Here is a 100,774-nt window from a genome sequence, read left to right as displayed (position 1 = left end):
CTGCCCGGCATCACGCTGATGGCGCCGAGCGACGAGCTTGAACTGCTGAACATGACCGCCACCGCCATCGCGTTTGACGAAGGCCCGCTCGGCCTGCGCTACCCTCGCGGCGCGGGGCTGGGGCTTGAGTTGCCGCCAGCGGGCCAGATCATCGAGATCGGGCGCGGGCGAATCGTGCGTGAAATGCAGCGCCAGTCCGGCCCCGAGCAGGGCGGCATCGCCATCCTCTCGCTCGGGCCGAGGCTTGCCGATGCGCTGAAGGCTGCCGACATGCTGGCCGCGCAGGGTCTTTCGCCCACTGTGGCCGATGCCCGCTTCGCCAAGCCGCTCGACACCGCGCTGATCGAGCAGCTTGCGCGCAACCATGCCGTGCTGATCACCATCGAGGAAGGTTCGGTGGGCGGATTCGGCTCCTTTGTCATGACACATCTGGCAAAAACCGGCCTGCTCGACCGCGTGCGCTTCCGCCCCATGACCCTGCCCGACCGCTTCATCGACCATAACAGCCAGGAGGCCCAGTACCACGAGGCCGGGCTGGATGCGCCCGCCATCGTGGCGACCGCGCTCTCCGCCCTTGGCGTGCCGCAGTCACGGCAGATGGCCTGACCTGCGGGCCAGTCGGGGTAGCGCTGCATGGCAAAACGACGCGTTGACCAGATGCTGGTGGACCGGGGACTGGTGGAAAGCCGCACCCGGGCGCAGGCGCTCATCATGGCGGGGCTGGTCTATACATCCGACCGGCGCATTGCCAAGGCGGGCGACCAGTTGCCCGAGGATGCGCCGCTCATGCTCAAGGGGCAGGACCACCCGTGGGTCTCGCGCGGGGGGATCAAGCTGGCGCATGGGCTTGAGCATTTCGGCCTCTCGCCTGCTGGCCTGACCTGCCTTGACGTAGGGGCCTCGACCGGCGGCTTTACCGATGTGCTGCTGCATGAAGGGGCCGCGAAGGTCTATGCGGTCGATGTCGGTCACGGCCAGCTTGCGTGGAAGCTGCGCTCGAACACCGAGCAGGTCGTGGTGCTGGAAAAATGCAATGCCCGCGCGCTTGATGCCACCACCATTCCCGACCCCATTGGCGCGCTGGTATGTGATGCCAGCTTCATTGGGCTGCGCACGGTGCTGCCCGCAGGGCTTGAACTGTGCGTGCCGGGCGCATGGGCAATTGCGCTGATCAAGCCGCAATTCGAGGCCGGGCGCGATGCGGTTGGCCCCAAGGGCGTGGTGCGCGACCCGGCTGTGCATGAGGCCGTGTGCGAAATGATACGCGACTGGTGGGCTGACCTGCCGGGCTGGACCGTGCTGGGCATTGACGCCAGCCCCATTACCGGACCGGAAGGCAACCGCGAATTCCTGATCGCGGCCCGCAAGGACGGCTGATCGGCAGTCGCATCCCGCGCGCCGAGTGTGATACACACGCTGGAAAGAGCGGTGCGCAACGCCCCTCCCCTTACGCATGACATGAAAAACAGAGGCAGCACCGGTATGTCCGCAGCCCCCGCAACTTCTCCTTCCCGGTTACGTGACGGGACGGCGGCCTCGCTCCTTGATGATGCGGAGCGCACGCGCATCCGGGCCAAATCCGCCCAGTTCGCCCCCCCCACCGCTGCCCTGCCCGATGGCAGGCGCGACCTTGTGGGCCTGTCGCGCGAGGAACTGACCGAGATCATGGTCGAGATTGGCGAAAAGCCATTCCGCACCAAGCAGTTGTGGCACTGGATCTACCACCAGGGCGCCACCGATTTCTCGCGCATGAGTTCGATTGCCCGCCCCCTGCAGGAAAAGCTGGCCGAGCGTTTTGTCATCGGTCGCCCCGGCGTGGTGACGGAGCAGACCTCGCAGGATTCCACGCGCAAATTCCTCTTCCGCTTCCGCGATGGGCAGGAGGCCGAGACGGTCTACATCCCCGACCGGCAGGAAGACCGGGGCGCGGTATGCATTTCCTCACAGGTGGGCTGCACGCTGTCATGCACCTTCTGCCACACCGGCACGCAGGCGCTGGTGCGCAACCTTGGTGCGGCCGAGATCGTGGGCCAGTTCATGGCCGCGCGTGACAGCTATGGCGAATGGCCCAGCCCCAAGGGCGACACGCCGCGCCTGCTGTCCACCATCGTGCTGATGGGCATGGGCGAGCCACTGTACAATTACGACAACGTGGCCAAGGCCATGCGCATCATCATGGATGGCGAGGGCATTGGCCTGTCGCGTCGGCGCATAACACTCTCCACATCCGGCGTGGTGCCGATGATGGACCAGTGCGGCGCCGAGCTTGGCATCAACCTTGCCATCTCGCTCCATGCCGTGCGCGATGACCTGCGCGACGAGATCGTGCCACTCAACCGCAAATATCCCATCAGGGAAGTCATTGCCGCCTGCCGCCGCTACCCCGCCGCCAGCAATGCGCGGCGCATCACGTTTGAATACATCATGCTGCGCGGCATCAATGACAGCGAGGCCGATGCGCGTGAACTCGTGCGGCTGATCTCGGGCATTCCGGCCAAGGTCAACCTCATTCCATTCAACCCATGGCCGGGCAGCAGCTACAAACCCTCCACGCGCGAGCAGTTGGAGAAGTTTGCGAATATCGTGATGGATGCGGGCTTTGCCTCGCCCATCCGCATGCCGCGCGGGCGCGACATTCTGGCCGCCTGCGGGCAGTTGCGCACCGAAAGCCAGCGCCTGCGCCGCGCCGCCCGCCCTGATGACGCGCCCGATCCGGTGGAATGACGTAAAAATCCGCCTTTCGCTTCTGGTCGCCCGCAGCGTGGGATGCTAGGAGGGCAGGCCGCCGGTTTTCCCGGCAAAGTATTGTCCAAGTTTTGTCGACAGGAGCGTTCTCCCATGGCCGCCAAGGATGTCAAAAAGGTCGTTCTCGCGTATTCGGGCGGTCTTGATACTTCCGTGATTCTGCGCTGGCTGCAGACCACCTATAACTGTGAAGTCGTGACCTTCACCGCCGATCTCGGCCAAGGCGAGGAGCTTGAGCCCGCCCGCCGCAAGGCCGAGATGTTTGGCGTGAAGGAAATCTTTGTCGAGGACCTGCGCGAGACCTTCGTCAAGGATTTCGTCTTCCCCATGTTCCGCGCCAATGCGCTGTATGAGGGGCAGTACCTGCTGGGCACCTCCATCGCCCGCCCGCTGATCGCCCAGCGCCAGATCGAGATTGCCGAGCAGGTCGGCGCCGATGCCGTGGCCCATGGCGCCACCGGCAAGGGCAACGACCAGGTGCGCTTCGAGCTGGCCTATTACGCCCTCAAGCCCGACATCACCGTGATCGCGCCCTGGCGTGAATGGGACCTGACCTCGCGCACCCGCCTGCTTTCATTCGCCGAAGAGCACCAGATTCCCATCGCGAAGGACAAGCGCGGCGAGGCCCCCTTCTCGGTCGATGCGAACCTGCTGCACTCGTCATCGGAAGGCAAGCTGCTTGAAGACCCGGCAGTCGGCCCCGATGAGATCGTGTTCCAGCGCACCATCTCGCCCGAGGCAGCGCCTGACAAGGCAACCGAGATCACCATCGATTTCGTGTCCGGCGACCCGGTGGCCATCAACGGCGTGGCCATGTCGCCCGCAACGCTGCTTGCGCGCCTGAACGAACTCGGCCGCGACAACGGCATCGGCCGCCTCGACCTGGTGGAAAACCGCTTCGTGGGCATGAAGTCGCGCGGCGTTTACGAAACGCCGGGTGGCACGATCCTGCTGACCGCGCACCGCAGCATCGAGAGCATCACGCTCGACCGCGAGGCCATGCACCTCAAGGACAGCCTGATGCCGCGCTATGCCGAGGTGATCTATAACGGCCTGTGGTTCTCGCCCGAGCGGCACATGCTGCAGGCGCTGATCGACCGCAGCCAGCACTCCGTCAGCGGTCGCGTGCGGCTCAAGCTGTACAAGGGCAACGTGATCTGCGTGGGCCGTGAAAGCCCCAACAGCCTGTATGACACCCGCGTCGTCACCTTCGAGGACGATCAGGGTGCGTATAATCAGGCCGATGCGCAGGGCTTCATCAAGCTCAACGCGCTGCGCCTGCGGCTTGGGGCCAAGATCGGCCGCCGTGGCGGCGCGCTCTGATCGCCTGCGTTCCCTCCTTCATCCTTTCAACAGCCTGCCGAGGTGTCATGAAACGCTTTTCCCGTGTCATTCCCCTTCTTGCCGCAGCCGTGGTGGCCCTGCCGCTTGCGGCCTGTGGCGGAAACAAGGATGATCAGCCGGAACTGACCCCGGCACAGTTCATGGACAACGTGCGCAAGCAGCCCGGTGTCCAGACCCTGCCTGACGGACTGGCCTACAAGGCGCTCCAGTCCGGCCCGAAGGACGGGGCGCAGCCCACCCTCAATGACAGCGTGATGGTGATCTATGAAGGCCGCCTGCCCGATGGCGGCATCTTTGACAGCTCCGACCAGCATGGCCACGGCGCCTATATGCAGATGCCGCTGGAAATGGTGATCAAGGGCTGGCAGGAAGCCCTGCCCAAGATGCATGTCGGCGATACGTGGATGCTGTACGTGCCGCCCGAGCTTGGCTATGGCCACAAGTCAATGGGCATCATCCAGCCGGACAGCCCGCTGATTTTCAAGATCCAGTTGCTCGGCGTCTCGCCCGGCGGTCGCTAAGCCCACAAAGAGCCATTCATCCGCCGGGTGGGTGGCTCTTTTCACATGACGGGACAGGAACCGGACAACCAGAATGGGTATTGCAACCGGACGCATGGCGTCCGTACTGCGCGGCGGCTGCCTGTTTGCGTGCTTGGCGCTGCTGGGCGCCTGCACGCGCCACGGGCAGGAAGGCTATGCGCGCTACCGCACCAATTGCGGCATCTGCCACCATGGCGGTGAAGGGCTGAAGGGCGAGATCCCGCCCATAACCGGCCGCGTGGACAGGATCGCCACCTCACCCGAGGGCAGGCAGTACCTCATGCATGTGTTGCTCAACGGGCTGAATGGCCCGCTGAAGATTGATGGCGTGCCCTACAACTTCTTCATGCCGTCTTTCCGCGCCCATCTGTCGGATGAGGAGATCGCCTCCATCCTGAGCTATCTGGCCACGCGCGGCGACACAAAGCCCGCCCCGGTCTTTACCGCAGCCGAGGTGGCCCGTGAGCGCACCCATCCGCTAAGCAGCAGCATGGTGGCCGATGAACGCCGCCGCCTTGATGCGATCCACCCCCTGCCCTGACAACCGCGCACCTTGACCGGCGCGGGCAAAAAAACGGAAAATACTTTCATGCAACGCCTGTTTTCCGGCATTCAGCCGACCGGTATCCCGCAGCTTGGCAATTACCTTGGCGCGATACGCAACTGGGTGGCGCTCCAGCGCGACCATGACTGCATTTTCTGCCTGGTGGACATGCACGCCATCACCACATGGCAGGACCCCGCCACCCTGCGCCAGCAGACCCTGGCGCAGACCGCAGTCCTGCTGGCCTCGGGCATTGATCCACACAGGCATATCCTGTTCAACCAGTCCGCGGTCAGCGCGCATGCCCGGCTGGGGTGGATCTTCAACTGCGTGGCACGCCTGGGCTGGCTCAACCGCATGACCCAGTTCAAGGACAAGGCAGGCAAGGACCGCGAGAAGCATTCCGCAGGGCTTTATGTCTATCCCGACCTGATGGCAGCCGACATCCTAGCCTACAAGGCAACGGCCGTGCCGGTGGGCGAGGACCAGAAGCAGCACCTTGAGCTGACCAACGACATTGCCCAGAAATTCAACCATGATTACGGGGTGGAATTCTTCCCGCAGGTCGAGGCCCTCATTCCCCCGCAGGGCGCGCGCGTGATGAGCCTGCGCGATGGCACCAAGAAAATGTCCAAATCCGATCCCTCCGCCCAGAGCCGGATCGAGATGACGGATGATGCCGATGCCATCGCCAACAAGATCAAGCGCGCCAAAAGCGATTCCGAAGCCCTGCCATCGGAGGAAGCGGGTCTTGAAAACCGGCCCGAGGCCCGCAATCTGGTTACCATCTACGCCACGCTCGCCGGACTTACGACGGCGGATGTGCTCCGACAGTTTGGCGGCCAGGGCTTTGGTCCGTTCAAGGCGGCGCTGACCGAGGTGGTGGTGGGCGCTGTCTGCCCCATCGCGACCGAAACGCAGCGCCTGCTGAAGGAACCCGACTTCCTGCGCGAGACGCTGCGCGCGGGCGCGGACCGGGCCCGTGTCATTGCCGATCCCATCGTATCGGAAGCGGAATCGCTGATCGGCTTCCTGAAATAACCCCGGAAGGAACCGCCCCATGCGCCAGGAACTGCACAGCCTTCAGGTGAGCACGCGGGGCAAGGGGCTGGTTCCGATTGACCGGGCCGTGCTGGCCTGGGTGCGCCAGAGCGGCATTGAAACCGGCCTGCTCACCCTGTGGTGCCGCCACACCTCCGCCTCGCTATGCGTGCAGGAAAATGCCGACCCCACCGTGCGCACCGACATCGAGCGGTATTTCGAGGCGCTGGTGCCCGAACAGCCCGGTCGCTACATCCATGATGATGAAGGCCCGGATGACATGCCCGCCCATCTGCGCGCCATGCTCACAAACGTGCAGCTTTCCATCCCGGTGGCTGGTGGCAGGCCGGTTCTGGGCACATGGCAGGGATTATACCTGTTCGAGCACCGCGCCCGCCCCCACCGGCGCGAGATCGTGCTGCACCTGATGGGCGAATGAACGACAGCCCTGCCAGCCTTTACGCCCCCGGCAGGTAATCGGAAGGCAGGCGTTCTTTTGAGAGGGAGCGCAGCAGCGGCGGCAGGTCCACGCCCCTGCATACCGCCGCCTCAAGCTGTTCGGTTCATAAGCGTGTCATGGCCGAAGGAGGCAGAAAGCTGCCTTATGTAGCCCGCATAATCCTTGATGCCACGATGCCAGTCGAAGGTGAAGCCCTCCTTCTTGGGCTGGATGAAGGCAAAGGGCTTGCCTTCTGGTCCTGCACCGCCCTGGCCCCGGCCCGTATCTCACCTTTCATGTTCACCGCCCATATATTGAGGCCAGCCTCATGCAGGGCGCGCACGACCGCGAAGAAATCGGCCCGGGTCGGGGCAGGCCACCGGGCAAGGCTGTCACGGAAGGTGGCATCGGCTGAATTTCATTCACCCTGCTTCCGGCTTGCTCCACACCGGTTCATGCAGGCCTCAGGGCGTATTGAGAATGGTGGCATGGTGGCTGATATGATCGGCAATGAAGGACTGGATGAACCAGTAGGAGTGGTCGTAGCCCGCATGCATGCGCAGGTGCAGCCCCTGCCCCGCCCCCCCTGCCGCCGCACGCAGCAGGTCAGGCCGGAGCTGGTTGTGCACGAACTGGTCCGCCTCGCCCTGGTCGATCAGGATCGACGTGGGGTGGGTATGGCCAGCTTCGAGCAGGAGCGTGGCGTCATGCCGTGCCCAGGCCTTGCGGTCGGGACCAAGATAGGCGGCAAACGCCTTCTCGCCCCAAGGCACGATGGCCGGGTGGCAGATGGGCGCAAAGGCCGAGACCGACTTCCATGCCTGAGGCGCCGTAAGTGCATGCACCAGCGCGCCATGCCCGCCCATTGAGTGGCCCATAATGCCGCGCCTTGCGCCATCAATGGCAAAATGGTCCTGCACCAGTTGCGGCAGTTCCGTATCGATATAGCTGCCCATGCGGTAATGCGCCCGCCACGCAGGCGTGGTGGCATCAAGGTAGAAACCGGCCCCGGTGCCAAGGTCGTATGCGTCATCCTCGCCCGGCACGCCCGCACCGCGCGGCGAGGTATCGGGAGCGACCAGCGCAAGTCCGTGCCGGGCGGCAAAACGCACGGCGTTGGATTTGATCAGGAAGGTCTCGTGCGTGCAGGTCAGGCCCGCGAGCACGAACAGCACCGGCACCTTTTCGCCTGCCAGCGCGCGCGGTGGCAGGAACACGCCAAAACGCGCCTCAAGCCCCAGTGTTGTGGAAGGGTGGCTGTAAAAGCCAACCCGCCCGCCGCAGCCGGCATGTTCCTCAAGCGTCGTGATCCTGCTCATGGATCAGAACTCGACAACCGTGCGGATGCTCTCGCCCTTCGCCATCATGTCAAAGCCTTCATTGATGCGCTCAAGGGGCAGTTTGTGGGTGATCAGGCTGTCGATGTCGATGCGGTTTTCCATGAACCAGTCCACGATGCGCGGCACGTCGGTGCGCCCGCGCGCGCCACCAAAGGCCGAGCCGATCCACCGCCGCCCGGTCACGAGCTGGAAGGGGCGCGTGCTGATCTCCTGCCCTGCCCCCGCAACACCGATGATGGTGGAAACCCCCCAGCCGCGATGCGCACATTCCAGCGCCTGGCGCATGAGCGTGGGGTTGCCCACGCATTCGAACGAGTAGTCCACCCCGCCCCCGGTCAGCTCCACGATATGGCCAACGAGATCACCATCGGGGCCAAGGTCTTTGGGGTTAATGAAGTCGGTCATGCCGAATTTGCGGCCAATGGCCTCGCGCTCGGGGTTGATGTCGATGCCGATGATGCGCTCGGCGCCCACCATCTTCGCCCCCTGGATCACGTTCAGCCCGATGCCGCCGAGCCCGAACACGGCCGCCGTGGCGCCTGCCTCGACCTTGGCGGTAAACAGCACCGCGCCAATGCCGGTGGTCACGCCGCAGCCAATGTAGAACACCTTGTCAAACGGGGCATCAGGCCGGATTTTGGCAAGTGCGATCTCGGGCAGCACGGTGAAATTGGCGAAGGTGGAGCAACCCATGTAGTGATGGATCGGCTGCCCCTTGAACGAAAAGCGCGACGTGCCATCAGGCATCAGCCCCTTGCCCTGCGTTGCGCGGATGGCCGTGCACAGGTTGGTCTTGCGCGACAGGCAGGATTTGCACTCGCGGCATTCCGGCGTGTAGAGCGGGATCACGTGGTCACCGGGCCTGAGGTGGCGCACGCCGGGGCCGACCTCGCGCACGATCCCGGCCCCTTCATGGCCAAGAATGGCGGGGAACAGCCCCTCCGGGTCGGCGCCAGAAAGAGTAAACTTATCGGTGTGGCACAGGCCGGTGGCCATGATTTCCACCAGTACCTCGCCCTCACGCGGGCCTTCGAGCTGTACGGTCTCGATTTCAAGTGGTTTGCCAGCCTCGAAGGCAACGGCGGCCCTTACATCCATGACCAGTCTCTCCTTGCATGCGTTGCGGGCCGGGGCCCGTACCGGTTCGCAACGATTAAGGGCATCAGGGATGGATGCGTCAATGTCGCCCGGTCAGGAAAGCGTTAAGACATTTCAGTGACAAATGATGCCACGCGCCATGCCGCGCTGCCATGGCTGGCGCTGGATGTGATAAGCGCGAAAGCGGGGCTGGCAACGGCTGCCCGCTTTTTTTCAACCGTTCCGGAAACACCATATGGTCATCAATCGCAAAATCGGCTTGTGGATCCTCATGCGCGAGAGCCTGCTTTCGCTCATGCTGCTGTGCGCGTGGGATGTGGTCGTGGTCATGATGTTCCAGATCTTCCATCAGGAATGGATGGAGCAGCCCACCCTGCCCATCTCGCTCATCGGCTCGGCGCTGGTATTGTTCATGAGCTTTCGCAACAACACCGCCTATAACCGCTGGTGGGAGGGGCGCACCCTGTGGGGGGCCGTGACCAATAACAGCCGCTCGTTTGCACGGCAGGCCGGCACCATCCTGCGCGGCTGCCCGGACCTTGCCTGCGCCATGGCCGCCTACCCCTACGCGCTGCGCAGCGCGCTCGGCCGACTTGATGACATGAGCGACGTGCTGCGCCTCCTGCCTGATTCGATGAAGCCCGGCATCGAAGGCCGCGCCAACATCCCCGCCGCCATCCTGTTCCAGATCGGGCTGCGGGTGGATGCGGAGTGCCGCGCGATGGGTATTGATGGCGCATTGCAGGGCCAGATCGACCGCATCCTGTCCGACATGAGCAACGCGCAGGGCGGGCTCGAGCGCATCCGCAACACGCCGCTGGCCATCCAGTTCTCGGTGCTGCCCAAGGTGGTGGCCGCCGTGTTCTGCATCATCCTGCCGCTTTCCATGGTGCAGACGCTGGGGTGGATCACGCCGCTCGGCTCATCGCTCGTGGGCGTGCTGTTCGTAGCCCTCGACAAGATCGGCAGCGACCTGCAGGACCCCTTTGGCGCAACGCCGCATGGCATGCCGATGCTGACCATATCGCGCACCATCGAGATTGACCTCATGCAGTCCTGCGGGTTGCCCGCCCCGCCGCCGCTCGCACCCGTGCGGGGCATACAGGGCTGAAGCCGCGCCACGCAAGCGCCTCAAGACAACAGGCGCAATTTATGCTATAGGGCGGACATGAGCATGTTCAGAACCACCCAGAAGGGCACTGTGACCGATGCCATGGCGCGGACCGCCGCCGCGACCACGGCAGCCGAGGCCAAGTCCAGCACGGCTGTAAAAGATGAAGATCCGTTCCGCGAGGGCGATGCCATCGTCTATGCCGCGCATGGCGTGGGCCGCGTTGACCGGATCGGGGTCGATGAAATCGCGGGCACGAAGCTGGAGATGATCCAGATCTCGTTCCCCGGCAACCAGATGACGCTGCGCATCCCGCTGTCAAAGGCCCGCAAGTCGGGCCTGCGCAAGATCGTCTCGCGCGAGATCGTGGACAAGGCGATGGCCATCATCAAGGGCAAGCCCCATGTCAGCCGTGGCATGTGGGCCCGCCGCGCCGTGGCCTATCAGGAAAAGATCAACTCCGGCGACCTGGTACAGATTGCCGAAGTGCTGCGCGACCTGCGCCGCAATGTCGACAGCCTTGATGGCAGCTTCAGCGAGCGCAAACTGTTCGAGGCCGCACAGGAACGCTTCGTGGCCGAGGTGGCCGTGCTTGAAGGCAAGGAGCCGACCGAAGTGCTGGAAAACCTGACCGAGGTGATGAAGGCCGCCTGACCGCGCTCCCTCACCACCACCACACCGACAAGACACCGCTGGCCCCCGTGCCAGCGGTTTTGCTATGGGGGTAACACTATGCCCCGCACAGCCCGGTACGTGACAGGCAAGGATGGAAATGATGGCCGGAAAATTCTTCAGCCGCGATGCAATCATCGATACGCGCCGCAACCTTAACCGCATGAACGCCATCCAGAAACGGCAAGGATCGGTGCCATACCACACCCACTTCATTACCTGCGGCTGCCCGGACCCCATATGCGGGGCCTATCCCAGCATTGATAAGACACGCCCCCTGCCCTCGCCCCAGCAGGCGGAGCAGACCCTGCGCGCCCGCAGGCACCAGCGCAAGGCCCGCCGCAAGCGCTTCAACAGGGCCAGGCTGGAGCAGTTGCGTGCGGGGGCGGCATCAGGTTCCTACACCGGCCCGACCCTGATCTGACGTTTCAGTATTTGAACTGGTAAAGCAGGCCGATGCTGCTGCCCGGATCATTTTCCGGCGTGGTGAAGCCGGTCACGTTGCCGCCCGTGCCCACGGTGGTGTTGATCTTGAGCCGCTTGGTCAGGTCAACCTGCACCTGCGCCTGCGTGCCTGAGCCCGACGTTGCCTGCTTGGCCCCCACATACACCCCGCGCATGACATATTTGCCCGCCTCGATGGCCCCGGTATCGTTGCCGCCCGAGCCGTTGGAGGAACTGCTCATCTGCAACCGGTCCAGATGCAGCGTCTTGCGCACCATGCCCAGCGGGTCAAAGGCGGAGCCGCCGCTGATGCTGGCCACGGCTGCGGCGATGGAGGCCATCTGCGTGGGCGAGAGCGACTGCGTATCGGTGCCGAACAGCAGAATGGCCAAGATCTGGTCCTGCGAGAGCGGAGGCGAGGACGAGAACGTGATCTTGGGCGCGCTGGCGTAGCCGCCCACGTTCAGCCGGGCCGTGCCATCATTGGTGCTGCGCTCGGCCACGAAATCCAGCGTCGGATCGATGGCATGCGTCACCCCCACGCCATTGAACCCCACCTGCCCCTTGCTGAAGTCGAGCGAGATGCCGCCGAGCGAGAACCCGCCCTTCACCAGCGAGAATGCCCCCGTCATCACCGGCGCGGTTGCGGTGCCGCCTGCGTGGATATGGCCGTGCATTTCCGTATTCAGCCCATGCCCGCGCACATAGAACTGCCCCGGCGAGGTCACATCCAGCCCCAGCCCGATCACCATCGGGGTGGATTTGACGATTTTTTCCTGGTTTTTCTCATCCTCGGGCCGGATCACATCCAGATGCGCGACCGAGGTGGGCAGGGAATCGGGAATGTTGATGTCCACCCGCTTGAGCGTGAGGTTGCCGGTGGCGTCGATCCGGCTGGCAAGCTGGCCCTTCACGTCAAGGTCGCCATTGAGTGTTGCGGTAATCAGGTCGCTGGCCAGCGGGCGGGCATTGTCGGCATGGACGTGCAGGTCGATCGGCTGGCCGGGCTGGAGCACGCCATAACTGCCCGAGGCCGCAAGGCTGCCCTTGCCCGCCTGCGCGGTGAGCGTTGCAATGACCAGCCTGTCACCCATCGCGTTGACCGTGCCCTGCATGGATGAAAGCTGTATGCCCTCGCCAAAGTCATGGAACAGGCCATTGCTCAGGCTCAGCGTGCCATTGAGCCGGGGCTGGGCCGGGGTGCCACGCACGCCCAGCGCCACCTGCAGGTTGCCCCCCGCCTGCATGCCCTGCGCGCCCAGATAGGCATTGGCCACCGCAAGGTCCACCCTGCCATCGGCCTGCAGAGTGATCTGCCCGGCCTTGTTGACCGGCGCCGTGCCATGCAGGCCCAGATTGACCTGCGGCCCCGCCTCGATCTGCGCATCGACCCGCGCCATGCCCGCATTGAGGTTGGCCGTCGCCTCGATCGAGGCCGGGGCGAGCGATGAGGTATAGTCGGTATGGTATCTGAGGTCCGTGCCACGCAGGCTGACCTTGCCCGTGGGGCTGGCGGGCGTGCCCGTCAGCCGGGCCTCGGCCGAGAGCTGGCCCTGCGCGTGCAGCGCGGGCACGAAGGGGGCCAGCAGGTCGGGCGAGAGGCGGTTGATCGCCACATGCAGGTCAAGCACCGGGCTGACCTTGCCACTGGCCTCGATACTGCCCGCCTGCCCGCGCGGGGGCGTCAGGCTCACGCGCAGGTGGTCGAGCGCGATCTCCTTGCCATACCCCACGCTGACCGGCCCATCGAGGCGTACCTGCTCGCCGCGCGCCTGCGCCACAAGGCGGCGCACGCCCACCGACTGCCCGCTGATATTGGCCACCAGCGCCGTGTCCAGCGTGGCGGGGCCGGTCCAGGGTGTATCGAGCGTGGACTGGGCGTTGACATCCAGCGCCGCAAGCGGCCCCCTGGCCGTAACATGCGCCCGCCCCCCCATATCGCGGAAATGGGCGTTATCCACCACAAGGTCGAGATCGGTCGTGGGCGCATCGCCCGTGGGGTCGAGCACATGGCCCTTGAGCACCACCCGGTCGATACGCGCGATGGCGGCATTGAGCGCGCCGTCCACATTCACCGCCAGTGCGGCAGGCGTCGTGGCCGTGGCGCTGGTGGTATGCACGGTGGCCGCGACATGGCCACTGATGTCCTGCCCGGTCAGGTCATGCAGGTCAGCCAGGCGGGTCATGTGCACATCAAGCATGCCGGTTGGCACCTTGTGGCCATCGGGCAGCGTCATGTCCGCCGTGCCGCCAAGGCTTTTCCAGCCCAGTTGGGCGATCTGCAGGTGGCGGCTGTTATCGGCATTGCTGTCAAGGTGGGCGCTGACCTGTATGGGTGCCCGGTCCACCGTGCCGGATATGGCAAGCTCCCCCTGCCTGACCTGTGGCAGGTGCGCCATGGTCAGGCTGGCCTGCACGTCACCCGCCGCCGTGTTGCTTGCAGCGATGCTGGCCTGTGTTTTCAGGCTGGCCATGAGGTCATTGACCGGGCCTGTCGCATGCAGGTCGGCCTGCATGTGCCCCTTGAGTGTTGGCGCCAGCACATGCAGGTCCGACAGCGCCAGATGGGCCGTGGCATCCACATTGAGCGGCGTGCCGGTCACGATCTGGCTCGGCGTGGCATCAAGCTGCAGGGTGCGGCCCTGCACCTGCAACGTGGTGAAACGGATTATATTGCTCCCTTTCGCGCCCGGCGTCAGGGTGCCCGCAACGCTGACATGCCCCTTGTCGCCCACCAGCCCGACAGCCACCGGCAGGCCGCCATCAAGCACGATCTGGCTCTCGAGGCCGAACTGCCCGTCCTGCCCCTTTGCGGGCAGGCTCACGCTGCCATCAAGGCCCGCATGGCCATGCAGGTCAGTGCCGCCCGCCGCTGCCAGCGGGGCAAGGTCGGGCAGATCGGCATGGAAGGTGGCGGTCACTGGCTGCGTGGTGGTGGCCTGCCCGGTCACCTGCGCCAGCGGATGCGCCAGCGATAGCGTGACCAGCCCCTTTGGCGCGTCCGGCCGCCACAGCACATCAAGTTTCAGCGGGTCGGCGGCAAACAGCATGGGCTGGCTGCCCGGAATGCGCAGTCCCGTCACGGTGGCATGCAGCGCCGCATGTTCCGGCTGGCCCGCAACCGGGGCGCTCAGCCCGTCGGCGACCAGATGCAGGTTGGTGAAGCTGGTGTCGTTATAGGTCAGGCGGTCGATGTCGAGCGTGCCATTGCCCGTGGGGCGGTCCAGCGTGCCACCCAGATGGGCGGCAAGCTCAGCCCCCTGCCAGCCCGTGCCGCCAGTTGCCGTTACCGCATCGCTATGGGCCGCGACCTCCAGCGCCATGTGGTGATCAAGCAGCCCGAGTTGCCCATGTGCATTGGCATGAATGCCGCCCGTGGCCAGCGCCAGCGCGAGCTGCGTGTTCGCACGCGGGCCATGCAGCCCCAGCGAGAGGTCAAGCGGCGCAAGGGCCGGCACATGGCTGAGCGTGGCGAGAAAACCATCCGCCCCTTCGCTGGCGTGCAGGTCCAGCGCCACGTCGGCCTTGCCCAGCTTCGTTACAAGATCAAGGCTGCCGGGATGATCGAGCCGCGCCACCTTCAGCGCGATATCGGCAGGCGGCAGGGTGGCGATCGAGAAATGGTCGAGCACCGGGGCAATATCGGCCAGGCTGGCATGGCCGTTCAGGCTGAAGGCGGCGGGAACCTGCGCAAGGGCTGCCCCCACGTCAATCCGCGCCACATGCACGGCCCTGATGTCCACGCCCATGTGGATGCTGCCGCTCGAGGGTTTTTCAGGCTTGGGCGGGTGAGCGGGGTCATCCTCGCTCAGGCGCGGAATGGCGAGCCGCGCCATGGACAGGTTGCTGATCACCGCCCGCCGCGTGAGCAGCCGCAGGGGCGACCAGTCAAGCGCGAGCCCGTCGATCGAGAGCCACGCGCCCCTGTAGTCATCAAGTTCAAGATGCTGCACACGCAGCGCATCGGGAAAGCGGCCGCCCAGCCCCGACAGGTGCACGCTGCTGCCGGTCAGCCCCGGCAGGCGGCGCTCGATCTCGCGCTGGCCCGCCCCGGTATTGGCCGCCACCAACACCATGGCCAGCGCTGCGGCCACCAGCCCGAAGGGAATGCCAAATGCCAGGGCGCAGGTGCGCGCGATGCGCCGCCCCGTGCGCGGCGGGGGGGAGGATGGCGTGTCCTGCGGCATCAGAATGTCTCCCCCAAACCCACGTACAGCTCCCACTTGTCGCCCTTGGCGGGGCGGTTGAGGGGCACCGCCACATCAAGCCGCACCGGGCCGATGGGCGTGTAATAGCGCGCCCCGGCACCAGCACCCACGCGCACCGTGCCCTGGAAGGGCGTACGGTCCGCCGTGACCTGGCCTGCATCGATAAAGCCCACCGCGCCGAATTTCTGCAATATGCGCTGGCGGTATTCAAACGACCCCGCATCCATCGAGGTGCCGCCAATGGCGTAGCGCGTATTGGCAAATTGCGGGCCAACGCCCTGGTAGCGGAAGCCGCGCACCGTGGCCGAGCCACCGGCATAGAGCCGCTGGTCGGGCGGGATGGCGAAGGTCGAGGCCCCTTCCACATTGCCAATGGTGCCACGAAACGCCAGCACGCTGCGGCCGGGGCGGCTGAGGCCAAAGTGCTTGAGGTCGAAATAGGTCGAGACCGTGGCCTGCATGATGGCGAAGAACGAGGTGCCATCGGTCAAGGAGGCCGAGGGCGTGATGCTGGCCCCGATCCGCACGCCATGGGTGGCGGGCGTGATGGGGTTGTCCACGCCCGTGCCGTCGTAATTGGCCGTGAGCGGCACCGAGAGGATGAAGTAGCTGTTGGTGTTGCGCATCTGCTCGATCTGTTCCTGCTCGATCTGCCCGCCGAATGACACGTTCCAGTGCCGGTTGACGTGGCGCACGATGCCGATGCGCGCGAGCAGCGCGGTCTGGCGGTAGGAATAGAGTTCCTGCTTGATGCCCTCGATGCGGGCGCTGAGGTTCTGCTGGCGCGAGCCGAAATCGGGCTTCATCAGGTCGGCATAGAAATCATAGCCCAGCCCCTGCTCCGCCGAGCCGCCAAGCCCGGTGATGAGCGCGGTCAGCCGCAGCCGCTCGGCGTTGCCGAACAGGTTGTTATGTGTCCATGTCACGCCCGCGCGGCCACCGAGGTCGGTTGAATACCCGCCCTCCGCCCCCACGCTGTGGCGCTTGCCTTCATGAAAGCCGAAATCGAGCGGCATGGAGCCATCAGGGGCGAGCGTATCGCCATGATTGACCTGCACATCGGAAAACAGCCCTGTCGAGGCAATGTCCTGCCGGGCGCGCTCGATGCGTGAGGGCTGGTACAGCTCGCCCGGCGCAATGGTCAGCCTGCGCGCGATATAGGCCGGATGCGTGCGCTGCAGGCCGCCAAAGGCAAAGGCGCCAAGGTTCACCACCGGGCCGCGATGCACCGTATAGGCAATGTCGAGCGTATGGGTGGCAGGGCGCAGCCAGGCCTGCGGGGTGCTGACATGGGCCAGCGCGTAGCCTTCCTCCGTCAGGGCGGTCTGGAGTGCCGCCCCCGCCGTCAGCACGGCCTCGGCCTGTGCGGGCGCACCCGGCTTCATGCCAAAGGCCGCGGCCTCGGTAGGGTTGAGGTGGATGGGCGCGTCCCCCTTGTCGGGGTTGAGCGTGACCGTGCCGATGCGAAACAGCGGGCCGGTGCTTGCCGCAATGCTCACCTGCGCCTTGTGCCCCGCGGGCAGCGCCTGCATCCATTCCGGCAGGTCGGGGTCCCGCCCGTCCTGCCCGCCATCGCCAGGCGTGCCGCCCTTGTGGCTGCCATCGCTTATGGTGATGGTGATGCTGCCCGCGTAGTAGCCATAGCTTTCAAGCGCGCTGATCAGGCGGGAATAGTCGTTATGGATGCGCCCGGTCAGGGCAAAGGGGCTGACGGCCTGCGTTTTCTGCAGCGAAAGCAGGTCGGAAGAGGCCTTGAGCGCCGCATCGAGGTCGGCATTGCCGGTGGGGCGGATGGTTGTGGTGTAGTCCTGCGGGTCAGCCGCGAAGGCCGCGGGCAACCCCGGCAGGAGAACCGTCATGACCGCGAACAGGCTGACATAACCGGCCCCGCGCCGCGCACTGGCTGCCAGGCGGAGATGACGCAATCCTGTCAAACGGTGCTGCCCCTGTTGCTGTCTTCTTTCATGCGGTCAGTCGCCCACAGGGTATTGTCTGCCATTCCCGCCATGCATGATCAAACCGATATTAACGCCCTGCCCTTAATAAGTTCCGAATTTGTCGCATTGAAGGGCAAAACGGGCCAGGGATGTTGCAAACTGTCTCCACGCCCGCGTTCCTGACTTGACATACCCCCGATTCCGGCAGGCATGATCAGGCTTGAGCAGGCAGGGGGGCCGCATCCGGCCACCCCACCCTTCGCACCAGGAGCGTTGATGGGCAGACCATGTGTTCCCGGCTTTATCGGCGGCAAGCCTCTTGACCGCGCGCAGGCAAGGCCCGATGTCTTGCCCCCGTTGCGTGGGCGCGTGCCCGCCATGATGCCTGAGGATACCTGACCCGTGAACAGCCTGTCTCCCCGCCCCGGCGTGGCTACGCCACAAGCCAGCACCTCATACACCAGGGGGCTTCATGTCATAACATGGGGCTGCCAGATGAACGTGTATGACAGCGAGCGGATGTCCGACGTGCTGCGCCCGCTCGGCTACCGGGCCGTGAGCACGCCCGATGCGGCTGACATGATCATCCTCAACACCTGCCACATCCGCGACCGCGCGGCCGAGAAGGTGTTCTCCGAACTCGGCCGCCTGCGCAAGGTCAAGGAGGCGCGCGCCGAGCAGGGTGCGGCCACCGTGCTCGCGGTGGCAGGCTGTGTTGCCCAGGCGGAGGGCAAGGAAATCCTGGCCCGCGCGCCCTATGTCGACATCGTGCTCGGCCCCCAGACCTATCACCGCCTGCCCGAGATGGTGGCGCGTGCCGCCCGCGCGGCGGGTGCGGTGATCGAGACCGACTTCCCCGTCGAGCAGAAATTCGACTTCCTGCCCGCCGACCGCGCGGCGCCCGCAGGCGGCTCCGCCTTCCTCACCATTCAGGAAGGGTGTGACAAATTCTGCTCCTTCTGCGTCGTGCCCTATACGCGCGGGGCGGAAAGCAGCCGGCCCGCGCAGGCCGTGATCGATGAGGCCCGCAGGCTCGTGGCAGGCGGCGTGCGCGAGATCACGCTTTTAGGCCAGAACGTGAATGCCTACCATGGTGAAGGCCCGGATGGCCGCACTTGGGGCCTCGCCCGCCTTGCCCGCGTGCTGGCCGGTGAACTGGGCATCGAGCGCATCCGCTACACCACGTCGCACCCGCGCGACATGGAGGATGACCTGATCGCAGCCCATCGCGACCTGCCGCAGCTCATGCCGTTTTTGCACCTGCCGGTCCAGTCCGGCTCCGACCGGGTGCTCGCGGCCATGAACCGGGGGCACACGGCCGATGACTACCGCACGCTCGTGGCCCGCCTGCGTGAGGCGCGGCCCGACCTTGCCCTGTCATCTGACTTCATCGTGGGCCATCCCGGCGAGACGGATGCCGATTTTGCCGACACGATGCGCCTGATTGACGAGATCGGCTTCGCGCAGGCCTATTCCTTCAAGTATTCCTCCCGCCCCGGCACGCCCGCCGCAGGCGCTGGCATGCATGTGCCCGAGGACGTGAAGGATGCCCGCCTGCAGGAACTCCAGGCCATGCTGCGCGTGCAGCAGGATGCATTCAATGATGCAACCATAGGCCAGGTGGTGCCCGTGCTCTTTACGGGGCGGGGGCGCAAGCCGGGTCAGGTTTCGGGCAAGAGCCCATGGCTGCAGGCCGTGAGCGTTGAAGGCCCGGACAGCCTGATCGGCCAGATCGCCAATGTGGATATCCGCCACAGGTACACCAACTCGCTTGGTGGTGTCCTGACAGAGGAGACAGACAGGGCTTGAGAGAACAGACACAATCCACGCTCCACGCCCCCCGTCGCAGCGGCGGGCGGCGTACCCCCGGTGGCACGGCCGCGGCCAATGACCGCACCGTGACCATGCAGTTTGAAGATAACGTGCTGCTGGCACAGCTTGTGGGCGACCATGACCGCCACCTGCTGCATCTTGAACGTGGATTTGATGTCCGGCTGGCGTGTCGGGGCAACCGCATCGCCATTACGGGTGCGGCCCAGCGGGTGGAACTGACACAGGCCGCGCTGACCGAACTCTACCGCCGCGCGACAGTGGGGCAGACGGTCGATACCGCCACCGTCGATACCGCCATCCGGCTTGCCGCCCATGCCTTTTCGGCCCCCGCGCCACGCCCTGCTACGGGAGGACTGCCCGCCATGCCCGACACCCGTACCGCCACGCCCCCCGCCAGCCCGACGCTTGCCGACCTGCCCACCATCATGACCCGGCGCGGGCCCGTGGCCCCGCGCTCGGTTGGCCAGGCCGAATACATGGCCATGCTTGCCCGGCAGGAAATGGTGTTTGGCCTCGGCCCCGCAGGCACGGGCAAGACCTACCTTGCCGTAGCCCAGGCGGTAGCCATGCTGCAGGCAGGCCAGGTTGACCGCATCGTGCTGTCGCGCCCCGCAGTGGAAGCAGGCGAGCGGCTGGGCTTCCTGCCCGGCGACCTGAAGGAAAAGATCGACCCCTACCTCCGCCCGCTGTATGACGCCCTGCATGACATGATGCCGGGCGATCAGGTGATCCGGCGCATGGGCACGGGCGAGATCGAGGTGGCACCGCTCGCCTTCATGCGCGGGCGCACGCTGGCGCACTGTTTTGTCATTCTGGACGAGGCGCAGAACACTACGCCCGCCCAGATGAAGATGTTCCTCACCCGCATGGGTGAAGGCACGCGCATGGTCATTACCGGCGACCTGAGCCAGGTTGACCTGCCGCGTGGCGTGACATCCGGCCTGCGGGAGGCGGTCGATACTCTCGACGGCCTGCCCGGGATCGGCATGATGCGATTTGAATCGCGTGACGTGGTGCGCCACCCGCTGGTGGCGCGTATAGTGGAGGCATACGACCAGCGTGCCGGGGCCGAACGCCGCCCCCACCGCGCCCGGTCGCAGCAGGAGAACGATGAAACCTCGAAGTAGCACAGGCCCTGCCCACGCGGGCGGGGTCGCAGCAGGGCGGGCCATGCAGCCTGACCTGAAGGCCGGGCGCGATGCCCCCGATGTCACGGTGGCGGACAGGCGCTGGAACCGCGCCGTCCCCCACCCTGCCCGCGTGGTTGACCGTGCGGCCCGTGCGGCCCTCGCGGCCACGGGCTGCCACGGCCCGGTCACGGTGGTGCTGGCCGATGACCGCACGGTGGCCCGCATGAACTGGCAGCATCGCGGACGCAACAAGCCCACTAATGTCCTGACATTCGAATACCCGGCCGCGGGCGGCCTCTGGGGCGGCGACATCATCATCGCCTTCGAGACCGTGGCGCGCGAGGCGCAGGCGGCAGGGCGCGACATGGCGGCCCATCTGGCGCATCTGGTGGTGCATGGCGTGCTGCACCTGGCCCAGTATGACCACCACCACCCCGGCGAGGCCCGCGAGATGGAAATGCTCGAGGCCCGCATCCTGTCCGGCCTTGGCGTTGCCAACCCGTGGAAGCCGGGCCGCATGGTAACGCGGGGGGCACGCTCATGAGCCGCCCCGGCACCGATGCCAACGAGGAGCCTCCGTCCGGGTCGCGCGGCAAGGGATTCCTGTCGCTGTTCAGCCGCAGGCGGGCTGAACCGGGGCTGCGCCATTCCATTGCCGCGCTGGTCAAGGAAGCTGATGATGCGGCGGGGGATGACGCCAATCCCCACGCCTCCGAACTCGACCGGCAGGAGCGCGCGCTGCTCGCCAACGTGCTGCGCTTGCGTGGAATCACGGCGGATGACGTGATGATCCCGCGTGCCGACATCGTGGCGATGCCGGTCGATATCAGCCTTGATGAGGCGCTGGCCATGATGCGGCGGGAAAACCATTCCCGCATGCCGGTCTATCGCGACCAGCTTGATGACATCGTGGGCATGATCCATGTGAAGGACCTGATTGCCTATGTCGGCACATCGGAGGCCTTCCGCATGGAGCCGCTGCTGCGCCAGCCGCTCATGGTCGCCCCCCAGCTGCCCGTGCTCGACCTGCTTTTGCAGATGCGGCTGCGGCATGTGCATCTTGCCCTCGTCATTGACGAGTACGGCGGCATCGACGGCCTTGTCACCATCGAGGACCTGATCGAGACCATCGTGGGCGATATTTCCGACGAGCATGACGAACCGACCGTGAGCATGATGCGCGAACGGCCCGACGGCACGCTCGATGTCGATGCCCGCACTCCCGTTGCCGCCTTTGAGGAAAAAGTCGGCCCTGTGCTCACGCGCGAGGAGCGCGAGGCCGAGATCGAGACCGTGGGCGGCCTTGTGTTCCGCCTTGCGGGCCACGTGCCCACGCGCGGCGAGATCGTGACGCATGAAAGCGGCATGGTGTTCCGCATCCTTGATGCGGATGCCCGCCATATCCGCCACGTGCGCGTGCGCCTGCCGCCCCGCGAGGCAGCCCCGCAGCAGGCCTGAACGGATGGCGCGCCCGAACGGGCGCGCCATCCGATAAGGGCATGATGGATTTACGCACGCCCCACACGGCCTTAATACTGATCCCCGCCGGGGCCATGCCCCACCCCTGTCCCCACCGGAGAGTGACCTTGATGCCCATCACACGCCGCACCCTGCTTGCCCTTACCCCCACCCTCATGGCTGGCGGCCTGCTGTCTGGCCGGGCCATGGCGCAGGCGGCAGACCCGCGCCTGTCCATCCGCGCCGTGGGCAACCCGGCGGCCAAGGTGCATGTGGAGGAATTCTTCTCGCTCACCTGCACGCATTGCGCGCGTTTTGCCGCCGAGGTCTTTCCCGAAGTGCGCAGCAAGCTGATCGATACGGGCAAGGTGTACTACATTTTCCGTGATTTCCCGCTCGACCAGATCGCGCTGACCGGCTGCATGGTCGCGCGCGCGCTGGCCCCAGAGCGTTACGAGCCGTTCGTGCTCGCACTGCTGTCGAGCCAGGATCGCTGGGCTTTTGGCAAGGAACCGGCGGAATCCGAGGCCGAAATCCAGAAAATGGCGGCGCTGGCCGGCATGTCATCCGACCTGTTCCAGCAGACCGTCCATGACGACAAGCTGCGCCATGCCATCATGGATGAGGAAGACCGCGCCCAGGCCCAGTACAAGATCGACGGCACGCCCACCTTCCGCTTCAATGACAAGGAGCAGGTGGCGCAGGAACTGACCTACGAGCAGTTTGCCCAGAAGGTTGAAGCGGCGGCCCGCTGAGCATGACCGCCCGTTTCGTCCGGCTGCGCATCGCAGGCTTCAAGAGTTTCGCCGACCCGGTCTCCGTCGATATCCTGCCCGGTCTGACCGGCATCGTCGGGCCAAATGGCTGCGGCAAGTCCAACGTGGTCGAGGCGCTGCGCTGGGTCATGGGCGAGACCAATGCCCGCGCCCTGCGCGGCGGCGAAATGGATGACCTGATCTTCGCAGGCACCACCGCGCGGGCCGCGCGCAACATGGCGGAAGTGACGCTTACGCTGGAAGGGGCCGCCGAAATCGCTCCCGCCCCCTTTACCGGGCAGGATGAACTTCAGGTCTGCCGCCGGGCCGAACGGGGCGCGGGCAGCGGCTACCGCATCAATGGCCGCACCACGCGCGGGCGCGACGTGCAGACCCTGTTTGCCGATCTGGCCTCGGGCGCGCGCTCATCGGCCATGGTCAGCCAGGGCCGCGTCTCGGCGCTGGTCAATGCCCGCCCCGAGGAACGGCGCACCATTCTGGAGGAAGCAGCCGGCATTACCGGCCTGCACGGCCGCCGCCACGAAGCCGAACTCAAGCTGCGCGCGACAGAGGCCAACCTCGCGCGCGCGGAAGACCTGCGCCTGCAACTCGAATCCCGGCTTGGTGACCTGCAGGAGCAGTCCGAACAGGCGGCCCGCTACCGCGAATTCTCGCAGGGCCTGCGCGACTCCGAAACCGCCCTTCTGGCGCTGCTGCATGCCCGCGCCCACAAGGGCGTGACCGAGGGCGAGGCAGCCCTGCATGCCGCGCGCACCGACCTCAGGGCCGCCGAGGAAATGGCCGAGACCGCCGTTCTCACCGATTACGAAGTGACAAAAGCCCTGCCCGCCCTGCGCGAGGCACTCGATGCGCGGCGCACGGCACTCGAACGCTTCAAGGTCCGCGCTGAAACCATTGCCGAGGAACTCGCCCGCGCCGAGGCAGCCCTGGAACAGGCACAGACACGCCTTGCCGAATGCGAAGGCGTGCAGGCTGCGGCCCTTGCACGGCGTGATGACGCCACCCTCATGCTCGGGCAGCTCGAGGCCGAGCGGGTTCAGGTAGCAGAACGCCTCTCCGCCCTGCCCGCCCTGCGCGAGGCAGCGCAGGCCGCATGCGCCACGCTGGCACAGGCCATAACCGAGATGGCGGCCCGCGTGGAAGAAGCCACCACCACCATGCGCGAGGCGGAACTGCAGGCAACGCAGGCCCGCGAAGGGCTTGCCACCGCCACGGCCGCGCATGAGCGCCTTGCCACGCAGCACGCAGCCCTCGCCACCGAGATTGCGGCGCTGGAAGCCGATATGCCAACGGCAGAGGCCATTGCCTCCCACGATGAACAGATCCGCGTGGCCGAAGAACAAGCCGCCACCGCCCTGACAGCCCGCGAGGACGCCACCCGCGCCCATGCGGATGCCACGTTGCAGGCCGACCTGGCCCGCAATGCCGCGACCGAAAGCCTACGCGTGCATGCGCAGGCCACGCAGGATGCCGCCACCGCCGCCAGCAGGCTTGAAGTGCTTGAGCGCGACGTGGCGACGCTGGGCAACCATGTGCGCAACGCCCGCGCCGAACTTGTGCCCGAGGCCGAGCGCACGCGCCTGGCGCTGAGTGCGACCGAGGCCGAAACGGCCCTTGATCGCCTCCGCGCCGAACGTGCCACGGCGGAGGAGGCCCGAGCGCAGGCAACACAGGCCGAAATTCAGGCCAATGCCCGCCTGAAGGAAGCCCGCGCCACCCGCACCGCCACCGAGGAAGCGCTGCGCGCGGCCAGGGCCACCCACAAGCGCGCCAGCGACGCAGTCGATACACTCGCCGCCAGCATGACCCGCCTGCGCGCGCAGGCCGTGCCCGATGCGGCCCTGCAGGCGCTCGTGGCCAGACGAGAGGCTGCCGCCGCCGCACTGGAAGCCGCCCGCCAGCACATGGCCACGACCGAGGCGGCCAGTGTTGCCGCGACAAAGGAAGATGAAGCCTGCGCCGGCCGCCTGGCAGAGGCCCGCGCCAGCCTGTCGGGTCTTGAGGCGGAAGCCGATGGCCTCGCCCGCGCGCTGCACAGCGAGGCGCAGGCCGACCCGGCCCACGGCACAACGCTGGCCGACAGCCTGCATGTGCCCGCCGGGCTGGAAACCGCGCTGGCGGTCGTGCTGTCCGATGGGCTTGAGGCGGTGGTCAAGGGCACGGCGCCGCGCTCATGGCATGACCTGCCGCCTGCCGCACCCGCGCCCTTTCCGGCTGCGGGCATCAAACCGCTTTCCACCGTGCTTGAAGCCCCGCCTGCCCTGTCACGGGCACTCGGTGCTGCCGGGCTGCTGCCTGATGGCATGGATGGCGCGCCCCTTCAGGCCAGCCTGACGCCGGGGCAATGCCTTGTCACCCGCGAGGGTGCACTCTGGCGGTGGGATGGCTACACACAGGCCCCCAACCTGCCCGACCGCGCGGCGCTAAGGCTCAAACAGCTCGGCCGCCTGCGCGCCCTGCGCACGGAACTCGCGCAGTTGCGCGGCGCGCTCCCGGCGCTGGAACAGGCGGCACAGGCCGCCACAACCACCCGCCAGCACGCAGGCGAAGCCCTGACGACGGCACGCAACGCCCGCATGGCCGCCGAGAACACGCTGGAAACCGCCCGCACGGCCGAGGCCGAGCTTTCACGCCAGCACGCCACCATCTCGGCCCAGATCGACACGCTCTCGGTGCAGCAGGCCACGGCCCAGGCGGCCCTGACGGATTCCGAGGCCGCCTGCGCGCGCGCCACGGAACAGGAAGCCAGCCTGCCCGACCTCGACCAGCTTGCCCGCGCCCAGCAGGCGGCAGCGCAGGCGGCCACGCAGGCGCAGGATGTCGAAAAGGCGCTGCGGACCCGCCATCAGCAGGCTGAATCAGCCCTTGAGCAGGCCCGCCGCGCCCTGCAGGCCGCAACAACCCGGCACAGCGAGGCGGAAACGCGCCTGCAGGCCCTGCTGCCCGAACAGGCCCGGCTGGAAAACGACCACGACACCGCAAGCCGGGAACTGGCCACCCGGCGCGAACAGCTTGCCGCCCTGCCCGCCCCGGCTCTGGCCGAAGAGGCGGCCCGGCAGGCCACCGCTGCCGCGACACAGGCGGCCCAAGCGCTGGAACAGGCCCGGATCGTGGTGGAAGAGGCCACGACCCGGCTCGAGCACGCCCGCAATGCCCGCGCAGCCCTTGAGCAGAAAATGCGCGAGACCGGTACGCGGCTTGAAGCCCGGCAGGCCCGCATGGCCGATCTGGCCGAAGGGTTGCAACAGGCGGAGGCGGATGTTGCCGCCGCCCGTGCCCGCCTTGAAGCCCTGCCCGACATGAGCGGGCTGGAACACGCGCTGGCCAGCCTGCGCGAACAGGCCGAAAGCCTGCGCGCGCAGGAAACCGAGCAGCGCGAGACCCTGGCCCGCCTGCACACGGAGGACGCCACCCTGCGCCAGCGCTTTGACGCATCGGCGCAGGACATGACGCAGTGGACCGCCCGCGTGGAGGCGGCCAGCCTCGAAGCCGAGGCCGCCGAAACCCGCCTGCGCAATGCCCGGGCCGAGCATGAGCGCGTGGCCCCCCAGCCGGTTGCCGTCCGTGCCCGGCGCGATGCGATTGCAACCGAACTGGCACAGCATGAAGCCAGCCATGACGTGGCAATGGCGGAACTGCAACAGGCCGAAACCCGCATGGCGGAAGTGCAGCAGGGCCGCCGCACGGCGGAAGAGGTGCTGACCGCGGCACGTGAAGCCGTGGTCCGCGCTGAAGGCAGGCGCGAACAGGCACAGGTGCTGCTGGCGCAGTTGCAGGCGGATTCAACGCCACCGCCGGGCGTGGTGCCCACTGACCTGAGCGTGAATGCCGAGACCGGCCTGCGCCGCAAGGTGGCCCGCCTGACCCGCCAGCGCGACGAGCTTGGCCCGGTCAACCTGCGTGCCGAGCTTGAGGCGCAGGACGCATCGGGCAAGATCGACACGATTTTGCATGAGCGTGACGAACTGCAATCGGCCATAGCCCGCCTGCGCGGCATGATCGGGCAGCTCAACCGCGAGGGGCGCGAGCGGCTGATGGCCGTGTTCTCGCAGATCGACCAGCATTTTCAGGCGCTGTTTGCCCGCATGTTCAATGGCGGGCGCGCGCATCTGGGCATGGTGGGCAATGACGACCCGCTTCAGGCGGGGCTGGAAATCTATGCCCAGCCGCCGGGCAAGAAGCTCGCAACACTCTCGCTGCTTTCAGGCGGCGAGCAGGCGCTCACCGCGCTGTCGCTCATCTTTGCGGTGTTCCGCTGCAACCCGGCCCCGGTCTGCGTGCTCGATGAGGTCGATGCCCCGCTTGATGACGCCAATGTGGGCCGCTTCTGCGCCCTGCTGGCCGATATGGTGGCGGAAGCGGGCACGCGCTTCCTTGTCGTGACCCACCACCAGTTGACCATGGCACATATGGACCGGCTGTATGGCGTGACCATGCAGGAGCGCGGGGTCAGCCGCGTGCTGTCGGTTGACCTCGAACGCGCGACCGAAATGGTGGATGCCGAACCCGCCAGATAATGCATTGATAAGAAATGAAAGTTTTGGGTGAAGCTTTTCCCTGAAAGCTTTGAAAGAAAACGCCGCCTTTTTGAAAAAAGGCGGCACCCAAAAACTTTAATGATTGCCGATATATGGTACGACGGGGGCGGTACCTGACCGCATCCCGTCAGTTACCGGTTGGCCCTTACGGCAGCATGCTGCCGGTCTCGATGAAGCGCTGGTGCCACGAAAGCGCCTCGGTCAGCAGATGCGGCGACTGCTGGCCAAACGACCCCGCACGGGCGCGCTTGTAGTAGTCCTGCAGCATCGGGCGGTAATCGGGGTGGGCGCAGTTGGCGATGATCACTTCCGCGCGCTGCTTGGGCGAGAGGCCACGCAGGTCGGCAAGCCCCTGTTCGGTCACGAGCACCTGCGAATCCTGCGTGATGTGATCGACGTGGGAGGCCATGGGCACGATGGCGGAAATCTTGCCGCCCTTGGCGGTGGATGGCGTCATGAACACCGAGATATAGGCGTTGCGGGCAAAATCACCCGAGCCGCCGATACCGTTCTGGATCTTGGAGCCCATGATCTGGGTCGAATTCACGTTGCCATAGATGTCCGATTCGATCAGGCCGTTCATGGCGATACAGCCGAGGCGACGGATCAGGCCGGGATGGTTGCTGATATCCTGCGGGCGCAGGATGATTTTCTTCTGGAACTCGCGCATGCGACTGTTGAGCGATTCCGCCGCTTCCGGGCTGAGCGAGAAGGCCGTGGCCGAGGCCACCCGCATCTTGCCGCTTTCCAGCATGCCGAGCATGCCAGCCTGAATCACCTCGGTGTAGGCGGTCAGGTCATCGAACGGGCCTTCCTCCAGCCCGCCCATCACGGCGTTGGCAACGTTGCCCACGCCCGACTGCAACGGCAGCAGCGACGGCGGCAGGCGGCCCATCTTCACTTCATGGCGGAAAAATTCCATCAGGTGGCCCGCAATGCCACGAGCGGTTTCATCCGGCGGCGAGAACGGGGCGTTGCGATCGGGCGCATTGGTCTCGACAATCGCTACGATCTTGGCGGGATCGACCTTGAGCGAAGTGCCGCCGATGCGGTCATCGGGGCGCAGCAGCGGAATGGGCTGGCGGTGCGGCGGCAGGGCTGCGCCGTACCAGATGTCGTGCATGCCCTCGAGCGCTGCGTCCTGCCAGCTATTGACTTCGATGATCACCTGTTTGGCGGTATCGAGCCAGGTCTTGGAATTACCGACGGAAGAGGACGGCACGATGCTGCCATCTTCACGGATAGCGGTGGCCTCGATGATGGCGGTGTCAATCGTGCCAAAGAAGCCCGCCCAGGCCATGGGGGCGACATGGCTGAGATGCATGTCGAGATATTCGGTCTCGCCCTTGTTGATGCGCGCGCGCAGGCCGGGATCGGAATTATAGGGCATGCGGAAGGAGATGCCGTTGACCTTGGCGAGCGCGCCATCAAGCTCCGGCCCGGTCGAGGCGCCGGTGAGCAGCCGGATGCGGTATTCCTTACCCTCGGCGTGCGCACGCTCCATCAATGCGGCAAGCGCCTGGGGCACGGCCTTGGGGTAACCGGCGCCGGTAAAGCCACTGGTGCCCACCGTGCTGCCCGGGCGGACAAGGGAGGCCGCCTGCTCGGCGGTGGTGATCTTGGCCCGGAGCGCCGCATTCCGGATTCGGGTGTGGTCGATCATGAACTTTCCCTCAAACTCTTATCGTTATGCCCGGCCGGTCGAGACCGCGCCGGATATGTCGTATGCCGTCGTCACGGCCCTGGCCGGGGCCGATCTGCCGGGGCGGCGGCAGTGGCGCGGGTATTCCCTTTGCACCACGGCGCCCCTCCCTGCGTTTCACTTCGGCATGACGCCTTCATCTGTTCTCCGTCCTGCAGGCTACGTCACAACAAAAGAGTGTGACAGGCTGCCCTGACTCCGGCTGGCGGTTTCACGTTTGCTCCATCAGCCACGCCCGCGGCTGGGGCAAAAGGCCTTATGCCGGTCTGTGTCCTGGTCACTATATTCCGATTTTTCCTGTACAATATCGTTACCCGGATGCAACCGGTTTGTGTCATTAAGGATACATTATTGCCCATCCCCCTAGTGCATGGCGGCCAATCTTGTGAATAATAGGAGACCAGACCCAGCAAGGGGCACAACCCGGACCGGCCATCAACAGGAGAGGATTTTCGTTTGAGACGTCGATTTCCCTCCCATCGGCCTGTCATGGCACGGGATGCCATATTCCCGCCTGCTACCGGGCGGGAAGCCACCGTGCCTCCGGCCCCTCCTGCCCTGCCCACGCACCCGCTGGCAGAGCTGCTGGCCGGCCGCCCCCTGCGCGTGGTGGGCGATGTGCATGGCGACCTGCATGCCTTCCGCCATGCCGCCGCGACCGACCGGTTTGTCATACAACTGGGCGACCTGGTGGATTACGGGCCGGACAGCGCGGGCGCATTCCGCCTGATGCAGCGCCTGATTGATGAAGGGCGCGGCCTGTTCATACTGGGCAACCATGACCGCAAGCTGGCCCGCGCGCTGCAGGGCCGCAAGATGCGCCGCGACCCCCCATTGATGGAAACGCTGACCGCCTTCCTGCGCGAGGAGAACAGCGACGTGTACCAGCGCGCGCTGGCCGATCTGGCGCGCGCGCCAGCATGGATCGTGCTGGGGCAGTCCATATTCGTGCATGGCGGCTTCCATGCCCGCATGCTGGGCGAACTGCCGCCACCGGGGCTGGGCACGGTAACACCCCTGCTGTCACGCGCCCTGTTTGGCGAGACGACGGGCCGCATGCAGAAGGATGGCTACCCCGAGCGCAGGCTGAACTGGGTCGATCACATTCCGCCAGGCTACACGGTCTATTGCGGGCATGACCGCCGCTCCACCGATGGGCGGCCCTGGGTGCGCCATGGCCGCATGGGCGGGCGGGCCATCTTTACCGATACCGGGGCTGGCAAGGGGGGACATCTGGCGTGGATCGACCTCCCGCCGGTGCTGTAAGTCTTTTTTCATCCCTCTTTTTTCAACGCAGGAGCGCGGACACCGATGAACACCACCGAGGCCAGACAGGACGCAGCCCGGCGCAAGCTCGAAGAGCTGCGCTGCAGCATCGACAACATCGATGCCGCCCTGATCTATATGCTGGCCGAGCGCTTTCGCCACACGCAGGCGGTGGGCAGGCTCAAGGCCGCCAACGACATGCCGCCCGCCGACCCCGCGCGTGAGGCACGCCAGGTAGCCCGGCTGCGCGACCTGGCCACCGCCGCCCATCTCGACCCCGATTTTGCGGAAAAATTCCTGGCCTTCATCATCCGCGAGGTCATTCGCCACCATGAGGCCATTGCCGCGGGCACAGGCCAGTAACCGCCGCCATGCCCCGCCAGCTTGTGCTCATGCGCCATGCCCAGGCCGCGCCCGCCGCGTTTGGCGATATCGGCCCGCAGGCCGATTTCAACCGCGTGCTCACCCCGCATGGCCGTGACAGCGCCCGCGCCCAGGGCGCGTGGCTGCGGGCGCGGGCGCGGGCCTTTGCCCCGCAACTGGTGCTTGTCAGCCCCGCGCGGCGCACGGTCGAAACGCTTGCGGCGCTGGGATCATTTTATGGCGATCAGAAACCCGATATCCGATATGTGAACGAACTGTATGAGGCAACTGCCGAAACGGTGCGTGACATGCTCTATGCCATTTCCGATAAAACAAGCAATATCATGGTATTAGGGCACAATCCGGCCTTGGGCGCCCTGGTGTTTGACTGGGCGGCGCGGCATTGCCCGCCTCCCCTTGAAGAGGCGATGCAGCGTGGCTTCCCGCCCGCCTCCATCGCCTGCTTTACCGCCGAAAAACCATGGAATTCCGCCACCGATCATGAAATCCGCCTCAACGCCCTGTCTTGCCAATAATGTCATTGCGGCAAAGGGGGGCATGGATTGCCACGGCGGGGGTTTCGTTCCTATCGTCAGACCCGAGGCCCGATGACTGCCGCCCCGTGCGGCACGCCGGGCATATAATTTGGGCATAGCGATAAACTGCCGCATGAACGGCAGAATGCCCGGAGGTTGGAGACATGGCCCCCTGCCCCACCAGCGCAGGCGTGGCCCCAGGAGGAGAGTTGTAGATGAGCGAGTCCGGAAAAACTGCCACAATCTCGCTAAACGGCAAGGATGTTGCACTGCCCATGCTGTCCGGCACGATGGGGCCGGAGGTCGTCGACATCCGCAAGCTGCCTGCCCAGGCTGGCGTATTCACCTATGATCCCGGCTATGGCGAGACCGCGTCATGCTCCAGCAAGATCACCTTCATCGATGGTGAAAAAGGCGTGCTGCTGCATCGTGGCTACCCCATTGCGCAACTGGCCGAACAGGCCACCTTCATGGAAGTGGCCTACCTGCTGCTCAACGGTGAACTGCCCGACAAGGCGCAGTACGACGGGTTTGTGAATTCCATCAAGCACCACACGCTGCTGCACGAGCAGATCCGCAATTTCTTCAACGGTTTCCGCCGTGATGCGCACCCCATGGCCATCCTGTGCGGCACGGTGGGCGCGCTGTCTTCCTTCTATCATGAAGGGCTCGATGTCTCGAATGCTGCCACACGCTACCAGTCGGCCATGCGCATCATCGCCAAGATCCCGACCATCGCGGCCTGGGCCTACAAATACACGCAGGGCGAGACCTTCATCTACCCGCGCAATGACCTGTCCTATGCCGAGAACTTCCTGTCCATGATGTTCGCGGTGCCGAGCGAGCCCTACAAGATCAACCCGGTGCTCGCCCGCGCCATGGATCGCATCCTGATCCTGCATGCAGACCATGAGCAGAATGCGTCAACCTCCACCGTGCGCCTTGCGGGCTCGACGGGCGCCAATCCGTTTGCCTGTATTTCCGCAGGCATCGCGGCCCTGTGGGGGCCTGCCCATGGCGGGGCCAACGAGGCGGTGCTGAAGATGCTGGCCGAGATCGGCCACAAGGACAACATCCCTGAATTCATCGCCAAGGTGAAGGACAAGACAAGCGGCGTGCGCCTGATGGGCTTTGGTCACCGGGTGTACAAGAACTTCGACCCGCGCGCCAAGATCATGCAGGCCACCTGCCATGAGGTGCTCGGCGAGCTTGGCATCAAGGACGACCCGCTGCTCGACCTGGCCATCGAACTGGAAAAGATTGCGATCCATGACGAATATTTCGTCAAGCGCAGCCTGTACCCCAATGTCGATTTCTATTCCGGCATCATTCTCAAGGCCATGGGCATCCCCACCAGCATGTTCACCGTGCTGTTTGCCGTAGCCCGCACCACCGGCTGGATCAGCCAGTGGAAGGAAATGATTGAAGAACCCGGCCAGCGCATCGGCCGCCCCCGCCAGCTCTATACCGGCTCGCCCGAGCGCGATTTCGTGCCGTTTGACAAGCGGGCCTGATTGAAACAGCCGTGCCGGACGGGGTATTGCCCGCCCGGCACGGCAAATGGTCCTGCCGTTTCAGGTCCCGCTTCACGGGCGGAACCCAGTCGTAAAAACAAGGGGCAGGCTGCATGATGCAGCCTGCCCCTTTTGCATGACATCCTTCGCCCGGATGGATCAGTCGCACTCACACCCGGGAGTCGGGCCGGGGCGCTTTTGGATGACATGATGGTCGATCCATTCCGACACCAGGCGCCGCGCCTCGTTGAGCGAGGATTCGGGGTGGTGGATACGGTAGAGGGTCGTGCAGGCATGGAAAGCCGACACATCGCTTGTCCCGACGCCACGCAGTTCCTGGTAGGCGGTGATTACGGCACGCTCGCATTTGCGGGCGATGCGACTGTTTTCAACAGACACGATGCGATGATCCACTAGTGAGAATGATTATTAATATTGAGATACTAGAGCGAATACCCCGTGGGGGCAAGGTACGCGAGCACTCACACTCTGCTGATCGGGTCACGTTATATTTCCGATGCGGCCTTTTTTTGGCAATTCCACCCCCATTGGCCCGGACACCGATGGATTTTCCGCCCTGTTGCGGTTAAGCGTCTGTGCTGACATTCAGTACACGCAATTCATTTGGCCGGAGACAGGGTATGCACGACGCCACGGGGAATGGGGCAGGACTTTCAACAGGCACAACCGCATGGGACCGCGACGCAGCCCTCATGACCGCGCGCCTGCTGCTGGAAATCAAGGCCGTCAACTTCCGTCCCGATGATCCCTACACCCTCACCTCGGGCTGGAAATCCCCGGTCTATATCGATTGCCGCCGCATCATCTTCTTCCCCCGCGCGCGCCAGAAGATCATGGAACTGGCGGTGGAAAAGATCGGCCGCCATGTCGGCTATGAAAGCATCGACGCCGTGGTGGGCGGCGAGACGGCGGGCATTCCCTTCGCCGCCTGGATTGCGGACCGCATGATGGCGCCGATGGCCTATGTGCGCAAAAAGCCCAAGGGTTTTGGCCGCAATGCCCAGATCGAGGGCGATGTGCCCGAGGGCATGCGCACCCTGCTGGTGGAAGACCTGACCACCGATGGCTCATCGAAGGTGCAGTTCGCCAACGCGCTGCGCAAGGCGGGCGCGATCGTGGACCACACCTTCGTGGTGTTCTTCTATGGCGTTTTCCCCGGCGCATACCGCACGCTGGCGGATATGGACATCAGCCTGCATGCGCTGTGCACCTGGTGGGATGTGCTCGAAGCCTGCGCGGGCAAGCCCTATTTCTCGGAAAAGGATGCCGCCGAGGTGCGTCGTTTCCTTGAAGACCCCTGTGCATGGTCAGCCAAGCATGGCGGCGTGGGCAGTGCTGAAGAGGCACTGGCGCTCAAGGCCAAGCGTGATGCCGGGGCCTGACCCACGGGCCATCTGATGGCGCGTGTTCTTGCCTTCGATTCGGGCATTGGGGGGCTGGGCATCGTAGCCCAGCTCCGCCCGCTCCTGCCCGGCATACCGATCGACTATCTGGCTGACACGGCCGTCTTCCCATACGGCGAACAGCCCGACACCCTCCTGCGCGCGCGGATCGTGCGCCTTATGGGGGCAGCGATTGATCGCCTGCAGCCCAGCGTGGTGGTGGTGGCGTGCAATACCGCCAGCACGCTCGCGCTCGACAGCCTGCGGGCTGCTTATGACGTGCCCTTCGTGGGCTGCGTGCCGCCCATAAAATGGGCCGCCGACCAGACCCTTACTGGCACGATCGGGCTGCTGGCCACGCGGGCCACCGTGCACCGCCCCTACCTGAAGGCACTCAGCGCCCGCTTTGCGCCTGACTGCACCCTGCTCGCCCACGGCGCGCGCGGACTGGCGGACATGGCGGAAAACGCCTTTCGCGGCACGCCGCCCGACCCCGCCCTGCTCAGGGCGGAACTCGCGGGCCTGTTCGGGCAGCCCGGCGGCGCGGCAATCGACGTCGTGGGGCTGGGCTGCACGCATTATACTTTTTTGCTTGATGCCATGCGTGAAGCAGGTCCCCCGCATGTCACCTGGCTGGACCCTGCGCCCGCCGTGGCCCGGCAGGTCACCCGCGTGCTGGCCTCGTGCCCAGCCCTGACCGGCCCCGCTTCTTCCCTGCCCGATCAGTTCTGCTTTACCGCCCCGCCGCGTGATCTTGCGGCCCTACGGCCGGGGCTGTCGGCCCTGGGCTATGGACAGGACGTGCCAAGGCTATTCGACGCCAGCCCGGCTGCTGCACACAAAGGGTAGAAGCCTTCGGGCGCCGCCTTTTTTCAAAAAGCAGCGTTTCTTGAAGCTTTTTGGAAAAAAGCTTCACCAAAAACTTCTTCTGATTTCACGATTCCGGAAAGGGCAAGCCGCCCCGCCTGCTTAACGCAGGCGGTTGACGGTGTAGCTCGCCGTATCCTGCAGCATCTGGCGCAGGCGGCTGGGCGGGAAGATGGATAGTGCCTCACGCGCCGCATCGGCATATTCCGTTGCACGCTCAAGCGTGATGCGGATGGCGCCAGTCTGCTCGATCAGGCGCAGGGCATGATCGAGATCCTCAGGCTTCTGCTCGCTTTCCTCGATCACACGCTGCCAGAAGGCACGGTCCTCCGCCGAGCCTGCGGCATAGGCGGCCAGCACCGGCAGGGTGATCTTGCCTTCACGGAAGTCATCACCCACCGTCTTGCCCAGGCGGGCCTGGTCGGCGGCGTAATCCAGCGCGTCATCAACGAGCTGGAAGGCCATGCCCAGATTGGTGCCATAGGTTTCGAGCGCGCGCTCCTCCGCCTCGCCCCGATCGGCCACGACGGCCCCCACGCGGCAGGCTGCGGCGAACAATGCCGCAGTTTTGCCATGAATGACTTCCAGATACTGATCGATCTGTGTGGAGAGGTCATTCTGCGTGGACATCTGCAGCACTTCCCCTTCCGCAATGGTGGCGGAAGCGGACGAGAGGATATTCATGACCTTGAGCGAGCCGTCATCCGTCATGAGCTGGAACGAGCGGGCGAACAGGAAGTCCCCCACCAGAACCGATGCCTTGTTGCCAAACACCGCATTGGCGCTGGCCATGCCCCGGCGCAGCGAACTCTCGTCCACCACGTCATCATGCAAAAGCGTTGCCGTGTGGATGAACTCCACGCAGGCGGCCAGGGCCACGTGGCGCTGGTGCGTGGCATCGGGTTCGTAGCCGCACAGCCGGGCGGAGGCCAGTGTCAGCAGCGGGCGCAGCCGCTTGCCACCGGCGGCCACAAGGTGGGCTGCAAGCTGGGGAATAAGGGCGACCGGGCTGTCCATCCGCTCGACAATGGCGCGGTTGCACGCCGCCATGTCATCCGCAAGATATTCCGCCAGATCGCGCAGGGCGACTTCTGATCCATCTGCCATCGGGCGGCGAGCCCCTTCGTCTTTCTGACTTGCCGTTTCGTCGGATTCCGGCAGACTAACTGCTAGGGCCAAAAGGTTACTCTCCCGGTTCCGAATGTATGAACATAGAATGAGTATATGGGCGGCGCTGGAATAACGGTCAAGCCGGAGCACACAGGCACACGGCACGGAGCAGCACATGACCTGCCTCTCCCCCCCACGGGCATGGACCCTGTAACCACAGGCCACCTGCTGGGCGGAAAGGTGGTCTATCGCCAGTTTTCGACCGGAAACAGGACCGGACTTGAGCCTGTTCTGATGGCTGCTTTCGTGCCTGCACGCCCTGGCCAGATCGTCATGGAAGGTGGATGCGGCGCGGGCGCGGGACTGCTCTGCCTGTCGAATCGGGTGCCCCGGCTGACAGGAATCGGGCTGGAGCATGATGGCGCCACCGCGGCGCTGGCCCGGCATAACTTTTTGCTCAACCATCGCCACGACCTGCATGTGCGCCATGCCACCCTGCCTGCCCTGCCCGATGACCCGCTGCTGTCCGGCCCCGGCCTGCGCCGCATCGACCACGCCTTTGCCAACCCGCCCTGGCATGGGCAGGAGTCATCGGCCTCGCCGCACAGCCAGCGCGACCTTGCCCGCCGCCTGCCCACTGGCGCGCTCGGTGGCTGGGTGCGCGCCATGGCCGCCCAGCTACGCCACCACGGCACGCTGACGCTGGCCCTGCCCAGCACCCTGCTGGCGGCCTGCTGCACGGCCATGGAGGGCGCGCAACTGGGCCGGATCAGGGTGCTGCCTTTCTGGCCCCGCGCGGGGCAGGCCGCACGGATCATGCTGGTGCAGGGACGGGCGAATTCACGCGCGGGCAGCGAAATGCTGCCCGGCCTTGTGCTGCATGAGGCCGATGGCCGCTTTACGCCAGAAGCCCGCGCCATTCTGGAACAGGGTATGCCGCTCATGCCGTGAGCGAAGTGGTATGGCTGACAAAAGATAAAAGCTTCCGGACGCCGCCTTTTTTCAAAAAGGCGGCGTTTTTGCAAAGCTTTTTGAAAAAAGCTTCACCAAAAACCTTGTTCCCTCGCCCTACTGGCAGGCGAGGCATTCCTCATAATCGCCCGATGTCGCAGGGGGGCTGCCGCCATCCTTTGGCGTCACGTCGCGCTTTTCCTGGCCATCGCTCACCGCATCGGCCCGCTGGATGGACAGCGAGCGGCAGTAATACAGCGATTTTACCCCCCGCTTCCACGCCATGTAATGGATCTGGTGCAGGTCGCGCTTGTGCACGTTGGCAGGCAGGAAGATGTTGACCGACTGCGCCTGGCAGATGAACGGCGCGCGATCCGCCGCATGCTCGATCACCCAGCGCTGGTCGAGTTCAAACGCGGTCTTGAACACGTCCTTCTCCTGCTGGGTCAGGAAGTCGAGATGCTGCACGCTGCCCTTGTTGAGCGTGATGGACGACCAGACATCGCTGGTGTTCCGACCCTTGCTGGTCAGCAGCTTGTCAAGGTGGCGGTTGCGCACGGTAAACGAGCCGGACAGCGTTTTTTGCAGGAACACATTGGCCGCGATCGGCTCGATGCCGGGGCTGGCATTGCCCGCGATGATCGAGATCGACGCCGTGGGCGCGATCGCCATCTTGTTGGAAAAACGCTCCATCACGCCATATTCCGCCGCATCCGGGCACGGTCCACGCTCTTCGGCCAGCTTGCGCGAGGCGGCATCGGCCTGCGCGCGGATGTGCTGGAAGATCTTGCGGTTCCAGCTCTTGGCCACAACGCTTTCGAACGGCACGTTCTTGGCCTGCAGGAAGGAGTGGAACCCCATGACTCCCAGCCCGACCGAGCGTTCGCGCATGGCGGCGTAGCGGGCACGCTCCATGTCGTCGGGCGCGCGGTCGATGAAGTCCTGCAGCACGTTGTCGAGGAACAGCATCACATCCTCGATGAACTGCGGATCATCCTTCCACTCATCCCATGTCTCGAGATTGAGCGAGGACAGGCAGCACACCGCCGTGCGCTCGCGGCCATGGTGGTCCATGCCGGTGGGCAGCGTGATCTCGGCGCACAGGTTCGAGGTCTTGACCTCAAGCCCCGCCAGCTTGTGGTGCTCGGGGCGCGCGTTGTTCACATGGTCGGAATAGATGATGTACGGCTCGCCCTGTTCCATGCGCGCGGTGAGGATTCGAATCCACAACGCGCGGGCCGAAACCTTGCGGATGACCGTGTTGTCCTTGGGGGAGAGCAGCGCCCATTCATCATCATCGGCCACCGCGCGCATGAACGCATCCGACACCAGCACGCCGTGGTGCAGGTTGAGCGCCTTGCGGTTGGGGTCGCCGCCGGTGGGGCGGCGCAGCTCGATGAATTCCTCGATCTCGGGGTGCCAGACCGGCAGGTACACCGCAGCCGAGCCGCGCCGCAGCGAGCCTTGGCTGATGGCCAGCGTCAGGCTGTCCATGACCCGGATGAAGGGAATGACGCCCGAGGTCTTGCCATTACGACCCACGTTCTCGCCAATCGAGCGCAGGTTGCCCCAGTAGGAACCGATGCCCCCCCCCTTTGAGGCCAGCCACACATTCTCGTTCCACAGGTCCACGATGCCGCGCAGGCTGTCATTGGCCTCGTTGAGGAAGCACGAGATGGGCAGCCCCCGCGAGGTGCCGCCATTGGAGAGCACCGGGGTTGCCGGCATGAACCAGTGCCGCGAGATGTAGTCATACAGCCGCTGGGCATGGGCGGGGTTGGCCCCGTAATACGAGGCTACGCGGCCAAACAGGTCCTGATAGCTCTCATCAGGCAGGAGGTAGCGGTTGTTGAGCGTTGCCTTGCCAAACGCCGTGAGCAGCGCATCGCGGGAATGGTCCACGCGCACGGGATGATGACCGGGAAGCTGGACCACACTGTCCAGCATGTCAGACGTGTCAGGCATGGGCGTACTGTCCTTTCCCTGAACGGCCCCATCCTCGTTGGCAGAACGATCGGCCATGCCGCCGGATACGTCATCCAGGACCATTTACATTCTCCGTAATCGGCCCGCGCCAAGGCACGCAGGGCCTTTCGGGCGCCTGCGTGGTGGGACGGGGTTTTATGATATGCCCCTATATATGGACTATTTCATGCGGCTTTGCACTACATAATGTAGGGCGGGAAAATGGGGAACGTTGTTCCGAATCAGCGGCCAGCTTACGTCAAGCGGATTGACGGGAGATTATTTTTTTTAATTTTTCTCCCCTCCCCCTTCACGCCGTAAGGCTGCCCCATCGTGCCTTGGCCGCCTCATCCTGCGCGCGGGGTTCGACCCAGGCGCTGTGCCCGTTTGCAAATTCCTCGCGTTTCCAGAACGGTGCGCTGGTCTTGAGCCAGTCCATCATGAAGGCGGTGGCCTCCTGTGCCGCGCCCCGGTGGGCGGAGGCGCACAGCACCAGCACGATGGGCATGCCCACCGCCAGCCTGCCAACCCGGTGGATGACCGTGCAGCCCACCAGCCCGAATCGCGCACATGCCGATTCCGCGATGCGGCACATCATGGATTCGGTCATGCCGGGATAATGCTCGAGTTCCAGCGCCACCAGCCCGCCGCCGCCGCGCACGATTCCGGTAAAGGCTGCGACTCCCCCCACATCCTCATGCCCGCGCAGCAGCAGCGCGGTTTCGTGGGCGCTATCAAACGCTTCGGCCTGAACGCGGATCGTGACACGCGGCATGATGGTCTCAGCCCCCTGTAACCGGCGGGAAGAACGCAATCTCGTCATGCGCGGCAATAGGGGCGGCGATCGTGGCGAAACTCTGGTTCACCGCCACGCGGATCAGCTCAGGTTTGGCGAAGATGGCGGCATATTCCCCCCCACGCGCGCGCAGGGCGGCAATCAGGTCCTGCACGCTATGCGCGCCCTGCGGCAGGGGCAGCGTCTCGCCGGAGCGGCCAAGGCGGTCGCGCAGCCATGCAAAATAAAGAATGCGTAGCATTCCGCTTTTCTCTCCCACTCAGGGCAGGCCCTGCGCCCCGCAGCGGCGGGTCACGTCAGGGGGCCTGCTGTTCATGCACCGTGCCATCGGCGCTGACCGCGGTTACGGTGCCATCGCCATTGGGCACGATGATCGCCGCATCCGCTGCGTCCTTATGCGTTGCGCCCCGCCCCGAAGACAATGCGGAAACGTGTCCGGGCGGCCCATCGTCCACCGCATCGTTGCCAATCTGCATCTCGCCGCCCGCAGGCAGGTCATGCTCCATCCCGCCCGGCATGATGGCGGCTACCGCCTGCCCCGCCGCCGGGGTGGCCTGCCCATCGCGCAGCACAGGCCAGATATTACGCGCCTGCGGCAGGATCGGCAGCACCTGCGGGGCCTGCCCGCTCACGCGGCGCATGTTCTCGCCTTCCGCGCGCGGCGTATTGGGCAGGCTGCCGGGAAATTCGGCATTATCGGCGAAGATCGGCCCGAACCCGCCGCATCCTGCCAGCCCCACCAGCAATGACAGCACCATTGCATTGCGCACCACGCTCTTCCCTCGCCTCCTCGCCAAACCGGCGGGCGCATGGCCCGCAGGGACGATGAGCCATGAAGCGCGTTAATTTTTCATGTAGCTCAGGAAGATAATTTGGTGGCGCCCGAGGTGCCGCGCCCCACATGGCGCAGCCCGGTGGAGACATAATCCCACCCGGTAATCAGCGTCAGGGCGGCGGCGATCCACATCATGATGGCGCCGAGCACATTGACCGGCAGCCAGCCGATATGCAGCAGTCCTGCCGTGCTGTCGCCTGCCAGCAGGAAGCCGATCGCCGTCATCTGGAAGCCGGTCTTCCATTTGGCGAGCTTCGTCACCGGCAGGCCAACGCGGGTGGCGGCAAGGTATTCACGCAGGCCGCTGACCAGGATCTCGCGGCACAGGATGATGATGGCGGGGTACAGGCACCCGTAAGGCAGCCGCCCCAGCCCCGCCATGACCATGAGCGACGCACCGACGAGCAGCTTGTCGGCAATGGGGTCGAGCATGCGGCCGAGATCGGAATTCTGGTTCCACGCCCGCGCCAGCTTGCCATCAAAGTAATCGGTGATGCCCGCCAGGATGAACAGCACGCAGGCAGCGCAATCGGTCTGGGCCGTGTGGATGACCACAAGCGCCACGACGATCGGCACCACGATGATGCGGGACAGGGTCAGGAGGTTGGGCAGGTCGGTAAGCATGCTGATACTGCTATAACCAAGAAAGGGAGAAAGCCAATATACTGATAACGCCTGTCAGGCAGGTTGCAGGCTCACATCTGCATGACAGCCGCTCACTCTTCTGTCCAGTCGGGATGGAAAAAACCGTAAATGACCCGCGCCATGTCGCGGTTGATGCCTGGCGCATGCTCCAGCTCCCCCAGGCCAGCCTGCCGCACGCCGCGCGCCGAGCCGAAATGCTTGAGCAGCGCGCGCTTGCGTGCCGGACCAACGCCCGGAATATCATCAAGTTCCGAGCGCACCAGCGTCTTGGAGCGCCCGGCGCGGTGGGTGGTGATGGCGAAGCGGTGCGCCTCGTCCCGCAGGCGCTGCAGGTAGTACAGCACCGGATCACGCGGCGGCAACTGGAAGGGCGGCCGGTCGGCGGTATGGAACCACTCCCGCCCCGCATCACGGTCCGGCCCCTTGGCAATGCCCACCAGGGTCACGCCCGTCACGCCAAGTTCATCAAGCACGCCGCGCACGGCGGTGTACTGCCCTGCCCCGCCATCAATCAGCAGGATGTCGGGCCAGTCCTCGGGGCGCACGCCTTCCTCCCGGTCCTTCAGCGCGCGGCGGAAGCGCCGTTCCAGCACCTCGCGCATCATGGCGAAGTCATCGCCCGGCGTGACCGGCCCCTTGATGGAGAATTTGCGGTAGGCGCGTTTTTCAAACCCTTCCGGGCCACCCACCACCATCACGCCATAGGGGTTCGCGCCTTGGATGTGGCTGTTATCGTAGGTTTCGATGCGCTTGGGGGGCGCGTCGAGGCCAAACAGGTCGGCCACGCCCTGCAACAGCTTCGCCTGGCCCGCACTTTCGGCCATCCTGCGCTCCAGCGCTTCGCGCGCGTTCAGGGCGGCATGCTCGATCACGCCGCGCTTCTCGCCACGCTGCGGGTGAATGATCTCGACCTTGCGGCCCCGGCGCAGGCTCAGGGCGGCGGTGAGCACGTCAAGCTCCGGCAGGTCCTGGTTGACGAGCACCTGCGCGGGCGGGGGCTTGTCATCATAGAACTGGCCGATGAAGGCGGCGAGCACGTCGGGCGCGTTCTCATCACGCGCATGGCTGGGAAAGAACGCCCGGTTGCCGTTGTTGCGCCCCGCGCGGATGAAGAACACCTGAATGCAGGACTGCCCGGCAATCTGCCAGATGGCGATGATGTCGGCATCGCTCATGCTGGAGGGGTTGATGACGCTGGAATCCTGCTGCAGGGCCGAAAGCCCGCGTATGCGGTCGCGGATGGCCGCGGCGCGCTCGAACTCCAGCGCCTCGGCGGCCTGTTCCATCTCCAGGCCCAGCTTCTCGCGCATGTCCGGGTCCTTGCCCGCCAGGAAGCTGCGCGCCTGGGCGGCAAGTTCGGCATAGTCCTCGCGGCTGATGCGGTCGGTGCAGGGCGCCGAGCAGCGATGGATCTGGTGCAGCAGGCACGGGCGCGTGCGGCCCTGCATCTCGCTATCGGAGCACGAGCGCAGCAGAAAGGTGCGCTGGAGCAGGTTCAGCGTCTGGTTGACCGACCAGGCCGAGGCAAACGGCCCCCAGTACGAGGCCCCCTTGACCGGCTTGCCCCGGTGCTTGCTGATCTGGGGGAAGTCGTGCCGGTCGGTCAGCATGATCCACGGGTAGCTTTTGTCATCACGCAGCAGGATGTTGTAACGCGGCTGCATGCGCTTGATGTAATTGGCCTCGAGCAGCAGGGCCTCGGCCTCGGTATGGGTGGTGACGATTTCCATGCTGCGCGTTTCCGACACCATGCGGCGCAGGCGCTCGGTCAGGCGGCTGACATGGGTGTAGGAGGTCACGCGCTTCTTCAGGTTCAGCGCCTTGCCTACGTACAGCACGTTCCCCTTTTCGCCGAGCATGCGGTACACGCCGGGCGCCTGTGGCATGGTGCGCAGGGCGTGGTGGATCGCATCCACCCCCACCGGGCGGGTTGGTGCGTCGGAAATGGCCGTTGTCATGGACGGCAGCCGTTCATCCACCGATAATGTGGATAAGTCTGTGGAGCAGGGGCCGAAAAAAACGTGCGGGTGGCGGTTTTCCGTTCCTGTACTTGGATTGCCCAAAAAAACATCACTAACAACAACCTACTGTTTTCAAACAATTATATTGGACAAGCCGGAGGCCGGAAAAAAAATCCGCCCCACGACAGGCTGGATTCAGGGCTGTCAACCCCACAGGTGGACAAATTATGGCATCCGTGTGTCCTGATGAGCGGATTGCATTTTTGCAGGAAATATCAGCCGCCTTTTGCCATTCGTTCCTGTTTTCGTCCTGCGCTGCGCCCTGTGGGGAAAAAAATATTCTTGTCAGCCTGCCACGGATCGGCAATGCAGCCGATATGCGTATCGTCACCTGGAATATCAATTCCCTCCGCCTGCGGATGCCGCTGCTTGCCCGGCTGTGCCAGGACACATCGCCCGATATCGTCTGCCTGCAGGAAACCAAGGTACCTGACGCCCTGTTCCCGCTTGAGGACGTGCGCGCCCTTGGCTTCGGGCATGTCGTGTTTCGTGGCATGAAGGGATATAATGGGGTGGCCATCCTGTCACGCCAACCCGTAACCGTGCTGGAGGATACGCCGGACTGGTGCGAAAAGGGTGACTGCCGCCACATCGCCGTGCGCCATGGCACGGGGGCTGACGCGATTGACGTGCATGATTTCTACGTGCCTGCGGGCGGTGACGTGCCCGACCCGGTCGAGAATCCCAAATTCGCCCACAAGCTCGCTTTTGTGGAGGAGGCACGCCAGTGGTTCTCCGCGCGTGACATGCGGCGCACCGTGCTCGTGGGCGACCTGAACATCGCCCCACTCGAGCAGGATGTGTGGAGCCACAAACAGTTGCTCAAAATTGTCAGCCACACACCGGAGGAAACCGAACGCCTGCTGGCCTGGCAGCAGACCGGCTTCATCGACGCCATGCGCGAATTCGTGCCGCCGGATGAGAAGCTCTATACGTGGTGGTCCTACCGCAACCGTGACTGGAGCGCGTCAAACCGCGGGCGGCGGCTGGACCATGTATGGGTCACACCCGACCTGCGCCCTGCCCTGCGCGGCATGGAGGTGCTGCGCACTGCACGCGACTGGGAGAAGCCGTCGGACCATGTGCCGGTGCTGATCGATATCGACGGCTGAGCGCAAGGCAGCGTTTTTCGAAGCTTTTTGAAAAACGCTTCACCAGAAACTTTTATCTTTATAAGGCTCAAACACGACCGGGCCGCCCGAAACCGGGCGGCCCGTCATAATTCACACGTCAACGCAGCCCCGGTTCAGGCAAGGGCGCTCTTGCCGCCTTCGGGGTCGAGACGGTAGCCGCCGCCTTCCGTTACCAGCAGGCTGGCATTGGTGGGGTCGGGCTCGATCTTCTGGCGCAGGCGGTAGATATGGGTTTCCAGCGTGTGGGTCGTCACCGCCGCGTTGTAGCCCCACACCTCGTTGAGCAGCACCTGCCGGGGCACGGGGCGCGTGCCCGCGCGGTACAGGAACTTCAGGATGGCCGCTTCCTTCTCCGTCAGGCGGATGCGGCGATTCTTGGCCGTTTCCTGCAACAGCTTGGCCGACGGGCGGAAGATATACGGCCCGATGGCAAAGACCGCGTCCTCGCTGTTCTCGAAAATACGCATCTGCGCGCGCAGGCGGGCCAGGAGTTCCGCAATACGGAACGGCTTGGCCACATAGTCGTTGGCGCCCGCATCGAGGCCCCGCACCACATCCGTCTCGTCATCAGAGCCAGTCAGGATGATGATGGGGATGCGCTTGCCCTTGCGCCGCAGGTCGGCGCAGAAATCACGCCCGTCCCCGTCGGGGAGGGATACATCGAGGATGATCGCGTCAAAACGCGCCCCCGGTTTCTGCAGCTTTTCCCAGGCTTCGGCGACGGAGCCAGCCTCGATCGCTTCAAATTCACCATCAATCTGTAGCTGTTCAACGAGCATCTGACGTAAAGTCTGATCGTCGTCCGCTATCAGTATGGGACGTGCTCCTGCCATCGAACCCTCTTCATCACTTTAAGGCCGGTCCTTTATCGAACCGGTCTCTGTCTTGCTGTTCATGCCCGACCCCATGACCAGCAGGCCCATGACCTGCCGGCCTCAATGCCGTATGCAGCCGGATGAGGCCGGAGATAACATAAATACGACCCGATCCAGAGGAATTCATGATACGCGCTATTTTGCAAACGAATACAGGGCTGGATGCACAACTGCATTGCATTCGCGAGTTTATGCCCGCCATCATCGGCGCGGGCGGCATCAAAACCCGCAAAATCGAGGGAGATCATGCCACGCCCGCCGGTATTCTGCCGTTGCGGCGCGTGTTCTATCGCGCCGACCGGGTGGCATCACCTGTTTGTCATCTGCCCGTCGAGCCGCTCTCGCCGCTTGATGGCTGGTGCGATGACCCCGCCAGCCCCGATTACAACCGCCATGTCACCCTGCCCCACCCCGCCCGGCATGAGCGGCTGTGGCGCGAGGATCACGTTTACGACATTGTGGTGGTGCTTGGTTATAACGACGCGCCTGTCCATTCCGGCGCGGGGTCGGCCATCTTCCTCCATCTCCCCCCCAAGGGCGGCCGCCCCACGGAAGGCTGCATTGCCCTGCCCGAACCTGAACTGCGCCGCCTGCTGGCCGCGGGGCTTGCGGAAATCGAGGTCAGGCCGCCGGTATAGGCCCATCAGTCACGGGCAGGTCCGTCTGGCTCACATCCTGCCCCGGCGGCATGAACAGCACGATGATGTCGCCTTCCGCCGGTTCGGCCGGAATCGCATCCTCGGCTGAGAAAACCCAGATCGCCGTGCCCTTGCGGATGATCATGAACAGCATGGCCGGGCCGTCGGTCAGCCGGGCTTCGCTTATGGTTTCATCGGCAATATAGCTGCCAAAGCGCCAGCCCTGGGCGTAGCGGGAATCGATAAGCGAGAAATTCCACGCAGGCTCGCCCAGCACCTTGCCGCGCGAATCCCGGCTCAGCCCGTGATACAGGTCCAGCCTGGCTATGCCCGGACTGACCTGAAACACGCGCTGCCGCCCTAGGTCAGGCGCCATGCGCGCGCACACCAGGCCGTTATAAATGGCATCCGGCGTGGTGGCGATCAGGTAGTCGGCGGGGCGCTCCTCCAGGCTTTCCTGCCCCTCGACCGAGAGCAGTTCGGCGCGCAGCACAGGCACGCCCAGCCCCGCTGCCTTGTTGAGCGCGGGCGCATACGTATCGACAAGCAGCACCGGCACCCCCCGGTCATGCACCACGCGGGCGAGGTTGGTGGACCACGCATTGGCCCCCATGATGGCCAGCGCCGGCTCATCGGACAGGGTCAGTTTGAGCGCGCGCGCCAGCGGCCTGAGCGAGAAGCCATGCAGGATCATGGTCGAGGCGATCAGCGCGAACACGGCAGGCGTGATCATGTTGGCCCCGGCGTAACCGGCCTCCTGCAACTGCAACCCCACCACGCCGGACACGGCGGCGGCCACGATGCCGCGCGGCGCGATCCAGCCCACGAACAGCCGCTCCTGCCACGACATGCTCGCCCCGATGGTGGAGAGATAGATGCCCAGCGGCCTTACCACGAACATGACCGTGAATGTCAGCGCCATGATCGGCCAGGACAGTTCGGCCAGCACCGTGCGCTGCAGGTCCGCCGTGAGCAGCACGAACAGGCACGAGACCACGATCACGCCCAGCGATTCCTTGATGCGCTGGAGTTCCGACATGCCGGTCACATGCAGGTTGGCCAGTGCCATGCCGAACACGGTGGCCGCCATGAGCCCTGCGCCCTGCATGAGCAGGTTGCAGATGGCCGCAACCCCCATGGCGAAGGCCAGGATCATGGGAATGCGCAGGATCTCGGGCAGCAGGTCGCGTGCCGAGAGGAACTTGATGAGCAGCGCGGGAAAAATGCCGCACCCGATGGAAAACATGGTGGCGAACAGCAGGTGCGGCCCGATTTCCACCGCCGCAAGCGATGCATCGGATGTGTGGCTGGAACTGATCAGCAGGCATTCCAGCACCAGGGTTGCCAGAATGGCAGCGATGGGATCGTTCACGATCGCCTCCCACCGCAGGAAGGCCGCCACCCTTGGCCGCAGCTTGGTGTGGCGCAGCAGGGGCAGCACCACAGTTGGCCCCGTCACCACCACAATAGCGCCAAACAGCCAGGCCGTGCCCCAGTTCAGGTGCCCCACGTAATGCGCGGCCAGCGAGCCGAGCAGCCAGTTGATGGGCAGGGCGGCTGCCGTCAGGCGTAGCACGCCCTCGCCCGATTCACGCCATTGCCGCAGGTCAAGCGCCAGCCCGCCCTCGAACACGATGAACGCCACGGCCATGGAAACAAGCGGGTGGAAATACGGCCCGATGGCCGTGGCCGGGTGCAGGATGCCAAGCCCCGGCCCGCAGATCAGCCCAAGGGCGAACAGCAGCACGATGGCAGGCAGCTTGAAACGCCATGCTACCCATTGGGCCGCAATGCCACCGCCCAGCACGAACAGAATTCCAATTGCCAGGTTTGTTGCCTGCATCCCGATGTCCCATAATGTTGCAAATGGCGCCGGTGCCAGCCTGCCAATGGATCATGGAGGGCCGCGACCTTTCAGGCCCGCCCTGCCCTGCGCCGCATCCATGATCCGGTCAGCTTCGGCACCCGACACTGTATATGTGCAACAATAACGCCCAAGGCAGGAAACCAGAACCAGCCTGTCATAGATAAGCCAAAAATATTTCTTGCCGCAACAAAATACGGCGCGAATGTTAAACACCGCGCAGGCGCGATTTGACTTTCTTTTGTTGTGCTGACGCTTTGTTGATGGCTGCATTCCCCCTAGCTGTGCCCCCGCATGGCAGGGCGCGGGATGGTGTGCATGGGTTGTGAAGCCTGTTTGGGCTGAAGGGCGGATTCAGGACCGGAGCTTGCTGAAAACGCTGCCTTTTAGAAACTGTTTGAAAATCAGCCCGGAAAACACCCAGCAATCATAAGGACGTTTTTGGTGACGCTTTTTGCCAGAAAGTTTCAAAGAACGCCGCCTTTTTGAAAAAAGGCGGCACCCAAAAACTTTTGTCATTTTTTATCAATGAGTTGCTTTCAAATAGTTCCTTAAAAAGCATTACCAAAAGATTTTTCGGAAAACGGATTTCAGCCCGCGTCACGCTGCATGATGGCGGCGAAAAAGCCATCCGTATGGTGCTGGCGCGGCGTCAGGCTGACCTGCCCATCCGTGCTCAGCCCCGCAGGCAGGTCATCATCCGCGCCATCGGGCACGACCAGCGAGAAAGCCGGGTTGCGGGCCAGAAAGGCTGCGATCTGATCGCCATTTTCCTCGCGCAGCACGGAGCAGGTGGCATAGACCATCCGCCCGCCCGGCCGCACCAGGGCTGCGGCGCGGTCCATGATGGCAGCCTGCTTTTCGGTCAGTTCCACAAGATCGCGCTCGCGCAGGCGCAGGCGGGCATCGGGGTTGCGCCGCCATGTGCCGGTGCCGGTGCAGGGCGCATCGACCAGCACGCGGTCAAAGCTGCCACTGCGGCGGCGCGCCCAGCGGTCGCCCGCCACCAGCAGGTGTCGCTCGGCATTGTGCACGCCCGCGCGGCGCAGGCGGCGCACCGCACCTTCCAGCCGTGGCTCGGACACATCGCACGCCACGATGTGCCCCCGGTTTTCCATGGTCATGGCCATGCCCAGCGTCTTGCCCGCAGCGCCCGCGCAGTAATCGAGCACGCGCATGCCCGGCCGCGCGCCCACGGCGGCAACCACAAGCTGGCTGCCTTCATCCTGAATTTCGATCAGCCCGCTGCGAAAGGCGGCGCATGATGTAATGGGCTGGCGGCCCGCAACCCGCAGCCCCCATGGCGAGAGCGTGGTATCAACCGCATGGATGCCTTCGCCCTCAAGGGCGGCCCGTGCTGTAGGGCGGTCGGATTTGAGCAGGTTCACCCGCAGGTCAAGCGTCGCCTCGCCATCCATGGCGGCAAGTTCGGCTTCCAGCCCGTCCCCAAAAGTACGCTCAAGGCGGGGCAGCAGCCAGTCCGGCACTTCCAGCCGCACGGCGGGCGGCATGTCGGGGTGCAGCAGCCCCTGCCCTTCAAGCCGGGCGTACAGGCTGCTCTCGGAGCCGATCAGCCCCAGCGGCGCGTACCGCTCGCCCGTAAAGAGGTGTTGCGGGTTTTCACGCGCCTCCGGGTCGAGCGCCATCATGGCCAGCACCAGCGTGCGGGGCGTGACCTTCCCCCCCACGCGCTCAATCCACCAGTGCAGCCTGCGCCAGTGCCGCAGCACACGCCACACGCGCGCCGAGATGGCCCGGCGGTCGCCGCCGCCAATATAACGCCGCTCCCGAAAGAAGGCATTGGCCAGCGCATCGGCAGGGCGCTGCGGCGTAGCCTCCATTGCGGCAAGCAGGTCAATGGCGGCGGAAAGCCGTGCGCTGGGTGTCATGAATCAGGGAACCGTTATTGTGGGGAAGGCCGGCAGGATCAGTCCTGCCGGTAGTTCGGGGCTTCACGCGTGATGGACACGTCATGCACGTGGCTCTCGCGCAGGCCCGCGCCGGTAATGCGGCGGAAGCGCGCGCGCTTCTGCAGGTCGGCAATGGTGGCCGAGCCGGTATAGCCCATGCCCGCGCGCAGCCCGCCCACGAGCTGGTGCACCACGGCCCCCATCGCACCCTTGTAGGCCACGCGGCCCTCGATGCCCTCGGGCACCATCTTGTGCGTGTCCTTGATGTCCTGCTGGAAGTAGCGGTCGGCTGAGCCGCGCGACATGGCGCCAAGGCTGCCCATGCCACGGTAGGACTTGTAGGTCCGGCCCTGGTACAGGAACACCTCGCCCGGCGCCTCTTCCGTGCCGGCAAGCAGCGAGCCGATCATGACCACGTCGGCCCCTGCGCCGATCGCTTTCACGATATCGCCCGAGGTGCGCACGCCACCATCGGCAATGGCAGGCACGTCAAGCTCGTGGCACGCGGCCGAGGTTTCCATCACGGCGGAGAACTGCGGCACGCCCACGCCCGCCACCACGCGCGTGGTGCAGATAGAGCCGGGGCCAATGCCTACCTTCACGCAGTCAGCGCCCGCGCCGATCAGCGCCTGCGCCGCCTCGGGGGTGGCCACGTTACCGGCAATGATCTGGATATCGTTCTCGATGGCGCGAATGCGCTCGATGCTTTTCAGCACGCCCGCCGAGTGGCCATGCGCGGTGTCGATCACCACCACGTCCACGCCAGCCGCGATCAGTTCGCGCGCGCGGGCCACGCCATCATCGCCCACGCCGGTGGCGGCGGCGCATAGCAGGCGGCCGAGGCTGTCCTTGTTGGCCTGCGGGTACTGCACCGCGCGGTCCATGTCCTTGACGGTGATGAGGCCGATGCAGCGGTCCTCGTCATCAACGACCAGCAGCTTTTCAATCCGGTGGCGGTGCAGGAGCTGACGGGCCTGCTCGCGGTCCACGCCGTTGCGCACGGTCACGAGGTTCTCGCGCGTCATGAGTTCATACACGCGTTGGGCGGGATCGGTGGCGAAGCGCACGTCGCGGTTGGTCAGGATGCCCACAAGGCGGTTGGTCTCGCGCTCGACCACCGGCAGGCCACTGATGCCATGACGCGACATGGTGGCGTTCACTTCCGCCAGCGTCTGGTCGGGATAGACGGTGACCGGGTTGACCACCATGCCCGATTCGAAACGCTTGACGCGGCGGACCTGCTCGGCCTGCTGCTCGATGGTCAGGTTCTTGTGGATTACGCCAAGGCCACCGTTCTGGGCCATGGCAATGGCCATGTTATCTTCGGTCACGGTGTCCATGGCCGAGGAAATCAGCGGAATATTAAGGGTGATCTTGCGGGTCAGCCGGGTTTTGGTCGATGTCTGCGAAGGCAGCACGCTCGATTCATCGGGAACGACCAGCACGTCATCAAAGGCGAGGGCCTCGCGGATGCGGTCCTCAAGCCGGGAAGTCGATGTGTTTTGTGAGATGGAAGACATGATGCAGGGCCCTCGTCAGCAGATGGCGGCTACCCCGCGCCTCGGGTCACCGACCGTTGGCGCCCCCTCTTAGGGGGCTAAGCGGGCGCTGGCAAGCATTACGCGCGGGCTTCGTGCGCTTTCTGCCCGCGCGGGGCAAAAAAACAGCCCGCAGGCTGTCCTTATGCTGTCAGGCGCAGGCCGTCATACGCCGCCTCGACGCCCGCGGGCAGGTTGGCCTGCATCCATGCCCAGTCCATATCCGGCCCCATATGGGTCAGCACGGTGCGGCGCGGCTGTATGACCTCGCGCCATTGCAGCACGCGCTCCAGCCAGCCATGCGACGGGTGGGTCGCGCGCTGGAAGCAGTCCACCACCCACGTATCGACCCCGCGCAGCACGGCAAGGGCGTGGGCGTCCATCTCGGCCACGTCCGTGCAGTAGGCCATCGGCCCCGCGCGCAGGCCCAGCGTTTCGGTGCGACCATGGGTCTGGGCAAACACCTGCACTTCCATTCCGGCCATGACCTGCGTGGAGGGCAGGCTGACGACATTCACGTCGAAGATGGGGCGGAAGATGGCAGGCGGGGTCCAGGGGCGGAAGGCGTAATCGAAGCGGGTACGGATCTCGTCGAGCACCGCCGCCGTGCCGTAGATGGGAATCGGCCCGTTGATGATGCGGTTGATGGCCCGCAGTTCATCAAGCCCCAGAATATGGTCGGCATGGGCATGGGTGTAGATCACGGCGTCGATCATGCCGATGCGCTGTGAGAGGAACTGCGCGCGCAGGTCCGGCCCCGTATCAACGAGCAGCCTGCGGCCCGGCCCGTCATCAATCAGCACGGAGGCCCGCGTGCGGCGGTTGCGTGGCTCGGTCGGGTCGCATTCGCCCCAGTCCCCTGCCCCATCCGGCCCGCCCAGCATGGGCACGCCCGATGAACCGCCGCAGCCCAGTATGATCATGTCCATGCCGTTATACCGCCCGTGTAAACAGTCGACTGAAATTACGCGTGGTCATCTCGGCAAATGCCGCATCCTCCATGCCGCGCAGTTCGGCCAGCATGCGGGCGGTATAAGCCACATAACCCGGTTCGTTGCGCTTGCCGCGTTTTGGCACCGGGGCAAGATAGGGCGAATCGGTTTCAACCAGCAGCCGCTCGGCGGGCACGTCCTTCGCCACGTCACGCACCGCCTGCGCGCGGTTGAAGGTGGCAATGCCCGAGAAGCTGATATACCCGCCCAGCTCCAGCGCGCCGCGCGCAAGGTCCGGCCCGGATGAGAAACAGTGGATCAGGAACGGAAACGCGCCGTGCTTGCCGGTCTCGTCACGCAATATGGCCAGCGTATCGTCATCGGCCTCGCGCGTGTGGATGACCAGCGGCAGGCCGGTGCGGCGGGCGGCATCGATATGCACCCTAAAGCTTTCCTGCTGGCGGGGGCGGATGTCCTCCTGGCCGTGAAAGTAGTCCAGGCCACTCTCGCCAATGCCCACCACGCGGGCGTCATCCGCCATGGCCGCGAGTTCGGCCCCCGTGGGCAGCGCTTCCTCGTCCACATGGTCGGGATGGGTGCCGATGGTGCACCATACCCGCAGCTCCGGAGCATCGAGCGTGGCGAGCGCCTTCTGCTGCGCCGCGCGTGACAGCCTTGTGCCGATGGTCACCAGCCCGTCCACCCCGGCCTCGCGCGTGCGGGCCAGGACTTCGGGCATTTCCTCAGCGGAGAAATGGTCGAGATGGCAGTGGGAGTCGGTCAGTCCCGTGCGGGTCATGATGCCTCCGGCTCCTCATAGCGCGGGAACACACCCTCCGGCTTGGGCAGCACGCAACCTGCAGGCAGCGGGGTGTCGAGGGCTGCAAAATCCCGCTCGCCTTTTTCCACGCCAAGCTGGGTCAGCATCCTGTCCATGCTGCCGGGCATGTAGGGCTGGAGCACGGTGGCGATGATGCGTAGCGCATCGGTGAGCACGCGCAGCACGTCGGCCATGCGCTCGGGGTCGGTTTTCTTGAGCTTCCACGGGGCCTGGTGGTCGATATAGGCATTGCAGGCGCGGATCAGCTTCCACACTTCCTCCAGCGCGTCGGTCAGGGCCTGCCGGTCGATCTGCTGGTGCATGATGTCGGGCAGCAGGCTGGCAGTAGCCAGCAGTTCGCGGTCCTCATCAGTCTGTTTGCCCTGCGCGGGCAGCTTGCCGTCGCAGTTGCGCGCGACCTGCGAGAGCGTGCGCTGGGCGAGGTTGCCGAGGTCATTGGCCAGTTCGACATTCATGCGCGAGATGATGGCGCGACGGCTGAGGTCGCTATCGCCGCCAAAGGGCATCTCGCGCATAAGGAAGAAGCGGATGGCATCAAGGCCAAAGGTCTTCACCAGGTCACGCGGGTCCACCACGTTGCCCAGCGACTTGCTCATCTTCTGGCCTTCAATGGTCCACCAGCCATGCGAGAACACGCGCTCGGGCAGTGGCAGGTCTGCCGCCATGAGCAGCGCGGGCCAGTAGATGGCGTGAAAGCGCAGGATGTCCTTGCCCACAAGGTGCAGGTTGGGCGGCCAGAAATCCCACCGCGCCGCCGTCTTGTCCGGATAGCCTACGGCGGAGAGGTAATTGGCCAGCGCATCGACCCACACATACATCACATGCTTCGGGTCACCCGGCACGGGAATGCCCCAGTTGAAGCTGGTGCGGCTGATGGACAGGTCGCGCAGGCCCTGCTTAACGAAGCTCTTCACCTCGTTGCGGCGGCTCTGCGGCTCGATGAAGCCGGGGCGGGTTTCATAGAGTTCCAGCAGCCTGTCACCGAATTTGGACAGGTTGAAGAAGTAGGACGGCTCCTTCACCCACTCGACGGCAGCGCCCGTGGGGGCGACCTTCTTACCGTCGGGACCGTCGATGAGTTCTTCCTCGCCATAGAAGCATTCATCGCGCGTTGCGTACCAGCCTTCATAGGCATCGAGGTAGATGTGGCCGTTTTCCTCAAGCTTCTTCCACAGCGCCTGCGCCGCCTGCACATGGCGCGGCTCGGTGGTGCGGATGAAGTCATCGTAGGAGATGTCCATCGTGTCGTACATGTCGCGGAAGTCGGCTGCCACCGCATCGGCGAAGGCCTGCGGCTGCATGCCCTTTGCCTCGGCGGCCTGCTCGACCTTCTGGCCATGCTCGTCGGTGCCGGTCAGGAAGAAGACATCAAACCCCGCCAGCCGCTTGAAGCGCGCGATCACGTCGGCTGCGACCGAGGTGTAGGCGTGGCCGATATGAGGCGCCCCGTTCACGTAATAGATTGGTGTTGTGACGTAGTAGCGCCGTGTCATGTTTCACTCACCCGCGCAAGGGCCGTAAGGACCGCCTGCTGTTTATCCAGATTGAACTGTTCGGTTTCCGCGCGCAGCCGCATCATGTCCTGCCACAGCAGGGCCAGACGGGCCGGGCGCAGATCCGCTGTTTGCACCCTGTCCGTATCGGCGGCCAGGGCACGTGCCTTTTGAGATATGGCATCACACAGCAGATCGAAAAAGACGCAAAAGTCATTTTCCCGTTTTGTGACCTGCGCGGCAATGTCGTATTCCGCCCCCTCGCCTGCCGTGCCCGCCATCACCCCGGCCACCAGTTGCGACAGGGCCGGACCATCACCGCCAAGCAGTTCGAGCGCCTTGCCCGGCGCGCCATGCGCAAGCGGAATGATGGCCTCGATCTCATCAGCCGGGGGGGCATCGGGCATGGCGGCGAGTACCGCGCGCATCGTCGCGTCATCAAGGGCGGACAGGCCCAGCACCCGACAGCGGCTGCGGATGGTGGGCAGCAGGCGGCCGGGCACGGCGGTGGTCAGGATCAGGATCGCGCGCTCGGGCGGTTCTTCCAGAATCTTGAGAATGGCATTGGCCGCCGTGCGGTTCATGTATTCCGCGCCATCGACGATCACTACCCGCCAGCCGCCCTCGGCCGCCGTGCGCCGCAGGAAGGCGCCAATGGGGCGGATGTCATCACCCACGATCTCGCGGCGCAGGCGGTTGCGCTTTTCATCCATGCCGCGCGCAATGACCAGCAGGTCGGCATGGGTGCCAGCAGTTACACGGCGGCCCACGGGGCTGTCATGGTCCTCGGCCCGCAGCAGGGCGCGCGCCATGAGAAAGGCCATACTGGCCTTGCCAATGCCCTCCGGCCCGGCCAGCAGCCATGCATGGTGCAGCCGCCCCGTGCGCATGACCGCCTGGAATTCCCGCCACGCCGCATCATGGCCAAGCAGGCGGCGGCAGGTGCGCGGGTCAGGCATGGGGCAGCAGCGGGGTTACGATGTCGCGCAAGGCCTGCTGCACGTCCTGCGTCGTGCCGCTGGCATCAATGCGGCGGCAGCGCGTGGCGTCGCGCCGGGCAATGGTGTCAAAGCCCTCGGCCACGCGGGCATGAAAGGCGGCCCCTTCCGCCTCATAGCGGTCGGTGCGGCCATCACCCCGCCCGGCCAGACGGGCCTGCGCCACCGCAGGGGGCACCTCAAGCATGAAGGTGAGGTCAGGCACCACCGGAACCAGGCCGCGCAGGGTGGCGATCAGGCCCAGCATGGCGGGGTCGCCGTGGCTCAGGCCGTAGCCCTGATAGGCCTCGGTTGAATCGGTAAAGCGGTCACAGATCACCACGCCGCCACGGGCCAGCATGGGCGCGATGCGCTGGTCGACATGGTCGGTGCGTGCGGCGAAATGGGCCATGACCTCGGCGCGGGCCGAAAGGCCATGCCCGCCAAACAGCAGCAGCTCACGCAGCGCCTCCGCCCCCGGCGTGCCGCCCGGCTCGCGCGTGAGGTCGACATCATGACCCTGCGCGCGCAGGTGTTCGGCCAGCAGCCGCGCCTGGGTGGACTTGCCCGCCCCCTCGCCGCCTTCAAGGGTAATAAACAGGCCGGTCATGGCCTAGCCATGCCCCAGCTTGCGGCCCAGCACCGCCGTGGCGCGGCCCATCAGGCCAAGGCGGGGCACATCGGCACCCGCCACCAGCGGAATGCGGATCTCGGCAAGACCCGTATTGGCAATCACCATCTCGCCAAGCTGCTGGCCCGCCGTTACGGGGGCGGCCACGGGGCTGCGGTAATCCATGCTCACATGCACCCGGTTCTGCCAGCCATGCGGCAGGGTGAGCGTGACATCACGCGTGGCCACCAGCGGCACGGTGGGGGCCTGCCCCAGCCAGACCGGGGCATGATCCACCACGGCACCGTTATGGAGCAGGGTCGCGTTCTCGAAATTGACGAATGACCACTCGAACAGCCGCTCGCCCTCATTGGCGCGCGCGTTGCTGCTGGGCAGGCCGTTGATGGCCATGACCACGCGGTTGCCGCCACGCTCGGCGCTGGCGCACAGGCCGAAGCCACCGGCATCGGTATGGCCGGTCTTGAGCCCGTCGGCCACGCCCTTGACCACCAGCGCGTTGCGGTTCTCCTGCGATATCTTGTTGTAGCGGAAGCTCTTTTCCGAGAAGAAATGGTAGTATTCAGGGTAATCATGGATCAGGTGCATGGCGATGGTCGCCACGTCACGCGCGGACATGTAATGCCCGTCCATCGGCCAGCCGGTGGCGTTGAGGAAGTGCGTGTTGGTCATGCCCAGTTGCGCTGCCTGCGTGTTCATCAGGCTGACGAACTGGTCCTCTGAGCCGGCAACCCCTTCCGCCAGCACGATGCAGGCGTCATTGCCCGACTGGATCACCATGCCCTGGATGAGGTCGGACACGGCCACGGTGCCATTGAGCGGCACGAACATCTTCGAGCCCTGCATGCGCCATGCCTTCTCGCTGACCGGCAGCATCTGCTCCAGCGTCAGCCTGCCCGCGCGCAGCATGCTGAACACGATGTAGGCGGTCATCATCTTGGTCAGCGATGAGGGCGGCATGCGCTCGTCGGCCGCCTTCTCCAGAATGACCGCGCCGGTGGTGTAATCGACAATGCACGCCCAGCGCGCAATGGTGTCGATCGGGCCGATCAGGCTGTTGGCGGGCGAGGACGCAACGACAGGCGCTGCCGCATCAACAGCGGCCGGACCGGCAGCGAGGTGGCGGCGCCGGGCCGCGGGGGCGGCAAGCGCTGTAGAGGAGACAAGAAGACTGGTGGCCCCAGCCAGAAGGAAACGTCGGGTGTGCATTGCGTCCTTGGTCCGGTAGGTGCCAGCCGCGCGCACGGCTGGGGTGACGGGCGGCGTCACGTGATTTCGTTGCCGAGCAGGCCCACGGCCAGCGCATAGAAATCGGAGGGATTGTAGCGACGGATCGCGGCGAAATTGCGATAGACCATGAAAGCCTCGCCCTCAGGCCCATCGGGGCGCAGCACCGCGCCGGTCGTGGCGGGGTCGGCAAAGGGCGCGCCGCCCATCTGGCGGATGCCCATGCTCATCCATTCCGCATGGGTGCGGGTGTGGGTGCGGCCGAGTTCGGATTGCGCCACGCTGTCGGGCACGGTGATTTCCTGCCCCCAGCTTTCGCCCCCCACCCAGCCCGAACCCGCCAGGTAGTTGGCGATGGAGCCAAAGATGTCGGGTATGGAATGCCAGATGTCGCGCCTGCCATCGCCATCGATATCAACGGCATATTTCACGTAGGCGCTGGGCATGAACTGCGGCTGCCCCATGGCACCGGCGTAGCTGCCAAGCATGAGTTCGGGCGTGATGTCGCCCGCGTTGAGAATGGTAAGCGCGTGAAAAAGTTCATCATGAAAGAACTGCGCCCGCCTGCCCTCGAAGGTCAGCGTGGACAGCGCATCGACCACGTTGAATTTGCCGGTCATGGCGCCATAGCCCGATTCCAGCCCCCAGATGCCCATCACCGCGCCGGGCGAGACATTGTAGCGGGTCAGCACCTGCTGCTCGAGCACGCTGCGCTGGGCGGCGAAGGCGGTCCGCCCGTCGCTGATCTTGCGCGCGCCAAGCACGCGGCTGCGGTACTGCGCCCAGGTCAGGTGGAATTCGGGCTGGTTACGGTCGCGCTGGATCACCTGCGCATTGGGCGCCTGCAGGTCGAGCGCCTGCGTCACGGCGGGCGCGTTCAGCCCCCGCCGACTCGCCTCGCGCCGGATGGTGGCGAGAAAGCTGGCGTAATCGCCGCCACCCGCCGGTGCGGCGGGGTGCCTGGGGCGCGCAGCCTGCGCGGGCGACAGCCACGCAGCCCCTGCCCCGGCAAGGGAGGCGGCTGCAACATGAAGGAGGCGACGACGTACGAGCATGTGAGATGCTGTGCCACGCCACCACGCCCGTTTCAATCTCTGACTTGCAGCGATGCCCCCCTGGCGGGTGGCGCGATACATTATGCGACATAATTTCGCGTTTGTGACCATAGGCGAAGCATGCAACAAGAACGCCGGACGCCGCCCCGCGTTGGACGGATGGCCGATCTTTTTACTTGCCCGCATGCCGGGCTGACCAGAAGGCATGTTCTTGCCCAGCCACGGTTTACCCCGCCCGCCCTGCCCGGATATGCAAAAGCGCGCCACATGCCCGCGTCGCTGACCGCCTTCCTTGCCGCGGCGGGCGCCTCCCCCTTCATGCAGGCGCTGGCGATCATCGTCGGCACCTTCATACTGGAGGATGCAGCCACGATCCTGACCGCCATGCAGGTGCGCACCGGCCATGTGGTGCTGTGGGTGGCGCTGGTGGCGCTTTATATCGGCATCGTGGTGGGTGACATGGGGCTGTATGGCATGGGCAGGCTGGCCGCCCTGTGGCCACCCGCGCGGCGGTGGATCACGCTGCCCGGCGGCGCGCGCGAGGGCAAGTGGTTCGACCGCAACGTGTTCCGCATCGTGTTCATCAGCCGCTTCGTGCCCGGCGCCCGCTTGCCGCTTTATACCGCGTGTGGTTTCTTCCATGCCCGGTTCGGGCTGTTCTGCATTGCCGCCATCGCGGCCACGCTGATCTGGACAACCATGCTGTTTCTTGTCTCGCTGCAGGTGGGGCAGTTCCTGATCGATCATCTGGGAACATGGAAATGGGCGGGCATGGGCGGTTTTGTCCTGACCATCCTTCTGATAAGCCGCATGATCGCACGTTTGCAGGGTAACGAGACCAGATGACCGACACCACCACCACCGTGAACGCCCGGCCCGATGCGCGGCCTGCCGCCCCCACGGTTTCCGCCTTCGAGTTCTGGCCCGGCTGGATCTTCTATACCCCCATCGTGCTGTACTGGATCATGCTCGGGCTGCGCTACCGCGATTTCAGCCTGCCCACCGCCGCCAACCCCCGCATCGAGACCGGCGGGCTGTGTGGCGAGAGCAAGAGCTCGATCCTGGACATGGCGGGCGATGAAGCGCGGCAGTGGATCGCCCCCTACGCGGTGCTGACCACGGGCGAGAATGACACCGCCCGTGCGCTGGCCGCCATGGAGCGGGCGGGGCTGACCTTTCCCGTCGTGCTCAAGCCCGATGTGGGCTGCAACGGCACGGGCGTGCGCATCATGCGCGATGCCGACAGCCTGCGCGAGGGCCTCGCCGCCTTTGGCCGTGGGGTTGCGGTCATGCTCCAGCACCTGATCCCCTACGGGCATGAGGTGGGCATATTCTATATCCGCCACCCTGATGAGGCGGAGGGGCGCATCACCTCGCTCACCTACAAGGAAGTGCCCTGCCTGACCGGCGATGGCCGGTCCACGGTGGAGGAACTGCTTCATGCCGACCCGCGCACCCGCCTTGTGCCGCACATCTACATCCCCCGCCTGCGCCCGCGCCTGAACGAAGTGCCGCCCGCCGGGCAGTCACTGCCGCTGGTCTTTGCGGGCAATCACTGCAAGGGCTCGATCTTTCATGACTGCACGAACGACATCACGCCCGCGCTCACGGCGCGGGTGAATGCCATCATGCGCGATATTCCCGATTTTCATTTTGGCCGCATCGACGCCAAGGCCCTGAGTCTCGCCCATCTGCGCGAGGGCAAGGATTTCCAGATCATCGAGATCAACGGCGTAGGCTCCGAGGCCACCCATATCTGGGATGCCCGCACCACCCTGCGCGCAGCCTACGCCACGCAGTTCGAGCATTATGGCGAGACCTTCCGCATCGGCGCCAGGAAGCGCCGCGAAGGTTGGAAGAGCAGCGGCGCGATGGCCATGCTGCGCGCCTGGCTGCGCCAGCGCAAACTCATGGCCACCTATCCGCTCAACGACTGAATCCGTGCGATAGCCATGCATCGCGGGTATAAACGCACGGCACCCCTTGCCGTGGGCAGGCCCGACCGCATCAGGCCGTATGCGGTGCGTTCCGCGCCTTTTCAGCCTGCGCGCGAAACCACGGGACCATGCGGCGGATGGCTTCCTCGATCAGGTCGGTCGATACGGCGAAGCTGAAGCGGATGAAATGCCGCCCGTCCACGGGGTCGAAATCGACGCCCGGCGCGGTGGTCACGCCCGTATCACGCAGCAGTTGCGTGCAGAAGCCGATGCTGTCATCGGTCAGGTGGCGGATATCGGCATAGATGTAAAACGCGCCATCGGGCGGGGCGATATGGGTCAGGCCCATTTCAGGCAGGGCCTTGAGCAGCAGGTCACGATTGCGGCGGTAGGTGGCCAGGTGGCCATCGAGTTCCGCCTTGCAGTCAAACGCCACAAGAGCGGCATGCTGGCTGAGTGCCGCAGGGGTAAGAAACAGGTTGCCCATGCGCGCACGGGCGGCCTCCACTTTTTCAGGCGGCACGACAAGCCAGCCCAGCCGCCACGGGGCCATGCTGAAATATTTGGAGAAACTGTTCACCACCAGCGCCTGCGGGTCATATTCCAGCACGCTATGGGCTGGTTCGCCATAGCTCAGGCCGTGATAGATCTCATCGGAGATGATGCGGATGCCGCGCGCGCGGCACACCGCGATGATGGCCTGCATCTCGCCTGCTGAAAGGATGGTGCCGGTCGGGTTGGCGGGGCTGGCCAGGATCAGCCCGTCAGGGGCCGGGTCAAGGGCTGCGATGGCCTGCGCGCTGATCTGGAAACGCTCGGCCTCCCCACACGCAATTTCGACAGGTTCCATGTGCAGTGCGCGCAGCACGTTGCGATAGGCCACGTAACCCGGCCGCGCCATGGCCACGCGCGCACCCGGCACGAAGCTGACAGTCACGGCCAACACCAGCGCAGGCGATGCACCACAGGTCAGGATGACCTGATCGGGCGCCAGGGTGACGCCATAGCTATCGTGATAATGCCGGGCGATGCGGGCCTTGAGCGCCTGGCTTTCCCAATACCCCATGGGGTCGGTGGCGAGCACGTGCTGGGCGCGTTCGATCGCGGCACGGGGCGCGCCGGTTGATGGCTGGCCGAACTCCATATGAATGATGCTGCGCCCCTCGCCTGCCAGTTCATGCGCCAGCGCGCTGATGGTCATGGCATGGAAGGGATCAATCCGGGGCACAGTCATCACGACCTCGAGACAGGAAATGCGGTTTCAGATCCTGTCTGCAATACAAGACAAGATTGTGCCGCGTAAGGGGCGTTCCGCAGGCTGCTTCACATGCCAGCCATCAAGATTGATGCAAGACACGCCCTAAAACAAAACATTGATAAAAGAAGCAGATAACGTCCATCACGCCAGCACAACCATGACGTCCTGCCCCGATGGAAAGGGCGGCCCTAATTGCTGGGCAGTCCGCCATTGCCAAAAATGTAGTTGCTCACCTGCTGCTCGAGGCTGAGCGGCTCGCGCGTATTGGTAATGACCGTGCCTGGCGCGATGCGGCCCGGCGCCTGCCCGGCCTCGACCATCAGGGCGGTATCAGCCGTGAGCGTGGGGCTACCGATTGAAATGACTGTATCTTCCGGTAGCAACACGGTGCGGTCGAGTGTAAAACCCACATTGGCCATGTAGGTGGCGGGGTCGAGCGCAATGGAGGTGACGCGGCCCACGGGCACGCCATCCATGTCAACATCCGCGCCCACTTTCAGCCCGTTGGCCGAAACGAAACGCGCCATGACGGGATAGCGATCATGTGATCCACCGCTTTGCGAGGCCCGGGCGTAAATACAGAACCCGCCCGCCACCAGAAGGACCAGCCCGCTGCATATGATCGCCCCACTTCTCTGCCGTGCCATGCTGGCTCCCTGCCCGCCTGTGCGCCACACCGTCCCGAAAGCTGCCGCAATGCAGTGCGAGGGGAATGCGGCGCAACATCTTGCCTTATCTTTTCATTCTACTGCGTCATGGACGGGGGGACAATGACACTCCTTCAGGCTATCATTATTGCCATCATTCAGGGGGCGACCGAACAGTTCCCCATCAGCAGCCTCGGGCATGCGGCCATCGTGCCGGCCATGCTGCACTGGCCACTCGACCTGCATGGGGAGATGTTCCTGCCCCTGCTGGTCATGCTGCACCTGGGCACCTGCGCGGCCCTTCTGGTCTTTTTCTGGCGCGACTGGGTGGCCCTGTTCACCGGCGCTGCGGGCCGTCATGGCGAGACATGCCAGATGGACAGCATCCGCATCCTTGCCCTGTTGTGCGTGGCCACCGTGCCCGCCGTGCTGATTGGCGGCCTGTTCGAGCATGCCATCCGCAACCTGTTCGGCACGGCGCGTTACGCAGCCGTTTTCCTTACCCTCAATGGCGTCATGCTCCTGGCCGTAGACCGCATGCGCGCCACGCTGCGCCACCACAACGACCGCCCGCTCGCCTCCCTCGGCTTTGGCGAGGCGCTGGTGATCGGGCTGTTCCAGTGCCTTGCCTTCTTTCCCGGCCTGTCGCGCTCGGGCGCGTGCATTGTGGGCGGGCTGCTGCGCGGGCTGTCGCATGAGAATTCGGCGCGCTTCTCCTTCCTCATGGCGCAGCCGGTCATTCTGGCCGCCACCGTGCTCGAGGCGCTGAAGCTGCGCCATGCCCCGCCCCAGCCCGAACAGATGCACATGGCCATCATTGCCGCCATCGTGGCCGGTGTCGTGGCACTGGTGTGCACGGGCATCCTCATGCGTTACTTCCGCGACCATGAGGACTGGGCGTTGCGCCCGTTTGGCTGGTACTGCATGGGTGCTGGCGTGGTCGCGTTCCTCTACCTGTCGTTCTGACCGGCCCGCACGGGCTCAGCCATGGCCCTGCCCGCCATCGCTGTGCCCCATGCCACCACCACCCGCGCCATTGCGCGGGCCAAGATAGGCCCCCGGAGGCGGCCGCCTGACCGGGGGCGACAGCGTGGCCGGGTCCGTCATCACATCCAGCCCCGAGGTGGATGCCACATGCGACAGGCGCTCACGCGGCAGCGCTTCTGGGCATTCATCCCGCAGGAAGGCGATGATCTGTTCGCGAATTTCGCAGCGCAGGTCCCAGCTCTGCATGGCCGAGCGCGCGCTGGCAATCACGCGCACGGTCATGACATGGGCATTGCAGTCGGCCACCTGGACTGCGAATTCCTTGCCATCCCACAAGGGTGCTGAATGCACGATCTCGCGCAGGCGCTCGCGGATGCGGTCCATCGGCGCATTGAAATCAAGATGCAGGAACACCACCCCGATCAGCGCTGCCGAATTATGGGTCCAGTTCTGGAACGTGTTTTCAAGAAAATACGAGATTGGCACGATATGCCGCCGCCAGTCCCACACCCGCAGCACGACATAGGTGGAGGTGATTTCCTCCACCCACGCCCAGTCCCCGTTGATGATGATGAGGTCTTCCATGCGGATGGGCTGTGTCATGGCGATCTGCATGCCCGCGAACAGGTTGGTCAGCAGCGGGCGAGCGGCCAGACCGACCACCAGCGACGCCGCACCGGCGGAGGCAAACAGGCTCAGCCCGTACTGCCGCACCGGCTCGAAAGTCATGAGTGCTGCCCCTATGGTGAGCAGGCCGATCAGCAGGTCGCTCGTGCGGCGCAGCACGCGCACCTGTGTCATGTGGGTGCGCAGCAGGATGTCGTCCTTGTCATCCTTGCCATTGATGCGCTTGAGGTAGGCATCGGACAGGATGCGGGTGGCCACCACGGCGGCATAACCCAGCATGAGCACGAACAGCACCACCAGCGCGTGGGTGGTGGCCTGCATGATGTCATAGGGCAGGCCCGACACCGGCAGCGCGGTGCCGACAAACACGATAACCAGCATGATGCGCACCGGGCGCTGCATGGCCATGGTGAACGAACGCACAAAGGCCCCGCGCTTCTGCCCCGGTATGCGCACGATGAGTTTCGTGATGAACCGGCTGAACATTTCCGCCACCAGCCCGGCCACACACAGCATGAGGATGGAGGACAACAGTCCTGGCAACCATCCGAACAGGTGCCTGATGCGGGTCAGAAGTGTAAGGAATTCGGTTTTCACGAAGGATGCGCAGCCTTTTGCTGGTTGTTGCCGTTTTAGGGGTGGGTCTGCCTTAGTACCCCCTATCGGGTGGATGTACCAAATCCGGGGCTTTTTTATGTGTTTTGCAATCGAATGCGAAAACACGGGTTGACTTGCCCCATAAGCGCGGGTATTCCGCACTCATCCTAACGCGATGGCGGTGTAGCTCAGCGGTAGAGCAGGGGAATCATAATCCCTTGGTCGGCGGTTCAAATCCGTCCACCGCTACCATTTGCGTTAGGATTGATTTCCAAGGACTTAGCAGAATTATGCCGCCCTTTAAGGGAGCCGATGCTAGTCACTTGATTTCCCCCTTTTCAAAAACGCTAGTCACTCCCCTCGCTTTCTCCCTTGCATCAAGCGCGCGGGCAGAGAACTTGGCAATGGCGTTGACGGCACGGGTTTTCTGCTCGGCATGGCGGACATAGACGCTCACTGATGCGGCCGTCGTGTGGCCCGTAATCGACATGATCTCCCTCTCCGTGCATCCCATCTCCGCCAGCCATGAGGCTGCTGTAGCGCGCAGGCCGTGCCAGACGATGCCTTGCAGGCCTGCGCCCCGAATGGCCTTGCTTACAGCGGTCTGAAATGGCCCGAGTTCCCACGGTTTGCCCGTAGCGCCTGTCAGGATGGTCTGCGCCGTGCGCAGGGTCAGTTCCCTCTCAAGGGCCGCCTTCAGTTCCGGGTGGCACGGGATCCATACCTTGGCGCCTGTTTTTTCCTGCACAACCTCAATGACATCACCGTCGAAGCTGCTCCAGGTCATGGCGATCAGGTCGATGCCGCGCTGTCCGGTGCCAAGCGCCAGCAGCAGCGGCAATCGGAAGGCAGGCATTTCGCGCAGGAAGGTCTGGATTTCCTCACGCGTCCAGGCACGGTAACCCGGTCCTGTCTTGAGGCGCTTTGGCCGCAGGGCGGGATTATCCGTACGCATACCGATCTCGATCGCATAGCTCATCAGAATCGACAGCATCGAGACGGTTTTGTTGGCGCGGCGGGGGCTGGGGATTGGATCATCCCCTTCCTTCCGGCCCGGTCGGGTTGCGTATCGGTCCCTGACCAGACGCACGGCAGCCCTGTCCAGTTCAGCCACGAGAGCCGTGCCAAAGTCATCTTCCAGCGGCTGCAGAAACTTCTCATAGTCCTTGCGGGTGCTGGGCTTGAGCTGTGTCCATTCGGGTGTTGCACGGTAGCGGGTGATCAACTCGCACAGGCTGCCTGACACAATGCCGGGGCGAGGCTGCTCATTGCGTTCAAACCGCTCATGGATTTCCTGATAGGACTGGAAAAACGTGGGGGTGCCCACCTCTCCGGTAATCCGCAGCCGCACGCCCGCTCGGCGGTAATAGGCATATTTCTTGCGACGCGACTGGTAGGTATTAACGTAAGGAAGAACGACGTTGGCCACTGGTCTTTCCTGCAGCTGCAGCAGCTGCTGCAGCCCATGAGTTTGGGGTCTGCTTGGTCTCGGGCACTTTCGGTGCCTTATGCCCCTTGATCCGATCCAGCCAGGCATCGAGTTCTTCAATGAACCACACGACACGACGGCCGGAGATGTGATGTGGCCGAGGAGCCCGGCCTTCCGCCACCTCGCGCCTGAGCGTGGTGACACTGATACCGCCCGCATAGGCTGCCGCCAGTTCCTCGCTCATAGCGCGCGGCCAGTATGGAAGGCGCGATGCGTCTTTCATGTTTCCTTATCCTTTGGCCAGGCCTGCGTGCCGCGTGCCCGAATGAGCTTGCGGCCGTTCTCGGTCACCAGTGGGCCACGGAATACGATGCAGCACGGGCCATCATCCTCGCGCACGATGCCCACGTAGTCGCCGAGGCCGTTACCGTGGATCTCGATACTGTAGATCTCGCGCCCGAACTCGAGGCCCTGCAGGATCGGATGATTGGCAAGGTCGCTCATGCCGTTTCCTTTCTTGCTATAATTTCTTCTTCAACCCGACGCAGCAGCCAGCGCAGCACAGGCACGGGCATGGAATTGCCCAGCGCCTTGTATCGGGGGCCATCTGCTGCCGGCCGGTTACCGTTCGGGACGTCTGTGTGATGGTCAGGAAAGCCCTGCAGGCGCTCGCACTCGATCGGCATCAGACGGCGGACGGCGCTGGTCAGGAGATGGGGCTTGTCCGATCCGCCCTGACTGGCGCTCAGCGCGTGCGCAACGTCATCTCCCATTTCGATCTGATTACCGCCATCCCGGCCGTGCGGGGCAACGGAAACGGGAGCCATGACGGCCAGGTGCCCACCGCCGCTGGAATTGCTGCCAACGCGTCCCATCGAGCGCATGGTGCTGGCAATTTCGCCTACGCCGAAGCCATTCTGGCCCGATGCGGTGCAATCAAATGCCATCGGGACCAGATGCGAATGCCCATGGCTGGCATCCTGACCAGCGCAACCCTGCAGGCGACCATAAGAGGCATCCAATGTCGCGCAAATGAATGCCTCGCTTTCGAAATCGAGACGGCCCACAGGACCGCCATGGGCATTCAGGGCGGGAGCGACATCCAATGGCCCGGAGCAGTTATTCCCTCCATACGCAAGCGGGATAAACATCTCCGTATCGGCCCGGTAAGAGCGGTTCGGCTGCCCTTGCAGGCATGGAGCGATTTCCGCCTGCAGACTCTCTACGGTGTCAGCATCTAAGCCGTAGACGCAACCGCCCGGAGAGCCGCGAGCAATGGTCGGGGCAATGTTTTCCCCCTCGCAGCGGCGCGGCGCAGGATTCCCCGGCACGCTTTCGGGCTCAAAAAGTATTGTGGCGGGATCGGGTCCGTCGAGAGCACCTGCCACAACGAACACACGCTCGCGTCGTTGGGCCAAGCCGAAATATTGAGCGTCAAGGACACGCCATGCGATGGCTCGGCGGGGTCCAGCAACCAAACCCGCCCGGGTCCAGCGCTGTCTTGCTGGCGGAACGAGGGCGGTCTCGCAGCCTGCAAGCGCGCCGAGGAGACACCCGAAGGCGTTGGTTTTATCGGATAGGATGCCTGGGACGTTCTCCCAGACGTAGAGCGGTTCGCCGCGTCCAGCAGATCGAGCTGCATCGCAATGCTCCTCGTATATCTGGATCGCGCGCAAGGTCAGATTGCCCCGCGCACCCTCCAGCCCTGTGCGGCGACCGGCCACGCTGAAATCCTGACAGGGCGTTCCAGCCACCAACACATCAATGGGGCCAAGAGCGCATGCCCTGGCACTGAAATCTTCTGTCAGCAGATCGCCCAAATTGATCGAGGCCGGAAACCTGCGGGCAAGCATACGCAAGGGAAACGGCTCGATCTCCGCGCAGTAACGCCAGCACCAGCCGGGCATCGCCATTTCAGGCGCGCCTATACCGCTGCAAAGTGTGGCTGCAAAGATCATGATTTCTCCTCGACCAGCGCGCTCAATTGCCGAGATACGGCCTTGCGATCGGCATACTGCTGCTGGGCAAAGCGGAAGGTGTTGCTGAGGCCGGTGCCGGGGGCTTCCTCCAGGCACCAGCGTTCGTGAATGCGGGCCGCGCTGGCGGCTGTCATCAGGATGAGGCGGCAGGGCTCGGGCCAGATGAGGTCGGGTGGCACGTCGTCGGATCTGATTTTGCCGGTGGCGAACAGCAAGTCACCGCGCCCGTCCTCGCGCAGCTGCTCCATCACAACCCGGGTCCAGGTCGTGGAGATACTGATGCGGACATCCTCGGCAGGAACGTGGGCGACCATGCGCTCCCATGCCTTGGCGCGGCGCGGCAGCAGGTCCAGCGGGTTTTCCTGCGGTGCCGCTGCGGGCGGCGCGGAGATGCCTGCAATGTAGTCAACAAGATCGAGCTGGCGGGCTTCCATCATGGCAGCGCCTCCAGCACGATCAGGACAAGGCCGCCCCACACCACGCAGCACAGCGCCGTGCAGGCCATGACTTCCGGCATGGTGGGCAGATGATCGCGGATGCGGTCAACCTGGTGAGCGGGGATCTGGATCACGACTGCACCCTCCCCGCCTGCGCCTTGCGGTACAGGTCGGCCTCGATTTCGGGGCCTTCGACCATGAACGGGGCCATGATGAGCCGCTCGAGGTCCTCGAGGCGGGCATCGGCAATGCGGGCGGTGTAACGGGCTGCCTGCAGGCTGCCCTGGTGCCTGTAAGTTTCGGCAGCCATAAAATTGGTGTGGAACTGCCGATAGACATTGATGGCTGCGCTCTGGTCCGTATCGGACAGTAGGCCGACCAGATGACTAGGCGGGATGGGCGTGAAGTCCTGCGTCATGCCACACCTCGCCCGGTGCTGGTGAGGTGGCGGGACACACTGCGGCGGGCGATGCGGTTGAGTTCCGCTTCCTCGGCATCCATCTGCCGGTTGAGTTCGGCCGTGGCGGCACGCAGGGCGCGGCGTTCGGACATGAGCAGGGCAATGCCTGCGCCCTGGCGCGGCAGGGCGTTCAGCACGGCGCTTTCGGCCATCTGACGGCGGATGATTATGTCCTGCAGGGCATCAGGGGTGCCTGCTGGCGGACCTCTCCTGATGGGAATGATCGTGATTTTTGACACCGGAAACCTCCATCACGGGTGTGATGGAGGGGAATGTGGGATTAACCCACACATTATGTCAAGGAAATATGTGGGGTAATCCCACGGATTTAATTTTTAATCACCTTACTGCTCTGTGCGTCGCTGCATCCTGCTTGGGTTGATTTGCAGTGACGGCGCAAGGAATACCTCTGAGCGAAGGTCCCCAAATATGCCCCAGAGAGGACCTGCCCACTGTATGGCATCTGCGGGCCGCTGGGCATCCTCATCATGGGTGATAAAGCGCCCCGACACTTCTATCGAGTCACCGGTATTTAATGATGACAAGAGTGGTTTCCACCGAGAATCAACAGGGATTTTTGGTATCAGGATACCTATTTCAGGATCGCACGAGATATGCGCATTAATATATGCGTAGCTTTTCTCACCATCTCCATAATCTTCAGCAGACGTGTCAATCTTATCCACTATGACATCCAGACTCTGGACCTGTCCCTTAGCGGTATATTTATATATAGTATCGTTCCGCGATGAGAAGGCACGGTCAAGAGCGGCTTTATCTGAGCTAATCAAGGCTTCATGCCTAACGCCATTGCTATCATTCGCACTTACATCAGACTGGTATTTATTAATAAGATCGCTACTATTCTCTTTGGATGATCTATATATTTCACAGATATCCTGAGATGTCTGTGCATTGCATACAGTTATAGAAGCGAAACACGAAGCGAGCAGGCACAAAGTCAAGTTATATTTCATGGCTAACTATCCCGCTTGCTACGTTTTAGCATCAAGTGCAGGTATGCCTCTGCCTCATCTTCTGGAAGATTACGGTACGCGAAAAGAAGTAGAGCCTCTTTTTCGTTGGTAGCCTCGGCCGGGCGCGGATCGCCAGTACCGTTTGCCAGCCAATCAAGGGAAACCCCAAAAAAAGTCGATGCGGCCATCAATGTCTGTCGTCCTGGCATATCGCCTCCCGTCTCGATTTTCGTGAGGTGAGACCTCGATATTCCGAACTCTACAGCCAAAGCGGCTTGCGTCATACCTTTTTGTTCTCTAAGTGTTCTAATTCGGTGGCCTGGGGTATCTTTCGTCATGGAATTATCTTGTGGGATATCCCCAACACGTGGGCGGGTTTTCCCCACATTTTAGCTTGACTTGGATTGTGGGAATGTCCCACATGTTCCTATGAATACCCGCGAGATCATCCGCCGAGCTGGCGGCCCCCTGAAGGTTGGCAAGGCGGTTAATCGCCATCACGCTACCGTCATAGGTTGGAAACAGGTCCCGGCTGTGCATGCACGCACGGTGGCCGAGATGGCCGGTCTTACCCCGCATGATCTCCGTCCTGATGTTTTTGGCCCCGAAACAACGCAAGAGCGAGGTGCGGCGTGACTTCCCTATCCGTTCCTTTCGGCTTTCTTGGCGTCGGCTGCGGCCTTGGCCAGTTTGACCCGCTCAGGAAGTTCAAAGAGGTAGGTCAGGATCAGCCGGGTAATTTCGGCAATTTCCTGCGCTTCTTCCTTGCTGACCGGCTCGACAGTGTGCACGTCTTCGTTCGTGATGCCGCGCACGCCGTGGGCCCAGACCTTCAGTTCTGGAGAAATAAGTTTGGCATCAGCCAAAATATTAATACGGTTAAAGAGCGTAATTTTCGATGGATCTTTGCCATCGAGGCATGCGGGGTTTCTCTTGACCATATCTTTTGTTGCTACATCCAAAACTGTACGGAACGCGGATCGCGCGATACGGGGCGCGATATCGCGAGCGAGCAGCGTCTGTTCTGCTTCAAGCATGCATTGACGCACGTCAGCGGGAAGCAATTCAGATGCTGTTGCTTTTCTCGGCATCGGGGCAGTGCTGTCTATGTGCCACGAAGCTCCGCCGAAAAATACGATGCCTCGATCATGCACATTAACGGATGCTCTGAGGCGAAAAACGACCATTTGGAGACATTCAGGATTTCTGCAAGTTCCGACTGCTTCCCGTTTGGCTGGTACTCGAGGGCGCTCGCCATGTGGAATTGGAAGAGGAGGCCTCACGCTTGCACGTGTGCGAGTATCCCGCACTTCAGAGGCACTAATTGTATTGGTTGTTGGAATTTCGGATTTGTTCAAAATTTCTCCAACCTTTACTTCACCAAAAGTAACATATTCTGCACCACAACATGGGCAATTAAACTGAAAATCATGAGCGTGCTGTAAAGTCATGTCTGATAGATCGCTTTCCTACGAACGCCGCATTATCGCTGATGCGGACAATGATATTCGGTCTGCCCTGGCGACAAGGTCGCCATCTGAATGTCAGTCGTTATTACAGAAAAGATACCAGAATACCTACGGAGAAACACAGGAGGCATTCGTGCAACTGCTGATGTTCCATCTTTCCCTTACCTGTGTCCGTCATAATGAGCGTGGTGCGGCATGAGCGCGATCCGCGTCATTGATGTACAGGCCGTCTGGTTCACTGAGGCGGCTAGCGGGGGCAATGCCCTTAATCTGCACTGCCCAACCGAGGGCACGCCGCATGCGTTCTGGGCTGACATTGCGCTCGACCGCCCGCGCCGCATGCGGTTTGAGCGAGTGGCATGGATGGACGGCGAAGGCATTTATCAGGCTACGGAAAGTCGGCCTGATGTGTGCTGGATCGCCGCCCAGAATGAACCGCTGGTCAAGTTGCGGATGATCCCTATTACTGCCATGGCGCCTGCGCGAGACGATGGGATGCATGGGCAGTCTCCTTCGTCTGACTGGGATGAGGCGCGAGATCAGCGCGCCAGGGAGAATGACAGTTTCCGCGCTCTTATAAGAGGCGTGGAGAACGGATTGGGCACGCTTGATGCCTGTCAGATGGAGGCATCTCTCCCCTCCCTGCGCAGGGAAATGAGAGCGGTCGCTCGGCGGAATGCGCGTGATCTGCATTACAAGCCCGTTGTGCCCAGTCGCCTTCTTACGGATGAGGAATGGCTGAGCCACCCTGCAGAAGTCAGTGAGGTGTTCCGCGCCATCGGCATGGGTACGGTCGATGACCCTGTGCAGTGGCTGTACACACTGAAAGTCGCAATGGAATATGCGGAAGCGACTTTCGCGGAACGTGTGGCGCGTAATCCCGCTACCGGGATTGAGCCATGATGCGGGCAATGGTTTCGCGTTTGACGGCCTCCCATTCTCCGGCCGGGATGGGTGTCGTCTTGTCGGCGCGCGAAAGAAGTGCCGACGTATTGGGTTCAAGCATATTGGCGTTTGTTGTGTATGCTCGCTGTAGCAGTCCGAATACCAGGGCTTCCAGCGCAGCATTGCGTGCTTCCAGTGCGGCAACTCTTTCTTCCAATGTTTCGGGGCGTTTGAAGGGCTTTTCCTCAATAACGTTGCCGGACACCGAATCCTCCATGTTTGTGTGTGGTAACCGCATGGTGGTCCGCGCGGGTCGGCCTGACAATGGGCTGACCCGTAAGGGCGGATATTTCGCGCCTACCGGTAACGGTAGGTATTCATCGGTGAATACCTGATGGGCGCGAAGGTTGATTGGGATGCGGCGCGGGCCGAGCTGGTGCCGCTGCTGGTCAAGGGGCTGGCCTATGCCGAGATCGCGCGCAGGCTGGGGCTGACCTATTCGGCCGTCAATTTCCGCGTGGGGTTCCTTGGCCTGACGCATCTGCGTCAATGCGGGCGCAAGGGGCGCGTGCCGAACCATGTGGCCTCGAACCTGATCACCGATGCCCTCGGCACCGAATATGAGCCAAAGGTGAAGAAAGAGCGCATCAAGCGCTCCTGCTGCCGCTGCCGGGCGCCGTTTGTGGCCGAAAGCCGCTTCCTGTTCCGCTGCGCGCCGTGCCGCAGGGTGGCTGAGTGATGCCTGTGCTTTGTCATGTCCATTCAGGGTGGGCAGGCCGCCAGCTTTCCATGCGTGTCCAGCGCGCTGGCGGCCTGCCCTTCCCTGCCTTGCTCGTTACCCGAGGGAAACGCCCCTCTGACATCCATCAAGATGTCAGGGAGGGCGTCCGAGGTGTCGGGTATTTTGCCGTTTTTGTCCGAGCGCGCGGGTATTTTGGCCGATTTGTCCGAGCGCTCGGACGTTTTGCCCATTTCACCCGCGCGCGCGGGTGCATCCAGTCCGGATCGGGAGGCCAGATCTAAGATGTGCGCCGATGCGCTGCGCGATGAGTTCCAGAACCTTGTCAGTGCCGAGGTCAGCGCGCGCCGCGACCGGCTCGGGCTGGCTGGCGCCTTTGCCGAGGTGGCGCGTGCGCTCGGCTTTACCGTGCGCCGCGTGCGCGCGTGCTGGCACCATGAGGTGCGTGCCGTCACCTTGGCCGAATGGCAGGCCGTGCGCGCGCTGGGCGCAGCCCGCCTGGCGCAGGAAGAAAGCCGCCTGCGGCATGAGGATGCCCTGATCCGCCAGCGGCTTGAAAACATCCGGCAGCGGCAGGCCGCACTGCGGGACCTGCTGTGACGCACACCTTTTACATCTGGATCAGCGCGTCGGTTTTTGGCGTGCCCGTGTGCCTGGTGCTGGTCATGCGCCGGGGGCGCGCGTGGATCGTGTTGAAGTTTTTCCGCCTGCTCGTTGGCACGCTCGATGCCTGGGCACTGCGGGAGTCCGCCATTCTCGAGCGCAGGACCGAACGGCTTGAGCGCATTGCGCGCCTCAAGATTCGGCTGCGCCGGAACCTGTTTCACTGATGGGCCGGGGGCGCTGCCTGCGCCCGGCCTGTGCCAGGAGAAGATGATGCCAGCCATATCGATTGACTGGGAAAGGCTCGACCCCATGCTGCGCCAGATGGCGGGCATGGGTGTTTCGGTTTCCACCATGGCGCGAAAGATGGGCGTCTCGGCCCGCGCTGTGCGCTCGCGCATGCAGGTGCTGGGGGTGAGCAATCAGGTCAGTGTGTCCATCACGTCCTCTGGCCGCACCTATCTGGGCCGGGCGCGCGTGACGTATTCTTTCCGTAGCGGGAGGCGTTCGTCATGAGCGGCCCCATGCTGACGGCGACCGAGATGTACACCGTGCTGAACACGCGGGTGCGCGAGGCAGGTGGCGTGCAGAAACTGGCCACCAGAACCGGCCTGAACATGCATACGCTGGCCAATGCGGTGAATGGACACAAGGGGCTGGGAAAGTCGGTGCCATTGGCACTGGGCTTTCGCCCGGTCACGGTCACCATGTACCAGCCAATCGACCCTGTTCCTGCCCGGACGGATGAGCAGCCATGAACGGCCCTGCTCCCCTGTTTGGCTCCGCCATGCGCGAGCGCCCCACCAATGTCCCTGCCGAGCAGGCGCTGCTGGGCGCGATCCTGACCAATAACAAGGCGTTCGGGCGCGTGGAGGAAATCCTCCAGCCCGAGCATTTCTATGTGCCGCTGCATGGCGCGATCTTTGCGGCCATGCGCACGCTGATCTGGGCGGGCAACGTGGCCGATCCGATTACGCTGCGCCCCCGGTTTGAAAATGACCCGCTGCTGCCCATCGACATGACAGCGGCCAAGGTGTTCGCCACGCTGCTGGGCAGCATGGTGGGCATTACCAACGCCGCCGATTATGCCCACGCCATCCGCAGCGCGTGGTTCCGGCGCAACCTGTTTGATGTATGTGCCGAGACGGCTGACCTGTGCTGCATGCCCGGCGACCGGCCCGACAGCGCCCTGATGGAGATGCTGGAAAGTCGCATCACCCGCATCGCGTCCGGCAGCGTGGAGATCCAGCCCACGGTGCAGATTGGCGATGCCATTGGCCAGGCCATCCTCAACGCGCGCGCTGCGGCCGAGCGTGGTGATGGGCTTGCGGGCATTACGTGGGGTTACAAGGCGCTCGACCGCATGACCGGTGGCCTGCATGCCGGTGACCTGACGCTGCTTGGCGCGCGGCCTGCCATGGGCAAGACGGCGCTGGGGCTCGGCATTGCCGTGCGTTCGGCAGCGGCGGGCAATTCGGTGCTGTTCTGGTCGGGCGAGATGCGCGCGGCCCAGCTGGGCGCGCGTGCCGGTGCCGCATGGGCCGGTCTTTCCACACTGTCGGTCTTTACCGGCCGGCGGTACGACATTCCGCCCCATGCCGACACCACGCAGCGCGAGCCGCTGGCCGACTACCAGTGGCGCGAGCTGGAGGAAGGCGAGCACGCTGCCGCCAGCCTGCCGCTGCGCATCGATCACCGCTCGGGCATCACGGTGGCGGAGCTGCGCACGCAGGCCCGCGCCATGAAGCGCTCGAAACAGGGGCTGAACCTGATCGTGGTTGATTATGTCGGGCTGCTTAGTGCCTCGACCGATTCACGCTCGTTCAACCTCACGCACAAGATGACGGAAATCAGCAAGGACCTGAAAAACCTTGCCGGTGAGCTGGAGATCCCGGTGCTCGCCCTGGCGCAGCTCTCACGCGAGAGCGCCAAGCGCGAGGACAAGCGGCCGGAACTGACCGACCTGCGCGACAGTGGCTCGCTGGAGCAGGATGCGGCCACCGTTCTGTTCCTGCACCGCGACCATTATTACCTGAACAAGCAGTTGGGCGACGGCAACATCCCACGCAATGACCGCGAGACGGATGAGGCCTACAGCGCCCGCTGCGCCAGCCTGATCCAGCGCACGCGCGACAGCAGGGGCAAGGCCAGCGTGTTCATTGCCAAGAACCGGCATGGCGCCACCGGCGGCTGCGCACTCCAGTTCCAGGATGAGACCACATGGTTCCGCGATGTGGATGAGAGTGAAAACGGTCCGGCCTGGACCATTACGGCGCCGGAGTTCTGATGATGCGGTATCGCGTACTGGCATCGATTGCCGACTGCGGCCGCGCCGCCCTGCTGGGCACGGTCTGCGGTCTTGCCGGATGTGAGGTGACGGGCAGAAGGCCTGCCGCGCTCATGATGATGTTCGGTTTCCTATGGGGATACGGGCTGCTGTCAGTCCTCGTCCAATGGGGCCGATGGAAAGGATGACCTTGCAATGAAATCGCCGCGTCAACGCCCCGGAAAACATGCCCGCGTTCTGATGACAGACCGCCGCTGGCGGCTGCTTGGCCTCTCGGCCCGCGCCATGTGGCTGGAGCTGACCGACGCGGCCGATCTCATGCCGGAACTGCGCGCGCCCGTGCGCACGGCACCCGACAAAGAACAGTTCACCCGGCTTGTGGCGGCTGATGCCGCCGAAGTCGGCACCGCAATCGAGCAGCTGGTGCAGCTCGACATTCTGGAGCCCTTCCGGAATGGCTACCGCCTGAAAGCTTACTGACATGGCCCGCGTGACAACCGAACAGAAAATGCTCCAGATGGCGACGCACAACATCCGCCTGCGCGCGCTGGGCCATGCCGCCATCGGGATATGGGTGCAGCTCATCTCCTACATCATCGAATACGGCACCGACGGCGTGCTGGTGCCCGGCAAGGGCGGCGCGCCCACGCTGGCCGAGATTGCCGAGGTCGGGTTGCGCATGGATGTAACCCAACTGGTAACCCATCTGGAAACCTACGCCGAAACCCAGCTGGTAACCCACGATGCCGCCAGCGGCACCATCGGGCTGCCCGGCGCGCTCATGCCATCACGCAAGGCGCTGGCGGCGCGTGAGAATGGGAAAAAGGGCGGACGGCCGCCAACGAAAGCCAACCCGAAACCGCAGCACGATCCGCGCCAGCGCACCGCCATCATGGGCATTGCAGGAGGAAAAGACATGGCCACCGAAACCCAACGCGAAACCCACGATCCTAAGCTTAGCTTAGAGGTTAGTAATAATCTTAAAGCTAAGCCTGCGGCACAGGACGTTGATGCGGTGTTCAGGGTTTTGGGGCGCAAGGCATGGGAGGCAGCCGGTTTCGATCCGGCGCGTGATCGCGGCAACTGGGGGCAGGTGCGCCAGTGGGTGGCCGATGCGCTGGCCGAGGGGCTGAACGCTGCCGAGACTGAGCGGCTGGTGATGGACGTGGTGGCCAAGGTGACCGACCGCCAGCGCCAGAAAGGCCTCGCGATCAAACACATGGGCTACTTCAACGCTGCCATCGAGCAGGCGATCAAGACCCGCGACATCCCTGCCTTGGTCTGCACCACGGAAGCTGAGTTCGCGGCGGAAGCAGCCTACGTGGAAGCACACCGCCAGTGGGTGCTGGCTGCAGCCAATGGCAGCGACGCGCCCCAGCCGCGCCGCGAGGACTTCATTGCCAGTGCGCGGGCAGCGGCATGAGGCCTTCCCTCACCATCCCCGAGGGTCTGGCCGTGGCCGATGTGGTTGGCCAGCGGCTGTTTGAGGCCGGATGCACGCTGGCGGCACTCCCCGCGCATGGCCTGAAACCCGGCGGCGTGCGCGTAGCATGGCCCGAGATGCTGGAGGATGCCGACCTCGACTGGATCAACGCCTGCCCGGCCGAGGACATGCGACCACCCCGCCCCGGCTCGGCCGCGATCACGCGCATGGATGAAGCCCTGTCATGGATCGGCCTGATCGGCGATGACCGGCTGAACTGGCGCAAGGTGGTCTGCCTGCGCCTGGTCGTGCATCCGATCTCGCATCGATACCGCTGGACATGGCGGAAGATCGCCAATCATCTGCACATTGACCATCACACGGCCAAGTCATGGCACCAGCTGGCCGTAGCGGACATCGCCAGAAAAATCGCACAGCCTGCATTTTTCACTTCCCAAATTCCCCATTTTGCCGCATAGCGGTTGTTATGTTGAGGCGGCGTGCATCCTTCGGGGTTCACGCCGTTTTTCGTTGCGGGATAGCGTGTGCGAGGATGGTGATGGAGGCGGTCATGTAACCCGATCTGACGCCGATGCCAGACCTTCCTCCCCTCCCCCGCCATGGTGGGAAATCCTGTGGGTCCCTCCTGGGAGGGTCAGGCGCCACGAGCTGTTCGCACCCTGTCAGGTCTCTGACTTTCATAAATTTTACAAAGGCTTGGTGTTTCCATTGGTGTTGTTGTCAGACAATGAGGCAGCGCAGGATGGTCAGGCCACCGCCATTCGTCCGACCGTCAACAAACGCGAACTGGCCAACCGGCTGCGGATATCGCTGCCGACCCTGACCAGCTGGCTAGATCGCTGGCCAGAATTTCCCGTGGTCGAGCGCGGCCGCAACGGCGTGAGCTGGACCTTTCATCTTGATGAGGTTCTGGCCTTCCTCACGGCCCGGCGGGAAGAAGAAGCCGCCAAAGAGGCAGATCGGGACGCGGAGCTGATGAAGCTCCAGCTCACGTTATGGCCTGAACCTGTCGCGCAGCCATCAGGCCCGCGCATCCCCATCAAGGAACAGCTTGACCTGGCGCGCCTGCAGGACCTGCAGATGAAACAGGCCGAGCGCGCTGGAAAGCTGGTCAATGCCGAGGAAGTGCAGGACCTGTTCACGTCTGTATTCGGGCGCCTCGGTCGGGACATCAATGTATTCATCCGCCAGCTGGGCCGCGAGCAGTCATGGCCGGATGTCATGATCCGGCAGGCTGAGAGCAAGCTGGCGGACATGCAGCGCACAGCTGTCCAGAAGGTGCTGGATGACATGAAGATAGGTGAGACGGAAGATGACGGTCTCCAGCCCGACGCCCTTGTCTAAGGTGAGGTTTGCTGATCCGCGCGCGGTCATCTCGAATGCCATCAAGGCTTTCCTGCCGCCAGAGCAGATAGATGTTGCCGATTATGCCGCACTTCACCGCTACCTGGATAATCGTGGCGGCGGTTACGTCGGGCGATGGAACCATGATGAGGCTCCTTATCTGGTCGGGCCAATGCGGGCGCTCAGCAGCCGTAATCATCTGACCACCGCCGTTGTCGGCCCGGCACGAAGCGGCAAGACCGCAATCGGCCAGAACTGGATGTGCCAGTCCATCGATGCAGACCCGGCGGATATGCTGGTCTACAGCGCAACCGATGCGATGATTGAGGAATATGTAAAGGCAGAAATCAATCCGCTGATCGACAGCCACAAGCGTCTGAAAGACAAGCAGGGGAAGTTGCCACGCGACAACTCCATGCACTTCAAGAAATTCACCGGCATGTGGGTGCAGTTTCTGGCGGCCAGTTACAATAATCTTATCCAGAAATCCGCACCACGCGTCATCATTACCGAACTGGATGCCTGCGGCGGCAATACATATGAACTGGCCAGCTATCGTCGGCAGTCATTCATGTATGAATCCATGGTGCTGGCCGAAAGCCATCCAGACATGGCAGCTGGCGCCAGTCCGGATAAATGGACGAACGGGGTCATGTCCCTCTATCGGGACAGTGACCGGCACATCTGGTACTGGCCCTGCCCGAACTGTAACGCCTATTCCTCGCCCAACCCGATGGGCCAGCGTGTCATGACGCTGGACTGGCCAGCAGATGCCCCGCTTGATGAGATCAAGGAAACCGCACGGCTTGTCTGCCCCTGCTGCGGCACCCTGATCGAGGACAAATGGCGGCGCGCCATGAACCGTGATGGCGTCTGGGTCGGCATGGGTCAGACCATCAGCGAAGATGGTGACATAACCGGAGAACTGGTCGCCAAGGAGATCGCGGGGTTCTGGATCACCGGCGCCATGTCTCCCTTCGTGATCGGCGGCATCGGCTCCCTCGCCTATGAAATGGAGAAGGCGCGCCGGGCAGTCGAGAATGGCGAGGAAGAAGCCGTCCAGAAACTCAAGGACGTGACAGTCAAACGCTGGGGCCTGCCCTTCGAGCCACCCAAGGCGGTCGGCAGTATCGACGCCACTGTCATCGCTGACCGCGCGGAAGCGACCCTGACCATGGGCACCGTTCCCTCGGGTGTCCGCTTCATGACCGCAGCGGTCGACATACAGGCCCGCCATTTCGAGGGCTTCGTGCGCGGCTGGGGCGTCGGCGGTGAAAGCTGGGTCATCGACCATTTCAAGATGCCAGCCGACCCGTCCACCAGCCCCGATGACTGGGACGCCCTGCTCCATCGGCTGCGCACCCATGTGTATCCGCTGGCGGATACCCCGACACGGGGCATGAAGATTTTGGCCACGGGGTACGACAGTGGCGGCCAGGACGGCGTGACCCTGCAGGCCTATGAAGCATGGCGGCGCGCGCGCAAGCGTGGCGATGTCCGTTACCTGGGCAAGAAGGACGGGCGCGACGCATGGACCCTCCTGCCCCTCAAGGGGGCCAGCGGCATCAATGCCGCCTCGCTTGTCGTCACCTACCCCGAGACGCAGCGCAAGGACCGGTTTGCTGCTGCTCGGGGTGATGTGCCCCTGGGCATCTTCAACCCGAACACGGCCAAGGATATCGTGGCGCTCCAGCTCCAGCAGGCCGAAGCTGGCCCGCTTTACGTCCATTTCCCGGCTGCCCTGCGGGCACCGGAGCCGCCGCACCCGTTCTTCGACCAGCTTGTGGCCGAGCAGCGGGAGGCCAATGGCCGATGGGTCAAGCCGACATCCAGCACCCGGAATGAAGCGCTGGACCTGATGGTCATGACCAACGTCATGGCCAACCTGCACGGCCTGCGCCGGATCGACTGGGCCGCACCGCCATCGTGGGCGACCCCTCACGACGGCAATGTCCTGGTCGTGGATGTGCCCACCTCTATCGACCGGCTGGTCGACAGCCTGCAGGCGGTAACGGAAGCCGTCAGGCCCACGCTGCCGGAAACCACGCCGCCCGCCAGACCGGCCGAGACCATGGCCGAACGCATGAAGCACCTCGCCCAGCAGTTCGGATCTGGCAGTTTCTGACCCAAGGAGACCGATATGCCCCCCGACTTCCTCAAGATGGGCATATCGGTCGATGCGGCGGATGTGCAGAAACAGCTGGCCAGACTGTCGGAAGGCGGCATCCGCTCAGCGACCGCCAATGCCATGAACAAGCTGGCCAACGGCGCGCGGTGGCAGATCGTCGACCGGATGAAAGAGGTGTTCGACAACCCCAGCCGCTTCACCCTGGGTGGCTTCTACGTCAAGAAAGCGACCCCTTCCGACCTGTCGGCATGGGTCGGCACCATCGACTTCGCGCCCAAGGGTAATCCGGCAATCCGGTATCTCGGCCCGCAGATATGGGGCGGCCCGCGCGACATGAAGCGATCGGAAAAAGCCCTGTCCGCCATCTCCGGCGGCCAGTTCTGGGTGCCCGGTCCCGGTGCCCCGCTCGATGCCTACGGCAATATCCAGCGCGGCGAACTGATCCGCATCATCTCGCGGCTCGGGCTCATGCTCGATGCATCCGCCAACCTGACCGACCGCACGGCCCGACGGCTTGCGCGGCAGAACAAGAATGCGCGTGGCCAGCGCTCCGAATACTTCGTGGGCCATGCAAAAGGCTCGGGCAGCAACCGCCGCGCCACCGGCATCTTCAAGGTCGCCGGACCCGGGAAGATCGTGCCGATCCTGTGGTTCGTGCCCAAGCGCCCGACCTATCGGGCGCGCCTGCCCGTCAACGAAATCGTCGAGAACACGGTCTCCGCCCGCATGGAGCGCACCGTGACCAACGCCATCAACGCGGAAGTCAAACGGGAGATGTCCTGATCCCCGTCTCCTTCTGCCCCAAGGAGACCTCGCCATGATGAACCGCTTCAACCCGTGGGGTGTGCCCCCCATCCAGTATAACCGGAACACGTCCACGCTGGCGGGCATGACCACGGCGCAGCTACAGGCAGCCCTCGCCTCGGCACAGGCCGCCCTGGTCCAGCTCCAGACCGGCGGCAAGGTCGTGTCGGTCAGCTACACGCAGGGCGATGGCTCGCGGTCAGTCTCCTACACGCAGGCCAGCCTGCCCAACCTCACCCAGTTCATCATGCAGCTCCAGCAGCAGCTGGGCGTCCCTGGCGTCCGGCGCCGCGCATTGAGGCCGATATTCTGATGACAAAGCTGACAGACGCCTTCGCCGCCATGTCCAGCCAGCGGCCCCCGTCTGTCCCGGCAAGACCACGCGAGACAGCACGGCCTGCCGCACCTGCAGTCCCCAAAGCAGCGCCGGGTCAGCATATGCCGAAAAGCGGCCCAGGCCGTCCGGCGGCTCTCAATGCCCCCTATGGCGTGCCCTATGATGCGGCGGACATGTGGGGGCAGCATACCCGCGCATGGGTGCCCCCGCTCTGGTCGGCCGATACGGAACTGAACCCGTGGCGGGACCGGATCGTCAGCCGCGTGCGCGACCTGGTCCGCAATGATGGCTGGGCAGCGGGTGCCGTAACCCGCACGCTCGATAACGCCATCGGGGTCAATTTCCACCCCATATCCAAGCCCGATTACCGGGCGCTGGCGCACATGACCGGCAACCCGGCGTTTGATGCCAAATGGGCGCGGGAGTTCGGGCGCGCGATGGATGCACGCTGGCGCACCTGGGCGAACAATCCCGGCCGGTATAACGACAGCCAGCGCATGCTGACCTTCGGCCAGCAGGCCAACCTGTCGTTCAGGCACCTGCTGGTGGATGGCGATGCCCTGACCACCCTGCCGTGGATGCCCGAGCGCGTGGCCCGTGGCCGGGCGCAGTATGCCACCACCGTGCAGGTCATCGATCCTGACCGCCTCTCCAACCCGCAGATGTTCATGGACATGAGCCGCATGCGCGGCGGCGTGGAACTGGACTATGCCGAGGCACCGATCGCCTACCACATCCGCCGCGCCCATCAGGGCGACTGGTACAACGCCGCGAAGTCGGTCGAGTGGGAGCGCATCGAGCGCGAAAGCTCGTGGGGCCGACCCCAGGTGGTCCACATGTTCGAGCACCATCGTGCCGACCAGCACCGTGGCGGCGCAGGCATGCTCGCCCCGGTTGTCCAGCGCCTCAAGATGCTGACCAAATATGACAGCACCGAACTGGACAGCGCGATCGTCAACGCAATTTTCGCCGCCTACATCGAAAGTCCCTATGACCACCAGATGACGGCGGAAGCGCTGGATTCCCCAACGGGCGGCGGCTTCAATGGCGACCGCTGGGCCGGTCAGCTGGCGTGGAACGCGGGGCGCGACCTCTCGCTCCAGGGCGCACGGATCCCGATGCTCTACCCGGGCGAGAAGATCAACGCGGTCACGGCGGCACGGCCCAACAGCAACTATGCCGATTTTCAGGCCGCCGTGCTGAACAACGTGGCCAGCGGCATGGGCCTTGCCCCCATGCAGGTCTCCAATGACTGGTCAAAGGTCAATTACAGCTCCGCCCGTGGCGCCCTGCTGGAGGCTTGGAAGACGCTCAAGCGGCGGCGCGAGGAGTTCGCCATCGGCTGGGCCGATCCCATCCGCATCGCATGGATGGAGGAAGCAATGGAGGTCGATGACCTGCCGCTTCCCCGTGGCGCGCCCGAATACATCGATGCCCGTGGCGCCTATGCCCGCTGCCAGTGGATGGGGCCGGGTCGCGGCTGGATCGATCCCGTGTCGGAAAAGCAGGGCTCCATCCTCGCCATGGATGGCGGCCTGTCCACGCTCGAAAAGGAATGTGCCGAAAACGAAGGCGCCGACTGGGAGGAAAACGTCCACCAGCGTGCCCTCGAGATCGAGACATTCCGCGAGCTGGGCATCCCGCTGCCGGAATGGACCGGCACGGAAACCACAGAAAACACCGAACGCAAGCCGGAGGCCGAATGAGGCACCTCACACTCACCCAGAACCTGCTGGGCCGACCGCTGGCCCTGTCGGGCGAGCGTGTGGCCGTCATCCGCCAGCTGCTCGCCCAGGGCGCGGATGACATCGGCCTGTTTGGCCGCACGCTCTCCGCCGGGTTCTGGCAGGATGATGCGGATGCCCGTCCGGTCACCCAGCTGTCGGACATCGTGGCGGGGGTGGGGATCATCCGCGTCTCCGGCGTCCTGATGCCCGGCTGCGGCGGCTCGCCCTGGTGGGACTGGGTCACGCTCTATGGCGACATCGATGCCGCCCTGCGCGAGGCCATGGGCAATGCCGATGTAAAGGCCATCGTCCTGCACATCGATAGCCCCGGCGGCACGGTGGCCGGTTGCTTCGACACGGCAGACCGCATCTATGCCGCACGCGGCAACAAGCCGATCGTGGCCATCGTGGATGAAGCCGCCTACTCCGCTGCCTACGCCATCGCCTCGGCCGCAGACCGCATCATCGTGCCCCGCACGGGCGGCGTCGGCTCGATCGGCGTGGTCGGCATGCATGTGGACATCACCGGCATGCTCGACCAGGAGGGCATCAAGGTCACCACCTTCCAGTTCGGTGACCAGAAAACGGACAGCTACCCCACCACGCCAATGAGCAGCGAAGCCGCTGCCCGCTTCCAGGCGGATATCGATGAGATGGGCGAGCTGTTCGTGGCCACCGTGGCACGCAATCGCGGCCTCTCCCCCGATGCCGTGCGTGCCACCCAGGCCGCAACCTTTCTCGGCCAGCACGGCGTCGCCGCCGGTCTGGCCGATGCCGTCATGTCCGCAGACAACGCGATGATGGACGTGATCGCCTCGCTGGGCTGACGGCCCACACCTCTCCTGACAGGGACAATACGAGCATGAGCAATACGCTACGCGCAGGCGTAAGCCGTTTCGCATTCCTCAACGGCAACGCCGCCGAGGATGATGACCAGACCACGCCACCCGATAACGGTGGCGATGATGATGAGACCGACGAAAACGGCAAGAAAAAGGGCAAGAAAGCCGACGACGGCGGCGATCCCGACACCGATGGTGATGACACCACGGACGCTGCAGACGAAGGCGATGAGGAAAAGGCCGCCGCCCGCGCCCGCGAGCGTGGCCGCTGCGCCGCCATTTTTGGCAGCAGCTTCGCCGCCCGCAATCCCGCCGCTGCCGCCGAGATCGCATTCGGCACCAGCCTGCCCCGCAGCGCGGCCGTCCGCCTTCTCTCCACCATGGGCGCGGTAAAGCCACCCGCTGCCCAGCAGCCAGCACGTGAAGGCATGCGCGAGCGCATGGGCCGCGAGCCCGGAGCGCCCCCGCTGCCCGCCGGTGGTCATGACGCCGCCCAGCAGCCCGGCGCCCGTCTCGCTGCCATCGCCAACGCGCGGCGGAACCGCAAGCGCTGAGCATAAGGAACACCTGAATGACCTACGGTTTCATGCCGGGCATGCAGTCGGTGACCTTCGTCCCCGACCAGCTCGTTGCCGGTAACTGCAAGATCGTGACCCAGCCGATCACGATCGGCGCCAGCCAGACCCTGCTCCGGGGTGCCGTGCTGGGCAAGGTGACGGCGACGGGAGAATATATCCTGTCTGTCGCCACCGCGACGGACGGCTCCGAGGTTCCGTGCGCCATCCTGGTCGAGGATGTCACTACGGCGGCAGGCGCTACCGCGCCGGGCGATGCCTACGTCATGGGCGAGTTCAACACGAACTACATGACCTATGACGCCAGCTGGACAGTGGCCACGCTGACCGAGGCCATGCGCCCGTACGCGATCTATCTCAAGACGTCGATCTCCGGCGCTCCCCCCACCTCGTAAAATCAGGATAACCCAACATGTCCGGAACTTCTTCCGCCGAGGCCGGGGCGCAGGCATCCCTTGCTGCCATGCTGTCGGCTTACGACACCGCGCAGCTGATCGGCACGGTCGAGAACCTGATGGTGGCCGACACCTTCCTGCTCGACAATTTCTTCCCGAACATCGTGGTCAGCGAGACCGAAAAGGTCGCGCTGGACATCGATATCGGTGTGCGCCGCATGTCTCCCTTCACCGCACCCACGGCCGAGGCAAAGCCTGTCGAGGGGCGGCGCATCACCACCAACATGTTCACCCCGGCCTATATCAAGGATCTGCGTAACCCCGACCTGCTGCGTCCCGTGCGCCGTCAGTATGGCGAGCGCCTCATGGGCGGCATGACACCTGCCGAACGGCTGGAGTTCAATCTCGCCTATGAGATCGCCGACCAGGTCGACATGATCAAGCGGCGCATGGAATGGATGGCCGCCCAGGCGCTGGTCAGCGGTTCCTACATAGTCGAAGGCGAAGGCTTTCCCGCCGTCGAGGTCGATTTCGGGCGCGATAGCGCGCTCACCTTCGCGCTGTCGGGTGCCGCGCAGTGGGGGCAGACGGGTGTTTCGCCGTCGGCTTCGATCGATGCATGGGCTTCCGCCTTCATGCAGAAAAGCGGGGCCACGCCGCGTGACCTGATTTTCACGACCAGCCCCTGGAACGCCTTCAAGTCGGATGTCGGCGTGCTCAATTCGGTGCTGTGGGATCCCCGCGCAGGCGGGGCCGAGATCCAGCTTGGCGGCCAGATCGAGACCGGCGGCGTGTTCAAGGGGCACTGGGGGCAGTACCGTCTCTGGCTGTTCAATGACTGGTTTGTCGATCAGGCCACCGGCATCGAACAGCCCATGATCCCTGATGGCACCGTCCTCATGACATCGCCCCAGCTGGATGGCACGCAGGTCTTCGGCCTGATCGCTGACCCCGAGTTCAGCTACATGCCGATGCCTTACGCCCCCAAGATGTGGATCGAGAAGAACCCGGCGCAGGTCAACCTGCTCATGCAGTCCGCCCCGCTGGTCATTCCGTCGCGGGCGAACGCAGTGCTGAGCGCAACCGTCATGGCCGCCGGTGCCGATGTGCCCGGCCCCGGAATCTGAAGGTAGACAATGACTGACAAGACAACGCCCGCAACCACGCGGGAAATCGTCCTGCGCCGCCCGGTCTATACCCAGCCGGGGCGGCGTCCCTCACCCGCTGGCGCAACCATCACCGTTCCCGCGCAGGAAGCGGCGATGCTCGTCAACCGTGGCTTTGCCGTCTATCCGGGCACGGCGGCGGCAGCACATGTCGCCACCATCAAGCCCAACGGTCCTGATGAACCGCCTCCCGAACAGGTCGCGGCATCCATGCCGCCTGCCCCGCCGCTCGAGAAAGAAAAGCCGGCCGCGTGAGCATAGACTTCGGCCAGCTTGTCCTGGGGCCGTGTCTCGACACGTTCGGCGCGCCATACCCGTGGCAGTCCCAGTCGCTGGCCGAACCCGTAACCATCACCGGCATCTTCGATGATGGTTACGAAGGCCTCGATCCCATGGGCGCCATGCCCGGCCTGACCCCCACGGACATCACGACCAGCCTGCCGCGCCTTGGCGTCCGGCTGTCGGATTTCCCCGTGCCGCCCGTCCAGGGCGACACCTTCATCATAAACGGCATGACCTACAGCATCCGCGAGGTCCAGCCCGACAGTCACGGCGGCGCCCGCCTTGACCTCAACCTGGTGAGCAGCAGTTCATGACCCTGTATCGCGTGGAACTGAAGCAGGCCGCCGCAGCGGCGCTGGCAGCGGCCAATATTGCCAAAAACGTTTTTATCGACCGCAGCCTGCCCATGACGCCCGCCATGCTGCCCGCCATCATCGTGGCCTGCCCGCGTGACAACGCGGTCAGCGCGGGGCGCGCCCAGCCGCAGTTCACGCGCGTGTCGCACCTCTATGTGCATGCCCGCCTCTGCCACACCTCGCCCGAGAATGCCGAGGCGGAAGTCGAGGCCTTTGCGGAACAGATCGAGCTGGCCCTGATGCTCGATGTCGGCCTGCAGGCCATGATCACGCAGGTCACGGAAATCGACACCGAAGTCGAGATCAACAGCAAGACCGCCGAGCATACAGGCGAGGTAAACATGCATTTCGGTCTCGAATACATCGAGACCTACCCGCCGCCGGGCACGCCACTGGCTGAAATTACCGGCACCATGACCGCGAACGGCAACACGGATTTCGCCGGTATGCAGGTCCCCACCACCTAAAACCGAGGCTCTGCCCCATGTTTGTAAAACCCGCCCCGGGCCGCGCAGTGCGGTGGCCCGGCACCATGCGGCTGCTTAAAGCAAGCGGCGAGACCGTGCCCGAAAACGGCTTCTGGCTCCTGCTCCTGCGCAATGGCGATGTGGTCCGGGCCGCGCCGCCCGCCGCATCCGCAGCACAGGCCATCCCGGCCCCCTCGCCTGCGCCCGCCAGTGGCGGCGCAACCGCCTCCCCTGAACCTGCCGAGGCCCACGCATGAGCGGCTCCATCACGGTGCCGGGCTACCCGACCAACAACCGGGTGCCCGGCTTTTATTTTGCCCTGGACAATTCCAAGGCGAATACCGCCTCCTACGGCCGCCGCGTCCTGATCGTCGCCCAGACCACCACGGGTGCTGCCCTTGCGGGCACGGCGCGCCTGTCCGCTGGTGTCACGGATGCCGAGGGCCTGTATGGCGTAGGCTCGCAGGCCGCGATCATGGTCGCGCAGTATTTTGCCATCGACCCGCTGGGCGAGGTCTGGGTGCTGCCGCTGGCCGATGACGCTGCATCCGCAGCAGCCAAGGGCACGGTCACGATCACCGGCCCCGCATCCGCGTCCGGCACGCTATGCCTGTATGTGGGCGACCAGCTTATCCCCACCCTGGTCACGGCAGGCGACACGGCGGCCACCATTGCCGAGAACGTGGTAACGGCTGCCCAGGCGGTCACCGGGCTGCCGGTCACGCTGGCGGTCGATGCCACCACTGCAGGCCAGATCGACATCACGGCGCTGAACAAGGGCCTGTGTGGCAATGACATCCTGCTGGGCGTCAACCTGCTGGGCACCGCTGGCGGGCAGTCCCTGCCCACGGGTGTTGCTGTAACGCTGGGCCAGATGGCGGGCGGCACGCAGAACCCCACCACGCTGGCCACGGCACTGGCCGGGCTGGGTGACCGTGTCTACGACCTGTTCATCCATCCCTACACCGACACGGCCAGCCTGACCGCGTTCAAGAACGTGTTCAACAATACCGATGGCCGCTGGGCACCGATGGAGCAGCTCTACGGCCACGGCATCACCGCCTACCGGGGCACCTATGGCGAGGCCACGGCGTTCGGTCTGACCCAGAACGACCCGCACACCACCATCATGCCGATCTCGGACAGCCCCTCCAGCCCCATGGTCTGGGCGGCGCAGATCGGCGCGCAGGTGGCGGCGAGCATCCGCATCAACCCGGCCCTGCCGGTCACGGGTGTTGCCCTGACCGTCATGCCGCCCACCGATGCCGGGCGCTTCACCCTCCCCCAGCGCAACAGCCTGCTGTGGGATGGCATGAGCACGTTTACGGTGGACGATAGCGGCACGGTCAACATCGAGCGCCTGCTCACCACCTATCAGGAAAACGCCGAGGGCGTGCCCGATAACAGCTACCTCGACATCGAGACGCTGATGACCGCCATGATCTGTCTGCAGGACATGCGTATCTTCCTCGCCTCGATGTTCGGCGGCTTCATCCTCGTGGCCGATGGCACGAAGATCCCCGCAGGCGCGAAAGCGACCACGGCCCAGCTGATCGGCAAGGCCTGTGCTGCCCGCTACCGCTGGCAATGCACGCAGTTCTGGGCACAGAACGCCGATACCTTCGCCGCCAACCTGCAGGCGCAGAATCAGGGTGGCGGGCAGGTCTTCCTGCTCATGCCCTATGACTTCGCCAACCAGCTCTGGACCATTGCTGGCAACTGCCAGTTCGTCAAATCGTAAGGAGCCGCCATGTCCGGAACCGTCTATCGCGGGCCGCTTGGCGGCCTCGCGACCCTCACCATCAACGGCATCCCCTTCAACGTCGTGGGCGAAGCCCAGTGGCAGGCCTCGGGCGATGTCAATGAAACCGCCAAAGGCCAGACTGCGGTCGAAGGCTTCACCACCATGCCCGGTGAAGGCTTCATCCAGGCCACCCTGCGTGACCGGCGGGACTTTGCCGTCAGTTCCCTGCAGGGCGCATCGGGCCTGACCGTCGTGCTGGTCAACGCCAACGGCAAGGTCATCACCGCCAACGATGCCTGGCACACCGAGCGCATCGCCGTGAACACGCAGGAAGGCACCTTCGAGTTCCACGTCGACAGCGAAACCGTAACCGAGGACACCGTCTCGTGACCCATCCCCACCACAGGCAGCCGACCGATGAAGAGGTCCTGGCCGCAATAACCCCGGCAAGCACCGAACCGGACGGGGAAGATGACGGGGAGAAAGTCCTCGTCATCGATCTCGACCCGCCGCTAACGGTCAAAAAAGCCGGAACCTTCACGGAACTGAGCCTGCACGAACCCAACGTGTACCAGACCCTGTGCGCGGCGCAGGCCATGGGGCGGCAGATGACACCGGAATCGGTCTACAATTCCCAGATCGGGCTCGTAGCCCGCATCTCGGGCATGCCGGAAATCGCGGTCATCGAGCTGCCTTCCACGGTGCTCGACCGCGCGGTGGAGTTCCTGACAGACTTCGAGGAACGCAACCGCCGCAAGCCCGATGAACTGCCGGATACCTCACCGTCCCTGACTTTAATTTTCGAGGACCCGATCGAGGCTACCGGCCGCACCTTCTCCGACATGGAACTGCGCGAGCCCACGGTGCGGGAACGCCGGATCATGAAAGCTGCGGAAGCCAAGGGCACGCCTGCAGCCTTCCTCGAGGCCGAGATCGCCATGCTCGAGGCGGTCAGCGAATGGCCCAAGGCGGCCGTCCTGAAAATGCCGATCAGCAAATTCGCGCAGGGCGCGGATTACCTGACCGGTTTTTTTTATTCTGGCCCGACAGATGGGACCGTCTAGGCGCTGATCTGTGCCGCTTTTTCTCCGGCTGGTCCCGCCATGACGTGGAAAGCCTGACCGGCACGGCCATGATTGCCGAGATCGAAACCGCCAACGAAATCGCGGCAAAAGACAGACGGGAGGCCGAACGTGCCCAACGCAGGCGTTAAGGTTGTCATCAGCGCACAGGACCGCGCAACCCAGACAATCGAGCGGATCAACAACCGCATTGCCCAGATGCAGGCCCCCGTGCGACGGGCGCGCGCGGCACTGGACCGGTTTGCCAGCCTTTCGGGCCTATCCCGGCTCAATAACGGCATTGTGGGCGTGAGCCGGTCAGCGCTGGGAGCCTTCCGTTCCCTCGGGCAGATCGTGCCGGTGCTGGGCACCCTCACGGGAGCTGCCAGCCTGGCGGGCGTCTACCGCCTTGCCAGCGCCTGGGCACAGGTCGGCACCGACCTGCGCACGACGTCGCGCACCATGGGCATGGCCCCACAACGGCTGCAGGCCATGCAGAACGCAGCGAAGCTGGCGGGTGGCTCGGCAGAGTCCATGACCGGCGCGATGCAGCAGCTCTCGCAGATGCGGTGGGGCGCAACGCACAATCAGGACCCTGCCGCTGCCGCCCAGTTCCGCGCAATCGGCGTATCACTCGGCGAACTGCAAAAGCTCAGTCCGGATCAGCTCTTTGCACGTGTCGCGGCCCGCCTGCGTGCCATCCGTGATCCGGCCGCGCAGGCCGTTGCCGCCACAACCCTGTTCGGCGGCGCGGCACAGGGCCTGATGCCGATCTTCCAGCAGACCGGCCGCGAGTTCGCGCGCAACCTGAAACTGGCGGAACGCTACGGCGTGATGAACCAGAAAGGCGTGGACGCAGCCAACCGCCTGCGCCAGGCGCAGCAGCGTCTCGGGCTGGCTGTGGAAGGATTCGGCAACAGCCTCGCCGAAGCCCTCGAGCCTGCCATCCGCCCGGTCGTGGAGCAGATGGCGGACTGGATCGCGGCCAATCGCAAATGGATCGCGCAGGATATTGCCGGTTACGTGCGGCAGTTCATTACTTGGCTACGTGCTGGTGGATGGAAGCAGATCCGGAGCGATATCCTTGGCGTCTATCATAGCATCACAGACGTGGTGGACCGGCTCGGTAGCTGGAAATCAGCCGGTCGGGATGCCCTCATTGCTATCGGCGCAATATATGCGGCGCCTGTGCTGGCAGGCATGCTCAGCCTGGCAACCGCCATAATTGGCGTGGCAACTGCCTTCGGGCGCATGCGAAAATCTGCGATCGAGGCAGGTGCCGCATCCCGTGCCGCGCAGACAATGGAAGCATCTGCAGGCGCTGGCGGTGGCCTCCTGTCCCGGGCGGCACTACCGCTGGCGGTAGGCTATGCGGCCTACAGCACCATCCGGGCGACGGATCCTGACAATAACCTGCGCTCCATGCCCGACCGGTATATCCCCGGCGCGTCCTATCTGGATGATGCGGCCTCCCGGCTCACTGGCGGCATGGTTGGCCGGACCTATGCCCAGCAGCAGAAGATCGCCAATCAGGAAGATACCAAAAACGCCTACGCCTTTTTCCGTTCACGCGGGTGGAGTGGCGCCAACGCCGCCGGGATCGTCGCCAACCTTTACCAGGAAAGCGGCATGGACCCGCATATTAAAGGTGACGGTGGGCACGCCTATGGCATTGGGCAGTGGCATGAGGACCGGCAGGCCATGTTCCGACGTCAGTTCGGGCATGACATACGGCAGTCTACTCTGGATGAGCAGCTTAAATTCTTCGATTATGAGCTGAACACGACCGAGCACCGGGGTGGTGATCTGCTCAGGCAGATGCGAAGCCCGGCAGCATCCGCTGCCGTCGTGTCGGGCTACGTGGAACGCCCGGCAGACAGGCTGGGTGAAATGCGTCGTCGGGGGCAGCTGGCGAACCAGCTGGCTGGACAGTTTGCATCAGGCCCCGATCTCTCCGTCCCGTCCGGCTCGGCGGCACAGGCCCTCGCTCCGTTCAAGCAGGAACTGACGGTGCACCTCGAGGCCGCTCCCGGCACAAAAGCGCGCGTCAAGCACGCCTCACGCGGCATCCAAACCGTCAACCGCACATCGGGAGGCATCCCGGTCCAGCAGGCCATGCCAACCGATCTGACCCCTGTAGGAAACTGACATGATCAGCGCGCTCGCAACCCTTGCAGAAGAATACCTGCAGGGGTCGTTCCGTGGCATCCCGTTCGTGGTCGTGGGCAGCGGCGGCAGTAACGGGCGCAATTTTCAGGTCCATCGATACCCGTTCCGTGACAAGGTCTGGGCCGAGGACCTGGGGCGTGCGCCCCGCAGCTACCGCATTCGCGCCTTCCTGATCGGCCCGGAATGCCTCGCGCAGCGCGACCTGCTGGTCAAGGCCGCCGAGACAAACGGCCCCGGGCTGCTGGTACACCCCACCATCGGCGTCATTCAGGCGGCCCTCCTGCGCTTCGAATGGTACGAACGCGATGGCGTCATGGGGGTGGTGGATGTCGAGATGGAACTGGTCGAGGTCAGTTCCTACCTCTCTTCCACCATCATGCTGGCCCTGCATGCGGCCGTAGGCGTTGCGGCCCTCACCTTCGGCAACGCCATTTCATCCGACTACGCTTCCACCACCCTTACCCCCTACAGCTACGGCGCAACCGTGCTGCATGCCGGGCGCGATGTGGCATCGGACTGGGGCAACGGGGCCAATCGCGCCATCCGCTCGCCCCGCGCCTTCGCTGGCGCCATGGCGGCGCTGCCCGGCAATAACGGGCGGTATGCCAGCGGCAGCGGGGCCGTGGTGAATGGCAGCGCCACGGTGGACACCATCCTTGCAGGGATGACCGCCAGCAGCCAGGTCGTGAGTGGAAACGTATCGGCCCTCGATGAGGCCACCGATGCCGACACGCTGGCGACAGGCATCATGGCCGTCCCTGAATCCATCCGTTCGGCCATAGCCGATCCGGCGGCGCAGATTGCGGTGCTCATGCCGCTGGCCACCTACAGCCCCTCGGTCGTGGCCTCGGGCGCACCGATCGGCGGCGCGATTGCAACGGCACAGACCGCCACTGCAACGCTGTGCAGGCAGGCCGCCCTGCTCTCGCTGGCCTACGCCCTGGCCGACTGGCAGCCCGCCACGGCGGATGAGGCGCAGGCCATGCGCGCACGCATCGGCGCCATGCTCGATGATGAAGCGGTGATCGCGGCGGACGCAGGCGATGACGCCACCTTTCAGGCCCTGCGCAACCTGCGCGCCCAGGTGCTGCAGGATCTGGCCGACCGCGCAACCCGCCTGCCCGATCTGGTCACCATCACCCGCAACGCGCCCTTGCCCGCGCTGGTGCTGGCCCAGCAGGTCTATGCCAACGGCTCCCGCGCACCCGACCTGATCCGGCGCGCCAACCCCATCCATCCGGCTTTCATGCCCACCAGTTTCGAGGCCCTGTCATCATGAGCGGTGCATTATCAGCCGTGTCAGACTTTCTGGGGTGGAACAACACCCCGTCCGATGAGGTCTCGGTCGTCGTCAAATCCGGCAAGACCGCGCGCCAGATTACCAACTGGACCTCTGCCGTGCTGCGGATGGGCATCGAAATCATGCCGTGGACCGCGTCCCTTGGCATGACGGCTTCCCGCGCCTCGGCCGTGGGGGCCTCGAGCCTCAACCCCGGTGATACGTGTCAGGTCTATATCGGCAGCGTGCTCGTGTTCACCGGCTACGTCATCACGGTCGTGGAGGACATTGGCCCCGAGGACCACATGATCGAGGTGCAGATTGCCTCCAAAAGCGTGGACCTGGTCGAATGCGCGGCCGAGTTCAGTACGTTCCAGATGAACAGCACCAACGCGCTGGCCATCGCCCAGGCTGTAGCCAGCCGGGTTAATATTGACGTGGTTTCCGTCAACGGCGCGGGCAATACCGATATCCTCGCCTTCTCCGTCATCCTGACAGAAACGGCCTATGAGGTGATCGAGCGGGTGTCGCGGCTGGCTGCCGTCGTGTTTTACGACCGTCCCGATGGCAACATCTGCATGGCCAATGTCGGCACGACACGCGCCGCCAGTGGCTTCGTGCTGGGACAGAACATCGAACACCTGCAGACCGTGCGCAGTCTTGGCGGCCGCTATTCCAAGATCACGGCTGTCTGCCAGGGCACGGTGTCGCTGTTCACCGACCCGAACGAGGACGCCCTCGACAGCCAGATGGGCGTGCTCACGGTTGGCGTGGATGCAACCGATCCGGGCGTGCCGCGCACCCGTAACATGTTCATTCCGGTCGAGAACGGCGATCAGGATTATGCCGTTACCCGCCAGCGCGTGCAGTGGGAGGTCAACCGCCGCATCGGCCGCGCCTATCCCGTCTCGCTCACCTGCGACAGCTGGCGCGACCAGGCCGGGCAACTCTGGCTCCCCAACACGCTGGCGCCCGTCACTGCAGCCGACGGCACGCAGCAGGACATGCTGATCGGGGAACTGACCCTGCGCCAGACAGCCGATGACGGCACGCATGCGGACGTAATCCTCATGCCACCTGCCGCCTATTCGCCCGAGCCCCTGCTCAACCCGGTGCTGGCGGATGCTTTCATTCAGGCCCTGACCAGCGCCCAGAGCGACGTGGACGGGTCGGTCGCGGAAGACGATCAGGCCCCGGAACAGGAAGCCCCCCAATGACCTCTGCCTTTGTCCGCACGGCCCGCCGCGTGATGATGGCGGTGGGTATCGGCCGCCAGACGGCCGACACGAACGAACAGGTCAATACGCCCACGCTGCAGGCCGCACTGGCAGCTGGCGAGCTACGCTCCGACCTGCCCATGGTTCAGGAATACGGGCTGGCCAGCAGGCCCGTCCCGGGGTCGGATGTGGTTGTCGTCTTTCTGGGCGGCGACCGCACGCGCGGGGTTGTCGTCGCCACAGGTGATCAGCGCGGCAGGCCAAAAGACCTGCAGCCCGGCGAGGTCTGCCTCTACCACCCCAGCACCGGCAGCCGGATCTGGCTCAAGGCGGATGGCTCCATCGCCATCGTTCCCGCCAACGGCAAAACGGCACTGACCGGCGACCTGACCGCCACCGGCACCATCACCGGCAATGAAGTCGTGGCACAGGGCATCAAGCTTTCCACCCACCCGCATAGCGGCGTCACGCCGGGCAGCGGCAAGTCGGGTGCGCCCGAGGCCAGCTAGGCCCCTTAATACAGGCTTTCTCCATGGATATCGCAATCACCTGGAACGTCCGCGAAGCTCGCGGCGACTGGCCCATCGTGTCCGGTGACCTCGCACTCGACAACCCGCTGCGCTCGGCCGTGATGGTCTCGCTGTTCACTGATCGCGTGGCCCCCGAACAGCCATCCTCGGCTGACACGGCAGCAGGCATCCAGTCGCCCAACGGCGCACCGGGCACGGCTGCGGCCGACCGGCGCGGCTGGTGGGGCGATGCCTTTGCCGACCTGCCCATCGGCTCGCGGCTGTGGCAGCTCCGGCGCGCGGTGAAGGTCGGCACGCGGGCCATCCCGCGCGAGATCGAGAGCATCTGCACCGAGGCCCTGCAGTGGCTGGTCGATGATGGCGTGGTGCGCTCGATCGCGGTCAGCGCGTGGTGGAGCGCCACCATCCCCACCATGGCCGAGTTCTCCGTCACCCTCACCCAGCCGGGCAACAGCACGCCCCAGACATTCACCTTCTCATGGGCCTGGGAGGGCCTGACCTGATATGGCCTATCCACGCCCCACCCTGTCGCAGCTGCGCCAGCAGGCCCTGCAGGATGTCGTCAGCGGTGGCATCCCCGGTGTCGTGGCCGTGCTGCGGTTTTCCGTGCTGTATGTGCTGGCCATGGTGCTGGCCGGGCTGGCGTGGCTGCATTACGGCTATATCGACTGGGTTTCCCTGCAATCCGTGCCGTGGACGGCCACGGATGAATATCTGGCCGCATGGGGCGCGCTCAAGGGCGTGTACCGCAAGGGGGCCACGGCCGCGACCGGCACGGCCACCTTCCCGGCCACCGGCACCAGCACCATCCCCGCAGGCACGCAGTTCGCGCTGCAGGGCGGCGTGCTGGCCACGGCCTCGGCCGAGAGTGTCACGGCCGATGGCGAGAGCGTGGTCAGCTGGACTGCCAGCAGCACCGGTAGTGCTGGCAACGTCACGCTAGGCACCATCGCCACCCTGTCCAGCCCGGTGCCCGGCATCCAGACCAGCGGCACGGTCACGGGGGTGACGGTCAGCGGGGCCGACATCGAGGATGAGGATGATTTCCGCACCCGTGTGATGGAGGCGTTCCAGGCGCAGGGGGAGGACGGCAAGCAGGCGGATTACGTGGACTGGGCCGAGGCCGTGACCGGCGTCACCCGTGCGTGGTGCGTGGGCAACGGCTTCGGTGCGGGCACGGTGGTGGTCTACATCATGCTCGATGAGGCCAACGCCGCCACGGGCGGTTTCCCCGTCGGCACCGATGGCACGGCGGCAGGTGATCCCCGCTACACCACGGCAACGGGCGACCAGCTGACCGTGGCCAACGCAATTCAGGCCGAGCGGCCCGTCACCGCGCTGGTCATTGTCTGCGCGCCCATCGCCCAGCCGGTGGACTTCGTCATCACCGATCTCGGCACGGGCGATACCACGGCCAACCATACCGCCATCAAGGCGGCGCTGGCCGACATGTTCCGGCGCAAATCCGCCCCCGGCGGCACCATCAACCCCAATGACTGGCAGGAGGCCATCGCCGCCATCGGGCTGGACAGCTTCGAGGTCAAATCCCCGACCGATCCCGTGGTTGGCGCCAACCAGGGCAGCATGCCCGTGCTGGGCACGGTCAGCGGCGCGGATGGTGTGGCATGGTAGCGCCCATTTTTGCCACGTCGGATTTCCGCACGGCCCTGCTCAACCTGCTGCCACGCGGGCGCATCTGGTCGCGTGACCCCGATGGCATGCCCTACCAGATCGCAGGCGTGTGGGCGCCCACCTTCCAGCGCAGCGGGCAGTCGGCCGGTGAGCTGATCGCCGATGCCTTCCCATCGACTACGGCCAACCTGCTGCCGGAATGGGAGACCACCCTCGGCCTGCCCGATCCCTGCGCGGGCGAGAGCCCCACGGTGGAACTGCGCCGCGCGCAGGTGGTGGCCCGGCTGACCGATAATGGCGGGGCGTCCGTCGCCTACTTCATCGCGTTCGCCAAGACGCTTGGCTTCGACATCACCATCACCGAGTTCGCGCCCAGCCGCTTCGGCCGCAAGTTCGGCACGCCCTTCGGCGGCGATGCCTGGGCGCACACATGGCAGGTCAACGCGCCGCAGTTCACCATTACGCCCCTGCGCTTCGGCAACGCCTTTGGCGAGCCCTTCGCCACCTGGGGCAGCACGGTCCTGCAATGCGAACTGACCACGCGCAAACCCGCCCACACCATCCTGATCTTCAACTACAGCGAAGGATAACCGATGGACCTCATCATCGGCACCGGCACGGTCACCGAGGCCAGCCGCGACACGATGCCCGCCACCGGCACGCCCGGCTGGGCCACGGATGGCAACCCGGCAGCCACCATCCCCGCCACCGACTTCCCGGCCGCGCACTACAACATGCTCATGGCCGAGGTCATCCAGCCCATCCTCGATGCAGGCCTGACGCTGGACCCGGCCAACTGGGGGCAGCTCTCGGCGGCCATCAAGGCCCTGGCCAAGCAGGCCGCATCCGGCGCCGTGGTTGGCTCCCCCGGCGTGCTGGCTACGGGTGATGTGGCGGGGGCGGTGCTCTACTATTCCGCAGCACTGGCTGCGCCTGCCTTCACCTACGGCAGCACGACCGTGGGGCTGGCCACCACCACGGCCCTCACCTCGGCGCTGGGCAATTACCTGCCGCTGGCTGGTGGCAACGTCACCGGCGACATGGACTGGGGCAGCAAGACTGCTGCGGGTACGGTCACGCACCGTTTCTGGTCGGCAGGACCGCCAACGACGGGCGATGCCACGCCTGACGCGACCCTGACAGTAACGGGCGGCACGCCGGGCACGGCCAATCAGGGCACGGTCGAGCTGTCCACCGGCACGTTCGACCAGTCCGGGTCAGGCAAGGTTCTGGTGCCCGACGTAGTGGATTTCACCACGCAGGGCGCGCTGGGCGCGCGAGTGGCCGAGGGGCGGTATATCGGGTCGGTTCTGGCGGCTGGCTCAACGAATGTTCGCATCACGGACATCCAGGAGGATGCGAGCGGTAATCTGATTGTAACCGATGCGTCGGGCAATCAAAAAACGTACGCTGAGGTTACGCAGGGGGTTTATCCCGATGGGACCAGGTGGAGGCGCGCGGGTCCGTATCTGGAAATGTGGATGACACTAACATTTCCTGACAGTGGTTGGACCCACATCACTAATTTCCCGGTAGCATTCTCTGAAGTTCCAACTGCTGAATTCCAAGGTATTGATGAAGATTTAGTGGATGGGCATGTGGGAATAGCGGGGCCTGCGGCCAATTATCCGACTGAAACGCAAATACAAGCGGTATCGCTCGCAGTTACCGCCGGTAACGGATCGTCTTGGTCAGGGGCATCAAGTCAAGTAATCGCTTATGTGAGAGGTTTGGCATAATGGCCGACGTAAAAACAGCCTACCCTGCCCGCTATTATGCCTCGTATGATGCGACCGCCGCCCAGCCTACGCCCGTCACCGGCTGGTATGACGTCTGGGGCATGAGCAGCATTTCCAATGTTCCGGAAGCCTCTGCCATGATTGCACTGACAGAAGCGCAGTGGGATGCCCGCTTACCCACAGGTCAGGGTGTCCAGGCTGGAGCGATCGTATCTTACACGCCGCCTGCTGTTGCGGTTCCACTCAAAACGCAGGCCGCCAGCGCGCAGGCATGGATCATGCAGCAGGCCAGCCTCGCTGCTGCAATGGGTGAAGTGTTTACGACAGACATGAAGACATACGTCACCAAAATCACGGCCATCGCCAATGGCACTGACACCACCAGCACCGCGCTGCCTGCCCAGCCCACGGACGTGATGACGGCCAGCACGGCCACTACCACCACCACGACCTGACCCGGCCGCACAACCCGCGCCTGCCCGACCGCCCGCTGAGGCGGTTTTTTATTGCCTGGAAATCTGATGTTCATTCTGTGGAGAGTGCTGGGGTTCGGTGATGACCCCCAGCTGCGCGACCGGCTGGTCCGTGTCGAGACCAAGGTCGAATCAACCGAGACCGACCTGCGCGCCCTGCGCGGCGAGGTGCGTGACCTGTCGACCGAGATGCGCGAGTGCATGGGCCAGCTCATCGGCGGCATGAAGGCCCTGCGCCAGATCGGGGCGGCCATCGTCGGCCTGATCACCGTGATCGGCACCGTCGCCGCCGCCCTGTTCGCCTATCCGCCGTTTTGCGACTGGTTCGGCCAGCTCCTGCACGGTGGACATCCATGAGTCCGGGCAACGCCCCGAACAAGGAACCTGACGCCATGAGCGAACTCCCGCGCGGCATCCGCAACAACAACCCCGGCAACCTGAACTTTGCCCACCAGCCCGGCGCGCATCTGGAAACCGGCGTGCCCTGCCCGCGCTTTGCCGCCTTTCCCACCATGGCGGATGGCATCCGCGCGCTGCGTGCGCAGCTGCTGCGCTACGGCCAGCGCGGCCTGACCACGGTGGCCAGTATCATCTCGGTCTATGCGCCCTCCACCGAAAACGAGACCACCGCCTACATCACCACGCTGTGCCGCCACATGGGCGTGCAGGCCGATACCGTGCTGGACCTGAACGACCCGGCTACGATGTCCGCCCTGATCGGTGGCATCACGACCATCGAGAATGGCCCCGGCCATCTCACGGCCGCGCAGATTGACCAGGCGCTGCACGGGCTGCCTGCCCTGCCCCAGCCTGCTGCCGAGGCCTGACATGGATCCCTTCTCGCTCCTGCAGGATGTGCTGTCGATGCTCCCGGCCCAGTATGCCGGGGATGTCGTGGTGGTCCTGTCGTTCCTGATCTCGACCTGCGCCCTGATCGCGCGGTTCTGGCGGCCGCCTGACCCCACCTCGAAATGGGTGCTGGTCTGGACCATTGTCACTGCCATCGCCCAGGCGCGCGGGTGGAACCTGCCCGCCTACCAGCCGGGCAAAAAGGCCGCAATGGTCCCCGCAACGGTTCCGCGCAGCGCGGTCGAGCAGCGCCTCGATGTGCCGCCCGGCTCCACGCGCCCCGGCAAGCCACCGGCACGCGCCTCCCCGCCTGCCTGACTGGCCGGTCCCGGCTCGATCATCCTGATCCCCCAACCGCCTTTGAGGCGGTTTTTTTGTATGGAGACGCCAATCATGGCTGACGCAACCACCACCGCCATCCCTGCCCTCGAGACCCTGATCGAGACCGCGCTTGGCAGGAAAGACACGGCCACCGCGCAGGCCGACATCGCACTGGCAGGTACCCTGCTGCAGACGCTGGTGCCGGTGATCGTGGCCCGCGCCGCGCCCAACCTCGACCTGGCGGGCATTGATGCCGCGCTGACCAAGGTGCTGACTGGCATCACCGACCT

Annotated in this window: 108 protein-coding genes and 1 tRNA gene (1 of these 109 only partly in view); 70 read left to right on the top strand and 39 right to left on the bottom strand. The window is 64.4% G+C overall.

Annotated elements, in window-relative coordinates; translation table 11 throughout:
• The 8 genes from QEG70_RS13245 to QEG70_RS13210 all read left to right on the top strand — a co-directional run.
• A partial coding sequence (locus tag QEG70_RS13245; RefSeq protein WP_308721100.1) for a transketolase C-terminal domain-containing protein occupies window positions 1-606 on the top strand: 606 nt, incomplete at its 5' end.
• A gap of 27 nt (window positions 607-633) precedes the next feature.
• Window positions 634-1,377, top strand: coding sequence for a TlyA family RNA methyltransferase (locus QEG70_RS13240; RefSeq protein ID WP_308721099.1), 744 nt, complete (start codon window positions 634-636; stop codon window positions 1,375-1,377).
• A 105-nt stretch (window positions 1,378-1,482) separates the two neighbouring features.
• Window positions 1,483-2,724 carry a dual-specificity RNA methyltransferase RlmN gene (gene rlmN / locus QEG70_RS13235; protein ID WP_308721098.1) on the top strand — a complete coding sequence of 414 codons (1,242 nt, stop codon included), beginning with the start codon at window positions 1,483-1,485 and terminating at the stop codon, window positions 2,722-2,724.
• Window positions 2,725-2,838: 114 nt separating this feature from the next.
• Complete coding sequence (locus tag QEG70_RS13230) at window positions 2,839-4,068, top strand: argininosuccinate synthase (RefSeq protein WP_308721097.1); 1,230 nt, start codon at window positions 2,839-2,841, stop codon at window positions 4,066-4,068.
• 47 nt (window positions 4,069-4,115) lie between these two features.
• Complete coding sequence (locus tag QEG70_RS13225) at window positions 4,116-4,610, top strand: FKBP-type peptidyl-prolyl cis-trans isomerase (RefSeq protein WP_308721096.1); 495 nt, start codon at window positions 4,116-4,118, stop codon at window positions 4,608-4,610.
• Window positions 4,611-4,683: 73 nt separating this feature from the next.
• Window positions 4,684-5,172 (top strand): c-type cytochrome, encoded by a 489-nt coding sequence (locus QEG70_RS13220; protein WP_308721095.1) that lies wholly within the window; start codon window positions 4,684-4,686, stop codon window positions 5,170-5,172.
• Between the two features lie 48 nt (window positions 5,173-5,220).
• On the top strand, window positions 5,221-6,216 hold the full coding sequence (trpS, locus tag QEG70_RS13215) for a tryptophan--tRNA ligase (protein WP_308721094.1): 996 nt from the start codon (window positions 5,221-5,223) through the stop codon (window positions 6,214-6,216).
• Between the two features lie 19 nt (window positions 6,217-6,235).
• Window positions 6,236-6,655 (top strand): secondary thiamine-phosphate synthase enzyme YjbQ, encoded by a 420-nt coding sequence (locus QEG70_RS13210; RefSeq protein WP_308721093.1) that lies wholly within the window; start codon window positions 6,236-6,238, stop codon window positions 6,653-6,655.
• 464 nt (window positions 6,656-7,119) lie between these two features.
• Here QEG70_RS13210 and fghA read toward each other — a convergent pair whose 3' ends face one another.
• The gene (fghA, locus tag QEG70_RS13205; RefSeq protein ID WP_308721092.1) at window positions 7,120-7,974 is read right to left on the bottom strand and encodes an S-formylglutathione hydrolase; all 855 of its coding nucleotides are present in this window, start codon (window positions 7,972-7,974) and stop codon (window positions 7,120-7,122) included.
• A 3-nt stretch (window positions 7,975-7,977) separates the two neighbouring features.
• Entirely contained in the window at window positions 7,978-9,093 is a 1,116-nt protein-coding gene (locus tag QEG70_RS13200; protein WP_308721091.1) for an S-(hydroxymethyl)glutathione dehydrogenase/class III alcohol dehydrogenase, read from the bottom strand.
• Window positions 9,094-9,328: 235 nt separating this feature from the next.
• On the opposite strand from QEG70_RS13200, the gene QEG70_RS13195 reads away from it, so the two are divergent.
• The 3 genes from QEG70_RS13195 to QEG70_RS13185 all read left to right on the top strand — a co-directional run bounded on the left by QEG70_RS13195 (window position 9,329) and on the right by QEG70_RS13185 (window position 11,300).
• A complete protein-coding gene (locus tag QEG70_RS13195; protein ID WP_308721090.1) occupies window positions 9,329-10,204 on the top strand; it encodes a bestrophin family protein in 876 nt (291 codons plus the stop codon).
• A 57-nt stretch (window positions 10,205-10,261) separates the two neighbouring features.
• The gene (locus QEG70_RS13190; RefSeq protein WP_078524182.1) at window positions 10,262-10,858 is read left to right on the top strand and encodes a CarD family transcriptional regulator; all 597 of its coding nucleotides are present in this window, start codon (window positions 10,262-10,264) and stop codon (window positions 10,856-10,858) included.
• Between the two features lie 118 nt (window positions 10,859-10,976).
• On the top strand, window positions 10,977-11,300 hold the full coding sequence (locus tag QEG70_RS13185) for a hypothetical protein (RefSeq protein ID WP_308721089.1): 324 nt from the start codon (window positions 10,977-10,979) through the stop codon (window positions 11,298-11,300).
• 4 nt (window positions 11,301-11,304) lie between these two features.
• Here QEG70_RS13185 and QEG70_RS13180 read toward each other — a convergent pair whose 3' ends face one another.
• Together QEG70_RS13180 and QEG70_RS13175 are read right to left on the bottom strand one after the other, a co-directional pair.
• Window positions 11,305-15,507: a translocation/assembly module TamB domain-containing protein gene (locus QEG70_RS13180; RefSeq protein WP_308721088.1), complete on the bottom strand. Its 4,203-nt coding sequence runs from the start codon at window positions 15,505-15,507 to the stop codon at window positions 11,305-11,307.
• On the bottom strand, window positions 15,507-17,453 hold the full coding sequence (locus tag QEG70_RS13175; RefSeq protein ID WP_308721112.1) for an autotransporter assembly complex protein TamA: 1,947 nt from the start codon (window positions 17,451-17,453) through the stop codon (window positions 15,507-15,509). Before QEG70_RS13175 ends, QEG70_RS13180 begins: the two co-directional genes overlap by 1 nt.
• A gap of 288 nt (window positions 17,454-17,741) precedes the next feature.
• Between QEG70_RS13175 and QEG70_RS13170 the strand changes: the two genes are divergently transcribed.
• From QEG70_RS13170 to QEG70_RS13140, 7 genes are all read left to right on the top strand, one after another.
• Window positions 17,742-17,864, top strand: a complete 123-nt coding sequence (locus QEG70_RS13170; RefSeq protein WP_255210374.1) for a hypothetical protein — start codon at window positions 17,742-17,744, stop codon at window positions 17,862-17,864.
• A 3-nt stretch (window positions 17,865-17,867) separates the two neighbouring features.
• Window positions 17,868-19,274, top strand: coding sequence for a tRNA (N6-isopentenyl adenosine(37)-C2)-methylthiotransferase MiaB (gene miaB / locus QEG70_RS13165; RefSeq protein WP_308721087.1), 1,407 nt, complete (start codon window positions 17,868-17,870; stop codon window positions 19,272-19,274).
• An 89-nt stretch (window positions 19,275-19,363) separates the two neighbouring features.
• Complete coding sequence (locus tag QEG70_RS13160; RefSeq protein WP_308721111.1) at window positions 19,364-20,425, top strand: PhoH family protein; 1,062 nt, start codon at window positions 19,364-19,366, stop codon at window positions 20,423-20,425.
• Window positions 20,426-20,468: 43 nt separating this feature from the next.
• On the top strand, window positions 20,469-20,972 hold the full coding sequence (gene ybeY / locus QEG70_RS13155) for an rRNA maturation RNase YbeY (RefSeq protein ID WP_308721086.1): 504 nt from the start codon (window positions 20,469-20,471) through the stop codon (window positions 20,970-20,972).
• Entirely contained in the window at window positions 20,969-21,886 is a 918-nt protein-coding gene (locus tag QEG70_RS13150) for a hemolysin family protein (protein ID WP_308721085.1), read from the top strand. The genes ybeY and QEG70_RS13150 overlap by 4 nt, the downstream gene beginning before the upstream one ends.
• Window positions 21,887-22,017: 131 nt before the next feature.
• Window positions 22,018-22,641, top strand: coding sequence for a thioredoxin domain-containing protein (locus QEG70_RS13145; RefSeq protein WP_308721084.1), 624 nt, complete (start codon window positions 22,018-22,020; stop codon window positions 22,639-22,641).
• A gap of 2 nt (window positions 22,642-22,643) precedes the next feature.
• Complete coding sequence (locus QEG70_RS13140; protein WP_308721083.1) at window positions 22,644-27,179, top strand: AAA family ATPase; 4,536 nt, start codon at window positions 22,644-22,646, stop codon at window positions 27,177-27,179.
• A 166-nt stretch (window positions 27,180-27,345) separates the two neighbouring features.
• Here QEG70_RS13140 and QEG70_RS13135 read toward each other — a convergent pair whose 3' ends face one another.
• The gene (locus tag QEG70_RS13135; RefSeq protein ID WP_308721082.1) at window positions 27,346-28,863 is read right to left on the bottom strand and encodes an acetyl-CoA hydrolase/transferase family protein; all 1,518 of its coding nucleotides are present in this window, start codon (window positions 28,861-28,863) and stop codon (window positions 27,346-27,348) included.
• Window positions 28,864-29,391: 528 nt separating this feature from the next.
• Here QEG70_RS13135 and QEG70_RS13130 point away from each other — a divergent pair.
• From QEG70_RS13130 to gltA, 4 genes are all read left to right on the top strand, one after another.
• Window positions 29,392-30,168 (top strand): metallophosphoesterase, encoded by a 777-nt coding sequence (locus QEG70_RS13130; protein ID WP_308721110.1) that lies wholly within the window; start codon window positions 29,392-29,394, stop codon window positions 30,166-30,168.
• Between the two features lie 45 nt (window positions 30,169-30,213).
• The gene (locus tag QEG70_RS13125; protein ID WP_308721081.1) at window positions 30,214-30,531 is read left to right on the top strand and encodes a chorismate mutase; all 318 of its coding nucleotides are present in this window, start codon (window positions 30,214-30,216) and stop codon (window positions 30,529-30,531) included.
• 8 nt (window positions 30,532-30,539) lie between these two features.
• Entirely contained in the window at window positions 30,540-31,067 is a 528-nt protein-coding gene (locus QEG70_RS13120) for a SixA phosphatase family protein (protein WP_308721080.1), read from the top strand.
• A gap of 215 nt (window positions 31,068-31,282) precedes the next feature.
• Window positions 31,283-32,581 (top strand): citrate synthase, encoded by a 1,299-nt coding sequence (gene gltA, locus QEG70_RS13115; RefSeq protein ID WP_308721079.1) that lies wholly within the window; start codon window positions 31,283-31,285, stop codon window positions 32,579-32,581.
• A gap of 159 nt (window positions 32,582-32,740) precedes the next feature.
• On the opposite strand, the gene QEG70_RS13110 is transcribed toward gltA, so the two are convergent.
• On the bottom strand, window positions 32,741-32,995 hold the full coding sequence (locus QEG70_RS13110; protein ID WP_159262624.1) for a hypothetical protein: 255 nt from the start codon (window positions 32,993-32,995) through the stop codon (window positions 32,741-32,743).
• 227 nt (window positions 32,996-33,222) lie between these two features.
• On the opposite strand from QEG70_RS13110, the gene QEG70_RS13105 reads away from it, so the two are divergent.
• Window positions 33,223-33,984, top strand: a complete 762-nt coding sequence (locus QEG70_RS13105; protein WP_061273257.1) for an orotate phosphoribosyltransferase — start codon at window positions 33,223-33,225, stop codon at window positions 33,982-33,984.
• Window positions 33,985-33,999: 15 nt separating this feature from the next.
• Window positions 34,000-34,833: a glutamate racemase gene (gene murI, locus QEG70_RS13100; protein ID WP_308721078.1), complete on the top strand. Its 834-nt coding sequence runs from the start codon at window positions 34,000-34,002 to the stop codon at window positions 34,831-34,833.
• Window positions 34,834-34,953: 120 nt separating this feature from the next.
• Here the strand turns inward: murI and QEG70_RS13095 are convergent, their stop codons facing one another.
• A complete protein-coding gene (locus QEG70_RS13095; protein WP_308721077.1) occupies window positions 34,954-35,958 on the bottom strand; it encodes a polyprenyl synthetase family protein in 1,005 nt (334 codons plus the stop codon).
• 204 nt (window positions 35,959-36,162) lie between these two features.
• Between QEG70_RS13095 and QEG70_RS13090 the strand changes: the two genes are divergently transcribed.
• On the top strand, window positions 36,163-36,912 hold the full coding sequence (locus QEG70_RS13090) for a tRNA1(Val) (adenine(37)-N6)-methyltransferase (RefSeq protein WP_308721076.1): 750 nt from the start codon (window positions 36,163-36,165) through the stop codon (window positions 36,910-36,912).
• A gap of 117 nt (window positions 36,913-37,029) precedes the next feature.
• Here QEG70_RS13090 and QEG70_RS13085 read toward each other — a convergent pair whose 3' ends face one another.
• From QEG70_RS13085 to uvrC, 6 genes are all read right to left on the bottom strand, one after another.
• Window positions 37,030-38,961, bottom strand: a complete 1,932-nt coding sequence (locus QEG70_RS13085) for a ribonucleoside-diphosphate reductase subunit alpha (RefSeq protein WP_308721075.1) — start codon at window positions 38,959-38,961, stop codon at window positions 37,030-37,032.
• A 226-nt stretch (window positions 38,962-39,187) separates the two neighbouring features.
• The gene (locus tag QEG70_RS13080; protein WP_308721074.1) at window positions 39,188-39,652 is read right to left on the bottom strand and encodes a molybdenum cofactor biosynthesis protein MoaE; all 465 of its coding nucleotides are present in this window, start codon (window positions 39,650-39,652) and stop codon (window positions 39,188-39,190) included.
• 7 nt (window positions 39,653-39,659) lie between these two features.
• On the bottom strand, window positions 39,660-39,914 hold the full coding sequence (gene moaD, locus QEG70_RS13075) for a molybdopterin converting factor subunit 1 (RefSeq protein WP_308721073.1): 255 nt from the start codon (window positions 39,912-39,914) through the stop codon (window positions 39,660-39,662).
• A 55-nt stretch (window positions 39,915-39,969) separates the two neighbouring features.
• Window positions 39,970-40,446 (bottom strand): hypothetical protein, encoded by a 477-nt coding sequence (locus QEG70_RS13070; RefSeq protein ID WP_308721072.1) that lies wholly within the window; start codon window positions 40,444-40,446, stop codon window positions 39,970-39,972.
• Between the two features lie 86 nt (window positions 40,447-40,532).
• The gene (gene pgsA / locus QEG70_RS13065) at window positions 40,533-41,132 is read right to left on the bottom strand and encodes a CDP-diacylglycerol--glycerol-3-phosphate 3-phosphatidyltransferase (RefSeq protein ID WP_130731743.1); all 600 of its coding nucleotides are present in this window, start codon (window positions 41,130-41,132) and stop codon (window positions 40,533-40,535) included.
• Window positions 41,133-41,224: 92 nt separating this feature from the next.
• Window positions 41,225-43,111, bottom strand: a complete 1,887-nt coding sequence (uvrC, locus tag QEG70_RS13060) for an excinuclease ABC subunit UvrC (RefSeq protein WP_308721071.1) — start codon at window positions 43,109-43,111, stop codon at window positions 41,225-41,227.
• A 380-nt stretch (window positions 43,112-43,491) separates the two neighbouring features.
• On the opposite strand from uvrC, the gene QEG70_RS13055 reads away from it, so the two are divergent.
• Window positions 43,492-44,286, top strand: a complete 795-nt coding sequence (locus QEG70_RS13055) for an exodeoxyribonuclease III (protein ID WP_308721070.1) — start codon at window positions 43,492-43,494, stop codon at window positions 44,284-44,286.
• A 134-nt stretch (window positions 44,287-44,420) separates the two neighbouring features.
• Here QEG70_RS13055 and QEG70_RS13050 read toward each other — a convergent pair whose 3' ends face one another.
• Window positions 44,421-45,140: a response regulator transcription factor gene (locus QEG70_RS13050; RefSeq protein WP_061273227.1), complete on the bottom strand. Its 720-nt coding sequence runs from the start codon at window positions 45,138-45,140 to the stop codon at window positions 44,421-44,423.
• A gap of 167 nt (window positions 45,141-45,307) precedes the next feature.
• Between QEG70_RS13050 and QEG70_RS13045 the strand changes: the two genes are divergently transcribed.
• Complete coding sequence (locus QEG70_RS13045) at window positions 45,308-45,820, top strand: L,D-transpeptidase family protein (protein ID WP_308721069.1); 513 nt, start codon at window positions 45,308-45,310, stop codon at window positions 45,818-45,820.
• Here the strand turns inward: QEG70_RS13045 and QEG70_RS13040 are convergent.
• The 10 genes from QEG70_RS13040 to QEG70_RS12995 all read right to left on the bottom strand — a co-directional run bounded on the left by QEG70_RS13040 (window position 45,804) and on the right by QEG70_RS12995 (window position 58,285).
• Complete coding sequence (locus tag QEG70_RS13040; protein ID WP_308721068.1) at window positions 45,804-47,663, bottom strand: cation:proton antiporter; 1,860 nt, start codon at window positions 47,661-47,663, stop codon at window positions 45,804-45,806. The genes QEG70_RS13045 and QEG70_RS13040 overlap by 17 nt on opposite strands.
• A gap of 611 nt (window positions 47,664-48,274) precedes the next feature.
• Complete coding sequence (locus QEG70_RS13035) at window positions 48,275-49,573, bottom strand: RsmB/NOP family class I SAM-dependent RNA methyltransferase (RefSeq protein WP_308721067.1); 1,299 nt, start codon at window positions 49,571-49,573, stop codon at window positions 48,275-48,277.
• A gap of 38 nt (window positions 49,574-49,611) precedes the next feature.
• Window positions 49,612-51,114, bottom strand: a complete 1,503-nt coding sequence (gene guaB, locus QEG70_RS13030; RefSeq protein ID WP_308721066.1) for an IMP dehydrogenase — start codon at window positions 51,112-51,114, stop codon at window positions 49,612-49,614.
• Window positions 51,115-51,275: 161 nt separating this feature from the next.
• Window positions 51,276-52,061, bottom strand: coding sequence for an MBL fold metallo-hydrolase (locus QEG70_RS13025; RefSeq protein ID WP_308721065.1), 786 nt, complete (start codon window positions 52,059-52,061; stop codon window positions 51,276-51,278).
• 4 nt (window positions 52,062-52,065) lie between these two features.
• Window positions 52,066-52,863 (bottom strand): TatD family hydrolase, encoded by a 798-nt coding sequence (locus QEG70_RS13020; RefSeq protein WP_308721064.1) that lies wholly within the window; start codon window positions 52,861-52,863, stop codon window positions 52,066-52,068.
• A complete protein-coding gene (gene metG / locus QEG70_RS13015; protein ID WP_308721063.1) occupies window positions 52,860-54,398 on the bottom strand; it encodes a methionine--tRNA ligase in 1,539 nt (512 codons plus the stop codon). Before metG ends, QEG70_RS13020 begins: the two co-directional genes overlap by 4 nt.
• Complete coding sequence (locus QEG70_RS13010; RefSeq protein WP_308721062.1) at window positions 54,395-55,357, bottom strand: DNA polymerase III subunit delta'; 963 nt, start codon at window positions 55,355-55,357, stop codon at window positions 54,395-54,397. Before QEG70_RS13010 ends, metG begins: the two co-directional genes overlap by 4 nt.
• Window positions 55,350-55,985, bottom strand: coding sequence for a dTMP kinase (gene tmk / locus QEG70_RS13005; RefSeq protein ID WP_308721061.1), 636 nt, complete (start codon window positions 55,983-55,985; stop codon window positions 55,350-55,352). Before tmk ends, QEG70_RS13010 begins: the two co-directional genes overlap by 8 nt.
• 3 nt (window positions 55,986-55,988) lie before the next feature.
• Window positions 55,989-57,212 (bottom strand): D-alanyl-D-alanine carboxypeptidase family protein, encoded by a 1,224-nt coding sequence (locus tag QEG70_RS13000; RefSeq protein WP_374762605.1) that lies wholly within the window; start codon window positions 57,210-57,212, stop codon window positions 55,989-55,991.
• Window positions 57,213-57,268: 56 nt separating this feature from the next.
• Entirely contained in the window at window positions 57,269-58,285 is a 1,017-nt protein-coding gene (locus QEG70_RS12995; protein ID WP_308721059.1) for a lytic murein transglycosylase, read from the bottom strand.
• Between the two features lie 267 nt (window positions 58,286-58,552).
• Here QEG70_RS12995 and QEG70_RS12990 point away from each other — a divergent pair, with 267 nt between their 5' ends.
• The gene (locus QEG70_RS12990; RefSeq protein ID WP_061273289.1) at window positions 58,553-59,131 is read left to right on the top strand and encodes a DedA family protein; all 579 of its coding nucleotides are present in this window, start codon (window positions 58,553-58,555) and stop codon (window positions 59,129-59,131) included.
• Window positions 59,128-60,222, top strand: coding sequence for a D-alanine--D-alanine ligase (locus QEG70_RS12985; RefSeq protein WP_308721058.1), 1,095 nt, complete (start codon window positions 59,128-59,130; stop codon window positions 60,220-60,222). Before QEG70_RS12990 ends, QEG70_RS12985 begins: the two co-directional genes overlap by 4 nt.
• A 70-nt stretch (window positions 60,223-60,292) precedes the next feature.
• Here the strand turns inward: QEG70_RS12985 and QEG70_RS12980 are convergent, their stop codons facing one another.
• Window positions 60,293-61,456, bottom strand: coding sequence for a pyridoxal phosphate-dependent aminotransferase (locus QEG70_RS12980; RefSeq protein ID WP_308721057.1), 1,164 nt, complete (start codon window positions 61,454-61,456; stop codon window positions 60,293-60,295).
• Window positions 61,457-61,668: 212 nt separating this feature from the next.
• A complete protein-coding gene (locus QEG70_RS12975; RefSeq protein ID WP_308721056.1) occupies window positions 61,669-62,127 on the bottom strand; it encodes an MlaD family protein in 459 nt (152 codons plus the stop codon).
• Between the two features lie 123 nt (window positions 62,128-62,250).
• On the opposite strand from QEG70_RS12975, the gene QEG70_RS12970 reads away from it, so the two are divergent.
• Window positions 62,251-63,093 carry an undecaprenyl-diphosphate phosphatase gene (locus QEG70_RS12970; protein WP_308721055.1) on the top strand — a complete coding sequence of 281 codons (843 nt, stop codon included), beginning with the start codon at window positions 62,251-62,253 and terminating at the stop codon, window positions 63,091-63,093.
• Between the two features lie 15 nt (window positions 63,094-63,108).
• Here the strand turns inward: QEG70_RS12970 and QEG70_RS12965 are convergent, their stop codons facing one another.
• Window positions 63,109-64,338: a mechanosensitive ion channel family protein gene (locus tag QEG70_RS12965; RefSeq protein ID WP_308721054.1), complete on the bottom strand. Its 1,230-nt coding sequence runs from the start codon at window positions 64,336-64,338 to the stop codon at window positions 63,109-63,111.
• Window positions 64,339-64,515: 177 nt separating this feature from the next.
• Between QEG70_RS12965 and QEG70_RS12960 the strand changes: the two genes are divergently transcribed.
• A tRNA-Met gene (locus tag QEG70_RS12960) sits at window positions 64,516-64,590 on the top strand.
• A gap of 67 nt (window positions 64,591-64,657) precedes the next feature.
• On the opposite strand, the gene QEG70_RS12955 is transcribed toward QEG70_RS12960, so the two are convergent.
• The 11 genes from QEG70_RS12955 to QEG70_RS12905 all read right to left on the bottom strand — a co-directional run bounded on the left by QEG70_RS12955 (window position 64,658) and on the right by QEG70_RS12905 (window position 70,807).
• Window positions 64,658-65,767, bottom strand: coding sequence for a tyrosine-type recombinase/integrase (locus QEG70_RS12955; RefSeq protein WP_308721053.1), 1,110 nt, complete (start codon window positions 65,765-65,767; stop codon window positions 64,658-64,660).
• Complete coding sequence (locus QEG70_RS12950; RefSeq protein ID WP_308721052.1) at window positions 65,739-66,050, bottom strand: helix-turn-helix transcriptional regulator; 312 nt, start codon at window positions 66,048-66,050, stop codon at window positions 65,739-65,741. Before QEG70_RS12950 ends, QEG70_RS12955 begins: the two co-directional genes overlap by 29 nt.
• Window positions 66,047-66,271: a hypothetical protein gene (locus QEG70_RS12945; protein ID WP_308721051.1), complete on the bottom strand. Its 225-nt coding sequence runs from the start codon at window positions 66,269-66,271 to the stop codon at window positions 66,047-66,049. The genes QEG70_RS12950 and QEG70_RS12945 overlap by 4 nt, the downstream gene beginning before the upstream one ends.
• Window positions 66,268-67,725 (bottom strand): DNA cytosine methyltransferase, encoded by a 1,458-nt coding sequence (locus QEG70_RS12940; RefSeq protein WP_308721050.1) that lies wholly within the window; start codon window positions 67,723-67,725, stop codon window positions 66,268-66,270. The genes QEG70_RS12945 and QEG70_RS12940 overlap by 4 nt, the downstream gene beginning before the upstream one ends.
• Complete coding sequence (locus QEG70_RS12935) at window positions 67,722-68,183, bottom strand: hypothetical protein (RefSeq protein WP_308721049.1); 462 nt, start codon at window positions 68,181-68,183, stop codon at window positions 67,722-67,724. Before QEG70_RS12935 ends, QEG70_RS12940 begins: the two co-directional genes overlap by 4 nt.
• Window positions 68,180-68,317 carry a hypothetical protein gene (locus QEG70_RS12930; protein ID WP_308721048.1) on the bottom strand — a complete coding sequence of 46 codons (138 nt, stop codon included), beginning with the start codon at window positions 68,315-68,317 and terminating at the stop codon, window positions 68,180-68,182. Before QEG70_RS12930 ends, QEG70_RS12935 begins: the two co-directional genes overlap by 4 nt.
• Window positions 68,314-68,601, bottom strand: coding sequence for a hypothetical protein (locus QEG70_RS12925; protein ID WP_308721047.1), 288 nt, complete (start codon window positions 68,599-68,601; stop codon window positions 68,314-68,316). Before QEG70_RS12925 ends, QEG70_RS12930 begins: the two co-directional genes overlap by 4 nt.
• Window positions 68,598-68,882, bottom strand: coding sequence for a hypothetical protein (locus QEG70_RS12920; protein ID WP_308721046.1), 285 nt, complete (start codon window positions 68,880-68,882; stop codon window positions 68,598-68,600). The genes QEG70_RS12925 and QEG70_RS12920 overlap by 4 nt, the downstream gene beginning before the upstream one ends.
• A 105-nt stretch (window positions 68,883-68,987) precedes the next feature.
• A complete protein-coding gene (locus tag QEG70_RS12915; RefSeq protein ID WP_308721045.1) occupies window positions 68,988-69,620 on the bottom strand; it encodes a hypothetical protein in 633 nt (210 codons plus the stop codon).
• Between the two features lie 2 nt (window positions 69,621-69,622).
• Window positions 69,623-69,958, bottom strand: coding sequence for a helix-turn-helix domain-containing protein (locus tag QEG70_RS12910; RefSeq protein WP_214164751.1), 336 nt, complete (start codon window positions 69,956-69,958; stop codon window positions 69,623-69,625).
• Window positions 69,959-70,261: 303 nt separating this feature from the next.
• The gene (locus QEG70_RS12905) at window positions 70,262-70,807 is read right to left on the bottom strand and encodes a DUF4145 domain-containing protein (protein ID WP_308721044.1); all 546 of its coding nucleotides are present in this window, start codon (window positions 70,805-70,807) and stop codon (window positions 70,262-70,264) included.
• A gap of 477 nt (window positions 70,808-71,284) precedes the next feature.
• On the opposite strand from QEG70_RS12905, the gene QEG70_RS12900 reads away from it, so the two are divergent.
• Window positions 71,285-71,992: a hypothetical protein gene (locus QEG70_RS12900; protein WP_308721043.1), complete on the top strand. Its 708-nt coding sequence runs from the start codon at window positions 71,285-71,287 to the stop codon at window positions 71,990-71,992.
• Here the strand turns inward: QEG70_RS12900 and QEG70_RS12895 are convergent.
• Entirely contained in the window at window positions 71,973-72,239 is a 267-nt protein-coding gene (locus QEG70_RS12895; RefSeq protein ID WP_308721042.1) for a hypothetical protein, read from the bottom strand. The genes QEG70_RS12900 and QEG70_RS12895 overlap by 20 nt on opposite strands.
• A gap of 129 nt (window positions 72,240-72,368) precedes the next feature.
• Between QEG70_RS12895 and QEG70_RS12890 the strand changes: the two genes are divergently transcribed.
• From QEG70_RS12890 to QEG70_RS12705, 38 genes are all read left to right on the top strand, one after another.
• Entirely contained in the window at window positions 72,369-72,713 is a 345-nt protein-coding gene (locus QEG70_RS12890) for a hypothetical protein (protein ID WP_308721041.1), read from the top strand.
• A gap of 285 nt (window positions 72,714-72,998) precedes the next feature.
• The gene (locus tag QEG70_RS12885) at window positions 72,999-73,313 is read left to right on the top strand and encodes a hypothetical protein (protein WP_061273136.1); all 315 of its coding nucleotides are present in this window, start codon (window positions 72,999-73,001) and stop codon (window positions 73,311-73,313) included.
• Window positions 73,310-73,543 carry a hypothetical protein gene (locus tag QEG70_RS12880; RefSeq protein WP_061273133.1) on the top strand — a complete coding sequence of 78 codons (234 nt, stop codon included), beginning with the start codon at window positions 73,310-73,312 and terminating at the stop codon, window positions 73,541-73,543. The genes QEG70_RS12885 and QEG70_RS12880 overlap by 4 nt, the downstream gene beginning before the upstream one ends.
• A gap of 43 nt (window positions 73,544-73,586) precedes the next feature.
• Entirely contained in the window at window positions 73,587-73,832 is a 246-nt protein-coding gene (locus tag QEG70_RS12875; protein WP_308721040.1) for a hypothetical protein, read from the top strand.
• On the top strand, window positions 73,829-74,074 hold the full coding sequence (locus QEG70_RS12870) for a hypothetical protein (RefSeq protein WP_308721039.1): 246 nt from the start codon (window positions 73,829-73,831) through the stop codon (window positions 74,072-74,074). The genes QEG70_RS12875 and QEG70_RS12870 overlap by 4 nt, the downstream gene beginning before the upstream one ends.
• Entirely contained in the window at window positions 74,071-75,603 is a 1,533-nt protein-coding gene (locus QEG70_RS12865; protein ID WP_308721038.1) for a replicative DNA helicase, read from the top strand. The genes QEG70_RS12870 and QEG70_RS12865 overlap by 4 nt, the downstream gene beginning before the upstream one ends.
• Before the next feature lie 240 nt (window positions 75,604-75,843).
• Window positions 75,844-76,083, top strand: a complete 240-nt coding sequence (locus QEG70_RS12860) for a hypothetical protein (RefSeq protein ID WP_308721037.1) — start codon at window positions 75,844-75,846, stop codon at window positions 76,081-76,083.
• Window position 76,084: 1 nt separating this feature from the next.
• Window positions 76,085-77,026: a hypothetical protein gene (locus QEG70_RS12855; RefSeq protein ID WP_308721036.1), complete on the top strand. Its 942-nt coding sequence runs from the start codon at window positions 76,085-76,087 to the stop codon at window positions 77,024-77,026.
• A complete protein-coding gene (locus QEG70_RS12850; protein WP_308721035.1) occupies window positions 77,023-77,505 on the top strand; it encodes a DUF6362 family protein in 483 nt (160 codons plus the stop codon). Before QEG70_RS12855 ends, QEG70_RS12850 begins: the two co-directional genes overlap by 4 nt.
• 259 nt (window positions 77,506-77,764) lie before the next feature.
• Window positions 77,765-78,391: a DNA packaging protein gene (locus QEG70_RS12845; RefSeq protein ID WP_308721034.1), complete on the top strand. Its 627-nt coding sequence runs from the start codon at window positions 77,765-77,767 to the stop codon at window positions 78,389-78,391.
• Between the two features lies 1 nt (window position 78,392).
• Window positions 78,393-80,516, top strand: coding sequence for a terminase gpA endonuclease subunit (locus QEG70_RS12840; RefSeq protein WP_308721033.1), 2,124 nt, complete (start codon window positions 78,393-78,395; stop codon window positions 80,514-80,516).
• A gap of 15 nt (window positions 80,517-80,531) precedes the next feature.
• A complete protein-coding gene (locus QEG70_RS12835) occupies window positions 80,532-81,302 on the top strand; it encodes a hypothetical protein (RefSeq protein ID WP_308721032.1) in 771 nt (256 codons plus the stop codon).
• A 34-nt stretch (window positions 81,303-81,336) separates the two neighbouring features.
• Window positions 81,337-81,636, top strand: a complete 300-nt coding sequence (gene gpW, locus QEG70_RS12830; protein WP_308721031.1) for a gpW family head-tail joining protein — start codon at window positions 81,337-81,339, stop codon at window positions 81,634-81,636.
• Between the two features lie 125 nt (window positions 81,637-81,761).
• Window positions 81,762-83,366, top strand: a complete 1,605-nt coding sequence (locus tag QEG70_RS12825; RefSeq protein ID WP_308721030.1) for a phage portal protein — start codon at window positions 81,762-81,764, stop codon at window positions 83,364-83,366.
• A complete protein-coding gene (locus QEG70_RS12820; protein WP_308721029.1) occupies window positions 83,363-84,214 on the top strand; it encodes a S49 family peptidase in 852 nt (283 codons plus the stop codon). The genes QEG70_RS12825 and QEG70_RS12820 overlap by 4 nt, the downstream gene beginning before the upstream one ends.
• 35 nt (window positions 84,215-84,249) lie before the next feature.
• On the top strand, window positions 84,250-84,783 hold the full coding sequence (locus QEG70_RS12815) for a hypothetical protein (RefSeq protein WP_308721028.1): 534 nt from the start codon (window positions 84,250-84,252) through the stop codon (window positions 84,781-84,783).
• A gap of 17 nt (window positions 84,784-84,800) precedes the next feature.
• Complete coding sequence (locus QEG70_RS12810) at window positions 84,801-85,199, top strand: head decoration protein (RefSeq protein WP_308721027.1); 399 nt, start codon at window positions 84,801-84,803, stop codon at window positions 85,197-85,199.
• A 17-nt stretch (window positions 85,200-85,216) separates the two neighbouring features.
• On the top strand, window positions 85,217-86,326 hold the full coding sequence (locus QEG70_RS12805) for a major capsid protein (RefSeq protein WP_308721026.1): 1,110 nt from the start codon (window positions 85,217-85,219) through the stop codon (window positions 86,324-86,326).
• 9 nt (window positions 86,327-86,335) lie between these two features.
• The gene (locus tag QEG70_RS12800) at window positions 86,336-86,620 is read left to right on the top strand and encodes a hypothetical protein (protein ID WP_308721025.1); all 285 of its coding nucleotides are present in this window, start codon (window positions 86,336-86,338) and stop codon (window positions 86,618-86,620) included.
• Entirely contained in the window at window positions 86,617-86,961 is a 345-nt protein-coding gene (locus QEG70_RS12795; protein ID WP_308721024.1) for a head-tail joining protein, read from the top strand. Before QEG70_RS12800 ends, QEG70_RS12795 begins: the two co-directional genes overlap by 4 nt.
• A complete protein-coding gene (locus QEG70_RS12790) occupies window positions 86,958-87,470 on the top strand; it encodes a hypothetical protein (protein ID WP_308721023.1) in 513 nt (170 codons plus the stop codon). Before QEG70_RS12795 ends, QEG70_RS12790 begins: the two co-directional genes overlap by 4 nt.
• A gap of 17 nt (window positions 87,471-87,487) precedes the next feature.
• Window positions 87,488-87,727, top strand: a complete 240-nt coding sequence (locus tag QEG70_RS12785; RefSeq protein WP_308721022.1) for a DUF2635 domain-containing protein — start codon at window positions 87,488-87,490, stop codon at window positions 87,725-87,727.
• A complete protein-coding gene (locus QEG70_RS12780) occupies window positions 87,724-89,211 on the top strand; it encodes a phage tail sheath subtilisin-like domain-containing protein (RefSeq protein ID WP_308721021.1) in 1,488 nt (495 codons plus the stop codon). The genes QEG70_RS12785 and QEG70_RS12780 overlap by 4 nt, the downstream gene beginning before the upstream one ends.
• A gap of 9 nt (window positions 89,212-89,220) precedes the next feature.
• Complete coding sequence (locus QEG70_RS12775) at window positions 89,221-89,604, top strand: phage tail tube protein (RefSeq protein WP_308721020.1); 384 nt, start codon at window positions 89,221-89,223, stop codon at window positions 89,602-89,604.
• Window positions 89,601-90,278: a phage tail assembly protein gene (locus QEG70_RS12770; protein ID WP_308721019.1), complete on the top strand. Its 678-nt coding sequence runs from the start codon at window positions 89,601-89,603 to the stop codon at window positions 90,276-90,278. The genes QEG70_RS12775 and QEG70_RS12770 overlap by 4 nt, the downstream gene beginning before the upstream one ends.
• Window positions 90,279-90,407: 129 nt before the next feature.
• Window positions 90,408-92,423, top strand: a complete 2,016-nt coding sequence (locus tag QEG70_RS12765; protein WP_308721018.1) for a phage tail tip lysozyme — start codon at window positions 90,408-90,410, stop codon at window positions 92,421-92,423.
• 1 nt (window position 92,424) lies between these two features.
• On the top strand, window positions 92,425-93,723 hold the full coding sequence (locus QEG70_RS12760; RefSeq protein ID WP_308721017.1) for a DNA circularization protein: 1,299 nt from the start codon (window positions 92,425-92,427) through the stop codon (window positions 93,721-93,723).
• Window positions 93,720-94,940 carry a phage baseplate assembly protein gene (locus QEG70_RS12755; RefSeq protein ID WP_308721016.1) on the top strand — a complete coding sequence of 407 codons (1,221 nt, stop codon included), beginning with the start codon at window positions 93,720-93,722 and terminating at the stop codon, window positions 94,938-94,940. Before QEG70_RS12760 ends, QEG70_RS12755 begins: the two co-directional genes overlap by 4 nt.
• Complete coding sequence (locus QEG70_RS12750) at window positions 94,937-95,449, top strand: phage baseplate assembly protein domain-containing protein (RefSeq protein ID WP_308721015.1); 513 nt, start codon at window positions 94,937-94,939, stop codon at window positions 95,447-95,449. The genes QEG70_RS12755 and QEG70_RS12750 overlap by 4 nt, the downstream gene beginning before the upstream one ends.
• 23 nt (window positions 95,450-95,472) lie before the next feature.
• Window positions 95,473-95,973 (top strand): phage GP46 family protein, encoded by a 501-nt coding sequence (locus QEG70_RS12745; RefSeq protein WP_308721014.1) that lies wholly within the window; start codon window positions 95,473-95,475, stop codon window positions 95,971-95,973.
• Window position 95,974: 1 nt separating this feature from the next.
• A complete protein-coding gene (locus QEG70_RS12740; RefSeq protein WP_308721013.1) occupies window positions 95,975-97,102 on the top strand; it encodes a baseplate J/gp47 family protein in 1,128 nt (375 codons plus the stop codon).
• Entirely contained in the window at window positions 97,096-97,692 is a 597-nt protein-coding gene (locus QEG70_RS12735; protein ID WP_308721012.1) for a YmfQ family protein, read from the top strand. The genes QEG70_RS12740 and QEG70_RS12735 overlap by 7 nt, the downstream gene beginning before the upstream one ends.
• A 3-nt stretch (window positions 97,693-97,695) precedes the next feature.
• Window positions 97,696-98,841: a hypothetical protein gene (locus QEG70_RS12730; RefSeq protein WP_308721011.1), complete on the top strand. Its 1,146-nt coding sequence runs from the start codon at window positions 97,696-97,698 to the stop codon at window positions 98,839-98,841.
• Window positions 98,841-99,296, top strand: coding sequence for a hypothetical protein (locus QEG70_RS12725; RefSeq protein WP_308721010.1), 456 nt, complete (start codon window positions 98,841-98,843; stop codon window positions 99,294-99,296). The genes QEG70_RS12730 and QEG70_RS12725 overlap by 1 nt, the downstream gene beginning before the upstream one ends.
• A 66-nt stretch (window positions 99,297-99,362) precedes the next feature.
• The gene (locus tag QEG70_RS12720) at window positions 99,363-99,671 is read left to right on the top strand and encodes a hypothetical protein (protein ID WP_308721009.1); all 309 of its coding nucleotides are present in this window, start codon (window positions 99,363-99,365) and stop codon (window positions 99,669-99,671) included.
• Between the two features lie 35 nt (window positions 99,672-99,706).
• Window positions 99,707-100,141, top strand: coding sequence for a structural protein (locus QEG70_RS12715; protein WP_308721008.1), 435 nt, complete (start codon window positions 99,707-99,709; stop codon window positions 100,139-100,141).
• 1 nt (window position 100,142) lies between these two features.
• Window positions 100,143-100,481, top strand: a complete 339-nt coding sequence (locus QEG70_RS12710) for a hypothetical protein (protein WP_308721007.1) — start codon at window positions 100,143-100,145, stop codon at window positions 100,479-100,481.
• A gap of 75 nt (window positions 100,482-100,556) precedes the next feature.
• Window positions 100,557-100,774 carry the 5' portion of a hypothetical protein gene (locus QEG70_RS12705; protein WP_308721006.1) on the top strand. Its footprint extends 115 nt past the window's final position, so only the first 218 of its 333 coding nucleotides appear in the window; its start codon is at window positions 100,557-100,559; its stop codon lies beyond the right edge, outside the window.

It is taken from the genome of Komagataeibacter xylinus, assembly GCF_031081985.1.
GTDB lineage: Bacteria > Pseudomonadota > Alphaproteobacteria > Acetobacterales > Acetobacteraceae > Komagataeibacter > Komagataeibacter xylinus_E.
This window is presented reverse-complemented; position numbering and strand designations above follow the sequence as displayed.

Bases quoted from the DNA above. Each gene is read 5' to 3' on its own strand.
- murI (WP_308721078.1), top strand. From the start codon at position 34,000: ATGGCGCGTGTTCTTGCCTTCGATTCGGGCATTGGGGGGCTGGGCATC.
- QEG70_RS13125 (WP_308721081.1), top strand. From the start codon at position 30,214: ATGAACACCACCGAGGCCAGACAGGACGCAGCCCGGCGCAAGCTCGAA.
- QEG70_RS12860 (WP_308721037.1), top strand. From the start codon at position 75,844: ATGACAGACCGCCGCTGGCGGCTGCTTGGCCTCTCGGCCCGCGCCATG.
- QEG70_RS13035 (WP_308721067.1), bottom strand. From the start codon at position 49,573: ATGACACCCAGCGCACGGCTTTCCGCCGCCATTGACCTGCTTGCCGCA.
- QEG70_RS12825 (WP_308721030.1), top strand. From the start codon at position 81,762: ATGCCGAAAAGCGGCCCAGGCCGTCCGGCGGCTCTCAATGCCCCCTAT.
- QEG70_RS12775 (WP_308721020.1), top strand. From the start codon at position 89,221: ATGTCCGGAACCGTCTATCGCGGGCCGCTTGGCGGCCTCGCGACCCTC.
- QEG70_RS12950 (WP_308721052.1), bottom strand. From the start codon at position 66,050: ATGAAAGACGCATCGCGCCTTCCATACTGGCCGCGCGCTATGAGCGAG.
- QEG70_RS13000 (WP_374762605.1), bottom strand. From the start codon at position 57,212: ATGCACACCCGACGTTTCCTTCTGGCTGGGGCCACCAGTCTTCTTGTC.
- QEG70_RS12710 (WP_308721007.1), top strand. From the start codon at position 100,143: ATGGATCCCTTCTCGCTCCTGCAGGATGTGCTGTCGATGCTCCCGGCC.
- QEG70_RS12780 (WP_308721021.1), top strand. From the start codon at position 87,724: ATGAGCGGCTCCATCACGGTGCCGGGCTACCCGACCAACAACCGGGTG.
- QEG70_RS12890 (WP_308721041.1), top strand. From the start codon at position 72,369: ATGGGCGCGAAGGTTGATTGGGATGCGGCGCGGGCCGAGCTGGTGCCG.
- QEG70_RS13230 (WP_308721097.1), top strand. From the start codon at position 2,839: ATGGCCGCCAAGGATGTCAAAAAGGTCGTTCTCGCGTATTCGGGCGGT.
- QEG70_RS12800 (WP_308721025.1), top strand. From the start codon at position 86,336: ATGACTGACAAGACAACGCCCGCAACCACGCGGGAAATCGTCCTGCGC.
- QEG70_RS13085 (WP_308721075.1), bottom strand. From the start codon at position 38,961: ATGGTCCTGGATGACGTATCCGGCGGCATGGCCGATCGTTCTGCCAAC.
- QEG70_RS12990 (WP_061273289.1), top strand. From the start codon at position 58,553: ATGCCCGCGTCGCTGACCGCCTTCCTTGCCGCGGCGGGCGCCTCCCCC.
- QEG70_RS13150 (WP_308721085.1), top strand. From the start codon at position 20,969: ATGAGCCGCCCCGGCACCGATGCCAACGAGGAGCCTCCGTCCGGGTCG.
- rlmN (WP_308721098.1), top strand. From the start codon at position 1,483: ATGTCCGCAGCCCCCGCAACTTCTCCTTCCCGGTTACGTGACGGGACG.
- QEG70_RS13185 (WP_308721089.1), top strand. From the start codon at position 10,977: ATGATGGCCGGAAAATTCTTCAGCCGCGATGCAATCATCGATACGCGC.
- QEG70_RS12740 (WP_308721013.1), top strand. From the start codon at position 95,975: ATGGCCTATCCACGCCCCACCCTGTCGCAGCTGCGCCAGCAGGCCCTG.
- QEG70_RS12940 (WP_308721050.1), bottom strand. From the start codon at position 67,725: ATGATCTTTGCAGCCACACTTTGCAGCGGTATAGGCGCGCCTGAAATG.
- QEG70_RS12805 (WP_308721026.1), top strand. From the start codon at position 85,217: ATGTCCGGAACTTCTTCCGCCGAGGCCGGGGCGCAGGCATCCCTTGCT.
- QEG70_RS13130 (WP_308721110.1), top strand. From the start codon at position 29,392: ATGGCACGGGATGCCATATTCCCGCCTGCTACCGGGCGGGAAGCCACC.
- QEG70_RS13010 (WP_308721062.1), bottom strand. From the start codon at position 55,357: ATGCCTGACCCGCGCACCTGCCGCCGCCTGCTTGGCCATGATGCGGCG.
- QEG70_RS13135 (WP_308721082.1), bottom strand. From the start codon at position 28,863: ATGATCGACCACACCCGAATCCGGAATGCGGCGCTCCGGGCCAAGATC.
- QEG70_RS13240 (WP_308721099.1), top strand. From the start codon at position 634: ATGGCAAAACGACGCGTTGACCAGATGCTGGTGGACCGGGGACTGGTG.
- QEG70_RS13225 (WP_308721096.1), top strand. From the start codon at position 4,116: ATGAAACGCTTTTCCCGTGTCATTCCCCTTCTTGCCGCAGCCGTGGTG.
- uvrC (WP_308721071.1), bottom strand. From the start codon at position 43,111: ATGACAACGGCCATTTCCGACGCACCAACCCGCCCGGTGGGGGTGGAT.
- QEG70_RS12870 (WP_308721039.1), top strand. From the start codon at position 73,829: ATGAGCGGCCCCATGCTGACGGCGACCGAGATGTACACCGTGCTGAAC.
- pgsA (WP_130731743.1), bottom strand. From the start codon at position 41,132: ATGCTTACCGACCTGCCCAACCTCCTGACCCTGTCCCGCATCATCGTG.
- QEG70_RS12810 (WP_308721027.1), top strand. From the start codon at position 84,801: ATGACCTACGGTTTCATGCCGGGCATGCAGTCGGTGACCTTCGTCCCC.
- gltA (WP_308721079.1), top strand. From the start codon at position 31,283: ATGAGCGAGTCCGGAAAAACTGCCACAATCTCGCTAAACGGCAAGGAT.
- ybeY (WP_308721086.1), top strand. From the start codon at position 20,469: ATGCAGCCTGACCTGAAGGCCGGGCGCGATGCCCCCGATGTCACGGTG.
- QEG70_RS13145 (WP_308721084.1), top strand. From the start codon at position 22,018: ATGCCCATCACACGCCGCACCCTGCTTGCCCTTACCCCCACCCTCATG.
- metG (WP_308721063.1), bottom strand. From the start codon at position 54,398: ATGACACGGCGCTACTACGTCACAACACCAATCTATTACGTGAACGGG.
- QEG70_RS13200 (WP_308721091.1), bottom strand. From the start codon at position 9,093: ATGGATGTAAGGGCCGCCGTTGCCTTCGAGGCTGGCAAACCACTTGAA.
- QEG70_RS12865 (WP_308721038.1), top strand. From the start codon at position 74,071: ATGAACGGCCCTGCTCCCCTGTTTGGCTCCGCCATGCGCGAGCGCCCC.
- QEG70_RS12900 (WP_308721043.1), top strand. From the start codon at position 71,285: ATGAGCGCGATCCGCGTCATTGATGTACAGGCCGTCTGGTTCACTGAG.
- QEG70_RS13095 (WP_308721077.1), bottom strand. From the start codon at position 35,958: ATGGCAGATGGATCAGAAGTCGCCCTGCGCGATCTGGCGGAATATCTT.
- QEG70_RS12755 (WP_308721016.1), top strand. From the start codon at position 93,720: ATGAGCGGTGCATTATCAGCCGTGTCAGACTTTCTGGGGTGGAACAAC.
- QEG70_RS13180 (WP_308721088.1), bottom strand. From the start codon at position 15,507: ATGCCGCAGGACACGCCATCCTCCCCCCCGCCGCGCACGGGGCGGCGC.
- QEG70_RS13105 (WP_061273257.1), top strand. From the start codon at position 33,223: ATGCACGACGCCACGGGGAATGGGGCAGGACTTTCAACAGGCACAACC.
- QEG70_RS12750 (WP_308721015.1), top strand. From the start codon at position 94,937: ATGACCTCTGCCTTTGTCCGCACGGCCCGCCGCGTGATGATGGCGGTG.
- QEG70_RS12815 (WP_308721028.1), top strand. From the start codon at position 84,250: ATGAGCAATACGCTACGCGCAGGCGTAAGCCGTTTCGCATTCCTCAAC.
- QEG70_RS12850 (WP_308721035.1), top strand. From the start codon at position 77,023: ATGAGGCCTTCCCTCACCATCCCCGAGGGTCTGGCCGTGGCCGATGTG.
- QEG70_RS12925 (WP_308721047.1), bottom strand. From the start codon at position 68,601: ATGACGCAGGACTTCACGCCCATCCCGCCTAGTCATCTGGTCGGCCTA.
- fghA (WP_308721092.1), bottom strand. From the start codon at position 7,974: ATGAGCAGGATCACGACGCTTGAGGAACATGCCGGCTGCGGCGGGCGG.
- QEG70_RS12905 (WP_308721044.1), bottom strand. From the start codon at position 70,807: ATGGTCGTTTTTCGCCTCAGAGCATCCGTTAATGTGCATGATCGAGGC.
- QEG70_RS12715 (WP_308721008.1), top strand. From the start codon at position 99,707: ATGAGCGAACTCCCGCGCGGCATCCGCAACAACAACCCCGGCAACCTG.
- QEG70_RS13210 (WP_308721093.1), top strand. From the start codon at position 6,236: ATGCGCCAGGAACTGCACAGCCTTCAGGTGAGCACGCGGGGCAAGGGG.
- QEG70_RS13080 (WP_308721074.1), bottom strand. From the start codon at position 39,652: ATGCCGCGTGTCACGATCCGCGTTCAGGCCGAAGCGTTTGATAGCGCC.
- QEG70_RS13040 (WP_308721068.1), bottom strand. From the start codon at position 47,663: ATGCAGGCAACAAACCTGGCAATTGGAATTCTGTTCGTGCTGGGCGGT.
- QEG70_RS13120 (WP_308721080.1), top strand. From the start codon at position 30,540: ATGCCCCGCCAGCTTGTGCTCATGCGCCATGCCCAGGCCGCGCCCGCC.
- QEG70_RS13190 (WP_078524182.1), top strand. From the start codon at position 10,262: ATGAGCATGTTCAGAACCACCCAGAAGGGCACTGTGACCGATGCCATG.
- QEG70_RS12835 (WP_308721032.1), top strand. From the start codon at position 80,532: ATGCCCCCCGACTTCCTCAAGATGGGCATATCGGTCGATGCGGCGGAT.
- guaB (WP_308721066.1), bottom strand. From the start codon at position 51,114: ATGTCTTCCATCTCACAAAACACATCGACTTCCCGGCTTGAGGACCGC.
- QEG70_RS13055 (WP_308721070.1), top strand. From the start codon at position 43,492: ATGCGTATCGTCACCTGGAATATCAATTCCCTCCGCCTGCGGATGCCG.
- QEG70_RS12720 (WP_308721009.1), top strand. From the start codon at position 99,363: ATGTTCATTCTGTGGAGAGTGCTGGGGTTCGGTGATGACCCCCAGCTG.
- QEG70_RS12820 (WP_308721029.1), top strand. From the start codon at position 83,363: ATGAGGCACCTCACACTCACCCAGAACCTGCTGGGCCGACCGCTGGCC.
- QEG70_RS12785 (WP_308721022.1), top strand. From the start codon at position 87,488: ATGTTTGTAAAACCCGCCCCGGGCCGCGCAGTGCGGTGGCCCGGCACC.
- gpW (WP_308721031.1), top strand. From the start codon at position 81,337: ATGATGAACCGCTTCAACCCGTGGGGTGTGCCCCCCATCCAGTATAAC.
- QEG70_RS13090 (WP_308721076.1), top strand. From the start codon at position 36,163: ATGGACCCTGTAACCACAGGCCACCTGCTGGGCGGAAAGGTGGTCTAT.
- QEG70_RS12885 (WP_061273136.1), top strand. From the start codon at position 72,999: ATGTGCGCCGATGCGCTGCGCGATGAGTTCCAGAACCTTGTCAGTGCC.
- QEG70_RS12985 (WP_308721058.1), top strand. From the start codon at position 59,128: ATGACCGACACCACCACCACCGTGAACGCCCGGCCCGATGCGCGGCCT.
- QEG70_RS12975 (WP_308721056.1), bottom strand. From the start codon at position 62,127: ATGGCACGGCAGAGAAGTGGGGCGATCATATGCAGCGGGCTGGTCCTT.
- trpS (WP_308721094.1), top strand. From the start codon at position 5,221: ATGCAACGCCTGTTTTCCGGCATTCAGCCGACCGGTATCCCGCAGCTT.
- QEG70_RS13220 (WP_308721095.1), top strand. From the start codon at position 4,684: ATGGGTATTGCAACCGGACGCATGGCGTCCGTACTGCGCGGCGGCTGC.
- QEG70_RS12935 (WP_308721049.1), bottom strand. From the start codon at position 68,183: ATGATGGAAGCCCGCCAGCTCGATCTTGTTGACTACATTGCAGGCATC.
- QEG70_RS12725 (WP_308721010.1), top strand. From the start codon at position 98,841: ATGGCCGACGTAAAAACAGCCTACCCTGCCCGCTATTATGCCTCGTAT.
- QEG70_RS12760 (WP_308721017.1), top strand. From the start codon at position 92,425: ATGATCAGCGCGCTCGCAACCCTTGCAGAAGAATACCTGCAGGGGTCG.
- tmk (WP_308721061.1), bottom strand. From the start codon at position 55,985: ATGACCGGCCTGTTTATTACCCTTGAAGGCGGCGAGGGGGCGGGCAAG.
- QEG70_RS12945 (WP_308721051.1), bottom strand. From the start codon at position 66,271: ATGAGCGACCTTGCCAATCATCCGATCCTGCAGGGCCTCGAGTTCGGG.
- QEG70_RS12875 (WP_308721040.1), top strand. From the start codon at position 73,587: ATGATGCCAGCCATATCGATTGACTGGGAAAGGCTCGACCCCATGCTG.
- QEG70_RS13025 (WP_308721065.1), bottom strand. From the start codon at position 52,061: ATGGACATGATCATACTGGGCTGCGGCGGTTCATCGGGCGTGCCCATG.
- QEG70_RS13045 (WP_308721069.1), top strand. From the start codon at position 45,308: ATGATACGCGCTATTTTGCAAACGAATACAGGGCTGGATGCACAACTG.
- moaD (WP_308721073.1), bottom strand. From the start codon at position 39,914: ATGCTACGCATTCTTTATTTTGCATGGCTGCGCGACCGCCTTGGCCGC.
- QEG70_RS13050 (WP_061273227.1), bottom strand. From the start codon at position 45,140: ATGGCAGGAGCACGTCCCATACTGATAGCGGACGACGATCAGACTTTA.
- QEG70_RS12915 (WP_308721045.1), bottom strand. From the start codon at position 69,620: ATGAAATATAACTTGACTTTGTGCCTGCTCGCTTCGTGTTTCGCTTCT.
- QEG70_RS13140 (WP_308721083.1), top strand. From the start codon at position 22,644: ATGACCGCCCGTTTCGTCCGGCTGCGCATCGCAGGCTTCAAGAGTTTC.
- QEG70_RS13195 (WP_308721090.1), top strand. From the start codon at position 9,329: ATGGTCATCAATCGCAAAATCGGCTTGTGGATCCTCATGCGCGAGAGC.
- QEG70_RS12980 (WP_308721057.1), bottom strand. From the start codon at position 61,456: ATGACTGTGCCCCGGATTGATCCCTTCCATGCCATGACCATCAGCGCG.
- QEG70_RS12735 (WP_308721012.1), top strand. From the start codon at position 97,096: ATGGTAGCGCCCATTTTTGCCACGTCGGATTTCCGCACGGCCCTGCTC.
- QEG70_RS13020 (WP_308721064.1), bottom strand. From the start codon at position 52,863: ATGACCCGCACGGGACTGACCGACTCCCACTGCCATCTCGACCATTTC.
- QEG70_RS12970 (WP_308721055.1), top strand. From the start codon at position 62,251: ATGACACTCCTTCAGGCTATCATTATTGCCATCATTCAGGGGGCGACC.
- QEG70_RS13170 (WP_255210374.1), top strand. From the start codon at position 17,742: ATGGGCAGACCATGTGTTCCCGGCTTTATCGGCGGCAAGCCTCTTGAC.
- QEG70_RS12745 (WP_308721014.1), top strand. From the start codon at position 95,473: ATGGATATCGCAATCACCTGGAACGTCCGCGAAGCTCGCGGCGACTGG.
- QEG70_RS12855 (WP_308721036.1), top strand. From the start codon at position 76,085: ATGGCCCGCGTGACAACCGAACAGAAAATGCTCCAGATGGCGACGCAC.
- QEG70_RS12790 (WP_308721023.1), top strand. From the start codon at position 86,958: ATGACCCTGTATCGCGTGGAACTGAAGCAGGCCGCCGCAGCGGCGCTG.
- QEG70_RS12910 (WP_214164751.1), bottom strand. From the start codon at position 69,958: ATGACGAAAGATACCCCAGGCCACCGAATTAGAACACTTAGAGAACAA.
- QEG70_RS12995 (WP_308721059.1), bottom strand. From the start codon at position 58,285: ATGCTCGTACGTCGTCGCCTCCTTCATGTTGCAGCCGCCTCCCTTGCC.
- QEG70_RS12730 (WP_308721011.1), top strand. From the start codon at position 97,696: ATGGACCTCATCATCGGCACCGGCACGGTCACCGAGGCCAGCCGCGAC.